The sequence below is a fragment of the Corynebacterium sp. NML98-0116 genome (assembly GCF_001767255.1).
GTDB classification, from domain to species: Bacteria; Actinomycetota; Actinomycetes; order Mycobacteriales; family Mycobacteriaceae; genus Corynebacterium; species Corynebacterium pseudogenitalium.
Genome location: NZ_CP017639.1, coordinates 1,440,496 through 1,554,877 on the forward strand (window position 1 = coordinate 1,440,496; position 114,382 = coordinate 1,554,877).

The following is a 114,382-nucleotide window of genomic DNA, read 5'->3' on the forward strand; positions in this document are numbered from 1 at the left end:
AATGTAACTTTCAGGTCCGCTATCTCGAGTAGCGGTTGATCTTGTAACTCGCTCATCGTTTCCTCGATTTAGGGTCAAGGGCGTCGCGTACGGCGTCACCCATCATGATGAAGCTCAGCACTGTCAGTGCCAAAGCAATTGCAGGGTAGAACAGCACCATGGGCTGGGTCCTCAGGGAGGCCTGTGCAGCAGAAATGTCGCCGCCCCACGAGACGACTGTCGTCGGCAAACCGATGCCAAGGAACGACAGCGTTGCCTCTGCGACGATGAACGTACCCAGCGCGACGGTGGCGTACACAATGATCGGTGCTGCCGCGTTGGGCAAGATATGCGAGAAGATAATCCGCACGTCACTCGCTCCGAGCGCGCGTGCCGCGGTGACGAACTCGTCGTTCTTCACACCCATCACCGCGCCTCGCGCGATTCTCGCGATCTGTGTCCAACCGAACATAGAGAGCGCGAACACCACCATCCAGATGGAGCGCTGGTTCTGGAACATGGACATCACCACGATCGCTGCCAGCACGAGTGATACAGCGAAGAAGATATCCGTCAGGCGAGACAGCAAGGTGTCCCAGATACCGCCGTAGAAACCGGCGATCGCGCCGATCAGCGAACCTAGGACCGTCACGACGATCGTAGTAAGCACACCGACTGTGACCGATGCACGCGCACCATAAATTGTGCGAGCGTAAATGTCGCAGCCTTGACGGTCAAAGCCAAACGGGTGACCGGACTCCGGCGCGCCAAGTGAGCGAGACAACATGCACTCACGCGGGTCCACGCTAGTAAACAGGCCCGGCACCAGGGCAAGCAGAATGGCGAACAAAATCAGGAGTGCGGATACCCAAAACAGAGGACGGCGTCGCAACGCGCGCCAGGCCTCTCCCCACTGACTTGTGGGAGCGGACTCGTCCTGTACTGCGTCAACAGCACCGAGTCCGGTTTCGTCCGTTTCCGCGATGAAATACTCCTGCCCAGCGCGGGCAGCTGCTGTGAGATCTTGAGAGTTATGCATAGCGGATCCTTGGGTCAAGTACTGCGTAGAGCAGGTCAACTATCAGGTTGGCAACGATGTAGATGATCACCAGCACGGTGGTAAAGGACACGACTGTCGCGGGCTCACCTTTAATGATGGCCTGGTAGATCGTGCCACCGACACCGTTGATGCCGAAGATGCCTTCTGTCACAATCGCACCGCCCATGAGCGCGCCGAGGTCAGCGCCCAAGAACGTCACCACTGGAATGAGGGAGTTTCGCAGCACGTGGCGGGACATCACTGTGCCCTTAGACAGACCCTTAGCACGTGCGGTGCGCACATAGTCCGCGCGGAGGTTATCGCTGATGGATTGTCTGGTCAATCGAATCACGTACGCGCACGATAAGGCACCCAACACGACGGCAGGCATCAACAAGGCAATGAAAGACTCATTCCTGCCCACTGTTACGGGGAGCAAGCCCCACCGCACGCCCACGAGGTACTGCAGCACGAAGCCGATGACAAAGGACGGCACTGCGATTACGAACAGGGACACAACCAGCACGGTCGAATCAAAAATTCCACCGCGGCGGATTCCTGCGAAGAATCCGAAGAGAATGCCGAAGAACGCCTCAAACGCGAGTGCCATCAGGCCGAGCTTGATGGTCACCGGAAACGCATTTGCCATCACAGAGGCGACGGGCTGGCCAGAGAATGTCTTTCCGAAGTCGCCAACCATAATGCCCTTCAGATAGAGCAGGTACTGGACGATGAAAGGTTTATCGAGGTTGTATTCGGCTTCAATGCGCGCTCTCGCGGCCTCGGTCAAGCCACGATCGCCGCCGAGGGCCTGGACAGGATCACCGGGCATGAGGAACACCAGCGCATAGAGCAGCAGCGTGGCCCCAAAGAACACGGGAATCATCTGAAGGAGCCGTCGCCCGATATATCGCAACATGGTTGCAGGCTCTCCTTAATTCTTCGTTTTGAACATGAGCTTATGGACGCACCCAAACCCAACACCCCGCATGCTTGTACGCAGGCGGGGTGGGATGGGTCAGAGCGTAGGGGTTTTGTTACTTCTTGGTGATTTGCGTGTACACCGGAACGGACTTCCAGTTGAACGCGACGTTCTCAACGTTCTCCGAGGAGCCACCGTTGACGTTCGCGTACCACAGCGGAACTGCCGGCAAGTCCTTCAGGAGCTGCTCCTGCACCTTGTTGTAGATAGGTGTAGCGGCTTCGACGTCGCCCGCAGCAGCGGCTTCCTTCAGCAGGTTGTCCACCTCAGGGTTAGCGTAGTCACCGTCGTTGGAACCACCATTGGAGGCGTACAGCGGGCTCAGGAAGTTACCCAGCGATGGGTAGTCTGCCTGCCAGCCGGTACGGAATGCGCCCTTGATGGTCCTATTCGTGACGTCATCACGCAGGGACTTGAAGTCTGGGTATGCGTTGCCAACTGCATCGATGCCAAGGGTGTTGCGGATGGAGTTTGCAACTGCATCGACCCATGCCTGGTGGCCGCCATCAGCGTTGTAGGACAAGGAGAACTCGCCGGTGAATGGTTTGATCTTGTCTGCTTCAGCCCACAGGCGCTTTGCTTCCTCTGGGTTGTACTCGAGTACCTCTGCCCCGTTGAGCGAATCAGAGTGGCCAGGGATGACTGGCGAGGTGAAGTCGGTCGCCGGGGTGCGGGTGCCCTGGAAGATCGTCTTCGTGATTTCATCACGGTCGATCGCCATCGAGATAGCTTGACGACGCAGCTGTCCTTCCTCACCGTTGAAGTGCTCCAGGTTCTCCGGAATGGTGAAGGACTGGAAGATTGCCGAAGGCTGGTTTACTGCGCGGTCACCCAATTCCGTTTCGTAGCTTGCGAATGCGGAATCTGGAATAGCGTCGAGAACGTCCAGGTTGCCCGCGAGCAGGTCAGCATATGCAGCATCCTGCTGTGCGTAGAAGACGAAAGTCACGCCATCGTTCTGCGGCTTCTTGTCGCCAGCGTACTCCTCATTCGGAACGATGGTTGCGTCCTGGTTGTGGTTCCACTCCGCCAGCTTGTATGGGCCGTTGGAGATCGGGTTCTCACCGTAGGCGTCGATGTCTTCGAACGCCGAAGGGTGCATTGGGAAGAACGCGGAGTAGCCAAGGCGGGTTGGGAAATCCGCCTCAGGCTGGCTCAGCTCGATGGTAAAGGTCTTATCGTCGATGACGTTGAGGCCCTCAAGGGTTGGCACGCCTTCTGGGTCGTAGCCCTTGATGGATTCAAAGAAGCTCTCGCCGAGCAGCGAATTCGCAACGATGTAGTTCCATGCGTCAACAAAGTCGTTCGCCGTAACTGGAGTTCCGTCCTGCCACTTCACGCCGTCTTTCAGCGTGACTTTGTAGAGGGTGTCGCCCTCAAGGTCGATGGACTCTGCAAGGTCGTTGTGGATCTTGCCCTCGGTGTCGTAGTAGACGAGGCCCGAGAAGATCTCATCAATAATGCGTCCGCCACCAGTCTCGTTCGTGTTGCCCGGAATCAGTGGGTTCTGTGGCTCGGTGCCGTATGCCAGTACATAGTTGTCGCCGCCGGTCGACTCAGTCTGACCGCTCGCAGCCTCATCGTTGCCGGATCCACCACACGCAGCCAATCCGAGTGTGAGGGTTCCTACCGCCAAGATCGCTGCAGCTTTTACTGTCCGCACAGCGCCTCCTTCAGATTGTTGTTAGCTAGCTTCAATTACCTTCATTCAAGTGGACTACATCACACCCGATGAGATGCATTCTATTCCACCACATAAGATTGCGACAATGGTAAATAATTCAGGTTTCTGACATGGTTCTACACTTTTGGGGGTGCTTACTGACAGCCTTTTCACAGTTCCTTCGCCCTTGAGCGCACAAAGGTATCTAGAGAGCGCCGTGTAGACTTTCGGTCGCCCACCGCAACGATTCCTAGGAAGGGAAATACACATGGCCGGAGGTCTCCTCGCCCTCTTTGACGACGTCGCCCTCATCGCCAGAACCGCAGCTTCTTCTGCAGACGATGTGGCTTCCCTCACGGCGAAAACGTCTGCCAAAGCCGCAGGTGTCGTCATCGACGACGCCGCCGTCACGCCCCAATACGTTTCCGGCGTCACCCCGGCGCGCGAACTTCCAATGATCTGGAAGATCACGAAAGGTTCGCTACGGAACAAGTTGCTCATCATTTTGCCGATCGCGTTGGCGCTCAACGCGTTTGCGCCGTGGGCAATGGTGCCAATTTTGATGATTGGTGGCACATATTTATGTTTCGAGGGCGCCGAGAAGATCGTGCACAAATTGACCAGTGATGTTGAGGCTGACGAAGATGCGGCCGTACACCGTACTGCTCAGGACGAAGATGCACTCGTGAAAAGCGCAATTCGAACAGACCTCATCTTGAGCGCGGAGATCATGATCATCTCCCTTGACGAGGTGGCGGATCAATCCATTTGGATGGAAGCTGCCGTGCTCATTGCGGTGGGCATTTTCATCACCCTTGCGGTCTACGGCGCTGTGGCGCTGTTAGTCAAGATCGATGACATCGGCCGAGCGATGATCCAACGCGATCGCGCAGCGGGGCTGGGGCGCGCGATGGTGAAGTCAATGCCCGTTGTGCTTTCGGCGATCGGTGTGATCGGCACCGTTGCGATGCTGTGGGTTGGCGGGCACCTCATCCTTCGTGGCCTCGACGAGGTCTTTGGACTGCATGTGATTCATGAGGTGATCGAACGCGCTGTGAACACCGTGCATAACGGTGTCCTTGGTTGGTTCGTGGAGACTGGGATTTCTCTGACCGCGGGCCTGGTAGTTGGCCTGATCGTGGTCGGTGTGGTGTCCGCGATTCGGCGCGTCCGGTAAGGGGAGGTTCCATGGCAGCGCGCTCGACCCGTACGTTGGTTCGCCCCATTGGCCTTATCTTCGTTGGGTCCCTGGGCAATCAGGTCTCCGCATTGCTAGCTGCTTCCCTGTTCGTCGTCGCTAGTACCGTCAGTATTTCAACACTGCGCTTCTTGCTGGGCGCCGTTATTCTTCTCGTACTTTTTCGGCCGAACCCCCGTGAGATGTCGAAAGAGCAGTGGAAGCAAGCATTCATCTTCGGCGCGTCGATCGCGCTGATGAATCAGTTTTTGTACGCAGCTATCGCACGTATCCCCCTGGGTGCTGCAATCACTATCGATTTCTTGGGCCCCTGCTGCGTGACATTTTTTGGTATTCGGCAGTGGTGGGTTCGACTGTGGGCGCTGGTTGCTCTCGCCGGGGTTGCATTGATTGCTGGGCCTTCGTCGGGGCTCAATCCCCTGGGGGTGATGTTCGCGTTGTGCGGCGCCGCGTTCTGCGCGCTCTACACAATCTTCGCGGAAAAGGTGGGCAAGTCCTCGGGTGGAATGGGAGAGCTTGCAATCGCAATCACGATCGCAGCTCTGCTCACGCTGCCTTTTTCAATCCATGATGCAGTCAAGCTCGATGCGCATAGCTGGATGCTCCTGACGTTGGCGGGCTTCGTTGGCGTCGTCATCCCCTATATGGCAGACACACTGGCTGCGCGGTTTACATCGGCGCAGATCGTCGGCACGTTGTTCGCGATGGAGCCGGTGCTGGGCACGGTTCTCGGCGTGGCGTTTCGCGGTGACGTGCTCACTCCCCACCTGGTGTTAGGTATCTTGTGTGTCACGGTCGCGGGTGTTGTAATCGCATGGTTTGGCGCTGCTCCCCCGCCGCCTGTTGAACAGGCCCCGCGGCGCTGGCCGCAGCAATGAGGTTGTGACTTTCGGATACAGATAGGAGTATGACGCTGTGGAACTCTCTCTCCCCGTGTACCCGCTTGCGCCATCGACGTGGGGCGCCGGCGAGGAGGTGACCGTCATTGACGTCGTGCAGTCGCCTTTGTTTGCTGAATTCGGCGGCACGCGCCACACGTCATACGTGCCGGTAGTGCTCGAGCCAAACGCGGTCGAGGAAAACTGGCGGGTACGGAGGCTCGGCGCCGGTGTTCTTGGAGAGGTTGCTCAATTCGACCGCGCCCGTTACGTCGACTTGGAGCGAATTCATCAGTCGCAGCTGCTGCCGATGACGTTGGCTGCGGTGAAGTTCGATGCTGAGCACGGCAAGTTCGCCGTCGATGTGATTTTGCCACCGCCTCAGCTCGCTGTCCCTCGCAACAATGCGGGTCCTGATTGCCTTGTGCTGCCAAGCGGTGACATGGCGATCATCGATACGGAGCGAGGCGAGTTCAGCGCGGAGCAACTCGCAAGCCTGGCGCCAGGCCAGTGGTTTGTTGGACTACAAACCGCGGGTGACGCCGACGTCGTAGTCACGTTGGGTGAGCGCGTGCTCGGCTGCGTCTCGGCAGCTGACCTTGACGATGTTCGTGCCATGCTTCTCGACGCCCCTTCGCCCGACAACGGATGTATAGTCGCCCGCGCATTTTTCTTGGATGGCATGGCGGCCCTCGACATTGCTGATTATTCAGACGCAGCAGACCCGATGTGGCTGCACGTGCCTGACCTCACGCACTCTGGCCCGGACGGTGGGAAACAATTCGAGACGGTTCAGTTCCCCGACGGCTCGTGGGCTGTCACCGTTGACCGTTCCCGTGCCGCAGTTCCTACCCGGCCGAGAACGAACACTCAGGGTGCTGAGCCTGCACCGCTGGTGGACATGGACGTCGTGGAGGACGAAGGGGCGTCGATACTTGCTGAGACAGCTACGGCTGAGCCCCCTAGCAGCGACGACGGCGATTACCTGACCGAGGTTCAAAAAGCACGGCGGCGCCGCAGCCAAGACGCAGGCCGGCACCGCAAGCCCTAAAGCGCGCTATGCTGTGGAGTGAAACCGAACCTATTTGCGAGGAGGAATCATGTCCAAGATTTTGCGCACTGACCACGGGCCGAACCCAGTTACGTTCGACATTGAGCAGGCAACGCTTGATAACGATGCATTTCGTGACACTCTGTGGACCGGAAAGCACCTTCAGCTGACGGTGATGAGCATCCCAGCAGGCGGCGAGATTGGCGCAGAGATTCACGACGATCACGACCAGTTCATTCGCGTCGAATCCGGCGAGCTGCGCGCGATGATTGGCCCATCCGAAGACAATCTGACTGTTGATAAGGTCATCGGCGACGATGACGCAGCGTTCGTTCCTGCTGGCCAGTGGCACAACTTCGTGAACGAGTCCGACGCCCCGGCGAAGGTGTACTCAATCTACGCCGCTCCAGAGCATAAGCCCGGCGCTGTCCACGAGACGAAGGCCGACGCGGACGCAGACGAGCACGAACACTAGAACAGCCGAACGAGACTGCTACGTCAGTACTCGAACACCCGCCTCTATCTGGCGGGTGACTCCGCGTGCGTCTAGAAGCTCGAGCAGCGGGATGGCAACGCGGCGGGTTGTCTCGAGCGCCTGGCGCGCGTCCGTCGTGCGGAACGGCTGAGGTAAGTCCCGCAGCCTCGCGGTTGCAAGCGTGATCGCATCTGCGGCAACGACTACGCCGTCGCCGAGCCGTAGAATCCTTCCGGCCCGCTCCGCTGCCGCAAGCTCTTTCGCCCCCAGGCCGAGCTGTTCGAGATCGCGCGCCTCGGGCGCCTTAAATGGATGGGCACGAAGCTGCGCCTCGAGTTTCTGGACCCCTGGCTCCGCCTCCCCAAGATCGACCTCGGCGGTGTTGCAGACGTACCCGTCGCGAGTGTTGAGTTTCGCAGCGGCGACAGCAAGCGGCAACAGCTTCGCGTCTGGCAGATGCAGAGCTTCAACGGCCGCGCCAGTAGCTAACCCAGCCGACAGCGGATGCGCCGCAAGGTGTGCTTGCAATGCCTGCAGCAACGTGTCTTTCCACTCCATTACCTGCTGCGCGCGGATCCAGTACCCAGCGAACGCCACGGTACCTTGCGGGGGCTTATCGCCGACCTCAAATCCAAGGCTTGCCAACAGTTCTGGCCGCACTGCCACCCGTCTGGCGATCTCCACGTTGATATCCGGCAGCGTCTCAAGCTGCGCCGAGCGCTTCCGCCCGTCGCCGCGCCGGGGAAGGGCGGGCGGGTCGACGTCGATAGCCTCTACCCCGCCGAGAATTTGCTGCGCACCGGAGCCTCGCAGCACCAACCGGTCCCCGATGCTCAGCACCAGGTCGTACTCGAGGATGAGCCTGGCGTGCTTTGCACCGAACGGTCGCACTTTCGCGCTGACTCCTGCAGTACCGACGTGCACCACAACCTCCTGCGGCACGTCGTTCAGTGCAGCCCCGTGGGTATGGCGCACATCCACCACAGAGGTCGTGTGCCACTTCTCTGGCGTGCACAGCGCCGCGCCACGCGAAACTTCGTCGACGCTCACTCCGCGAAGGTTGAGCGCGACGCGCATCGTCGGCTTGGCTTCTTCAACTGCGGTGTCCTCCGACTGGATACCACGCACGGTGACTTCGCGTTGACCTGCAGCGGTCTGTAGCGTCAGCGTCTGCCCAGGTTGAATTGTTCCATTGGTGAGCGTCCCCGTAACAACGGTGCCGGCGCCTTTGATGTGAAACGCCCTGTCGACCCACATCCGGATTCGCCCGGCAGGGTCCGCCGTCGGCTGTTGCCGCAGCATCGTCACAAGCGCGCTCCTGAGTTCTTCAACCCCCTCGCCCGTCTTGGCAGAAACTTCGACGACAGGCCAACGCTCCATACTGGTACCAGCGACATTCCGTCGAGTTTCTTCAGCCACAGCTTGTCGACGCCCAGCATCCGCCTTATCCACCCGTGTCATCGCGATAACACCGTGCTGGACGCCGAACGCGTCGATAGCGTCCCGGTGATCCAATGTTTGCTGCATCCAGCCCTCGTCCGCAGCGACGACAAACAAGACATCCGTGACTGGCCCAACACCCGCGAGCATGTTCGCGATGAAGCGCTCGTGCCCAGGGACGTCCACGAACGCGATGTCTTCACCATCGACGTTGGTCCACACGAACCCGAGGTCGATCGTGAGCCCCCGGTCTTTCTCTTCCTCCCAGCGGTCCGGTTCCATTCCGGTAAGCGCTTTGACCAGGGTGGACTTTCCATGGTCGACGTGGCCAGCTGTCGCAACTACAAACACGTAACACTCAGTCCTTTCCTTGGGCCGCTCGAATCGCGGCTGCGATCTCGTGGTCGCGCTCGGGTGGCACGCAGCGCAGGTCAATCAACAACTCATTCTCGTGGACACGTCCGAGCACAACCGGGGTACCTGCCCGTAGCGGGGCTGCCAACGACTGATCAAGCGCAACAGCCCAACCGGGCAGTGGGAAGCCCGGCGCGCCGCCTCCTCCAACGCGGCCGTCGTGCGGAACCACACTGCCTCCAACCTCCGCTGCAATCGCTACTGCGCGGGCTTTGAGCTGGTCGGAGTTTGCGTGTAGGTAGTCGTGGACTGGTGTGCTGGCGATGTTCAGGCTTGCCTCCAGCGCCGCGAGGCGCAGCTTGTCGATGCGCACTGCGCGCGCCAGCGGGTGCCGCTTCAGCTTCGCAATGGCGTTCTTCGTTCCGACCATAACGCCTGCCTGCGGCCCACCAAGTAGTTTGTCGCCGGAAAACAGCACCACGTCCGCGCCATCGCGCAAAGCTGTGGTGGCATCTGGCTCGTCCGGCAGCAGCGGATCAGGGTGAAGCAGGCCCGAGCCGATGTCAGCGATCAGGGCGCAGCCGCGGGGCCGGACAAGCTCGCGAAGCTGCGCAATAGTGGTCTCCGCGGTAAACCCGTGCACCCTGTAGTTCGAGGGATGCACCTTCAGCACCGCTCCCGCGTTGTCGAGCGCCCGCTCATAGTCGAAAGGATGCGTACGGTTTGTCGCGCCGACTTCAACCAAAGACACTCGTGCGCTCTCAATGAGCTCAGGCAGGCGGAACCCCGCCCCAATCTCGATAAGTTCGCCGCGAGAGATAACGACGTCACGTCCCTCGGCGAACGTAGCCACGGCAAGGAGTAACGCCGCTGCGCCATTATTTACTACCAGCGCGTCCTCCGCCGCTGGACATGCAGCCAGGATTGCATCCGTGGCGGCCCTGCCTCTATCGCGGGATCGAACGCCTGCTGCGAGGTCCATCTCTACATCCACATATTGCGCGGCATCCACCATCGCGTCTATTGCCTGCGGGGCAAGCGGTGCTCTGCCGATGTTGGTGTGCACAACCACGCCAGTTGCGTTGAGGACTGGCGTCAGGGACCCGGGGTGGCGTCGACAAGCCCGGAGAAACTCCGGGGTGACCTCTTCAGGGGTGATCTCGCCGTCGCGGGCGCGCTGCTGCAACTTCCCTGCGAGCGCCTTAAGCGCGTGTGGCGCCAACGCGGTGTGCTCCTGCGCAGCAAGCGCAAGCAGTGCGTCTGTGCGAGGGATTCGACGGCGAGGATCATTCATGTGCTTCCCCTTACAACAACACAACGTTTTGGCGGAGACGGACAGGAATCGAACCTGCCAGGCCGAGATGCTCGACCTCACCAGTTTTGAAGACTGGGGTGGCCACCAGGACACGTACGCCTCCGAAAAGCAACGCTACCATGTGGGTATGACTGCTGATAATTCTAAGATTCGTTTGACACAGTACGCATCCGGTGGCGGGTGTGCGTGTAAGATTCCACCCGGTGAGCTCGAAGAAGCCGTCCAGGGACTGGTTGGATTCGCTGACCCCAACGTGATCGTTGGCCTCGACGACGGCGACGACGCCTCCGCGATTCACGTCCGCGACGACCTCGCCGTCATCTCCACAGCCGACTTCTTCACCCCGGTCTTCGATGACGCCTACACCTGGGGCAAGATCGCGGCCGTCAACGCGCTCTCAGACGTCTACGCGATGGGCGGCACCCCAATCACCGCCATCAACCTGCTCGCCTGGCCACGGGATGTCCTCCCCTCAGAGCTCATCCGCGACGTACTGCACGGTGGCCTGGACGCTGCCACCGCAGCCGGCATCAGCGTGACCGGCGGGCACTCGATCACCGCACCCGAGCCGATCTACGGCATGGCTGCCACCGGCATCGTGGACCCGGCCAAGCTCATGCGCAACGACGCCGCAGAGGCCGTCCTGCCCATCACCTTGACCAAGCCGATCGGCTCTGGCCTACTGAACAACCGCCACAAGGCAACCGGCGATGTCTTCCCGCAGGCCATCGAAGTAATGACCACGCTGAACAAGGAAGCCTCCGAAAAGGCAGTCGCCGCCGGTGTGAAAGCCGCCACCGACGTCACTGGTTTCGGACTCCTCGGCCACTTGTTCAAGATGGCACGCGCTTCCGGGATCGACGCCGTCATCGACCACACGAAGGTCCCATTTATCGACGGCGCCCGTGAAACGCTCGAGGCCGGCTACATCCCTGGTGGCTCGAAGCGCAACCTTGACTGGGTACGCCCCAACATCGACTCTGATCTGGACGGCGACGAGCTGCTGCTCCTTGCGGACGCCCAGACTTCCGGCGGGCTGCTCGTCATCGGCGAGATCCCCGGCTACCCCGTCATCGGCGAAACCGTCGCCGGCACTGGCCGCGTTCAGGTGAAGTAGCCGAAATACCAAACTAGAAATACAACACTGCCCCTCCAACACGGTGTGTGAGAGGGGCAGTGTTGCGTCTTAGCTCCAGTAGCAGCTAGGCGGTAGTGATGCCGTCATCAACCTTGCCCGCTTCACGGCGCTTGCGCAGGCGCTCCCGCTGCGGTTCAACGACGTACTTCGGGTCCTCGGTGGACTGCTTACCGGCCTCGAGCACCGCGAAACGAGTCAGGCAGGACCCCGCCATCAACGCGACACCCGAAATACCTGCGAGTACTCGACTCTTTTTACTGAACAGCGCGCCAACGCCACCAACCGCGAGGCAAACCTCGGAAGCCTTGAAAAGCTTGCCTGCCTTGCCCGTGGAAAACGCTTCCTTAGAGACGTCGTCCAGTTGGCTCGTCATGTAGGACGTCGCTGCGACATCGGCGGCTGCGCCCACGACACCGAGTGCTCGCGGCACAGCAGCATTCTCCGTCGAAGTGGTGAGCAAGCCCATGCCACCCGTCGCTGCGGTCGCAGATGATACGAACACGAACGGTAGGTTCTTACCCGCCTCCTGCCATGCAGGCACCGACGTGTTGCCGATCAGCACCGCGGTGTACGCCGCGAGCGGCGAGGCAAGCACACCGCCAGCAATACCAGCCGGGGTCGCTGCGAACTCAATAAACGAGCGCAGCGGGCTTGGCAGCGGCAGCTTCTTGCCAGTCAGCTCGTCGAGTTCCGGAAGCATAGCAAGCCCCTGCAACGCGGAGAACGAGCCCAGCAGCCACGAACCGACACTCATCGGAGATGACAACTTGAACACGCGGAACATGTTCAGCAAGCGCTCCGGGCGACCAAGGTCGAGCACCAGGCAACCGGAGCCCACCGCGGCGGCAGCCATCGAACTAATCCGCATGTTGCGACGCAGCTCCTTGTTGCCTGTCGCGTCAGCTCCCACGGCCAACAAGGAGGAACCTCCGGCGAGGCCGCCGAGGAAGAAGTAGACACCAATCGGCCACTCCCACGGCGGGAACTTCACAATCGGCTTGCCGTAGTAGGAGTCAAAGTGCTCGAAGCTTGCCTCCGGCACCATCAGCTCTTCGCCACGACGCTTCTTCGGGCCCCGTGGGCGCTCGCCTTCCGCTTGATCACGTCGCCGCGGACGACGCGGCTCCTGCGGTGGACGGTAGCTATCAAACTCAGCCATTTACTTCCTACCTCCGATCAGGACCGCGGCTGCAATAGTGCCAACCATTCCGGCTGCGGCAATGACGCCGCGCTTCGCCAGCTCCGGCAAGTTCGCCGTTGGAACCACTGGGTCTGGTGGAAGCCCGTAGACCTCTGGCGCATCCAGCAGCAGGAAGATTGATCCTGTACCGCCTACGCCGTCGTTCTGGTTTGCGCCATACAGGCGAGCTTCCGTCATACCCTGCGCGTGCAGTTCCTTCACGCGCGCCTTCGCAAGCGCGAGCATTTCATCGTAGGTGCCGTACTTGATTGACGTCGTCGGGCAGGTCTTGGCACACGCCGGCTGCTCGCCCACCTGAAGGCGGTCGAAGCACATGGTGCACTTCTGAGCCACCCCGATGTTCTTAATCGGCGCGCTCTCACCAGGTGTGAAGTCCTCACCCTTGCCGGAACGCTCGTTGCGCTTGCGAACGCCACCATCGCTACGACGCTCAATGACGCCGAACGGGCAGCCAGCAACGCAGGTACCGCAGCCATTGCAGACGTCATCCTGTACGACGACGGTGCCGTGCTCGGTGCGGAACAACGCACCCGTCGGGCACACGTCCAAGCAACCAGCGTTCGTGCAGTGCTTGCACACGTCGGAGGACATCAGCCAGCGGAAATCCGGAGTATCCGGCAATACCGCGCGGGTGGAAGCCTCTTCGGCAGGCTTGACGCTCGGCATTCCAAGCCCGACGAGCTTTGCACCCTCTTCACGAGCCTGCAGAATCCGGTCCTCGCCCTGCTCAATGAACGCCACGTGGCGCCACGTGTCCGCGTTCAGCGAACCGGTGTTGTCGTAGGAGTTACCAGACAACTTGTAGCCGTCCTGCGGGTTTCGGTTCCATTCTTTACATGCAACCTCACACGCCTTGCAGCCAATACAAATCGACGTATCCGTGAAGAAAGCCTTGCGAGCCTCCTTCTCGTACCCGATGTTGGCTGGGGATTCGGTGATCTGATTCTTCGTTTTCATCGTCAAAACCTATCCTTCCCCGTTCGCCATATTCTTCTTCGTCGAGTCGTACTTCGCCGCCTCGGTGTCACCGAGCTGCTCACCAACGATGACGTCTTTCGACTCGTCGGTCAGCTTGGTACCGGTGTCCTCCGTCAGGCGCGCACGGCGCTGGTACTCACGCACCAGCTTCATGCGGTCCTCGCCGCGCGGGCGTCGGCCCGGCCGGATATCAACCGCGGAAACCTTCGACGCCTGGATGTTGACGTTCGGGTCCAGCATGATGCCCAAAAGGTCGTTCGGTCCATCGCCTTCGACCTCGGCGTAAGAACCTGCGCCGAAGTGGTACGGCATACCAATCTGCTGGAACTCGTGACCGTCAATGACCAGAGTCTTCATGCGCTCCGTGACCAGCACTCGCGCCTCGATGGCGTTGCGCGGCGAGATGATCGTCGCCCAGTCACCATTCTTGAGACCGACCGCTTCGGCCAGCTTATGCGAGACCTCACAGAACAGCTCCGGCTGCAACTCCGCCAAGAACGGCAAGCTTCTCGTCATCGAACCAGAGGTGTACGCCTCCGTCAGACGGTAAGTGTTCAGCATGTACGGGTACACGCCAACACCCGGCTCGCCAAAGTTCGGCGCCGAGAGGTTGTCCTCCCCACGCATCACAATTCGCGACGGCGACTGCTGCTGCTTGTACAGCGGGTTCGCAAACGGGGACTCCTGCGGTTCGTAGTGCGTCGGCATCGGGCCGTCAACCATTCCGGTTGGCGCGAACAGCCAGGCCTTGCCGTCCGCCTGCATGATGAACGCATCATCGCCTGCAAGCGCTGCAGGACCGACCGCGTCGCGCTCTGGCTTAAACCCAGGTGCGCGGTTGACCGGGAAGTCCACAACATCGTCGGACTCCCACAGCTCCTTGTCCTCGTTCCACCAGACCAGCTTCTTGCGCTCCGACCATGGCTTGCCGTCCGGATCCGCAGAAGCACGGTTGTAGAGCACGCGACGGTTCATTGGCCATGCCCAGCCCCACTCCAACGCCATCGCGTTCTGCTCCTGGCCTGGGCGCTTGTTCGCCGAACGGTTGACGTCGTCAGCGTACACACCACAGTAAATCCAGCAACCAGAGGAGGTTGAGCCGTCAGCCTTGAGATCCGCAAACTTGTCTACAAGCTGTCCCTTGCGAGGACCGTCGAGATAGTAGCCGTTGATCTCCTTCAGCACCGACTCCGGCAGAATCTCACCGTGCTCATCGCACTCGTAGTCCCAGGTGATCTTCTGCAACGGCACGTCGCGCGGGTCGGTCGAGTCCTTGACTCGCTCCTTCAAGCGAAGTCCCAAGTCGTAGAAGAACTCGAGGTCACTCTCGGCATCGCCCGGCGCATCCTTGGCCTTGTAGCGCCACTGCAGCACGCGCGAGGTCTGGGTAAACGTACCTGCCTTCTCAACGTGGTTCGCAGCTGGGAAGAGGAACACCTCAGTGTCGATCTCCTCCGGCGAAATCTCACCGGACTGCACTTCTGGAGAGTCCTTCCAGAACGTTGCCGTTTCGATTTCAGAGAAATCACGTACGACGAGCCACTTCAGCTTGGTCAGCGCCATGCGCTGAATGCGACCGTTCGACTGCGCAACCGCAGGGTTCTGGCCGAAGACGAAGTAGCCGTCGACAAGCCCCTGGTTCATCAGCTGCAGCGTGTGGTACGTCGAGTGCGCACCAGTCAACCTTGGCATGAGGTCCATGCCCCAGTTGTTCTCCTCGGTTGCGGCGTCACCCCAGTAGGCCTTCATCAACGACACAGCGAAGGTGTCGCCGGTCTGCCAGAAGCCCTTCTGATCACGCTTCGACACTGCTGCCAAGTACTCGTCCCACGTCTGGTGCGTGGACTGCGGCATCGGCAGGTAGCCAGGCAGGATGTGGAACAGCGTCGGCACGTCCGTGGAGCCCTGAATCGATGCGTGGCCACGCAGCGCCATGATGCCCGAACCCGGACGGCCGATGTTGCCCATCAGCGTCTGCAGGATCGCACACGTACGGATGAACTGTGCGCCCAACGTGTGCTGAGTCCAGCCAAGCGCGTACGCGAAGCAGGTGGTGCGATCGCGGCCAGAGTTCTCCGCAATCGAGTTCGCAAGGAAGTAGAAGTCCTCCTCAGAAATACCACACGACTCAGCAACAACCTGCGGGGTGTAGCGGGAGTAGTGGCGCTTCAAAATCTGGAAGACTGTTCGCGGATCCTGAAGGGTTTCATCCTTCTCAACGTCCCACGAAGTCTGCGCATCCCACTTCTTGCGCGCCTGCCACGAATCGTTGGAGTAGCCGCCCGTTTCAGGGTCGTATCCAGAGAACAGACCCTCAAGGTCCTCCGTATCCTGGAAGTCTTCACTGATCAACGTCGAAGCGTTGGTGAATGCCTTGACGTACTCCTCGAAGTACAGGTTGTTTTCCAGCACGTAGTTGATGACAGCACCCAACAGGATGATGTCGGTACCACCACGAATCGGGATGTGCTTATGTGCCATCGCCGACGTACGCGTGAATCGAGGGTCGACGTGGATGATTCGTGCACCACGCGCCTTCGCTTCCATGACCCACTGGAACCCAACTGGGTGCGCTTCGGCCATGTTTGACCCTTGGATGACAATGCAGTCCGCATTTGCCATGTCCTGCAGTGGCTGGGTCGCTCCACCGCGTCCAAACGAGGATCCCAAACTGGGAACCGTGGAGGAGTGTCATATACGAGCTTGGTTTTCGACCTGCACCGCGCCCGCTGCAGTCCACAGCTTCTTAATCAGGTAGTTTTCCTCATTGTCCATCGCGGCGCCGCCCAGGCCTGCGATACCCATGGTTCGACGCACTGGGCGCCCCTTGTCGTCAAAATCCTGCCAGCCGTTTTCACGAGCTTCCAAGAAGCGGTCGACGACCATTTCCATGGCGGTTTCGCGGTCAAGCTTGACCCATTCCTTGGAGCGCGGTGCTCGGTACAGAATGTCGGTCACGCGGTTTTCCGCGTTGACGAGCTGCTCGGAAGCTGCACCCTTCGGGCACAGGCGTCCGCGTGAGTGCGGAGAATCCGGGTCGCCTTCAATTTGAATGACCTTATTGTCTTTTACATATACGCGCTGGCCACAGCCAACAGCGCAGTACGGACACACGCTCTTGACAACGCGGTCCGCTTCTACAATGCGGCCTTCCATTTCTTGGCTGCGCGCAGATTCGGTGTTTTCGCCTCGGGCGAAGGCGTCACCACCGCGTATCTGGCGCACAACCGGCCAATTTAAGGGACTAAAACGAGACATACCGGCAAGGATAGCCCATTTTGCGAAGGTTCCCCATCGACATACCCCCAGGTCATTGATTAGGATACCCTTACTTTTGATGCATTTTTGCCTCGCAGGCGTAAAATAGCGCCGTAACATCAGTTTTCAACTACACCTTCAAAGGAGCTTGACTATGGACAAGAAATTGCAAGATGCAATGAACGAGCAGGTCACTGCGGAATACCAGGCGGCACTGCTGTACCGCCAGCTCGCCTACACCATGGAGGCACAGTCTTTCCCGGGCTTCGCATCCTGGTTTGCTGAGCAGGCGCAGGAAGAGTGCGACCACGCAGAGAAGTTCGCAACGCACCTGATCGACCGGGGTCACGACGTCACCTTGCACACCGTCGCACTCGACGCTCCATCGATCGATTCCCCGCTCGCAGCGTTCAAGGCAGCGCTGGAGCACGAGCGCAAGGTCTCTGCGATGATTCGCAACATCGCCGGCATCGCCGATGAGGTCAAGGACTTTGACTCGCGCTCACTTATCACCTGGTTCCTCGACGAGCAGATCAGCGAAGAGGCAACGGTTTCCGAGATTGTTGACCAGCTGACACTTGTCGGCAATGATGGTTCTGGACTGCTGCGCCTGGACTCGGGTCTTGGTCAGCGCAACGATTCTTCGAACTAACCCAATATTCGCCCAATAATTATCGACGTCCACTTCCCCACAGCCTGCTGCGGTGAAAGGGGACGTCGAATATTTTGCCTCACGACGTTTCATCCCAGGAGCCCCATGCCTTTGCCGCCTTTGACCCGAATTATCGCCTGTGCCACTACTCTTGCTCTTGCTGCGACCGGTCTTTCGATTCCTGTCGCACACGCACAAGCGAACTCGATTTTGCCTGCCTGGCCTACGATCCGGCCGCATGGCCCTGAAGATCTTCCGACGAAGCCAAAGCAAAAACCGATGAAGATGCCAGATGGCACCGTCGTCCAAATCATGGGTGATGTGCTCGGCCCGTGGGCTGCACATGTCGGCATTGGGGCCGGCGACTTGGGCGCCATGACACCGCTCAACGGTGACGAATTCGCGATGATCTTCGGCGACTCATTCCGCGGCAAAAAGTTTGGGGAAGGCGACTGGATCAGCCCCATTGGCGTGGTTGCGCGAATGAATAACGGACAGATCGAAATCCTTCGCCCGCTCAAGGGGCACCGTGACGCATACGGCCTGATCAACTACTACCGCGAGGAAGGCGACAAGCTAACGCTCATCCCGTCGGATGTGATCAACATCAACGGCACGCTCTACATGCAAGGCATGTGGAACCGCGGCATCGGCAATGTGCTCGAGACACAGACATGGAAGTCCACCGATGAAGGGAAAACGTGGAAGAGCATTGGGCGCACTCCCAACCATTACCTCAATGGACTTGGCCAGCTCATTTCCTGGGAAAAGGGCCCGGACGGCTACATCTATGCAGTGATGTCGGGCTTCCAGCGCAAACACGACGTGTACCTGGCTCGCTTTACCGAGGACCAGATCGGCGACCAGCCAAGTTGGGAACTGTTTAATCCGAACACCGGCGAGTGGGGCAACGAAGCTGGCGCGATCCTGCACGGTAACAAGATCAAGGCCGGCGAGATGAACCTGCGCTTCATCGACAACCACTGGGTGTTCGTGATGTTCAACGAGGCCACGCTCGCCGTCGAGGTCCGCATTTCGGATACGCTGCCACAAAGCTGGAACGACGTGCCTGTCGCGACAATCGCCAAGAATGGCTACTGGGACTTTCAGCAGACGCCGATGAATTTCTCCCAACCTTACGGTGGGTACATCGTACCGGGTTCCACGATCGCGAACCTCGACGTCGTCATTTCGCAGTGGAACACGAACACCAACGAGCGCTACATGTCGACGCAGTTCAACGTCAAGGGCCTGGACACGTTCTTCGGTATTGACCCTGAATCGATGCGCCCGCACGACCAAAACGATGTCGACGTCAACGTCACACCAAACCCACCGCAGACCGACGACATGGACGCCGAAGATAACCTGATGTCCTCGGAGGGCAGTTCTAAGACGAAGGCGGCACTCATCACGGTTGGTGTGCTCGCCGGGCTGGGCTTAATCGCTGCGGTGGCGTGGCCTACTATCCGTCAGTATCTACCACCGCAGCTGCAGCAACTCGTGGGCTAGCGCAGCTCGTCCCTCACGTAATCCTCGACGTTTTCCATGAATGCCTTCGGCGGGGCAAAGAAGTTGCACCCGGTGAGTGCCGTGGAAAAGTCGAGGATTCTGTCGTAGTTGCCAACTGGCTCGCCGATGAACATGCGTCGCAGCATCCGCTCGGTGATGGCGACGTCTTTTGCGTAGCTCATAAAGAATGTGCCCTGCTGGCCGGCTGCGTCACCGAAGGTGAGGTTGTTGCGGACGATCTCCAACGATTCGCCGTCTTCATCTTCGATCGAGTTCACAGCGACGTGGCTGTTGGCCGGTTTCGCGTCGTCGTCGAACTCGATGTCTTCGTGCTTCGTTCGGCCGATGACGCGCTCCTGCTCCTCGACGGGCAAATCGTCCCAGGCTTTCAGATCGTGGACGTACTTTTGCAGCACGATGTGGCTGCCACCCGCCCACTTTCCTTCGCGGATAATCGCCGTTGCGATGCCGTCTTGGCCACGCGGGGACTCGGTGCCGTCGACAAACCCGAGTGGGTCGCGGAAGTCCTGGTACTGGAAGGCGTGCGTCTCATCGAAGTCTTCGATGGCGTCGCCGAGCTGTTTCGTGATGCGGCGCGCAAGTTCGAAGGCGACGTCGTATTCGTCGGCACGAATGTGGAAGAACAGGTCGCCCGGTGTCGACGGCGCGTGGTGCTTCTCTCCTTGCAGTTCAACGAACTCGTGGAGGCCTTCGGGCTTTTCCACGGTGAAGAGGCGATCCCACATCTTGGCACCGATGCCGAGCACTGCGCTCAAGTGAGCCTCGGGCCAGCGGAAGCCGACGCCGTTGACGAGCCCCGCGAGGCCACCGATGATGTCCACCACCTCCCCCTCATGACCCGGCGCGATGGACAACGTCAAAAAGATTGCGTCTTTTGACTGCGGCAGGATGACGTTCTGGGAGACTTCTGTCGAATGTATGTCGCTCATAGGTGCCATCATATGCCCCTATGCTCTTTCGCCACTGGCGACCACCCGGTAGAGTCAGTGCGATGGAGACTTCCCGCAGCACAGGGCCCTGGGCGGCGTTGTGGTCGATGATGGTCGGGTTTTTCGTGATTCTGGTGGACTCGACGATCGTTGCCGTCGCTATTCCTGCGATTTCCACCGCGTTTAACGCCACCTACAGCCAGATTATCTGGGTGAACAGTTCGTACTTGCTGGCGTACGCGGTGCCGCTGCTGATTACGGGGCGGCTCGGTGACAGGGTGGGACCACGAACTGTCTACCTGTGTGGCTTGAGCCTGTTCACGGTCGCCTCGCTGGCGTGCGGCTTGGCAACCTCGATCGAGGCACTGATTCTTGCCCGGGCTGTGCAGGGCTTTGGCGGTGCCCTAGTGACACCGCAGACGATGTCGGTGATGCTGCGCACGTTCGCACCGCAGCAGCGGGGTGGCGCCATGGGCGTCTGGGGCGCAACGGCAGGGGTAGCGACAATCGTTGGGCCGCTGCTCGGCGGTCTCCTCGTGGACGCCTGGGGCTGGGCGTGGATCTTCATCATCAACGTCCCGGTGGGCATTGTTGGCATCGCATTGGCGTGGGCCTTCGTGCCGAAGCTCGAGCAGAATGCACGGACGTTTGACTGGGTTGGCGTCGCTCTGTCGGCTTCGGGCATGTTCTGCCTGGTGTTCGGCATCCAGGAAGGACAGACATTTTCGTGGAGCTTCGCCATCGTTGCACTCATTTGCGCCGGCGCCGTGTTGCTGTCGCTCTTCGTATGGTGGCAAGCGAAAACCACCCGGGATCCATTGGTGCCGTTGGAGCTGTTTTCTGACCGAAACTTTTCCCTCGCCTGCGTAGCAATTTCTACGGTTGGGTTTGCAATCTCCACCTACGTCATTCCGTGGATGATCTACGTGCAAAACGTGCAACACTACTCGCCAACCCAAGCAGCGTTGCTCCTGCTTCCCGCGGGATTGATTTCTGGATGCTTCTCGCCTTGGGTCGGCAAGCTCACCAACACGCATCAGCCCAAGCCGTTCGCGATCGCAGGGCTCTCGCTCGTCGCGGTCGCGATTGGTGCCGCGGCCTTCATTACCGACCCGAGTGTCTCCCCAATGTGGTTACTCGCGGTCTCCGTGATCAACGGGTTTGGCAACTCCATGGTGTGGGGGCCATTGTCCATGATCGCGACGCGAAACCTCGATCCGCGCCTGGCAGGGGCGGGCTCCAGCGTATATAACACCGTGCGCCAACTTGGCGCGGTCATTGGCTCTGCAGGTATCGCGGCAATGATGTCGCAGCAGCTCACGCGCCAGCTCGGGCCGACGGCTGCCGACTTTTCCGGCGGCGGGAGCACCCAAGCGCTCCCCGACGTGCTTCACCAACCATTCGCGCAGGCGATGTCCACGTCTATGCTTCTGCCGTTGAGCCTCGTCATCGTTGGTGTACTGGTTTCCACCAGATTTGTGCGCACCCAGTCTTGGAACGATTAATCTTCCAGGGAAATCATGTACACAGGTGGCTCAATCTTGAAGTAGCCGAGGTGCTCCCAGAAAGCACGCCCTGCGTCATTTCCTTCCGCCACCATCAGGTGCACTGCGGGGGCCTTGCGCTCGCGCAGCCAGTCCACGCAGCCGTCGGAAAGCAGGCGCCCAACGCCGCCTCCCCGTGCGTTAGGACGCACACCGGTCATGTGGATCCACCCGCGGTGGCCGTCGAAACCTACGATGGTCGCGCCGTCGACGACACCTTGGGGGGACTCCGCTACGAGTACTGTGCTGCCGGGGCTTTCCATCGCAAGATCGAAGTCAGTCGGCGGGTCGTTCCATTCCTGGGTAATGCCAGATTCGTCCCAAACATCCACGACCGCCTGGCGGTCCTCAGGGCGGGCTTCACGCAATGTGTACATAACAGGTAAGAATAAACGCTGAAAGGTAGAGCATGAAATGCGACGCAAACCCCGCACCCAAAAGAAATCCATTACGGGAACATTCCCCGTAGACACCGGCAGAGCGACCATCATCGCCGACAAACTTCGCGACGGCGGCTACACCCTCGAACTCAACCGCGTCCCCAGCTCCTACGTTGTACTCGGTGCGCCGGAGGTGCTGACGTTCGACTACATGCAGTGGATCACGGGATTCATCCGCCCCGGCGACACCGTGCCCTCGGATTTCCGCGCAGTCCACCTCGGCGGGGCCGCGTGCACGCTGCCTGCATACTTCGCACACCGTTACCCCCAAAGCCACCAGACGGCAGTGGAGATCGACCGGGAACTCGCACAACTCGTACGCTGGGCATTTCAGGAGAACCTCGAGCCGGTCACAATCCGCTGCGCCGAAGCACGTGCTTTCACTCATGCCTGCCAACCACGCAGCCTTGACCTCATCGTTCGCGACGTTTTCAGCGGCCCCTCCACCCCTCGCCCGCTGACCACCGTCGAGTTTTTCCGCGCGTGCACCGTGGCACTGCGCCCGGGAGGCATCTACATCGCAAACATCGGCGATAGGCAGCAGCTTCCAAACACTCGCGCGGAGATAGCCGGGCTCCTCGAAGTGTTCTCTTACGCGGTGGCCGTCGCGCCGCCAGCAATGCTCGACGGCCACGAGTACGGCAACGTCATCGTCGCAGCGAGCAACACCCCCTTAGTTTTCGACGCCACCACCGCCCCTTCCCTTGCCGTCAAGGATGGCACGACGCTGCTCGACGGCGCTTCCACTCGCCGCCTTGCCCGGCGCGACTAAGCCAGCTGCTGCGCTTCCGGCACCCAAAGCTTGCGGGCCCCGCGGAACGTTGCGCTCACTCCGAACAGCACCAACAATGTGAACACCGGCACAGAAACAAAACCGTAGCCGTAGGAGCCGAAGTAGTCTTTCACCCACCCCCAGACAGCCGCACCAATTGAAAGCCCAATTGGGTAGGCCATCCCCAGCGTGCCCCAAATCTTCGAGAACTCTTTCTGGCCAAACGAATGCTCTGCGATCAGTGGTGGGGCGACGGTGCCGCTTGCAGTACCGAGGAAGATGAAGATCACGAAGAACACGTAAGGCAGGAGCGTGGTCATGTATGCCCACGCCGCGGTCGCGCCGGCCGCAATCAGCAGCATGATCCACAGGGCCCGCTCCAGGCCGATTTTATCGATGAACCAGCCAAGAAACGGTTTGAACACGATCAGACAAATCGTTGCCGTGATAATGATTGTTGAAATTTCCTCTGGGCGAAGCTCCACACCCCACGGCTTGCCAGAAAGATAGTTCACGAAGTGTTGCGTCATCCCGTAGATCGCGCCCAACAACAGCAATGAGGCCGCCAATACGTAGAACCAGATGCTGCCAAAAGCCTCCCGCTGCGTCATTCCCGGCTCGTTACCAGTTTTCGTGGTCACTTCATCTGCCGGTGCCACCTCCGCACCGTACGGGCGTAGGCCGAGATCCTCAGGATTGCTGCGGATCAGGAACAACGCCGGTCCCGTTGTCAGCACAACCATTGCGACGGCCATAATCACCATCGAGGTCCTCCATCCAACGGTTCTCAGCAGGATCGGCACTACTACGCCGAGGATCACACCGCCCACTCCTGTTCCCGCCAGGACGATGCCCAACACGGTTCCTCGTTTAGCCACAAACCAGCGATTGATAACGACGATCGGGACGTACTGCAGCGAAAGCCCCACGCCGATACCAATGACGATTCCGGCTGCATAAAACCACCACAGAGATTGTGCGGCGGAAAAGACAACCAAGCCACCCGCAGCAATGAGACCACCAAGGACCAACAAGCCAGGCGCCTTGATTCGGTCAATGAGCATGCCAGCCACCGGCATTGACGCCGCGGAAGCGAAGCCATACAAAGTGAAATAAATCATGAACGCACCTGCACGGGTCCCAGGAAAGTCCCCGAGCACCGCCGGTGTAAAGAAACTCAGACCAGTCAGCGTTATTGAAAACGCCACCTCTACCAGCAAGGCACCGATAATGACCATCAGGTGACGTGCCGGGATTTTCCCAGCGGATTGAATATGCCCTTCAGTCGCAGCCATGTCCGCTACTCCCTCGCAGTCAAAAGAGAATTTGAATGGACTTAGTGTGCGTCCGCCTCCGACACAATTGGCGTTTTTGGGTTCTGTGACAGAGGGCTGGCAGAGGGCTAAGGTAACAACTCTGTTACTTCCGGGAGAAAGGGCTGATCTTTGAACCATTTTCGCGCCATGTTCACGATGGCACCCGCACGCCGGGACCATATCCCTGCCTTCCGCACAGCCGCCGGAGTAGCCATCCCACTCCTACTCCTGCTCTGGATCGGCCGCTTCGACCTTGCCATCTACGCCAACTTTGGCGCGTTTACGGGTGTTTATGGACGCCACGAAACCCGACAGGATAGGGCACGCCACCAGCTCCTTGCAGGTACCGCCATCGTGGTCGCGATCGCAATCGGCGCGACAATGTCTTGGACCCACGCAAACCAGTGGCTCATTATGCTCATCTCTGCCATCGCGTCCTCGGTGTGGGCGACCATCGCGCTGTGGTCAGGTACACGCCCAACCGGGTCCGTCTTCGTACTCTTCGCAATCGCCGCGGTGGGGTCCCTTGCCCACCCGGCACACCCACTGATCGCTACAGCAGTCGCTGCTGCGACGGCCGGTCTTTGCTTTGGGCTCGGGAGAATATCGCACCTCATAGGGGAAGGTCCCAATGTGCGTGAACCGCGAGGGGAGGAAGTGGGCGTCGATAAGCAGGCGCTGAAGCGAGAGGCAGCGCGATTCTTCCTCGCTCCCCTGCTCGCTGGAACGATCGGCATCATCTCCGTCGCTCTCATTGACCCGCTGTCGCACTTCTACTGGGCGATGGTCGCTGCGGTAGTGCCGCTGGTCAACAACCGCTACCGCGTGCAGTACTTTCGTGCCTTGCAACGTATGCTCGGCACCCTTTCCGGCATTCTCGTCGCCGGGTTCCTCCTCTCGCACCACATGCAGGAATGGCAGTTCGTGATATGGATCATCATCCTGCAGTTCTTGACCGAAACCTATGTCACCCGCAACTACACGCTGGCAGCGAGCTTCATCACCCCGACCGCCCTGCTGATGATCCAAGCCGTCGAACCTGCCCCCGTCGCGCCAATGCTCCTTGCGCGCAGTGCGGAAACCATCCTCGGTGCTGCCTCAGCGCTCGTAATTATCGCCATCGGATATACCAGAACCAACCCGCACTTGGTACGCCAACGCCTCAAGGCTGCCACCCCTAAAGCCTAAGGCCTAAACCTCAAACCGATACTCGGAGCCATACCGCGGCTGGTACAGCGCCGCATACTCCACATCCACAGCCCTGAAGTGTGGCGATGTCACTTCAGCAAGTGCCTGGATATAGTCCCCTACGATCGCCTTCGGCAGGCGCAGCCCCATCGTTAGGTGCGGAATCCACCGAGCACCACGGCCATCGGGATTGAGCTCGTTGAGCTCCCGCGCTGCTCGCTCAAGCTCGTCCGGGCCCTGCAGCAGCCACGCCACCGTCTGCTTCGACTTCGTCCCGAACACCACCGTGCCTACCCTGTCCAGACGCGCAGGCAATAACTGGGGCAGGAGTTCCCCTGCTCGGGCGATCACCTTTCGAGCCATCTGAGGAGCGAACGTCACCGACACGTGCGGGCGCTGCTGCTGAACGGGAAATCCGCGCTGCGCCAGCTCCTCATAAATCTTGCGAATCTCCTGCTCCTGCGTCTTCGGCAAGCGCAGCAAAATGTTCTCCGGGGACATACGACCTCACTCGTTGATGTCTTTCAGGTCCACGATAACGTCGGGGTTGCCGAACGCCTTGCGGACACGCTCGAGGGCATCGGGAAGGCTCAGCCCGTCGGCGGCAGCGCTTAAGATCACGTCTTGTAGGTCGCCTCCTCGGCCCCAATCTTTGTAGTCATCAAACCCATATCCAGTGCCGGTGAGCACTTTGTCATCGTTGAACTTCAGCGCCATGACACCGTTTCCAACCCGCCACATCCACCCCGTCCCTGGGCAAGGCTCACTGGTTTTCGCTTTGCAACATGGCGTCGGAATCATCTCGAGACCCATGTACCGGTAGCGATCATCACTGTCATTGCTTGCCATGTTCGTCGAGCGCCTCCACCCTCAAGTGATTGTCTGCCACGTCTCAACGTACCAAACCGCCAGAAAGTTCGTTCATTTGTTCGAATCGTGCCGATCTGTGTCGGCGGGGGTTGATAGGGTGAGAGCAACTCACGAAAGGAGGGGTCATGACCAGCACAATCACCCGATGCGTCAACGATATTTCGGCAGCGCTGCGCACGTTAAGTGAGCTTTTCGCCGACCCCTCCGCCCTCACATTCAGTGATATCCGGCACGAAATGGAACGCCTCGAGGAGCAATTCAAAAAGAAGGCAACTATCGACGCCGCGTTCGCCTTCATCGCCGAGCGCGAAGAAGCTGGCCGAATTGTCGGCGCTAACTACCCCAACGCGTACCTCCAGCAGTGCCTCGACCTGTCAAAGGGCGAAGCCTACAACCGCCTTGAACGCGGCCGACTCCTCTTCGGCCAGCCGCCAGCACCTAGCACTCCCCCGGCCAGCAAGGAAAGCACCGAGGAGCTTTTCGCTCGCACCCATGAAGTGGAGCAGCAGCAGGCAACTGTCAGAAGAACGTCTTCCCAGGTTAGTGCAGAGAAGCAAAACATCATCCGGCGCGAACTCGACAAGTTGCTCAAAGCTGGCGTGGACGAACGCACCCGCATCTACTCCGCAGCCATGACCGAGGGCTTACGTCGCAACCCCGAAGACCTCCGGCAGTTCGTTCGCCGCGCAGTCAGCGACGTCAACCGGAAACACGCCCCACATACCAACCCTAATGCCGGGTATGAAAATCGTGGCATGTCCATTGGTCGTCGCAAATCGGATGGCACTGTAGACATCTACATCAACGCTACGGCTGGAGATGCCGCCCTGATCAAAGCGCACACAGACAAGGGCCTCGCGCCAAACTCCAACCTTCCAGCAGCGATGCACGACGAAGTGGACTCCCGCACCCGGCAGCAACGTCGGTTCGACAAGTTCTTCGCCATTTTCAAACAACACGAGCAATCGCATCAGAAGGCGAACGGCGGCGCTGCCTCGGTGGTCATTGCACTTACTCTCGACGACCTCGCCGACGGCGATGCTTCCATGCTTTACGGCACCAACACCGGCATCGAAGTCGACTGTTTCGATCTTGTACGCCTCGGCATGGACGGAACTACAGACTTCCTCCTCCAAGTGGACGGCGTCACCTCAGTACCACTGTGGATGGGGAGAACCACCCGGCTCGCATCGGCCGAACAGCGAATCGCAATGTTCGCCATCCAAGGAGTATGCTCCTGGCTCGGCTGCACCACCCCTATGTCAGAATGTGAGGCACATCATATCCTCGCCTGGATAAAGGGCGGACACACCGATATCGAAAACCTCACTGGTCTTTGCCGCGAGCACCACAGATGCAACAACGACAACAGAGACGGCTCCTTCAACAAGGGCTACATGGATTTCGACCCGCAAACAGGCAAAGCGGGATACCGAAAGCACCCGTCCGATCCAATGAAATTCAACCAATCGGTGCCTGCGAAACACTCGGCAGTCAGCAGAATCTACGCCGCAAAAGGCAGGTGCAACTGCGTACGGACCGGAGAGCGTGACCCCGCCTTGTATCCGCCAGGCCTCTCACCTCCCGTTACGGCTCCACTATCTCAAAGCGCCTAGGGTCGGAGGCATGAAGATCTTTACCGTCGGCCATTCAAACGTCGAGTTTGACCAATTCGTGGGCATGCTCGAGGCTTCCGGCGTGCGTGCAGTCGTGGACGTGCGCAAGCTTCCCGGCTCCAGGAAGTACCCCTGGTTCAACGACGATCAACTTGCCCAACACTTACCTGGGCACGGCATCGAATACTCCCGAAACGAAGGGCTCACCGGGCGGCGCAACGTGTCCAAAACAGTCCCCTTCGAGGTGAACGGCAACTGGCGCAACCGAAGCTTTCACAACTACGCGGACCACGCCCTTGGCGACGAATTCGCACAGTCACTCCAAGCGCTCAGGGAACAAGCCAGGACATGCCCAACAGTAATCATGTGCTCAGAGGCAGTCTGGTGGCGTTGCCACCGACGCATCATCGCCGACCACCTCCTGGCCCACGGCGACAACGTGCAGCACATCATGAGAATGACGCAGCATGGCCCCACCCTAAGTGCAGCGAAGCTTAACGACGGAGCTGTCGTCGGCGAGGATAAGAAAGTACGCTACCCGGAGCAAGAGACCAAGTAGCACGTTTCAACTACCCACCGCTGCCCCTGTTCCCATTTCCGCAGTACGCGCCCATTTTTAGCTAGAGGGGCGCTAACCTCTCAAAAGCCTCCCAAAATGCATTGATTGAACAGGTGGCAAACTCTTCGCTTCAATGTCAGTTCAGCGCGTTTGAAATAGTTCAGTATTGACTGTATAGTTCAGCACATGCTGACTATTGCTTCGCGCCTCGATGTCATGAACCGGCTCGGCCGGGCCATGGCGGATCCGACGCGCTCCAGAATCCTGATGACCCTACTCGACGGCCCGAGCTACCCGGCTGTGCTTTCGCGCGACCTGGACTTGACCCGCTCGAACGTCTCGAACCACCTGACCTGCTTGCGTGACTGCGGCATCGTCGTCGCCGAGCCGGAGGGCCGCAAGACACGCTACGAAATCGCCGATCCGCACCTCGCGACAGCGCTCAACGCGCTAGTGAACGCGACGTTGGCTGTCGACGAGAATGCCCCGTGCATCGACCCTGAGTGCTCGGTGCCCGGCTGCGACGAGAAAGGAACGGACGCATGAGTTCAGCGTGTGGATGCGAACACGAACCAACCACGGAAATCGAAGATCTTGATCGGCCATGGTGGAAGGACCCCGAGTTGCTACTGCCGATCTTCTCCGGCGTAGCCCTCTGCATAGGTCTGGCGCTGGGCTGGTCCGGGCTAGAGGCACCCGCGACAGTACTGTTCTGGGTCGGCCTACTGTTGGGGGCGTATACGTTCGCGCCCGGCGCTACCCGGAACCTTGTCACGAAGCGCAAGCTCGGCATTGGCTTGCTGATGACAATCAGCGCGGTCGGCGCGGTAATCCTCGGTTACGTCGGAGAGGCCGCGGCGCTAGCGTTCCTGTACTCGATCGCCGAGGCGCTGGAGGACAAGGCGATGGACCGGGCCCAGAGTGGACTGCGAGCACTGTTGAAATTGGTACCACAGACCGCGACGGTGCTGCGCGACGGCACGGCGGTCGAAGTCGCAGCGAAGGACCTCGTGGTTGGCGAGCTGATGCTCGTTCGCCCCGGGGAGCGGATCGCCACGGACGGCATCATTCGTTCCGGACGCTCCAGCCTTGACACCTCAGCGATCACCGGAGAATCCATTCCGGAGGAGGTCGCACCGGGCGACGAGGTGCCCGCAGGAGCGATCAACTCCGCCGGTGTGCTGGAGGTCGAGACGACCGCAGCTGGAACTGACAACTCGCTGACCACACTCGTGGACCTGGTCGAGCAGGCACAGGCGGAAAAGGGCGACCGCGCCCGGATCGCCGACCGGATTGCCCGACCCCTAGTGCCCGGGGTGATGATCCTGGCGGTGCTGGTCGGCGTGATTGGCTCGCTGCTGGGCGACCCCGAGACGTGGATCACCCGTGCGTTGGTGGTTCTGGTCGCAGCGTCGCCGTGCGCGTTGGCAATCTCCGTGCCGCTGACGGTCGTGGCCGCGATCGGCGCGGCCAGCCAGTTCGGCGTGGTCATCAAGTCCGGCGCGGCGTTCGAGCGGCTCGGCGGCATCCGTCACCTGGCGGTGGACAAGACCGGAACCCTCACCCGCAACCAGCCTGAGGTTACCGGGGTGGTCCCGGCAGACGGATTCGATCGGGCCCAGGTGCTTTCCTTCGCAGCGGCAGTTGAGCAGCAATCGACGCACCCCCTCGCCGCGGCGATCGCGGCAGCGGCGCCCGAAGCACCCGCCGCCTCGGACATCAGCGAGGAAGCCGGTCATGGCATCGGCGGCACCGTCGAAGGTCGACGGGTGCTGGTGGGCAGCCCCCGGTGGATCGACGCCGGGCCACTGAAGGCAGACGTTGAGCGCATGGAGTCCGAGGGCCAAACCTGCGTACTGGTCACCGTCGATGACGCCCTCGCCGGGGCGATCGGGGTCCGCGACGAGCTGCGTCCCGAGGTTCCCGAAGCTGTGCAGACCCTGCACGCTAACGACGTGAAGGTGAGCATGCTCACCGGCGACAACACTCGCACCGCCCGGGCGCTGGCTGAGATCGCCGGGGTCGACGATGTGCGCGCCGAGCTACGCCCAGAGGACAAGGCAAGCATCGTCGCCGAACTCTCCTCCAAGACGCCGACGGCCATGATCGGCGACGGCATCAACGATGCTCCGGCACTGGCGGGCGCAACGGTGGGTATAGCGATGGGAGCGACCGGCTCTGACGCCGCGATCGAGTCCGCTGACGTCGCCTTCACCGGCCACGACCTCCGGCTGATCCCTCAGGCACTGCAACACGCCCGCCGAGGCAGCAGGATCATCAACCAGAACATCGTGCTGTCTCTGGCTATCATCATCGTGTTGATGCCGCTGGCGATCAGCGGCATGCTGGGCTTGGCCGCCGTCGTGTTGGTTCACGAGGTCGCCGAAGTCATCGTGATCTTGAACGGCCTGCGGGCTGCACAAGCGAAGCGCTGAGCCACACTTTCGTCCAGCGCGCTGGCTCCCCAACGCGGATCTTAGAAGGATCGTTCTGCTCAGGGACCAAGCGTCATCTCAAAACTTTTGATACCGAGCTTCATCGACATGGCCCGCGACAACTTGGGCAGTGTGTTTGGCAAAGGGCCCCACGCCCATCAGCGTTGCCGAGCCGCCGCCGGTCCAGTTGCCATAACCGACTAGATGCAGATTCTTCACCGCGGGTTCACTGCCGCGCATGAGGTAGCGGAATGGACCGAGGGCTGGACGGAAACCAGTGCACCAGATCAGATGGTCGTGATCGAGCTCGCTCAAACTGTCGAAGATGGGGGTAGCGGTGAGTTGACCGGAGTTGCGGAGCTCACGTAGATGAGGCAGTGCGACAATGTCCCCGAGGTTCGGGCCGGCATCGCCACCGAGAATTCGGCGGCGGCTGCGGAGAAAAAGATCGCGACCATCGACATCATCAGGCATCCAGCGCGGCTGCTCACGTGTGAACCATGTGACCTCCGACGTCCCGATGAGGTCCGCGGCGATCTGAGCACCCGAGTTCGCCCCACCGACCACAGCGACCTTCGCACCGCGGAATGGTTCGGGACCAGGGTAGGTCGACGAATGCCACTGGCGTCCGCGAAAAGTGCCGGGATAGTAGGGCACGAAGGGTGCGGACCACGTGCCTGTGGCAGCGACAACGTGCTCCGCCGTGAATTGACCGGCGGTCGAATCTAGGGTGAACGTCCCTCCCTCGTGGGACACGCTGTGAACGTGCACTGGGCGCCTCACCGGGAGGTCGTACCGTTTTTCGTAGCTTTCCAGATAGTCGATGACATGACTTGCAGGCGGGTACCCCGGGTAGTGCGGCATGGGCCAGCCGGGCAGGTTGGAGAACTCCGCGGCGGAGAAAAGCGTCAATGACGGCCACGTATGCAACCACGCTCCACCGGGTTCCTCTTGGTTGTCTAGGACCAAGAAGTCCACTTCGTAGCGTCGCAGGTAGTACGACGTGGCTAGGCCGGACTGGCCACCACCGACGACGATAGCCGTGTGATGCTCAGCCAATCGATCATCCCTCCAGAATCTCCCGGAAGCGCCACTCAGTGTCGTTTCTCATCGGGCACATGCCCGCCCAGGTGTGTCTCCTCGAGCTCACCAACGGGGGAGCTTGTCAATGGTAATCAACGATCTCCACCTTAATGCCCCGCGTTACACGTTGAACTTGAACTCGACCGAGTTTCAGTCGAAAGCTACCTGCCTTTTCGCACCATCAAGCGTAGTAAAATCCTCACCACGGAGCGCACGTATAAGTGGGAGCTGCGCGCCGCGGAGAACTGCGTGACCGAACGTGTGTCGGTGAACGTTGAAGGCGACGGATGGGGCGAAGCCTCGAGCTGTTTAGGTCCGAGCAAGGCGTGTGGTCGGCGGAAACCAATGAAGAGGGCGCCCAGCCTGAAGATCTGCCCTCCCCGGTATCGTCCAGTCCGCCGACCTGAAAGCCGTACTCGATTGCGATCTCGGTCTGTGTCCTCTCACCATCACAATGCCTATTCGTCGCTTGACGCTGCTTGAGACTCAGGTTCCGAAAACGCAGCTGATCATGGCTTGGATTGATATACCGTCCCTCCAGGTGATCGCATCAGACCAGTACTACAGCTCCGTCGATGCTGAAAATGTCCGATACGAAAGCGGAACACGGGGAGTCGACGTCGAGTTGGAGGTCGACGGTGACTGAGTGGTCGTACATTACCCTGATCTCGCACGTCGGGTCTGATCCGGAAACAACTCTAACTACGCTGGGCGGTATGAACGATCTGACCATCGCGCCCGGACCGGGGATCCCCGGTGGCCTCGTCGTCGCCGCGGCGGACCTGTCGGAGCGGTTCGCGAAGGCATCGGGCCCGGGCGGCCAGGGCGTCAACACCACCGACAGTAAGGTGCAGCTGTCCATCGACATCGCGGAATGCGCATCGCTTTCCGACACCCAACGCCGCCGCGCTCTCCACAACCTCGAACACCGCCTGGACGGCACGGTGCTCACCGTGAGCGCATCGACGCAGCGGTCGCAGGTCCGCAACCGTGCCGAGGCGCGGGAACGCATGGCCATCTTGTTGCGCGAGGCGCTCGCCCCACCGCCTCCCCCGCGGCGGAAAACGAAGCCGACGCGCGGCTCGGTGCGGCGCCGTCTCGAAGCGAAAAAGCGGCGCTCGGAGCTCAAGTCCACGCGACGGCGTCCCCAAATTCCCTAGTTCGAACCATCCGCGTGCATATCCTCACGCTGACGGACCTGGTTCGGGTAACTGCTACGCCGAGACAGCGTGAACCGGCTGAATCCTCTCGATCTCGGCGAGGATTTTGTCTTCTGCCACATCCAGGTCGTACTGGGTCTGTAACCCGAGCCAGAACTGGGGGCTCATTCCGAAGAACTTAGCCAAGCGAAGAGCAGTGTCCGCGGTTACAGCGCGCTTACCGTGAACAATTTCGTTGATCCGGCGGGGCGGAACGCCGATGGAGACTGCGAGCTTGTGCTGGGTGATCCCCATTTCCTTGAGAAAGTCCTCCATGAGGATCTCACCGGGGTGAATCGGAGGGAGCTTGTCAGTGGTAGTCAACGATCTCAACCTCCTCTGGCCCCGCGGCAGACCACCGAAAACAGATCCGCCACTGGTCGTTGATTCGAATGCTGAACTGACCCCGCCGATCACCTTTCAACGCCTCAAGCCGGTTCCCCGGGGGAATCCGTAACTCATCAACAGTCTGCGCGTACCCAAGCTGGCGAAGCTTGCGCAGCGCTACTGAGTGAATGCGGGAATCGATCGAGCGAACCCGCTCTCGATTCCACAAACGCTCAGTGTCTTTGTCAGCGAACGACTGGATCACGCTTCACCCTATCTCCCATAACGCGAAGCGTCAATAACGCTACACGTTAAATTTGAACTCGACGGCGTGTCGGCGCAAAGAAACCTTTTCGCGAAAGACAGTAAGTAAATCCAGAGAAGTACCGCAGGATGCGGTCATGGCGCTATCGCTCCCGGTGCCGTTTTGGTGTAGTTGGTACGGGGTGTCTGCGTAGTTGGTACTGGTTTTCCGTGTAGTTGGTACTGCTTTGGGGCAGGTTGGATTTCGGCGGCATCGCAATTCGGTGGTGCCGTGTCTGACCTGTTTTGAAGGAGGACGGCTAGATGGCCGACTTCAGAGTGTCAGCGCTCTTTGAAAAGTAGCCCAAAATGTTGCGACCGGCTATTTGGTAGCGGTGTGGTGACTTTCGGGTAGCGGTTTAGTGGGTATCCGGTAGCGGGGTTGGCGGTGGCGGGTGATGCTTTCGGGTGGTTGCACCACAGGGGTGTAGCCGGTTACCGGAAGGAGTCCGCTGATGACGGATTACCGGACGGTGATGAAGCTGCTTGTGCAGCAGCGTTCGTACCGCCAGATTGAACAACAGCTCGGGTGCTCGCACCGCGCGATTTCCCGGTCGAACCAGGTGCTTCGATCCCTCGGGATTCGCACCGTCGACCAGGTTTTGGCGCTGACGGATGATGAGCTCGACGAGTTATTCGTCGATGGGCGCAGCACCGGCCAGGGCGAATTCGTCCCCATCGATTTCGATGCGGTGGTCAAAGCCCGCACGGGGCGTGACAAGCAGACACTGCAAGTGCTGTGGGCGCGCTACACCACCACACCTGCTTTACCCGGCCAGCTCCATTACAGCTACGACCGGTTTCGCCAGTTGGTGGCGTCCCATGTCGACGCGGCCGGTTTGACCGCACGCATCACCCACACTCCGGGGCACACCATGCAGGTGGATTGGGCAGGCACCAAGATGCGCCTGTTCGACCCTGACGGCACACCGGGGATCAAGGTCAGCGTGTTTGTCGCCTCAATGCCGTATTCCGGGATGATTTTTGCCCTCGCGTGTCCGGATGAGCGCCAGCATTCCTGGCTTGATGCCCACCACCACGCGTTCGCCTACTTCGGGGGCGTGCCTGAGGTTGTGGTGCCGGATAATGCCTCGACTGCGTCGAACGCGATCAGCGCGGCGGATCGAAACCGCAAGGTCAACGACACCTACGAGCAGTTTTTGGAGCATTACAACGCCGCAGCACTGCCCACGAGGTCGAGACGGCCGAAAGACAAAGCCAATGTCGAAGCTGCAGTCAAGATCGTCACCCACAAGGTCATCCACGCACTCGATGGCCACCAGTGCGTCGATCTAGACGAGCTCAACTCGCGCATTAAACAGCTGGTTGACCAGATCAACCAGGCGGTGCCGTTTCGTCACCAGCAGTCAAGCCGCAGAGACATTTTTGATGCGCATGAAAAGCACCTTTTGACATCACTTCCCGATACCCCGTGGGTTGCGTCCCTTAGTGTGGTGTAACGCTTGCTGATGGTGGGCTTCGGAAATAGTGGGGCGGCCACCGTCAGTCAACCTTTCGACTCAACTACCACATCTCACCGAAAGGCACATGACGATGACCGCTGCACCGCATTCTATCGACCCAGCAACCTACTTGGACGATCTACTCGCCCAAGCCTCCCCTGACCTGATGCGGCAGATGCTGCAAGGGTTTATCAACCAGATCCTCTCCGCCCAGGCCGACACCGTCTGCAGCGCCGAATACGGCGTGGCTTCTGAACAGCGGGTCAACCACCGCAACGGGTACCGCCACCGCGAGCTCGACACCCGTGTCGGCACGATCGATGTGGCAGTACCGAAGCTGCGGCAGGGCGCCCGTGAGGGGCATCGACCAGATGATGAGGATCAGGCGCCCGGGGAGCCTCCCGTCCGGCACGTCCACGACTCGGCGTAGCGGCCGCCCTTCGCCAGCAATTCATCGTGCGTGCCCCGTTCTGCGACCGTCCCATCCTCCGAAAGCACGACGATGAGGTCGGCATCGCGGATGGTGTGCAGGCGATGGGCGACGACGATCACGGTGCGATCGCCGCGCAACGCTTCCATCGTGCCGACGATCGCCCGCTCAGTGGCCGCATCCAGCGAGGACGTCGGCTCGTCGAGAAGCACCACCGGGGAATCCTTCAGAAGCGCCCGGGCGATGGCGACGCGCTGCCGCTCGCCTCCCGACAGCAGCGTCCCCTCCTCCCCCACCGGGGTATCCCACCCGGAAGGCAGCAGCTCCACGATGCGGTCCACCCCGGATCGCCGGGCGGCCTCGCGCAAGCGGTCTCCGTCACCGGGCCTGGAACCGAATCCGGGGTCGGCGAAGACCACGTTGTCCCGCACGGACGCGTCGAAAAGGAACGTCTCCTGGAACACCGGGGTCACCAGCGAGTTCACGCCGTCGGTGCCGATCCGAGGCAAGGGCACCCCGCCGATGAGGATCTCCCCCGAGTCCGGATCATGAAAACGCGACAGCAGCCGCATGACCGTCGTCTTGCCCGCCCCCGACGGTCCCACTATGGCGACCAGCGCTCCCTGAGGTGCACGGAAGCTGACGCCGTCGAGAACCTTCTTATCCCCGTACCCGAAGCTCACGCCGCGGAACTCCACGTCATGCCCGTCGGGCAGCTCCGGTGCGGCAGGTTCGGGAAGGGCGGGGATTGCCCGCAGGTCACGCAACGCAGTCAACGTGTTGCGGCCCGCACCGAAACCGCCGGACAACGCTCCCGCGGTGGTGATCGGTTCGGTGAACTGGACGACCACGATGAGTATCGGCGTCAAATGCGCCGGCGCCATCCCGCCCGTCGCGGCGACTGCCACGGCGACGATCACCGCCGCCGTGAACACCGCATGGACGACCGAGCCCAACCGTCCGATGGCCGCGCCTTGCGTCGACGTCGCCTTCGCGAACGCATCGTGTTGGGCCTGGATCGCCTCATCCACCATCGCGTCCGCCGCCGAACCGTCGCCCGCGGCGCGAATCGCCTGCTGGCCGCGGGTGAACTCGATCAGCCTGCCGGAGACGGCAGCGACGGCGTCAGCATGCGCTTCGTCCGACTCCCCGCCGACCCGGCCAATGGCCCGGTAGGCGAAGAAGATCACCGGCGCCGACGCGACAAGAACCAAACCGACGCGCCAATCCACCGCCAGAATTCCGAGAGCGATGACGGTCGGCGTAACCACAGCGGCGATGACGGGCCGCAGGATCACGTGCGGCACGGACGCCGCGAACGCGATACCCGACGACGCCATCTCCGAGAAGCGGCCGGCCGTGGACTTGGTGACGTACCCGAGTGGCAACGTCAGCACGCGTTCGCCCAGGGAACGCAACAGGGACGACAGCACCGCTGCGGAATTCGCCCTGCCGACCGTCCCCGCGGCGAGGGACAACACCGCATGGGCGGCCGCGAGGCCGGCGATGACGCCGGTGAAACGCCACGCCGTCGCATCATCTCCCTCGGCCAGAGCCGACAGCAGCGGCAGCAGCGCGACGAACGCCGCTCCCTGGGCCAGCGCGGCAAGCGCGGCCAACGCAATGAGCCACACCAGCGTCATTCTCGAGCGCCGATCCGTCATCGACCACAAGTCCCGAATCATCGATTCCCCGCCTTTTCATCGTCTGCTTCAGTGCCCCGCGGGGCGGATGGTTCGTCGTCGAGCGCGAACGCGCGCCACAAATCCCGGTAGCGGCCACCGCGCGCAAGCAACTCGTCGTGGGTACCCGCCTCCGCGACCGCTCCCCCATCGAGAACGAGGATGCGGTCGGCGTTGCGGATCGTGCTCAATCTGTGCGCGATCACGATCACCGTCCGCGAACGGGCCAAACGCTCGATTGCGGACTGGATGAGGGCCTCGGAAGCCGGATCCGCGTAAGCGGTTGCCTCGTCGAAGATGAGCACCGGCGCGTCCGTAACAATCGACCTCGCGATGGCCACGCGCTGCGCCTCACCACCGGAAAAGGTTACGTCGACGTTGACCACCGAATCCAGGCCCTTCGGCAGCGCCGCGATGACCGTATCGAGGTTCGCGAGCTTCGCGGCCGCCATGATTTCGTCGTCGGTGGCGTCTCTCCTGGCCAGCCGGATGTTCTCCCGCAACGGCAGCGTGAACAACTGCGGATCTTGGAACACCACCGACACCGAGCGGTGCACGTCGCGCACGGCGATGTCGCGAAGATCGGCGCCGCCCAGCAGCACCGAGCCTTCAACGGGGTCGTGGAAACGCGCCAACAGCCGGGCGACGGTGGACTTTCCGGAACCGGAGGACCCCACCAGCGCAGTGAGGGTCCCTGGTTCGAACGTCGCGGACATCCCGTCGAGGACCCGCGGCCCATCCCCGTAGGAGAAGACCAGGTTCCGGACCTCGAGCGCGCCTCCGTGCACGGGCACCGGATCGGCGGGCTCGGCGATCGGCGGCGTGCCCAGCACCTCCGCGATGGACTTCAGGGCGGCGATCCCCGCGATGATGGGTTCGGAGTTCATAGCCACCCTCACGATCGCCGCGGAGAGTCCAAGGCCGAGAACCAGCCCGGCGACGAGACCCTCCGGTATGCCGCCCGCGGCGTCCCTCAAAGCGAGGCCGGCCCCGCACACCACTGCGAGGACTGTGGTCGGGGACGTCACCACGTCGATGAGCCCGAGATAGATGTTCGACTGCCGGGACCAGGCGGACCACGCGCGGACGAACGACAACGCCGCGGCATCGTAGCGACCCGCGCCCTGGCTGGCGCGTCCGAAGGACTTCATCACCGGGATACCGCGCACCAACTCGATGACCGCGGCCGTCACTCCTTCGGAGGCTCGCTCGTAGTCGCGCTGAAGACCGGCTCCGCGCGAAATCATCACGCCCATCAGGGCGAAGGTGACCAGCACCGGGACGACCGCCACCGCCGCGATCCGCCAATCCACCGCGACGAGCGCGATGAGGGAAAGCAGGGGAACCAGCACCGCCACCACGGTCTCACCGACGGTGTGGCCCATGAGCTGGTGGACAGCCGCGACGTCCTTCTCAACCGACTCGATGATTCCCGACGAGCGCCGGGCGTCCAGCCAGCCCAGCGGCAACTTCCGGATTTGGGCGACCAGCCGGCGCCGGAGGTGGAGCTGCAGGTCGTTATCCGCCCGGTGCGAGAGCATGCCGGCGGCGCCGTCCGCGGCCATGCGCACCGTTGCGGCGACGACGATGACAGCCACGGCCAACCACGTCCGATGCACCGGGGCCTCCGGGTACGTCATCGCGATGTCGATGATGCCGACCAGCGAAGCGACGGTAGCCACCGACGACAGGACGGATAACGCGACCACCGCACGCATCCGGGTCCGAATCGGGGCGAGCAGCGACCACGGGCCTACGGTCCCGTCCACGGCGCTCACTTCCCCGCCTCCCCGATCGCGCTCACTTCCCCGCCTCCCCGATCGCGCTTTTCTTCGCGAGAGTGCAGAAATACACCATGCCGGCGCGTGAGGCTCCGTCCAGCTTCAGCCCGTTGGCTTCGGCGAGGTCCTCGAGCTCGCTGCCCCGGAACACCCGGTGGCCCATCTTCGCCATGACGGCCATGTCGACCCGCTCGTTCACGTCGGGATCCTCGACGAACGTCTGCACGTAAGCGATGCCGCCGTCGGCGAGCAGCCCGGAGACCCTGCCGAGCGCGGCTCCCGCATCCTTCATTTGGTGGAGCGCGCCACACACCCAGATTTCACAGGCCCCGCCGGGCTCTCCCGCGAGCGGCGTGAGGATGTCGGCAACGTGGAATTCCGTCCGGGCCCCAAGCCCGTCGGCGGCGGCGCGTTCGCGGGCGATGCGGATCGCATTGGGCGACAGGTCGTAGCCGACGATGTTCGCCCTGCGATAGCGAGACTCAGCGGCGAGCGTGCGGGCGAGCCACCCGGTTCCGCAACCGAGGTCGAGGACCCGGGCCGGCGCATCCGGCCCGGGATCCAGCGCACGGAGCTTCCGGTACACGGCGGCGGCGTCCATCGGTTCGCGCGCATAGCGGCTTAGGAACCTCGGCTGGACCTTGTCCTCGTAGGCCGCGAGGAGCCTGCGGTTGTTCTGGACGATCTGGGCGATCGACTTCATCTGGTTCTGTCTCCGGGTGTGTGGGCCGCGTCCACGCGGCGGTTTCGGGTTAGATGCTCGGATTCGCGGGCCGTCATGCAGACTCCCCCGGCCTCGTTTTCACGGCGATGCCCCACGCCGCGAGCACGGCGATGCCTAAGAACCAGGCCGCGCAGACCACCAGACCCGCAGCCCCGGTACCGTTGACGGCCTCACCGGCCGCGGATACGGGGGTGTGCCCGGCGATTCCGCGCAGGAGGGGACGGAAGTGGTCGGCGGGCATGAGCACCGTATTGACGAACATCGCAACGATTATCAACGGGATAAGGGCCACGGATCCCTGGGGGCTGGTGATGGAGAACGCGATGTACGTGCCGGTGCATGCGGCCGCCGCGGCAACCATCGCGCCGGTCACCGTGATCCTCCACCACCAGGACACCTCCGGTGGGCCGTCGGAAAGCAAGGCGGCCACCGCCGCGACGACGGCCGTCATCGCCATGATCCGGATGAACTCGGCAATGATCCGTGCGGCCGGCACGGCCGCGTACGGCGCCGGCATGGTGATCAACCGCTCGTGGAAGCCATTGCTGCGTTCAACGAACACGGTGGATGATCCCGTGATGGCCAGGATGAACGCCCACGCCGTCACGACCAGGATGACCGCGTTCCGGAGTTCGAACTCTCCGGTGAGCTGCCTGACCAGGCCACCGAACATGCGGTTGACGATGAACAGGTACACGAGCGGAGCAATGAACGTCATGAACCAGAAGTCGGGGCGCCGCAGCCAAATGTGGGCGATGCGCCGCAGATGCACGAAGATGGCGCCAATCATGATTCGCTCCTCGAGGTGAACCGGCGGATGAACAGGACGATTCCGGCGACCGCCGCGACACCGAGCCACAGGGCGGCCTCTTCCCCGGCGCGATCCGGGAAGGCGTCCGGGGACGCCGCCCTAATCACCTCGATCACCGGCGAAAAAGGCATGTGGCGCACGACGTCGCGAAGGGAGCCGTCCAAAGCGGTCGCCGGAATGAACGCGGTGGAGAACATGAGCAGCAGCATTTCCAGCGCCTGGATCGATGAGGCCGTCGACACCGGGGCGGGCACCATCAGGATCACCCCGTCCGTGACCAGGGACAGGACCGCCGCGGCGAGCAGCGACCACAGGACAGTCCACGCGACGTCACCGACAGCCATGTCGAGGCCGCAGGCCCACGCGACGACCAGCAGCGCCGCGATCGACGCGGACATCCGCAGCACATCGGTGACGAGCCTGCCGGCGACATAGCCGCCTGTAGCCCCGGGCAACACGCGCACGCGGTCAACGAGCCCGGATTCGACGTCCTGTCCCACCGCCATCGCCGACGCCGCGGCGGTGAACATCGCCGCCTGGAACAGGCAGCCGCCGAGCACGAAACGCAGGTACCCGAAGCCGGATTGCTCCGCCGAGTACCCGAACACCGCGTACAGGCACAGCAGGAAGAGAGGCGGAACCACGAACATGGAGATCAGCGACGCGGTGTTGCGTCGCAACAGCAGCAGATCCCGACGGAGAAACGCCGCGACCGACGTCGCACTCATCGCGCCGCACCCCCTGCGTTCATCGATATGAACACCTCGTTGAGGGTGGGCGGCGACACGCTCAGCGAATCCGGCAACGCTTCCGAGGCCTCCATCGCCTGCGCCACCGCCTCGAGGACCCGCGGTCCGGGGTCGACGTCGAGGGACACCGACTTCCCCGCGACGCGGGCGCCGTCCAGGCACGTTCCCCCGAGGCAGCGGGCGAACGCCTCCGCCTCGGCGGCGGTGGCGAAGGACACGCGGAGCACGTGCGACCCGAAGGCGCGGCGCAATTCCTCCGGCGTTCCGCTGGCGACGATGCGGCGATCCTTGAGTAGATGGACGTGGTCTGCCAGCGCCTCCGCCTCTTCCAGGTACTGGGTGGTCAGCACCAGGGTCATTCCGTCGTCCCGCAGTTGCCGGATGAAGCCCCACAGCTCTTCGCGGCTGACCGGGTCCAGCCCCGTCGTGGGTTCGTCGAGGAACAGCAGCCTGGGCACGACGCACAGCGACGCGGCGATGTCGAGGCGGCGCCGCATGCCACCCGAATAGGCCGACGCCAGCGTCGAGGCACTGTCTGCGAGCGAGAATTGCGCGAGCAGTTCCGTCGCGCGGGCGGCCGCGGCGGCGCGGTCGAGTCCACGCAGCCGCCCGAAGAACTCCAGGTTCTCCCGGCCGGTGAGGTTCTCGTCGATCGCCGCGAATTGGCCGGTGGTGGCAATGTCAGCGCGCACGCCCGCCGGGTCCTCTTTCACGTCGCGCGAGAAGATGCTCACCTCGCCGGAGTCGGCGGTGATGAGCGTCGACAGGATTCGGATGAGGGTGGTCTTGCCTGCACCGTTGTGGCCGAGGAACGACACGATCGCCCCGGTGGGCACGGTGAAACTCACGCCGTCGAGCACATGCTTGCGCATCCGGGCACCGCGCTTTCCCTTGCGCCCGCCGTCCGGCGGGGCACCTGCCCCGCCTTCGGGCGGGGTGCCCGCTTTGCCCGCAATCGGGTAGCTCTTCGTGAGGTCGCGGACGACGATCGCCGCACCTCGTTCAGCTTGATCCGTCATCGTTTCCCCTTTTCTTTGGTATCGCAGTGGGCCGCTGTCGGCAGCGGCCCCGTGGTCGGGTTGTCATGTGGCACCTCGATATGGATGCCCGCATCGCGGGCGAAGGCGAGGACCGGTTCGAGGAGCCGGGGGTGGCCGACGAGATCCCGGCACCCCGGCGCGACCGGCTTCCCCGCGACCGCCACAACGGTGGCGGTCGCGTGTTGTCCTCTCAGACGATGACAGTCATTCTTACGTTAGGTTAGCCTAACCTCGCATGTGGGTCAAGTCCCGTCTCGTGCGTTTGATGGACATTGCTGAAACCGAGATCGCGCAAAACCAGCACACCATTGAGTGGCGAGTGGACGAAGACCAAGGATGGGCGTAAGAATCCGCAGGCGTTGTTAACAATCTTCTCGGTGAATCAGCCTGTAAATCCGGGGAGTCCCCGTACTCAGGGGACGATCACTATCCCGCTGGAGTGGGAGCAGAAGGCTTCTCCGGATAAGCGCTCTGGTAATGGCTCGAAACCGAAGGTGCGTGCTGAGCACCCCTCCATCGTCTTCGCGGCGCACGTGGAAACCGCTGTGGGCCTCGAGTTGCCCGCCGACTTTATTTCCCAGCTGGCCAGCGCCGTTCACGAGGTTGGCGGCCTGATGGTCCTCGACTGCGTTGCAGCCGGCACCAAGTGGACCTCCATCTCCGAGGGCTACGTCGACGGCACCGTCGCGCAGTTCTCCGAGGCGCTGGACAAGGTTGTCTCTGCCTAGCCGAAGGTCAACGAATACAGTTTCACGCCTGCCGTGGGCCGGATGCGCAGCACTCCCTCGGTGGGCGTGTCGCCTTTCACAAGGTCGAGGGTTCCATCTGCGACCGGGAACGACTTTTTCGCACCGTCCGGAAACTCGACCTCGATCTCGCCTTCACCCGAAACCACGAGCTGGACCCACTTGGCGAAGACGTTGATGTCCAGGTGTCCTCCACTGGTGGTCTGCACCGATTCCTCCTCGAGAATCCACGTCCCGTTCAGAGTGAACATGCCGCGCTCCGGGGCGGCCGGTTCACCGAAGTCGTGCTCGCCGTCGGTGTAACCGGGCTGCTTCGTGTACTCGGCGCGCGCAGTGCCGAGATAAGTTTCCGGGTTGCGGCCCTTTGTACCGCCTCCTGCTTCGCCGCCTTCGACCGGTTCGGGAAAGTCGACGTCGGGGTTGGCGTCGATAAGCAATTCACGCACGAGCTTTTCTGTCTCGGCGTAGCTTCCCTCCCCTTCCACGATCTGCCGGACGTTGCCGTGCTTGTCCACCAGGTAGCGGGCTGGCCAGTAGCGGTTGTTGAAATTCCTCCACGTAGCGAAGTCATTGTCCTGCGCCACCGGGTAGTGGATACCCTCCTTTTCTACGGCGTTGCGGACATTGCCCAGCTCGTGCTCGAAAGCGTACTCAGGGGAATGGACGCCGACGACGGTGAGACCGGAATCGCGATAAGTGTCGTAAAGCTTGGTGATGTGCTCCCCCGCACGCTGACAATTGATGCAGGCGTACGCCCAGAAATCAACGAGCATGACACCACCGTCCTGCGGGCTCAGCGGCTGGTCGGCGTTGATCCAGTTCGTCAGCCCCGCGAATTCCGGTGCCGGGCCACAATCCTGCAGCTGCGCGGGGTCGGCGCGGCGGCACGACTGCAGTGAACCGCTCCCAGTTGGGCCGACCTTGTTGAGAGCGTCATTGGCCAAGTCCGAATTCTCAAAACGGTTCGACAGCGACGACGTCCAATTCGGCAGCGCACGCTGGATCGTCGCCGGCGCGTCGAGAGCCAACGCCACAGTGAAGACCAAGATGAGCACGCCGATGGCCTTACGGTGGTGCCGCACCGCGTCTACCTTGTCACCGATCTTGTTGCCCGCCAGGGCGAACACGAACAGCGGCAGCGCGGACCCAATCGCGAACGCGACAGTGAGCACCACCGTGTTCCAACCGATCTGCCCAGTCGAGCCCGCCACCGTCACCGCTGCAAGCACCGGGCCCGCGCACGGAACGTACACCGCGCCAAGGGCCAGACCGATGAGAAAACCTCCCTTGCCGCGCGTTTTCTCCTGCAATGCCGTGGGGCGCGGAAGCGCGTCAAAGGGCTTCTGCAACACCTCCCCCACCGGCGGAAAAATCATTCCCAACCCCACCCATGCCAGCAACACCACTCCCGCCCAGCGCAACACCGACTGCGGCAAATGCAGCGCACTAAGCAGCAACGTACCCAGCAGCGCGATCGCGGCGAAGCTCACGACCAAACCTGCCACCACGTGCGACGGTTTACGCCCGACGCTGACACCCAGCACCACCGGCAACACCGGCAAAATGCACGGCGACAAAGCCGTGATCACACCTCCGATGAATCCGACAAGAATCACGCTGATCATGAGTTTCCTCTACTTTCCGGTTGCCTTTCCCACACCCAGCACTACGGAGTGAGCACCCGCACCGGATTGGTCCAATCCGCATCAGCCCGCGGCTCCGTAGTACTCAATAACGGGCCAGAAACACTGCGCCTGCGAACCGAAAAAGTGAAGGAGACACTATGTCTATCAACCGCGCAATCGCCAGCGTCAGCGCAATCGTCATCGCCGCCACCGGCCTCGTCGCATGCAACGACTCCGAGGAGAAGATGGAGGACAAGATGGACGGCTCCATGGCCCCGTCTTCCGGGGCGATGATGAGCGATTCCATGGCCCCGTCCTCCGATGCCATGATGAGCGATTCCATGGCACCGTCCTCCGATGCCATGATGAGCGAAGACAAGATGATGGAAGAATCCAAGTAGCACATGACCCTGGTGTTAGATTTGGAATCTGTGGATCCTGACCGTCTCTTAGAAAGCGTGCGCGCGGGCGATAAAGTCGCCTTCGCCGAGCTTTACGACGTTCTGGCCCCACAGGTTCTCGGTCTCACCACCCACATCTTGCGTGACCGGGCCCAAGCGGAAGAGGTCACCCAAGAAGTCTTCGTGGAGGTATGGCAGAGCGCCCACACCTTCGACCCACACCGTGGCAGCGCCAAGTCATGGGTACTGCGGCTCGCCAAATCGCGAGCCATCGATCGGCTGCGGAGCTGGCGCAGCTCCCAAGCCCGCGACACCGACGATTTCAACAGTCAACTGACCAGATGGGTCGCTGCCGCTGAGGACGAAGCTCAACAGCGACTAGAGTCTGAGGAACTTCAAGAACTCATTGATTCAATCGGAGAGCCCCATCGAAGTGCGCTCATGCTCGCGTATTTTGGGGAACTCACCCATCAAGAAATCGCCGATGCCACTGGCGTCGCTCTCGGAACAGCCAAAACCCGGGTACGCGACGGGTTGCAAAAGCTTCGCAAGGCCGTGTCGTTGAAAGGAGGCCTGTGATGGATAAAGATATCGAGGACCTCTTCAATTCCGCGGCCACACCGGTCACCCCGCCACCGGAGCTCAAACGCTCAATCATGGAGCGTATCGACGCCACCGACCAGGTCGCTGACTTCGACACCGCGCGGAAGAACCGCTCCGGGCGACGTCTCACAACCGCCGCAGCAGCCGCCGTTGTGCTAATCGCCGGTGGCGGGTTCGCGGTCACCCAAATCACTGTCGACGAGTCACGCGAATCCGTGACAGCCCAAGGCGTCGAAGAAATGCACGCAATCATGGAGGCCGACGACGCGCGTCAAGGTCAGGCCGACGCGATGGGCGCGAGCCTCGACATCGTGATCAGCTCTGACATGGGCAAGGGCGGCGCCATGGTCAACGGCCAGCCAGCTCTCGACGACGGCATGGGGGCACAAGTGTGGGCAGTCATGGATGACGGCGCCGTGGAATCGGCTGGAGTCATCAGCCAGGAACCCCACGACGACGTGTGGATGCCGCTGCCCGGTGGAACTGCTTCAGTCCTCGTAACCGAGGAAGTCGCCGCCGGCGCGGCGCAACCCACCGGCGCGGTGCTGGCCAACGTGACGTTCTAGTCCCGGTTCCCTCCCTTGGCGCGCTTCAGCGCCGAGCACCGGGCGAGAGCGAAGTTCACAGCACAATCTAGCCGACCAGGGCCGCGCCGACGACGACCGCCCACGGCGGGACCTTCCACGAGGTGAGCGCGGCGTAGCAGACCACGGCGATGGACAGAGTGATCACGCCGGAAACCCCGGCGGTGAACACCGGGGTGTACAGCGCTGCGCCGAGAATGCCGACCACCGCGGCATTCGCTCCAGCCTGGGCGGCACCTGCGCGTGGCATCTGACGGATGCGCTCCCAGAACGGTATCGCGCCAAGTACCAAAAGCGCAGCGGGCAGGAAGATCGCGATGGTACTGGAGAGATTCACACAAGAAGGGTTCCAGTGACGGCACAGCGTTTACTCCAGCAAGAGTTGGAAGGATTACTGCTCCGTTTCTAACCCCACTGCGGGTTGTCCACGTCCACGCCTTCGGTCGCCGCGTGGGCGGTGACCAGCTCGAGCAGGTAGTCCTGCGCGCCGCCGTAGGCTTCGTGGAAGCGCGCGTCGTCAACGTACATGCGCGCGAGGATGAGCTGGCGAGCCGGGGTCGCCTCGTACCACTGGGCGATGCTTGCGCGGTGGCGCTCCACCAGTGCTTCGGCTTCCTCGGAGCCGGGGTCCACGCCGGAATCGCGTGCGGCGATCAGATCCGCGGCGAGCGCGTCCTGTTCTTCCTGCAGGCGTTTGAAGTCACCTTCGCCCATTTGGGCGAGCTTTTTCTGGGACTGCGCCCACTCCGGGGTATCACCCCAGCGCTGCTCAGCCTCCTCCTGGTAGGCGGGCATATCTTCGCCGAGGTACTTCTTCATTGCGTCCATGTCGATCGATCCTTTCGTTGCGTTGTCAATGAGGTGCTGGACAGATTTGAGTTGGGCGTCGAGCGTGCGCCGTCGAGACGCGAGTGCTTCTTGGTGGTGCTTGAGGGCGCGGGTGAGGGCGGCTCCGGAGGCGTCGAGAAGCTGCGCGATCTGCGCAAGCGGCACGCCGACTCCGCGGTAGAGGGCGATGGCCGCGCCGCGCTCGAGGTCCGCCTCGCTGTAAACACGGTGGCCGGCCCACGTGCGCGCGGGTGCGATGAGGCCGAGCGCCTCCCAGTGACGCAGCGCCTTGGTGGAAACGCCGAGGGCTTCTGCGGCCTCGCTGATTGTGTATTCGATACCATCTGCCATGGCTGCGATTGAACAGCTTGCCGCAAGGGCAAGTGCAAGTTGGGAGCGATAATGGACGAAATCCGCGTGGGCGACGCCGAGCGCTCGGACGCGCTGGACCGGCTGGGCACACTGCTCGCAGACGGCTACCTTGATGTGGCAGAGTTCGAAGAACGCACAGGTCAAGCCGCGGTTGCGCGCACTCGCGGGGAGCTTTCAATGCTTTTCGACGACCTCCCGGCCGAACCGGTCGCATTGGAAAAGCGGATCCCGTCCGAGGTCGAGCTGGATGAGAAACTCGCAGCGAAGCGGAAGATGGACACCGCAATCTACACCACCCTCATAGGCGGCTTAGCGGTATTTTTCGTGCTGCAGCTTGGGTTCGACCTGGACTACGCCTGGGTGGTGTATCCCGTGGTGGGCATACTCGTATTCGCTTGGTACGCCGTCTTCGACATCTCCGACGAGGAAGACAAGATCCTCGAGGAACTGCTGGAGAAGGAACGTTCCGATCGCGCCGAGCGGCTGAAACTCGCGGCCGAGCGCCGCAAAGAGCTTGGGAAATAGCAGGGAATTCCTGTGCCCGCCGGTTAGAGTGGGGGGCGCGGATGTGGAGTCTGCGGAGGTTGTTCGGCAGCGGCTACAACGAAAACGCGACAACCAGCACGCGAACCGGTGGCGATAGCCCCAAATCCCGTCGGTGACTCGCGTCGCCGCGTGGCGACCGCAGTCCACGACGAAGGCTGGGACGGCGTTCTTTGGGACGCTGCCACAGTCGAGGTTGAGTTTGTCGACGAGCTGCTCGCCCTCTTCCGCCGCCTCCACCTCGGATGTCGAGCTCGCCACGAGGCACCGGGACTCACTTGGGCCGTTACGCGAAATCCCGAAGACCCCGGGTTTTGGCAGTCCCGAGGCGTGACTACACGTTGAACTTGAACTCCACCACGTCTCCGTCTTCCATGACGTATTCCTTGCCTTCTTGACGCACCTTGCCGTTGGCGCGCGCCTCAGCCATGGACCCAAACTTGTCGAGGTCTTCGAAGCTGACGATTTCGGCCTTGATGAAGCCTTTCTCGAAGTCGGTGTGGATCACGCCCGCAGCTTTCGGTGCGGTATCGCCCTGGTGGATCGTCCAGGCGCGGGCTTCCTTTGGCCCAGCGGTGAGGTAGGTCTGCAGGCCAAGGGTCGCGAAGCCTGCCTTCGCGAGCGTTTCCAAGCCAGGCTCGTCCTGACCGACGGACGCGAGAAGCTCCGAGGCATCCTCTTCGTCCAGTTCGAGCAGCTCAGTCTCTGTTTGTGCGTCCAGGAAGACAGCCTCGGCGGGCGCGACGAGTTCGCGCAGTTCCTGCTTGCGGGCCTCGTCGGTGAGCACAGCTTCGTCGGAATTGAATACGTAGAGGAATGGCTTCGCCGTCATCAAGTGCAAGTGGTGCAGCAAGTCGAGGTCAATATCCCCTGCCTTGGCTGCGGCGAACAGGGTGCGGTCGTCTTCAAGCACTGCTTGTGCTTTCTTGGCCTCTTCGGCTTCTGCTGCGACGTCCTTGTTCTTGCGGCCTTCCTTCTCGAGGCGCGGCAACGCTTTCTCGATGGTCTGCAGGTCAGCGAGGATCAGCTCGGTGTTAATGACCGCGATGTCAGAAGCAGGGTCTACTTTGCCGTCGACGTGAATGACATTGTCGTCAGCGAAGGCACGAACGACCTGACAAATGGCGTCTGCTTCACGAATGTTGGCAAGGAAGGCGTTGCCCATGCCTTCGCCCTCGGACGCCCCCTTGACGATGCCAGCGATGTCAACGAACGACACCGTCGCGGGCAGGATGCGTTCGGATTCAAAGATCTCAGCTAAGCGCTTCAGGCGCGGGTCTGGCAGTTCAACCAACCCCACGTTCGGCTCGATGGTTGCGAACGGGTAGTTCGCAGCGAGCACATCATTCCGCGTCAACGCATTAAAAAGGGTTGACTTTCCGACATTGGGCAAACCGACGATTCCAAGTGTAAGACTCACGCTGGCCAATCCTAGCCCACCCATCGCGTTGCCGTCGAAAAGTTTGCAGCTCGCGGTCGGGTTACGTTTCTTTCTCCCTCGGATGGGGCACAATAGGTCGCGTGAGCACTCAGAAACCTCTCGACTACGACGCCAATCCGATTGATCGCGGCATTGTCTACCGCGCGTGGATCAAGTCCGCCGCGACGTTGACGCTGCGAGTCCTCATTGTCGCAGTGTTTTTGGCCGCGCTTGGCAAAGTGATCGGGATGTTTTGGGCAGGCATTCTTCCGGTTGTTCTTGCGCTCATCATCTGCACTGTGCTCGCGCCCGTTGCGGGCTGGCTGCGCCAGCATGGCATACCAGCTGGATTTGCGGCGCTCTTGACGTTGCTTGGCTTCTTTGGATTTCTCGGCTTTCTCGTCTCGTTGATTGCCCCGGACATTGCGGCGCACTCGAGGTTGCTCTATCTGCAAGCGCTCGAAGGTGTGCAGCGGTTGCAGCTCTGGCTGCAGGGTCCACCGCTCAATGTCAACCCCGATGATCTTGATGAGGGCGTGAACGAGATTGCGCAGTGGCTCCAGAAGCAGGCCGGGGCAATCGCTGGTGGTGTATTCACGGGTATTGGCACTGCCGCAGGCCTGATTGTCACACTGTTTGTGGTGCTTGTCTTGACGTTCTTCTTTTTGAAGGATGGCCACAAGTTTTTGCCTTGGCTTCGCAGTGCTACCGGGGGTCGCGCAGGCCTTCATTTCACTGAGCTCTTCACTCGAGCGTGGGACACGCTTGGTGGTTTTATTCGCGCCCAAGCTGTTGTCTCGCTTGTCGACGCCATCTTCATCGGACTCGGCATTTACTTCGTGGGCGTCCCGATGGCGTTCACGCTCGCTGTGCTGACGTTCATCGCGGGGTTCATCCCGATTGTGGGTGCGGTTGTGGCAGGCGCGCTTGCCATTTTGGTCGCGTTGGTGTCGCTTGGCGTAACCCAAGCGTTGATTGTGTTTGCCATCGTCATTGTTGTCCAACAGCTGGAAGGCAATGTGCTCTCCCCGATGCTGCAGTCCCGTGCAATGAACTTGCATCCAGTGATCGTGCTGGTCTCCGTGACCGTAGGTGGTGGACTCTTCAACCTGATTGGTGCCTTCTTGGCAGTCCCCGTAGCTGCGATGATCGCGGTTTGCTACCGCTACGCGCTCGATATTGTGCGCATCCACTCAGGGGAAGTACGCCCGGAAGATCTTTCTTTCATCACCGAGGAAGGTCGTGCGATTGCTGAGCTGGAAAGCATCGAAAGCCAACACAAGCGCGATGCGCTGCGCGAGGAAGATGAATGGGCAGCCACTGTCCCCTCGGAGGCTGCACAGGGAGAGTCCGCGGAGGAGGATCTTGATCAACCCGATCGCCGCTTCCGTCCGCGGTACAAGCCCGACAAGTTAAAACAGGTGTTCGATCGACTGCGTCCTAACGCCTAGTTTTGTCCCGCTCATGTGCTCTACTAATGCACATGGACGCATCGACCGCACTGCTATTGATCTTTACGGGTTTCCTCGTTGGGGCCATCCTGGGCTTTTTTGGCGGCACGTTTTGGATGCAGCGTACCAACCCCCAACAGCACCCGCCTACTGATCTACGCCCGCTGGCACAGGCACTTCGTGACCTACAGGTTCGTCTCGAAGACATCGATAAAGAGCAAGCAGTAGCGCAGTCTGCCTTGGCAGGCCAAGTACAAGCAATTGCGCGCACCTCATCCAGGCTCGGGGACCGGACTGATCAGCTCATCACTGCACTGCGCTCACCGCAGGTCCGAGGCAGATGGGGCGAGGTGCAGCTGCAGCGCGTGGTAGAGCTGGGTGGGATGGTAGAGCACGTCGACTTTGACGCTCAGGCGTACATGCGTTTCGACGGCGCCTCGCTACGCCCGGACATGGTTATCCGGCTCACCCAGGATCGAAACATAATCGTCGACGCCAAGGTTCCGTTTTCTTCATACCTCGATGCGCTCAACACGGAAGACCCGGAAGAAAAGCAAGGCTACCTGCGTAGACACGCGCACCTGCTGCGAAGCCACGTCGATACGCTGTCCTCAAAGTCATACATAAAGGCATTTCAGCCCAGCCCGGAATTCGTCGTGATGTTTGTCCCAGCTGACCCATTCTTGGACGCCGGTCTCGCTATCGACCCGGAGCTGCTCGACTACGCTTTTGCCCGCAACGTCGTCATCGCGACCCCCACGACGCTGTTCGCACTGCTGCGCACGGTTGAACTTGGGTGGAGGCAAGATTCCATGAATCGGGAGGCGCAGACCATCCAGCGTCTTGGCGAAGAGCTGTACCGGCGTCTCGGCACGCTGACAGAGCACTACAACCGCGTCGGGAGCAGTCTTGAGAAGGCGGTCGAGTCGTACAACGCAACACTGGCGTCGCTCGACAGTCGGGTGATGGTCACCGCTCGTAAGCTCGAGGAACTAGGTGCAGCTGGGCACTCGTCGAGCGCGCCGGAGCTTCACCCTATCGATGCGCGACCGAGACTCCGCGACTCAGATTCGTCGAATTGTTAGCCCCTGGAGCGGGTCAAACTGGCAAGACTCGGGGGTAGGCCGGGTAGAATGCCCAGCGTGTCTCAAAACTCTCTCCGATCCCCGCGCTCTGGTACCGCCACCTTCCACGGTTTGCCTACCGTTTCCAGCATCGGCATTATCTTTGCTGCGCTGCTGACCGGCGTCGTCATCGCAACGTCGGCGGGATACATCGGATGGCCTCTGCTCGTACTGTTCAGCGTCGCGGTCATCGCCGTGACGACGCTGGTAGACCCGCGGGGTTTGTTCCTTACCGTCGCGGCTACCCCGCTTTTGTTCGTCATTGCGCTGCTTGGATTTGGACTGATTTCAGCACGCAATCAGCTCGGGGCCGCTGGTGCAGGCGGGAAAACCGCTATCCTTATGGTGCTTTACCCAGTAATCGAGCACTTCCCTATTCTCTTCACGGTGACTGCTGGTGCCCTGGTGATCGCCATCGTGCGCTACTGGCTGATCCAACGCCATAACGATGAAGTCCTGCGCCGGGAGCGAGCGCAGCGCCGCCGCATGAGCCAGTCGAACCGCAGGACCAATAGCGAGGGCCGTCGGGCCCGTGAGCGCAGCCAGGGTGGCATCACGGTCGATGAGCTGTTGAAGCGAACGAAGGCAGAACGCAGTCAGGCCCGCCCCCGTGGGGAGCGGGCCCGGCGAGTTGCCTCTCGCCTTGGCGAGGACCTGTACAAAAACGAAGATCGCTAGGCGAAGGCTAGACGAGCACTAGCTGCTACGGCGCGGCTGACGCAGATCCCGCGGCAGCGCGAACGTGATCGTCTCTACCGTAGTGGTGACTTCCTCTACATCGGTGTAACCGCGCGTCGCAAGCTCCGCGAGCAGCTCCTGAACCAGAATTTCCGGCACCGAAGCTCCCGATGTTACGCCAACGGTGTTGACGCCCTCGAACCATTCGTCTTGTACTTGGTGGGCGTAGTCGATGAGGTATGCGTTGTTGGCACCAGCGTCGAGCGCTACTTCCACCAGGCGCTTCGAATTGGAAGAATTTTGCGAGCCGACCACAATAACGAGTTCCGTCTGCGGTGCGATCTTCTTCACTGCTACCTGACGGTTTTGCGTTGCGTAGCAGATGTCGTCGCTAGGCGGGTTTTCTAGATCTGGGTAGCGCTCGCGCAGCTTTTCAACGATCAGCATCGTTTCATCAACAGACAGGGTGGTCTGGGATAGCCACACTAGCTTCGTCCCCTCTGGGAAGTCGGGAAGGGCGTCGACACCCTCGACCCCGTCAACGAGGTGGGTGACCTCCGGGGCCTCACCTGCGGTACCTTCGACTTCCTCGTGGCCCTCGTGGCCGACAAGCAAGATCTGGTATCCGTGCTTGGCAAACCGCTTCACCTCGTTGTGCACCTTGGTCACGAGCGGGCACGAGGCGTCGAGCGCCAGCAAGTTGCGCCCGTCCGCTGCTTCGCGGACCGCGGGGGAAACTCCGTGCGCGGAAAAGACAAGGTGCGAGCCTTCGGGGACCTCGTCGGTTTCGTCAACGAATATGACGCCGCGCTTCTCTAGTGTTTCCACTACGTACTTGTTGTGGACGATCTCTTTTCGCACATAAATTGGGGCTCCGTATTTTTCCAGCGCCTTTTCTACAGTGACAACTGCACGATCCACACCTGCGCAGTAACCGCGAGGTGCTGCCAGAAGAACTTTTTTACCCTGATTTGTCATGGAACCGACCCTACCGAATCAACGTCTAAAACAGTAGGTACACATTCTTGTGGTGATCTATCTATGAAACAATGACAGCGTATTCCATCGACACGCTGGGAAAGGAGCGGTGTTGACACAAGCACAAGGTGAGCGTTCAGCCTCACCAAGTAGCCCTGAACAGCCATGGCCAGTGGCAAAGTTGAATAAGTCGGTCAAGGGGTGGATTAACCGTCTGGGCCACTTGTGGGTTGAAGGCCAGCTCACGCAGGTGAATTACAAGCCGAGCTGGAAATTCTCCTATCTCACCCTCCGCGACACGCAGCAGGAAACGAGCGTGCAGCTTACGGTTTCCTCGGACTACTTAAGGAGCTTGCCGACGCCACCAAAGGACGGTGACCGCGTCGTCATCTACGGCAAGCCGGCCTTCTACGAGGGCCGCGGCTCCTTTTCGATGTGGACGACGCAGATTCGCCACGTCGGTATCGGTGAATTGCTCGCGAAGATTGAGCAGCTTCGGAAACAGCTTGCAAGTGAGGGTCTCTTTGACCGCGCCCGCAAACGGCCGATTCCCCTGCTCCCGAACACGATTGGCCTCATTACTGGTCGCGGCTCAGCCGCCGAGCGCGACGTGCTTTCCGTGGCGCAGAGCCGTTGGCCCGCGGTCCAATTCCGCGTGATCAACACCGCGGTACAGGGACCGAACGCGGTGCCTGAGGTCATTCAGGCCCTGCAGACGCTTGACGCGGACCCCAATGTTGAGGTCATCATCATTGCCCGTGGCGGAGGCTCGGTCGAGGACCTCCTTCCGTTTTCTGAGGAGGCGCTGCAGCGCGCTGTGGCTGCGGCGGGAACGCCGGTGGTATCCGCCATTGGGCACGAACCAGACAACCCGGTGCTCGACAACGTCGCTGACTTACGCGCGGCCACTCCAACCGACGCCGCTAAACGCGTCGTCATCGATGCCACCCAGGAGCTTGCGTTTCTGTCTGAGGCGCGCGCACGCAGCGCGCAGGCGCTGCGCACCTGGGTTTCCACCAAATCGGAAGAGATCCAGTACTGGCGCTCGCGTCCGGTGATGCAGAACCCGTTACTGGCAATTGAGCGTCGAAGCGAAGAGGTCTCACAGCAGGTTGCTTCGATGCGACGAGAGATCAGCCACCTGTTGGCGCGAGAAACGCAGCAGGTCGCTGCGCTCCGCTCACAAGTTTCGGCGTTAGGGCCAGCAGCAACTCTCGCGCGCGGATATTCCGTAGTACAAGTCCTCCCCCGCGACCATTCCGATCCTGAGGTTGTCACCAGCATCGAACAATCACCCCCCGGATCGCAGCTGCGCATCCGCGTCGCGGACGGTTCCATCACCGCAGCAGCAATGGGGACCACCCCCGCCGATTAAATCCACACAGCAATTTCACTAGCATCTAGCATCAAGGAGACAATCCATGTCCGAAAACACGTATGGCAATGGCCAACCCACCGACGCCGCATTCCCCGACCCCGCAACGCTTTCGTTCGAGCAAGCTAGGCAGCAACTCGTAGAAACAGTGAGGGTCCTCGAGCTCGGGCAAATGAGCCTTGACGAATCACTGAAGTATTGGGAGTACGGCGAGGGGCTCGCGAAGCGCTGCGAGCAGCTACTCGAGGGAGCATCAAAACGTGTCGAGGCCGCTATTCAGCAGCGCGACGCGACTGAGCAAACACCACAGTCGGAATAGCCTGCTGCCACGGCGTCTACTGCGCTGACAGCGGCTCGGTCGCGAGCGCAGTACGTATCAGTTCCTCAAACTCGGCGTCTGTTCCGGCACCTGTGACGGCGAATCGTGCGTCGCCAGCATCGATAACCCACAGTGGGCGAGTTTTCGCCTCGGTACCCTTGAATATCTCAATGCTGTGGCCATCGATCGTGTCCTGGCGGTCAAGCGTGCGCTGCTTTCCGTCGACCTCGGACTGGACCGTTTTGCTGTCCGCACCCGTTTGCGTCAGCTGGATGAAGCCACCATCGGGCGTGACCCACCCTACGACTGGAGCTGGCTGCTGAGCGATCATGCTTCGCCGCGCGGAGTTCGTCACCCAACCTGTTGGCATTTGAGGGTAGCGCACCGGAAAATCGACTCCGCGAGCCTCAAGGCCAAGGAACGTCTTCGCATCGACTTCTTGCACAGGCCCATTTTCGGGCTTACCGGGATTGAACGTGCACAGCCCGGTCGCACCAACGGCAATGATCATGACGACCACGATCAAGATGACGTTGATGAGCATGTCTCTGCCGTCTTGGAAAATGCGAGGTTTGTTTTCTTGAGCCACGCGCTCCAGTATGACATGGATTCCTGATACCCCCGAATTTGTCTTTTACCCCCGCGCGTTGGCTTTTTACGCAGGAAGTCCCCAGTTCAGACACCACTATTCGCAGCATTGCCCTATTTTAGGTGTAGAAACGACGGTTCATGTCTGGCAAAAGTGCCATGATAGAGGTGTGCCAGACCGCAGTGGTATGGCTTTGCAACGCGGCATGATGTCGATGTTGTCACAACTAAAACTAGTTTGCCGCAGGAGGGCACTGTTTCATGTCTGAACAAACTTCTGAAAACTTCCCTGACCGTAACCTTGCAATGGAGCTCGTGCGCGTTACCGAGGCTGCTGCGCTTGCCTCTGGCCGCTGGGTAGGTCGCGGGATGAAAAATGAAGGTGACGGCGCCGCAGTCGACGCCATGCGCAAGATGATCAACTCCGTCACGATGGACGGCGTCATCGTCATTGGCGAGGGCGAAAAGGACGAGGCGCCGATGTTGTTTAACGGCGAAAGTGTCGGCAACGGTTTTGGCGCACAGGTTGATCTGGCGGTTGACCCAGTCGACGGCACGCGCCTGATGGCGGAAGGTCGCCCGAATGCTATTTCGGTTATCGCGGCTGCCGACCGTGGTTCCATGTTCAACCCGCAGGACGCGTTCTACATGAACAAGATTGCAGTCGGCCCTGAGGCTGTCGGGGTCATCGATATTACGAAGTCCGTCGAGTTCAACATTAAGGCAGTGGCAGAAGCCAAGGGAGTCGGCGTTGGTAACGTGACTGTGGTGGTACTCGACCGCCCACGTCACAACAAGCTGGTTGCGGAGATTCGCAAGGCTGGTGCCAAGGTACGTTTCATTATGGACGGAGACGTTGCTGGTGCCATCGCTGCTGCCCAGAACACCAACTCCATTGACATGGCGATGGGCATCGGTGGCACACCGGAGGGGGTTATCACGGCGTGTGCATTGAAGTGCCTTGGTGGTGAGATCCAGGGCCAGCTCGCACCGCAGTCCGATGAAGAGCGCGAACGCGTGCTGGCAGCGGGCCACGATCTCGACCGTGTGCTTGGCCTCGACGACTTGGTGGCCTCCGATAACTGCTACTTCGCGGCTACCGGTGTCACCAACGGCGACATGCTGCGCGGCGTCTCCTACCGTAAGAATGGCGCTACCACCCGTTCGTTGGTAATGCGCTCGAAGTCTGGCACCGTCCGCTACGTGGAGTCCCTCCACCAGCTGCCGAAGCTTCAGGAGTACTCGGTGATCGATTACTCCGGCCCGATCAAGTAATTCAAAGCGTCGATTTTCTGTAAGTATCAAGTAAAGGAAAGATTGAATGGCCGATAAGCAGTACCGTATCGAGCACGACACCATGGGTGAGGTCAAAGTACCTGTTGATGCACTGTGGCGTGCTCAAACTCAACGTGCTGTAGAGAACTTCCCGATCTCTGGCCGGGGCCTCGAGAACCAGCAGATCCGCGCCCTTGGGCTCCTCAAGGCCGCGTGTGCGCAGGTCAACAAGGATTCGGGCAAGCTCGATGCGGAAAAGGCTGACGCGATCATCGCTGCGGCGAAGGAAATCGCAGACGGCAAGCACAACGACCAGTTCCCAATTGACGTTTTCCAGACGGGTTCTGGCACTTCCTCGAACATGAACACTAATGAGGTCATTGCTTCGATCGCGCACGCAAACGGCGTGGAAGTCCACCCGAACGACCACGTCAACATGGGACAGTCCTCGAACGACACCTTCCCAACTGCAACGCACATTGCTGCCACCGAAGCTGCCGTCGAAGTGCTGGTCCCGGCCCTGCAGGTGCTGCAGAAGTCACTGGCTGCGAAGGCTGAGCAATGGCACGAGGTAGTGAAGTCGGGCCGCACTCACCTGATGGACGCGACCCCGCTCACGCTTGGTCAGGAGTTCTCCGGCTACGCGCGTCAGATCGAGCTCGGCATCGAGCGCGTTGAGGCAACTGTTGGCCGCCTCGGCGAGCTCGCCATTGGCGGCACCGCGGTTGGCACCGGCATCAACACCCCAGCAGACTTTGGCGCAAAGGTGACCGCAGAGCTGGTGAAGCTCACCGGACTGACACAGCTGTCGGAGGCAAAGAACCACTTCGAGGCCCAGGCCGCACGCGACGCTCTGGTGGAATTCTCCGGTGCGATGCGCACTGTTGCAGTCTCGTTGTACAAGATTGCAAATGACATCCGTCTGATGGGTTCAGGCCCACTCGCAGGGTTCGCGGAGATTCACCTCCCAGATCTGCAGCCAGGCTCGTCGATCATGCCTGGCAAGGTGAACCCTGTCCTGTGCGAGGCGGCAACCCAGGTCTCAGCCCAGGTGATCGGCAACGATGCCGCAGTGGCATTCGGCGGCTCGCAAGGCCAGTTCGAGCTCAACGTGTTCATCCCGATGATGGCGCGCAACGTGCTGGCGTCCGCTCGCCTGCTGGCGAACGTCTCTCGACAGTTCGCTACCCGCTTGGTTGACGGTATCGAGGCGAACGAGGCCCGCATGAAGCAGCTCGCGGAGTCTTCACCATCAATCGTCACCCCTCTGAACAGTGCAATCGGCTACGAGAACGCTGCGAAAGTGGCAAAGCATGCGGTGAAGGAGGGCATCACGATCCGCCAGGCTGTGATTGACCTCGGCTTCGTGGACGGCGAAACGTTGACTGAGGAGGAGCTCGACAAGCGTTTGAACGTCCTGTCGATGGCTCATACCGAACGCAACTAGTCTTCGCTACAATCATCCCTGCTACTGCCCATGTTCATGAGCACGACCAGGGATGATTTTTATGTCTGATTCTTTTTCGCAGCTTCGTACAGCTGGGGGCTCAAATAAGCCATGGGTTATTGGCGGTGTCTTAGCTCTGGTGGTCTCGCTTATCGGGATAGCGCTCGCCGCAGCGTACTGGTCCGCTCAGCCAAAGCCGGAGCCTAACGGGGTGCCTACAGTTGTGACGGTGACTGCGTTTCCTGAAGCTCCGCAAGTGCGTGACGACGCCCCCTCTGGAACATTCCAAGGCACCCTCCAATCGCACAGCCCTGATGCTGCCGTAGCGGCGTGGCCGGCGGTGTTCTCCCTCCATGAAGGACAAGGGATGGTCAGCTATCCTCTGAGCGGTTGCGTGGCGCTTATCGCGCATGATGGCAGTGCTTCCGCTCTGACGAAACAGTGCCCTCCAACTACTGATGATGGTTTCTGGAGCTTCTCCAGCCCGGAGCCGGGAATCGTTGAGGCACAGTTTTTCGAGCGCCGCGGTGATAGCTCTCCAAACGTGGAAGGCTCACTATCGCTCCTGGTTGAATAGGTTTCTTTGATATTTTTGCACGGAGTGTAAGATTGCACTCCGTGAATTTTCCCGATCAGTCAGAAGGTCTCCGGCAGCGAAAGCGCCGCGAAACACGGCAGCGAATCTTCGATACAGCTGCATCGCTTGTGGCACGCGACGGCTATGACAATGTCACAGTCGAGGAGATCTGCCAAGGTGCAGGCATTTCACGGCGGACGTTCTTCAACTACATGGACTCAAAAGATGACGCTGTGCTTGGTCGCTTCCCTCTCGAGTTCACCAGCGAGAGCTTTGCACGCATTGCTGATGAGTCGTCCACGAACATGTTGTCCCTGGTAATCGATGCAATGGAAGAATCAGGTGCCGAAGATCGAGCCGAGGATGCCTGCCGAATCCAGCGGCTCATGCAGGACAACCCATCGTTGGCAAACGCGATGCTGGCCCGCAAACGCGATACGCTACGACACCTCGAGCAGGCTGTGCGTGAGCATTTTGCGAGCCACCCCGAAGACCGCCGTCTAGATGTCACCATAGAGGCAGAAGCCCGAATCGTTGTGGAACTTTTTCGGACAACGCTTGTGCTTTATGCGCGAAGCCTTCATTTCCAAGAGGAGGGTTCGCCGAAGGAGCAGGCTCGTAGCGTAGCTGCCGTCGTCACGAAGTATGCAAAGGAGTTGCAGTGGTAAACAACACTAAGCCACACGTTGGCCTGATCTTTGGAGCGCTACTCATCACGATGCTGATGAGCTCATTGGGCCAGATGATTTTCTCCACTGCCCTGCCGACGATTGTCGGTGAGCTTGGTGGCGTAGATCACATGAGCTGGGTGATTTCGTCGTTCCTGGTCACGATGACAATCGCGATGCCAATTAATGGCAAGCTCGGTGACAGGGTCGGACGCAAGTGGCCTTATATTGGCTCGATTGGCCTGTTCGTCATTGGTTCCACCTTGGGTGGGCTTGCACAGTCAATGCAGCTGCTCATTATCGGGCGCGCCGTCCAAGGCTTTGGCGCTGGCGGCATGATGGTCAACTCCCAGGCAATCATCGCGGAGGTGGTTCCAGCTCGTAGCCGTGGCAAGTACATGGGTGTGATGGGGGCAGTATTCGGCGTTTCTTCCGTGCTTGGCCCCGTGTTGGGCGGCTGGTTTACGGATGGCCCCGGCTGGCGTTGGGGCCTTTGGATGAACATCCCGCTGGGGCTTCTCGCGATGACGGTCTGCACAATCGTGCTCCACCTACGCAAGGGGTCGCGGTCAGCACAGAGCATCGACTGGCTGGGCACCGTGCTCATGGCGGTTGCCACGACTTCTCTTATTTTGACCACAACGTGGGGTGGCACTCAGTATGAGTGGTCCTCGCCTATCATTTTGGGTATTTCCTCGCTTGCGGTTGTCGCTGCAGCGCTGTTCGTCTTCGTTGAGCTGCGCGTACCGAACCCGCTCATCCCCATGCACTTGTTCCGCAATCGCAACATGGTCTTGACGACGGCCTCCGGAACCGTGCTGGGACTGGCTATGACCGGTGCGCTTGCTTACCTGCCTACCTACCTGCAGATGGTGCACGAACTCACGCCAACGAACGCGGGGCTGATGATGCTGCCAATGGTCATCGGCATCTTGGGCACTGGCACTACCGTGGGGTTCATTATCGCGAAAACGGGCCGCTACAAGGTCTACCCGATCATCGGTATGGCCATCGTTTCGGTCGGACTCTTCCTCTTCTCGCAGCTCGAAGTGTCCACACCGCTGACCACGCTGGGTATCTACATGTTCATTTTTGGGTTCGGACTCGGCTTAGTCATGCAGGTACTGGTACTTATTGTCCAGAACTCGTTCCCACTAGCAATGGTCGGTACTGCAACAGCGACGAACAACTTCTTCCGACAGATCGGCTCCGCGATCGGTGCGTCGCTTATTGGTTCGCTGTTCATTCACAATATGACGGAGGAGCTCGCGGAACGCCTGCCAAAAGCATTGGCCTCGATGGCCCCTAGCGAGGCAGCCCCTTACGCCGAGCAATTCTCGAGCGCCGGTGGGCACAACTCCCTCACCCCGCACGCGGTTGCACAACTGCCTGACGTACTGCGCGACGCCGTCCTTAATAGTTACAACGACGGCCTGACCCCAGTGTTCTTACTGATGGTCCCATTGGCCGCCGTTGCGTTGGTGCTGCTCTTCCCGGTCCGGGAGGACCCGCTGAAAGAGACGCTGGACTAGGAACGATGAGGCGTGACTAGACCTGGCTTTTGCCTGGTTTCTTTTCTCCCGGCTTCGGCAACAGCAGCTCGTAGATGTCCGAGTCACGCCACTGGCCTTCCCGCTCACCGTAGGACATTTTCGCCATGTGATGGAAGGTGCCAACTTTCTCAAACCCGCGCGACTTGTGCAGCCCTGCCGATCCTTCGTTTTCCGGGAAGATCCACGAGTGAATCGACCACTTATCAAGTTCGATGCACGTCGCGATGAGCTTGTCTAGCAGCGCACCGGATACCCCCATGCCGCGCGCATCCGGATGCACGTAGATGGAGTCTTCAACTACTCCATGGAACACGCTTCTCGACGACGCCTTCGCCGCAGCTACCCATCCGAGCACACGCGAGTCATCGTGTTCATCAACGGCAACAAACACCGTTTCCATGATCTTCGCCCTGGAAAACTGCTCCCATGTCAAGCCGCGCGTCTCGTAAGTTGCGTTTCCGGTACTCAGACCCATCTCGTAGATGCTACGCACCTGCGGGTAGTCTTCTGGCCGGATTGGTCGAATGGTAAACCCTTTTTGGTCATAAAAAACATTGTCCCCATTGGTCACACATCGTGCAACCAACGGGGACAAAAGCCGTTGTAGAGCTACAAATTACTTCTCGATGATGTTTGCAGCGAACGCGCCGGTGTCGTTGTTTTCACGAGTCCACTCGATGGTGCCGTGCTCGAACTCCTGGAACCAGCCAGATTCATTTGGAAGTGGGGTCTCGGCTGCGGTTGGGAAGCCAACCTTGTCCATAACGCCTTCATTCGTCAGCCACACGTTAGCAATTTGGCCCCAGATCGGAGCGCCACCGGTGTTTTCATTCCAGGCGACGTGGTGGTCATTGTCAAAGTCAACGATCCAGCTGCCATCGTGCTCCGTAACCTTCATCGGCTCGCCCCACTCCGAGTCAGCGTACTGGCCGATTGCCTGGACCAGACCGGTTGGAACCTTGACCTCTTCACCGTCTGCGGTAGTCAAGGAGACAGACTCCGTAGAGCCCTCTGCACCATTAGCGTCGGTGGCGGTCTCAGCAGCAGTCTCCGTCTCGGCTGCCTCTGTAGCTGTCTCGATGTTGGTCACCGTTGCGGTGCCGGAAGCACCATCCGCAGCGGTGGTAGCAGTGCTATCGGCGCCCTCTCCGTCAGAGCAAGCAACCAAGCCTGCGGCCAGAGCGGTAGCAGCAACGGCGGAAGTAAAAACCTTCTTGTAATTCATCAAAATTTCCTTTCGTTGTTGAATTTGTCTGGTTTCCATTATGCAAATTTCACTTTCGCCGCCTCCGTTTCACCCCCGTTCGGGGTGTTTTCCCGGCCGCACCCTTGCGCTTTTTCCCACGTTTCGTATATAAGCGTTTGCCCTGCGCAGCACGGGAGTCTGACACCTGTTTGCGCCGCCTCGTCCCAGCAGTCGGCTCACTCCCCCTCGACGAGCGAGCGGTGCGCCCTTTTGCGACGCCCACAAAGTCCTGGATCTCGTCACCGTCGTCGGCTTTCCGCCACACCAATGCAATCTCAGTTTCAACCAGCGGAGCGTGCCAAACTTCCAAACACGCGATCTGTTTCTTCGAGAGCACCTTCAACAACGGCAACGGGGCCAATGCCACGCCAACGTTTGCCGCAACGACCTGCAATGCACCACGAAGCTCTTCAAGTGACGCCTCCGGCTGGTAGACCCAGTTGATGATTTCGCCTTCGAGGTCCGCGTAATCGACGCGCTCCCCAAGCTCTGCAAACAAAGAGTCCTTGGGCACGGCAACGCCGGGAGCCTCGGTATAGAGACGGACCACGTGAAATTCATCGGTAATACGGTCATCGGGCAGGCGCATCAGCGCCAGCGATGTAGAAGTCGTCTCGTCCAGGAGATCAGCGAAGGGGTCGTCGACACCTTGCGTATCGAGCGAGTGCGGTGTGGACTGTGCGAAGCGTTTAAACCACTTCCCTGGCTCTGTGCCGGTGACGAAAGCAAGCGATAGCATGGCACAATGCTACCGTTTGGTGTATGACTACACAGAAGCCATCCGGAACCGCGATGAAGGCCGCGACCGCCGCGAAGAAACTCGGGATCTACCTGCCAGCGACGCCGCAGGAGTTCCAAGACAATGCCGTGACGCACGCGCAACTGCGCGAATTACAGAACAATCCCCCAGAGTGGCTGCAGGAACTGCGCCGCAATGGGCCACACCCCCGCCCCGAGGTGGCGCGCAAACTCGGGATCTCAATCACCGCACTCAAAGCAAACGACATGGACAAGCCGCTCACCACTGAGGAGATCAACGAGCTGTTGAAAAACCAGCCGGAATGGTTGAGCTCGGCCCGCACCACTCATTCAGAGCAGCGCCAGGCCGAGCAGCAGCAGTAGCTCTTAGAGCATCTTCCAATCTTCGAGGCCCGGGTAGAGCGGGAACCGCTCCGCCAGCGCGTCTACGCGGGCGTGCAGGGCGTCGACGTCGGCGTTCTCACCCTGGATAAGCGCCTCGGCGATAATTTCCGCAACTTCCTCAAACTCTTCCTTGCCGAAGCCGCGGGTCGCCAGCGCCGGGGTGCCAATACGCAGCCCCGACGTCACGGCTGGCGGACGCGGATCGAAAGGAACGGCGTTGCGGTTCACCGTAATGCCAGCCTTATGCAGCAAATCCTCTGCCTGCTGGCCATCCATCGCGGAGTTACGCAGGTCCACTAGCACAAGGTGGACATCGGTGCCGCCGGAGACGACGTCGATGCCGGCTTCCTTGGCGTCTGGCTGGGTCAAGCGCTCGGCGAGAATCTTTGCGCCCTCGAGCGTGCGCTCCTGGCGGTTACGGAAAGCCTCCGTCGCGGCGAGCTTGAAGGCGGTAGCCTTCGCAGCGATCACGTGCACCAGCGGGCCACCCTGCTGGCCTGGGAACACTGCGGAGTTGAGTTTCTTGTGCAGCTCGAGATCGTTGGTCAGGATGAAGCCGGAGCGTGGTCCACCAATGGTCTTGTGCACCGTGGAGGACACAACGTGTGCATGAGGCACCGGCGACGGGTGCAGACCAGCAGCGACCAAGCCAGCGAAGTGCGCCATATCGACCCACAAGTACGCACCAACCTCGTCTGCGATCGAGCGGAACTCAGCAAAGTCCTCGTGGCGAGGGTACGCGGACCAACCCGCGATGATCACCTTCGGCTTGACCTCGCGCGCCTGTTCACGCAGCTTCTCCATGTCGATGGTGCACGTGTCTTTTTCAACCTTGTACGCAGCGACGTTGTACAGCTTGCCGGAGAAGTTGATCTTCATACCGTGCGTCAGGTGGCCACCGTGAGCGAGGCTGAGGCCCAAGATGGTGTCGCCCGGCTCGCACAGCGCCATCAACACAGCCGCATTCGCCTGCGCACCGGAGTGTGGTTGCACGTTCGCGTATTTCGCGCCGAAGAGCTCCTTCGCGCGGTCGCGCGCCAGGTCTTCAACGACGTCGGCGTGCTCGCAGCCACCGTAGTAGCGACGACCTGGGTAGCCTTCGGCATATTTGTTTGTAAACACCGAACCCTGTGCTTGCAGCACTGCTCGCGGAACGAAGTTCTCGGAGGCAATCATCTCCAGCGTGTTTCGCTGGCGCGACAGCTCCTGAACGATCGCTTCGTGAACTTCGGGGTCAAAAGTAGCGAGATCCTGGTAGCGGAGGTCTTCAGACACGTGCACCGGGTCCTTTCAAGATCAGACAGTCAATCATGTTATAGCTCATGCCCAGGCACACCTACGCCTGGCACTGCTATGCAGTATAAGCATCAGCGCTACGAAAGAAGTCCACTTTATTCAGGAACTTCAGAAGTATCTGTACCTGAGTTCCCCGGCACGAAACAACAAATGTAACAATGTTACGCATGGCGAAATCTCCCCGCACTTCGGATTCGAGCCCTTATTTGGACTTTCACCGCGACGATTGGCGGCACCGACGTGCGCAAATGCCACAAGTCTTGACGGAGGACGAAGTAGCCAAGCTCAGTGGTATCGGCGAGAACCTCGATATGCAGGAAGTTGAAGACATTTACCTTCCGATCTCTCGCCTGATTCACCTCCAGGTACGGGCCAGACAAAAACTTACGAAGGCTACAGAGACGTTTATCGGTGATGACCCAGGCCACGTGCCATTCATTATCGGGATTGCGGGGTCGGTGGCCGTCGGCAAGTCAACGACTGCCCGTGTACTGCAGGTGTTGCTACAGCGTTGGGACTCTCATCCTCGAGTGGACCTCATCACCACCGACGGGTTCCTCTATCCCAGCAAAGTGCTCAAAGAGCGCAACCTGATGGACCGCAAAGGATTCCCGGAATCCTACAACCGGCGCGACCTCATGCGCTTTGTCACCGAGGTCAAGTCGGGTCAACCACTGGTCAAAGCGCCGATATATTCTCACTTCGCCTACGACATCATCCCAGGCGAGTTCATTGAGGTCCGCCAGCCGGACATCATCATTCTCGAAGGGCTCAACGTCCTCCAAACCGGCCCGACCCTCATGGTGTCCGACCTCTTCGACTTCTCAATTTATGTCGACGCCCTCACCACCGATATTGAACGCTGGTACATCGACCGCTTCATGAAGCTTCGCAACACCGCGTTTCGAGAGCCCGGCGCGCACTTTGCGCACTATGCCGACATCGATGAGGCGCAGGCCCGTCACAAGGCACGCGATATTTGGCAGTCCATCAACCTGCCGAACCTAGTGGAAAACATTGCCCCCACCCGTATCCGTGCCTCGCTCGTGCTACGCAAAGGCGCCGACCATTCAGTGCAGTGGGTCCGCATGCGCAAAATGTAGCGCCAGGTAGCTGCCTACTTGCCGAAGCGACGGGAGCGCTGCGAGTACTCGCGCAACGCGCGAAGGAAGTCAATCTTGCGGAACGCGGGCCAGTACGTGTCCGTAAACCAGATCTCGGAGTACGCCGCCTGCCACAGTAGGAAGCCGGAGAGGCGCTGCTCCCCCGACGTCCGGATCACTAAGTCTGGATCGGGCTGACCTGAGGTGTACAGGTGCTGCGACACGGACTCGACGGTCACTGCGTTGACCAGTTCGTCCACGCTGCAGCCGCTGGCAGCGGCGTCGCTAATGAGGCTGCGAACGGCGTCGACAATTTCTTGCCTGCCGCCGTACCCCACCGCAATGTTGACGGTCAGGCCAGCTTTACCTGTGGTGGTGTCGGCAGATCGGCGCATCCTTTCTGCAACCTCATCCGGCAAGAGCTCCAGGTGCCCTACGAGCCGAACCTTGCAGGAGTAAGACTGCGTCGCAAGGTCCTCGATCACCTCGGAAATAATGTCGAACAGCAGCTCAACTTCTTCCGAAGTCCGTTGCAAATTCTCCGTTGATAACAGGTAGATCGTAACGACGTCCACGTCCATTTCCGCCGACCACCGCACAAGTTCGCCGATCTTCGCCCCACCCACCCGGTGGCCATGAGAAACATCGGTGAACCCAGCCTCACGGGCCCACCGTCGGTTGCCGTCCGCCATGACCGCGATGTGCTTCGGGCGTTTCTTGCCCTTCAGCTCACGCTTCAGGCGCGCTTCATACAGCGGATACAGAATTTTTTGGAGGCTACTCACGGACCCAACCTTACTCACCAATCAACGGTATGTATGTTAGATGCCTTAGATCCAACGCTTCTTCCGGCGATCAAGCACACCCGCCTCCGCCATGGCCTTATCCAGCGCCTCCTGGTCAAACGGGTCGATTCCGTGCTTCTCAGCGAAGAGGCTGCGACGGCGGAACCGCGAGTACCGGCGATGGAACGCAAACCCCAGAGACAAAATGACCACAGCCAGCATCACCAACAGCAACAGGCCGAATGGCGAAGCCTTGCCAAAGTCAGGCCCCACCGGGTTTTCCTTCGGCGCCTGCGCCACCAAGTAAGCAGAGGTGTTGATAATCGCTGCGTGTGCTGTCGTCATCATGTGTATTTCGTCTTCCTTGTGCTGAAAATGTTAGCGCTCTTGCCCGAAACCTTCAGCGAGCGCGTCCGCGGTCTTCGGGTCAATACCGGCGAAGAGATCATCTTCCGGCAACGTTGATGCTACGCGAGTTCTGGCCAACTCAAACTCTTCTGTCGGCCATACCTCCTGCTGGTCCTCAACTGGGCTCGCCAAAAACGCGCCCGCCGGATCAATCTGTGTCGCATGTGCCGTCAGCGCTGCTGCACGCTGGGGGAAGTACTCCGCGCACTCCACCCTTGTGGTCACGCGACTCATCACATCCGCTTTGTTTTCTTCCCACCGCTGAATCATCAGCTCGTACGGGCTCTTCTTTCCCTGCGCGTACAAGCGGTCCTGCAGAAGACGCATCCGCTGCAGGATAAATCCATGGCTGTAGTACAGCTTCAATGGCGTCCACGCCTGCCCTGCTTCAGGAGCAAAGGATGGATCTCCCGCCTTGTCCCAGGCCAGCATCGAGATTTCGTGGACCATCAAGTGGTCGGGGTGCGGGTAGCCACCGTTTTCGTCGTAGGTAATGATGACATGCGGCCTGAACTCTCGAATCGACTCGACGAGATGCGCCGTCACTGCCTCCGGGTCTTGGGTCGCGAACGAGCCTTCCGGCAGCGGGGGCAGCGGGTCGCCTTGTGGCAGACCCGAGTCTTCGTACCCCATCCACTGATGTTCCACGCCGAGGGCCGCCGCGGCCTCCGCCATCTCCTGCTCCCGGACCTCGAGGATGTTCTCCAGCACGCCCGGCCGATCCATCGCAGGGTTCAAGATGTCGCCTCGTCGCCCGTCAGTACATGTGACGACGAGCACCCGGTTCCCCTCCGATGCGTATTTTGCCATCGTTGCTGCACCTTTAGAGGACTCGTCGTCTGGGTGTGCGTGGATCGCCATCAAGCGCAAGCCGGCCACTATTCCTCCTAGAACTTCTTCGGGGCCTGATTCCGTAACTTCGCGCCATCTTAGTACCATTGGAACGGATTGCAGCTACAGCGTCATCCAGCGTCATTCAGCGAGGTAGGTAACCGTGACTTCTCCCAGTCGCCCAACATCCCGATACGGCTCCAGCACCACCCCGACAGCCACGAAACGCAGCAACGCCGCTGGCCGGATCGTCGCGCTGATCGCCATCGGCCTCGTCGTCGTGCTGCTTTACAGTGTCTTTGACTACTTCAAGAAGCAGGAGTCCCGCACCGTCACTGCGGATTTCATCTCGCTCGAAGCTGTTGACGACAACACCACACGCATGTGGATCGATGTATCACGCAAAGACGTCGAGGCCCCTTCGTACTGCATCGTCACTGCGGTCAACTACGCGCATGCCGAAGTTGGGCGTCGAGAAGTAGTACTCCCCGCAGGCGGGCAGGAGCTCGAGCGGGTCGCCGTCGAACTACCGGTGCGCGAGCCGGCAGTCTCAGGACGTGTCTACGGCTGCTCGGACAATCTGCCGTTCTACATGGACCCCACCAGCACCTTTTACGACGCCCGCTAAGCCTCACCAGTGCACCACCTGCGCGGCAGCTGTGCTATTATCCGCCTGGTAAAGTTGCCCGCCAACCGGCGGGCTCGTTTGACATATATAGGGAAGGTTTTTACCTGATGGCGCAAACTCAGCAGCAGTACATCACCCCGGAGATGAAGGCCAAGCTTGAAGCTGAGCTTCAGCAGCTCATCGACAATCGCCCTGTCATCGCAGCCGAAATTAACGAACGCCGTGAAGAAGGCGACCTCAAGGAAAACGCTGGCTACGACGCCGCGCGTGAGCAGCAGGACCAGGAAGAAGCTCGCATTAAGCAGATTTCCGAACTGCTGGCTAACTCCACCACGGAGCGCTCCGGCATCGTCGAGGGTGTAGCCCACGTAGGTTCCGTCGTGCACGTCTACTACAACAATGACGAAAATGATAAGGAAACGTTCCTGATCGGTACCCGCGCGGCTTCGACGGACAACGAGGACCTGGAGACCTACTCGGAGAACTCTCCGCTCGGCGCAGCCGTAGTCGGTGCTTCCGAGGGTGAAACCCGCACCTACAACGCCCCAAATGGCCGAGAGATTTCGGTAACAATCGTCTCCGCAGAACCGTATGATTCTGTTAAGGCTTCCACGCCACGGGCGAAGTAGCCTGTCTACGCCATCGGCGTTATCCGTGATCGCTGACATTGAAGGAATTCCTGTGAATAAGTTCTTTTCCCGCAAGCTAGTACTCACCAGCGTGGTCGCACTCGGTGCTGTGGGCTTGACTGCCTGCCACCCACCACACCAAAACCCGTCGGACCTGAAGGTTGATACGGCACAAAGCCAGGACCCAACTTCGCTTCCTGGTGAGCGCGCGAAGGCAACCCCGACGAACGTAACCGATGCAGCAGGCGCTACCTCTGAGGCTGCAGTCACCGAGACTGTCACCGCTATGGGTGCTTCGGACAAGACCCCACTGGTCAATAACTGCGGCAGCGTCGGCCTTGAGCGTCCAGCTTCGCTGACTCTCAACTGCAGCGACCAGAACGATTTCCTCCAGGACATCGTGTGGGATACCTGGTCTGAGCAGCTCGCGCAGGGCACCGCTACCCGCACCACGGTCAATCCGAACCGCGAAATCGAAGATGTGCAGGTTGTCCTGGGCAACCCAGACATCGTAGATGGTGTGCTCGTGTTTAAAACCATCACCGTTGACGGCACGTCTATCAACCCTGAGGGTGCACGCTAAGTACGCTGAATACAGCAATTAGCTCCCTGCCCCGGCCCAGCGATGTTGTTGGCCGGGGCGCTTTTGAGCGCAACTAGACAAAAATACCCGGCCTCACAGTCGTGGGGCCGGGTATTTATTGCAGTGAGCGCGTGCGCTATCGCTGTTGGAAGTAAGACAGCAGGCGCAGGATCTCGGTGTAGAGCCACACCAGAGTCACTGCCAGGCCAAGTGCAACGCCCCAGGCCGCCTGCGATGGGGCGCCCATGCGCACCAACTTATCGGCGACGTCAAAGTCCTGCAGGAACGCAAGTGCGCCCAGCACGATGCAGACCAGGCTAAACACGATGGCGATGGTGCCACCACCGCGAAGCGGATTCATGCCTGTAAAGATGCTCAACAAGAGGTTGCCGACAACCAGGATGAGCACGCCGAAAATGGCTGCGGTGAGGATCCGATTAAACCGCGGGGTAACGCGAATGGCACCGGTGCGATAGACCACAAGCATGCCCGCGAAGACACCGAAGGTGCCCAAGATCGCCTGGAAGATTAACGCGCCTGCGTCCGCGCCGGCGACACTGAACTGCCCGGTGATGGCGAATGAGAACCCACCAAGGAACAGGCCCTCAGCAGCCGCGTACGCCAGGGTAATAACTGGGGAACCGTACTTTTTGCCAAATGCGTGAATCATCACGAGGACGAAACCGGCGACGGCACCGACCAGCGTCAGAATGCTGGCAATGGAGCCGTACCCACCGAGGTACAGTCCGAAGTTAATTACTGCAAAGGCGACAATTACGGCAAGGGTAATGCCGGTTTTAGTGACAACGTCGTCAACCGTCATTGGACGGTCCTCAGACACGGTGCCCGCCGATGCACCCATGGGTGCTTGCTCGTACGGGTTCGCGGCACCGTACCCCTGGTACCCAGTGCCACGTTGGGAATCTACTCCCTGCAGAGTTTTCAATACAGGGTTGTTGCTACTCACGGACCCCTGATCCTTTCTTTTGAGAACAATCGTTCACCTACTCCAACGCACTGGGTGTTGTTTTAGTTCCATGCGCCCAAAGAATTTGTCCGGATCACGCCACTGAGCGTGGCCTCTGCAGCAATCTGCACCACAATTCATGTCCATCTTTCTGGCAGCGCTATACTTCTGTACGTTTGTCGCACTCCAGGAAGGTCGCCATCCCATGCCGCCCCCAATATCAGGTTCTCACCGCTATGTCCCCGCCCTCGACGGGATCCGAACGCTAGCGGTCATGCTGGTTATCGCGTACCACCTCAACCTCCCTGGGTTCAGCGGTGGCCTGCTAGGCGTGGGCGTGTTCTTCACCCTCTCGGGGTACTTGATCACGCTTAACCTCATGCGTGGGCACTACCGGGATAACTCGCTGCACCTGAAGACGTTTTGGGTCAGGCGTTTCCGCCGTCTCATACCTGCGATGCTGACCACAGTGTTGGCAGTCGTGATTCTTTCCGTCGCGTTCGATGCGGGCAACCTTCGTGACCGCTCGTTTGAAGCGTTGAGCTCCATTTTCTACGTGAACAACTGGCATAACATCGCCGTCGGTTCATCGTACTTCGATCAGTTCAATGGCCCCGGTCCGCTGGACCATATGTGGTCACTGGCGATCGAGGAACAATTTTATCTCTTGTGGCCGCTGTTGCTGTGGGTGCTGCTGAGGGTGTTCCGTCGTGGGTGGATTGTCGCCGTCGTGACCACGGTGCTCGCCGGAGCTTCCTTTATCTGGATGTGGGTGCTCGCTGATCCTTCTATCGACGCGACTCGCGTCTACGAGGGCACCGATACCCGCGCGGGCGGGCTGCTCCTCGGCGCGGTCTTAGCAATCGTGGTTTCCTCACGGAAGCACGCCGGTAAGAACATTGGTTCCTCCCCTGTTCTGAGCACCGTTGTTGGCACCCTCGGCTTCGGCGGCATCTTCGCGCTGAGCATGCTCGTCGCGCAGGAAAACATGTTCTTGTACAAGGGTGGGATCCTGCTTCTGAACCTTGCGTCAGTTGCTGCTATCTACTCAGTCATTGGGGCGCGCGGCCCCTGGACGACCATTTTCAGCTGGGAGCCGCTTCGCTGGATCGGCGAACGCTCCTACGGTATTTACCTGTGGCACATGCCGGTGATTTACTTCATGCCGGATGCGTGGTTGCAGGATCACCGCGTGTGGTCCTCCATCCTCGTGTTTGTGCTTTCGACTGCACTTGCTGCGCTGAGCTGGACCATGTTTGAGAACCCAATCCGTCGCAATGGCGTGTTCGGGCCCCTGAAGCAATTCCGCGCACACCCGTTGGAGGCACTCCGCCCGATCACGCTTGGTTCGACGATTACGCTCGCCGCAATCATTGCAATAGGCATCCCGGCTGTGTTCGCCATGGATACCTCGAAGCCGAACACCACCATGTCCCTGCCTCAGGATGCGCAACGCGGAGGCACGCGCGACCATCGCGAGGGAAAGGACAAAGCCAAGGAAACTGAGGAAAGCTTGACGACGTCCGCCTCTGAGAAAGCTTCATGGGAGGACCAGCCTTCGGACGTGAAGATGAGCTGCGAGAAGGTCATCCACGTCGGCGATTCCACCTCGATTGGCATGTTCGATATCAACCAGCTTCCTGAAGGCGCGGTCACTGCGATTGACCGATACTTGGACGCTGGCGCAAGCGAGGTAGATACGAGCGTGTTTGGCGCTCGCGCGACGAATCAGGGATTCAACGGCAACGGAGAGAACTACCCGTCTGCGATTGAGTCCGTGCAGCAACTGCTCGCCCAGGGTGCAGCTGACGATGGCACCTGCTGGGTCATCGCCACCGGCGTGAACGACGCCGCCAACGCAGACGCTGCCCGCTCCTACGGCTACGACCCCACGGGTGAGTTGGAGGCAAACATCCGCAAGATGCTTGACCTGTTGGAGGGCTACCGCGTGATGTGGCCGACAGCCGCAACGGGTAACCCGTCGAATGGCTACTACGCCAACGAGAACATGGACGAGTTCAATGTTGCATTGCGCAAGGTTGCGAAGGAGCGTCGAGACGTAGTCGTCTACGACTGGGCGAGCGAGGCGCGCTCCAACTTGGATTGGTTCCTCGCAGGCGACGAGGTGCACTACAACGCCACCGGCAATGACATCCGTGGCAAGCACTTTGCTGCCGCACTTGCTCACGCGTTCCCGAAGGATATCCCGGTAGACGCCATCCCAACGGACGCGGAGGTGACTTCCAAGGGGCCGAAGCTATAGTTTTGGGCATGGCCACTTGGAAAGAAATTGTCGCTGCAAACCCTGACCACTCCGAGAATTACGCCCAGCGGTGGCGCAACTTCGTGCAACAGGGCAAAGATATCGACGGGGAGGCCCGGCTTATCGACGCCCTCTCCGCCCGCCACTCCCGCATCCTCGATGCAGGGTGCGGGACTGGTCGCCTTGGCGGCTATCTGGCAAAGCGTGGACATATCGTCTTCGGTGTGGACATCGACCCGGTGCTGATCGGGTACGCGAAGCAAGACTTCCCCGAAGCAACTTGGGTAGTTGGCGACCTTTCCGCCGATCCGATCGAGGTCCGCGATATCGATATTGCGGTCTCGGCAGGCAACGTGATGGGGTTCCTCGCCGTCGACGGTCGCAGGCCCGCGCTTGAGAACATCTTCCGAACGCTACGTCCGGGCGGACGGTTCGTCGTCGGCTTCGGGCGTGGGCGCGGATGGGAGTTCGACGACTTCCTCACCATGTGCCACGAAGTCGGGTTCCAGCCACAGCACCAGTTTGCGAGCTGGGACTTGGAGCCGTTCACGGAGCAGTCCGGGTTCTTGGTTGCTGTGTTGCAAAAGCCAAAGGTTGATGAGCAGGCCGTTCGCTCGTTAACGAACCTACTCTAATAGTTCGCTGGCCCGACCTTACTGAACAAGGTTGACGCGATTCGCCATCCGTTGGCTACCGCCAGACGTGTAGAAGTGCACCGAGTTGTTCTCGTCTTCGGGGTGATCGCACCACATGTCACGGCCATCGCTGCCCATCTTGCACACCATCGGGTAGGTTTCGCCGGTGACGGGACTCGTCACCGAGATATCAGCCCGCGGCACCGCGTTCACGTTGGGGTTCGCCGCTACGTAGCGCCAGGTTGCGGCGTAGGCGACGTCGAAGATCTCAGCTGCAAATTCGCACGATGTTGCGGGTCCCGCCTTGATTCGGTCGCCGAACTCAGTGGTGCCACACTCCCCTCCTACTTGACCAGTGTTGATGGAGTGGCGCGTTGAAAATGTATGAGTCTCGGTATCCTCGGAGGCGCTGGTTGGGGCGGCGGTGTCCTCCGCGTGTGAATCTGTGGTGGTGATTGTTTGGGTGATCGTGGCCGGGGCTGCATCGTTGCTGCTGGAGCTCGAACCACTGTCACCGGAACAACCCACAACGCCCAAACAAGCGACTGCGATCATCCCGACTGCTGCGTATTGCTTCATTGCTTCCTCAAGGTCTTCGGAGAAAAGGGGTGCCCACAGCATAGCCGATAGGAACACAAAAGGTCCCGCTACCTGTAGGTATGCGGGACGTTGCGTTGTGCCCCCAGTGGGACTCGAACCCACACTGAATTGATTTTAAGTCAACTGCCTCTGCCGATTGGGCTATAGGGGCGCACGGGCCCATAGTACAGGCAGCACCGGGAAAACTCCCAATAGGCACCACCGGACAAAGCCCGGTAGAAACCGCTACTGGCTCACACTGATGATGCGTTTCTTTTTCCTGCCACCGTCGCCATCGGACTCACCAGTAACGGAGATCTTCTCGGCATCGAAAATGTCCGCGATGAAGTCGGCGACCCACTGCAGCAGCTCCATGTCGCGCAGGTTTGGCTGGTTGATGCCTTTGCCTTCACGTGGCATTGGTACCTGCAGTGTCTTTGCCGCAGCACGGTAATTCGCTCCCGAGTACAGGCGCTTCAACCTGACTTGCTTCGAGTCTGGCAACTCCACGGGGTGGAACTTGATCCTCGTGCCTTGAGTCAAGATATCCGAGATTCCAGCAGTTCGAGCCAAGTGGCGCACGCGTGCAACCGCGAAGAGGCGCAAGACCTCGGTCGGAAGTGGTCCGAAGCGGTCGATCATTTCCTCGGCAACCTTGCGCAGGTCCTGCTCATCGCGGGCCTCGGCAAGTTTTCGGTACACGTCCAGGCGCAGGCGCTCGGCGTTGATGTAGCTTTCGGGGATGTGGGCGTCGACAGGCAGATCCACTCGGATCTCCTTCGGGCCCTGGTCTGTCGCGTCGACGACTTCGCCGGTCATGAGCGCCTTGTACGTTTCGACGGCCTCCCCGACCAGCCGGACGTACATGTCGAAGCCAACACCTGCAATGTGGCCGGACTGCTCCGCGCCGAGCACGTTGCCGGCACCGCGCATCTCCAGGTCCTTCTGCGCGACAGCAATGCCGGCGCCGAGGTCGTTGTTCTGTGCGATGGTCGCAAGTCGGTCGTAGGACGTTTCGGTGAGTGTCTTCTCTTTCGGGTACAGGAAGTACGCGTAGCCGCGTTCGCGGGAACGCCCGACGCGCCCGCGCAGCTGGTGCAGCTGGCTCAGACCCATGTTCTGCGCGTTCTCCACGATCAGGGTGTTAGCGTTGGCGATGTCCAGGCCGGTCTCCACGATGGTGGTGCAGACAAGCACGTCGAATTCGCGGTTCCAAAACCCTTGGACTGTCTGCTCAAGCTGCTGCTCACCCATCTGCCCATGCGCGACCACGACGCGGGCCTCGGGTACGAGTTGCCGCAGGGAGCGCGCCGTCTTCTCAATATCGGAAACGCGGTTGTGGATATAAAACACCTGGCCGTCGCGGAGCAGTTCGCGTCGAATAGCTGCCGCAACCTGCTTCTCTTCCTGCGGGCCAACGTAGGTCAGCACCGGGTGGCGGTCCTCCGGAGGAGTCGTGATCGAGGTCATCTCGCGGATGCCCGTCAGGCTCATCTCCAGGGTCCGCGGGATTGGCGTCGCGGTCATCGTGAGCACGTCGACGTGACTCTTCAGGGCCTTGATGTGCTCCTTGTGCTCTACGCCGAAGCGCTGCTCCTCATCCACAATGATGAGGCCAAGCTGCTTCCAGAACACGCCCGTCTGCAGCAGACGGTGTGTGCCGATCACAACGTCGACGGAACCATCCGCCAACCCTGCCATAATCTCCTTAGCTTCCTTCGCTGAAGTAAAGCGCGACAGCTCGCGAACGGTGACCCCGAAGCCGTCCATGCGCTCGTTGAACGTGGAGTAATGCTGCTGGGCAAGAAGCGTCGTCGGCACAAGCACCGCCACCTGCTGTCCGTCTTGCACTGCCTTGAACGCGGCGCGAACAGCAACCTCGGTCTTTCCGAATCCCACGTCACCGACGATCACGCGGTCCATCGGTGTCGGCTTCTCCATGTCCTCCTTGACCGCCTCAATGGCAGCGAGCTGGTCCTCCGTTTCTACGAACGGGAACGCGTCCTCCATCTCGTGTTGCCACGGCGTGTCTGGGCCGAAAGCGTGGCCCGGCGCGGCCTGACGCTTAGCGTAAAGCTCAATGAGTTCGCCGGCGATCTCACGTACGGCGGCGCGCGCCTTGCGCTTGGTGTTCTTCCAGTCGGAGCCGCCCATCTTGGACAGCGAAGGCTTCTCGCCGCCGGTGTATTTGCTCAGCAGGTCGAGGGATTCCATCGGCACCCAGAGCTGATCGCCGGGCTGGCCGCGCTTAGCTGGTTGGTATTCCAACACGATGTACTCGCGCCGGGAGGCTTCGTCACCGGTTTTGATGGTGCGCTCGGCCATCTTGATGAACTTGCCGATGCCATGCGTGTCATGCACAACAAAATCACCGGGAGTCAGCGCGAGTGGGTCCACCCGGTTCCGGCGCCGCGGGCGGCGCCGCTTCGCGCCAGCGATGTCGCCGACGCGGTTGCCGGTCACGTCGGTTTCTGTCACTACCACGAGGTTGGGTCCGGGGAACACGAGACCTGCATGTGAAAGGGACTGGTAGACCGTGACCGCGCCATCGACGGGTTCCAACCCAGGGGTGGCGATGCGCGCCGAGATACCGTGCTCCCTCAGTCGCTCCGCCATGCGCTCAACGGTGCCCTTCGCTGGCGCCACGAACGCTACCTTGCCCCCGTTGGTTTGCACGTGCAGTTTCAACGTCGCGTAGAGCTGCTCAATTGCTTTGGGCTCGCCCTTCGGTGCGGGTGCAGCCTCGAATTCCAGCGGCAGCGTCATCGCATCATCGGCGGCAAACATGCCTGGAGGTGCGAATGTCCACCACGCGTTGCCCGCGTTGCGTGCCGACACTTCCAACGACTCGAACGAACGGAACGAGGACGCCGATACGTCCAGCCCCTCCACAGCAAGCGGGCCCTCCGCACCCATCGCCGCGGCCTCCCACCCAGCTTCCAAGAATTCCTGGTCCGTGGCTTCGAGGTCCGCGATACGGGTGCGCACCTTTTCAGGCCCAGAGACGAACACAATGCTGCCCTTCGGCATGAGCTCCGGCAGCACCGAGTACTTCGCGTCGCTGAGCACCGGGATGAGTACCTCTTCCCCATCGGCGTGGGTGTGCTCAGAGATCCGCGTGAGCAGCTGCACCAGCGTGGTATTCGACGGGTTCGTGCGGGCAAGCTCATCGGCGCGTTTAGCCACGCTGGCGTCGATAATTAACTGGCGCGCCGGAAAAAGCTCGACGGATGTGAGCTCCTCGATGGTGCGCTGGTCGGCGACGGCGAAGCTTCGGATGTCGGTGACTTCGTCGCCCCAGAACTCGAGGCGCACTGGGTACTCGGCGGTGGTCGGAAAGATATCGATGATGCCACCGCGCGTGGCGAACTCCCCGCGCTTTGCCACCATGTCGACGTGCTCGTAGGCGAAGTTGACGGCTTGTTCGGTCAGCTCCGTGAAGTCCCACTCGGTATCGACTTTCACTGTAATCGGCTCCACCGCGGGCAACACTGGCTGGCAGAAGGCGCGCGCCGAGGCGACGATGACCTGGGGCATCTCCCACAGCACCTTCGCACGGGCACCCACGACATCAGGCGCCGGCGACAACCTCTCGTGAGGCAGCGTCTCAAAAGCGGGGAAGTTGGCGACCTTGCCCTTACCGAGCATCGCCTGCAGTTCAGCAGTCAGGTCCTCCGCCTCGTGGCTCGTTGCGGTCACCAACAGCACCGGAACCTGGCGAGCCAGCGCACCCGTAGCCCACGAACGCACCTGATCAATTCCAGTCACATGCAGCGAGTCGACGCCGATGTTGCCCACCAAGCCCTTGAGCTTCGGGTCGGTAAGCGCCATAGTGAGCAAACCACCCAACGCAGGCGCCTGAGCTGTCTGTTCTTCCACTACTGTTCCTCCACTTCGTTCGTCATGATGCGGGGCTGTGCCTCCAACCCGCTCAACCCGTTCCAGCACAGGTTCGAAATGTGCGCCGCGACCGTCGCCTTATCCAACCGCGTATCGACGCCCCGTTGGTCCAACCACCACAACGCCGTATTCGACACGGTCCCAACCAGCGCCTGCCCGTACAGTGCCGCCACCGAAGCATCGAGGCCGCGGTGCTCAAACGCACGCTCAAGCAGGTAGGACACCTCCGCAGTCACGCGGTTCAGCACTGTCGAGTACGTTCGTTCACGTCCGAGGATCCTACCGTGCACCAGGATGATAAACCCATCAGTTTCCTCATCGATGTACGTCAGCAGCGCCAACACGCCATTATCAATGCGCTCTCGCCAGCGTCCGTTTTGGATCACTTCGACAATCGTGCGCTCAAACCGCGCCATCTCCTGCGAAACGACGGCGTCGTACAACCCGGTCTTACTGCCAAAGTGTTCGTACACGACGGGCTTCGACACATCTGCACGCAGCGCAATCTCCTCCATGGAGATTCCATCAAATCCACGTTCTGCAAAGGCAGCACGGCCAATTGCGAGCAACTGGTCCCTGCGCTGCGTTCTTGTCATTCGCTGCCGAGCCATGCGTTCTAGCTTAGAGCCCACCCCGGACACAACCCCGACAGCCCGCAAACTGCCAGCTCATCACACTTTTTAACATTTCATTGGGTATCGGTTACACTAGGTCGAGCAGTTCCCCATGGTGTAATCGGCAACACTACGGTTTTTGGTACCGTCATTCTAGGTTCGAGTCCTGGTGGGGAAGCTTTTTATTGCCCCCGCTACCTGGCGCTTTGCCTGGGTTGGGGGTGTTTTTCGTTTTCCAGCGGGGTGAACTGTGGGGCGTTTGAGGGCGTTTGTGGGGGTTTATGTAGTCAAAATGTAGTCACGAAACTGCACGATTGACTCCGTTTACCGGAAAAGCTATAGTGAAATTGCAGTGGCGGCGCTGAAACACGCGTACCGCGCTAATTCCGGCGGCCAGAGCAAAGCATTGTTCTGGCCGCTGAGCTATCTCGAAGGAACCGCCATGCTCATAGCCTACCTCGATGAATTCGGACACCAGGGCCCCTACATCCGACATGACCATAAAAAGTTTAATACACACCCAGTATTTGGTTATGCCGGGTATTTGATACCGTCGCACAGCGTTCGGCAATTTGGTGGCTATTTTGAGTACGTAAAAGAACAGCTTCTTGACTGGGAAATTACGCAAGCTAATGCGCATCCAAGACGGTGGGAAAAGAAGGGATCAGCACTCTTTACCACCGCGAATATCCGCGAGTACAAGGATGAAATCAACCCAGCGACTAAGAGGCTGTACCGAAAACTGGGAAATCTTGGTGGTCAACTCTTCTTCTTTGGACAAGAGAAGCCAATTGGCCCAGTCAGCGTCACTAAAGAGACTTCTCAAGAGCGCGAGGAACATTGTTTGATCCAAGCCATCAATAGGCTTGGCAGGATAGCGACGAAAGCCAATGAAGAGCTGCTGGTCATCATGGATGCAACTGATACGGACAACCGTGAACGTGCGGTCGCAACACTTGGCAAAACTATTTACAGCAAAACCAACAAAGATAACCGCAGCATCATTGAAGTTCCGATTCAGGCCGACAGTCACTTATACGGAACTATCCAGTTTGCTGACTGGACGTGTGCGTTGCTCGGACGGCTCACAGACTACCACTTCGCAGAACGGTCACAATTTGCTTGGTCGGTCGACCTCTGTAGAGATGTGTTCAAGCGCTGTTCGCCCTCCAGCAACTCGATTATTTGGAGCAATTCAACCGATCACTCATTGAAGTGCTCTCCAAAGCATCTAATAAACACGACAAAGTTTTGGGAAATCGCTGCGGAGCACGAAGCCAGAAACAAACGCCGTATGCAAGGCAACCAACAAATGCTGCAGCGCATCGTCTCGGCAGGTTCCCCTGACTTACAACGGAAGTTAGACGCCATTCGCGGAGGCAAAGCTTCCAAGTAATTCTTAAACCTTTTCAGGTCGTGGTCTTCCTGGAACTTAGCCTAGTGGTGATGCCCCTCCGGCATCGGCCGCAGGTTCGCCTTCTGCCCAGGCTCAACCATGACGAACTGCCCCATCATCCCTTCATCTTCGTGGAAGAGCATGTGGCAGTGGTACATGTACGCCAAGGTCGGATCCGGGTGCCAGCCGAACTCCACAATGAGGGTGACGGTTGACAGTGGCGGTACATAGATCGTGTCGTGCCAGCCTTCGGTGAATGCGACGTCGCCGTTGTCCACCTTGTCCACCAGGAACCTGGCGTTGTGGACGTGGAAGTTGTGCGGCCAGTCGGAGTTCTCGTTGGTGACGTGCCAGACTTCGGGGCCATTGTGGTCGATGACAAAGTCGACGCGTTCCATATCCATGGATTGCTCGTTGATTTGGAAGCCGTTAAGCCGGAACTCGCGCTCCGGTGCTCCGCTGACATCAGGACGCACCACGGGGACGAGCTGTGCCGGTAGCGCGTCGAGTGCGGTGTCGTGTTCCGGCGCTGCGATCTCGAGCAGGTCGAAGGTGTCTTGCAGGCCAAACCCGTTGGCGACTTCCTCGTCAGGCAGGCCTCCCCCATTGGGGACGCCGTCGCTGCGCAGCATCAGGTCCTTGCCCGCCTCAAGGTCGACGATGATCTCTACCCGCTCGCCAGGGCTCAGCAGTACCGCGTCGGCTTCGATGGGGGCGTCGAGAAGCCCCTGATCTGTCGCGATGATGTTGAACGGCACGCCGAGGCTGAGATGGTGGAAGCGCATCGTTGCACCGTTGAAAATGCGAAGTCGGACACGGCTTGTCGACGCCTCAAAGCTCGGCTTCGTGATGCCGTTGACCAGCGGCGTTGTCCCGAGGAGGCCATAAGTTGGGTCGATGGTTTCGTCGAGTTGGCCGTCCTCGGTGAACTTGGCATCGGTGATGATGACGGGGATGTCGTCGACGCCGTACTCCTGCGGCAGGCCGAGTGCATCGGATGCGTCGTCGGCGATAACGATGCCTCCAGCGAGGCCGCGGTAGGCGTGCAGCGCGGAAATCTCGTGCGGGTGCGGGTGGTACCAGCAGGTGGATGCGGCCTGCTCGACCTGCCATGTCGGCTCCCAGCTCGTGCCTGGATCGAAGATGAGCGCTGGACCGCCGTCCGCCGCCGCGGGCAAGTGCAGGCCGTGCCAGTGGACCACCGTCGGCTCGTCGAGCTCGTTGTTCACCTTCATCTCGATCGTTTCACCTTGGCGCATGTAGAGCGTGGGCCCAAGCCATGGGCCATTGAAGCCCCAGGTCTTCGTCATGGTGCCGGGTACGATTTCGTACTCGCCTTGCTGCGCGGTGAGTTCAAAGCTGCGCGTGGTGCCGTTAAGCGTGCCCTGTTCCAGCGGCGGGATGGGCAGCGGGCGGGACTCGGCGTCAGCACCCGCGGGCGTCGCCTGCCCGGAGCGCACCCCGCCCGGACCTTCCCCGGCGCACGCTGCCAGCACTGCTACCTGCGTTAACAGTGCCCCTTTGAAGAATGTCCTTCTGCTGATGACGTTGCGGTTGGCACGTGCCGAAGCCATTGGTTCTCCTCATCCGAATGTATAAAGTCTGCTGCCGACCCTACTATCTTTGGTATGACGTCTCACGAGGAGTACAACGCACGCCGATTCGTATGGGCCAACGGTCTACAGGGCATCGGTGACCAAATCGTCGCCGCGAAGACGGTCCTGCCGTGGCTATTCACGGCTGCCGGGGTTCCGGCCCTATTCACAGCGTTCTTGGTGCCGATCCGCGAATCGGGCTCAATGCTGCCGCAAGCCGCGTTGAGCCCCTGGGTCACATCACAGAGGTCGCGAAAGTGGGTGTGGTTGGTTGGTTCGTGGGGCCAGGCCACATCAGCGGCGCTGATTGCACTCGCCGCGGCACTGCTCAACGGCGCCGCACTGGGTGTTGCGGTTGTCATCTTGCTTGCGGCGCTGTCTATCTTCCGCGCGCTGTGCTCAATCGCAGGCAAGGACGTACAAGGACGAACCGTGTCGAAAGGCCGGCGTGGCCTCATCACAGGCCAAGCGACCGCGCTGTCTGGCGCCGTCACCCTCGCGATCGGTGTGCTGTTCGCAATTCTCCCGAATGACCTACCCCGATGGGTCCTGGTGACGCTCCTTGCGGCGGGCGCCTCCACGTGGGCGTTCGCCTCCCTAGTTTTCCGCACCATTAAGGAGCCTGAAGAGGAACCCTAGGAGGCCTCCAGCAAGGGGTGGGCACGCCAAACGTGGGACCTGATTAAGGACGACAGGGACCTGCAGAAGTTCCTCATCGTTCGATCGCTGATGCTGGTCACTGCCCTTTCGACGCCTTTTATTGTCGTACTCGCCCAGCATGAAGGCACGAATCTCTCTTCCCTCGGCGGCTTCATCCTGGCGTCGGGTGGCGCCGCACTCGTTGGTGGAAAGGTCTCCGGTATGTGGGCGGATAAGTCGTCGAAAAACGCGATGGCGTGGGCCGCTGGCGCCGCATCCGTCGTGCTCGTGCTCTTGGTGATGTCCGCGCACTGGCTTACTCCCGAGGTCAACCGCTGGATCATGCCAATCGGGTTTTTCCTGGTCAACTTGGCACACACGACGGTCCGCGTGGGCCGAAAGACCTACCTCGTGGACATGGCGGAGGGTGATCGACGCACGATGATCACCGGCGCCGCGAACACAGCGATGGGGATCGTCCTGCTGATCGTCGGTGCGATCTCATCAGCGATTTCGACCCTTGGACCTGAGGCAACGCTGCTGTTCCTAGCCGCGGTCGGCGCGGTGGGTGTGTGGCGCGCGGCAGGTTTGAAGGATGTGTCTGCAAACTCGCGCGCGTAGCGCGTTATGCTGTTGTGCAGTTGGTTTTATACCTCATTCACCGATGAATTAAGGAGTACCCGTTCAGTGGTAAATCATCCTGAATGCGCCGTCGTAGTCCTCGCCGCAGGTGCGGGCACGCGCATGAAGTCCAGCATCCAGAAAACACTGCACGAGATTGGCGGACGCAGTCTGCTCGCGCACTCGCTGCACGCAGCCAACGCGGTAGGCCCGCAGGAGCTCGTCGCGGTTGTCGGCCACCAGCGCGACCAGGTCTCCCCCGCCGTCGATGCCATCGCCGAGGAGATGGGGCGCAGCATCAAGCAGGCAGTGCAGGAGGAGCAAAACGGCACGGGCCACGCGGTGCAGTGCGGGCTTGAGGTCATCCCAGACTTCGAGGGCACTGTCGTTGTTACGAACGGTGATGTGCCGCTGTTGCAGCCATCGACAATCACCGAGCTTATCGACGCCCACAAAGCCACTAGCGCCGCCGTCACCGTGCTGTCGCTCGAGTTCGACAACCCAACTGGCTACGGCCGCATCATCCGCGACGCTTCCGGCAACGTGTTGGAAATCGTGGAAGAAAAGGACGCTAACGAGGAACAGAAGAAGGTCCGTGAGGTCAACTCCGGCGTGTTCGCCTTCGATGCCGCGGTCCTGCGCGATGCGCTGACCCGCATCGACGCCAACAACGCGCAGGGCGAGCTCTACATCACCGACGTACTCGGCATCGCGCGCGGCGACGGCAAAGCCGTCAGCGCCTACGTGGCGAAGGACCCTCGCGAGTTGGCCGGCGTGAACGACCGCGTGCAGCTCGCCGAGGCCGGCAAGGAACTCAACCGTCGCCTGGTCGAGCGCGCCATGCGCGCCGGCGCCACTGTCGTCGACCCTGCTACGACATGGATCGGCGTGGATGTTGAGATCGGCCAGGACGTCATCATTCAGCCAAACACACAGCTGTGGGGCTCAACCGTGATTGGCAACGGCGCGACCATCGGCCCAGATACCACCTTGACGGACATGGAGGTCGGCGAGGGTGCACAGGTTGTCCGCACGCAGGGCTCCCTCTCCGTCATCGGCGCGAATGCGAACGTCGGCCCATTCACGTTCATCCGCCCAGGCACCGAACTTGGCGCGAATGGCAAGCTCGGCGGATTCGTCGAAGCCAAGAACGCAAAGATTGGTGAAGGCTCAAAGGTGCCACACCTGACCTACATTGGCGACGCCACCGTTGGCCGCGAGTCCAACATCGGCGCATCGTCTGTGTTCGCCAACTACGACGGCGTCCAGAAGCACCACACCACGATCGGTGACTACTGCCGAACTGGCTCGGACACGATGTTCGTAGCGCCAGTAACCGTAGGCGATGGCGCGTACACTGGCGCAGGTACGGTGGTAACAAAGGATGTGCCGGCGGGTGCGCTGGCCATCAAGGAGGGCCATCAGCGCAACATCGAAGGTTGGGTTGAGGCCAACCGCCCGGGTACGGACGCAGCGAATGCTGCAAAGAAAGCACGCGAGAACTAAAGGATCACCATGACTGGATATTCCACGGAAAGCCAAAAAGACCTCAAGCTATTTACTGGACGCGCCCACCCTGAGCTTGCGGAGGCCGTCGCAAAGTGTCTGAACATCGAGTTGGTACCGACCACCGCGCGCGATTTTGCGAATGGTGAAATCTTTGTCCGCTTCGAAGAGTCCGTGCGTGGCTCGGACTGCTTTGTGATGCAGTCGCACGCGCAGCCGCTGAATAAGTGGCTGATGGAGCAGCTCATCATGATTGATGCACTCAAGCGTGGTTCCGCAAAGCGCATCACCGCGATTCTGCCGTTCTACCCGTACGCCCGCCAGGACAAGAAGCACCGCGGCCGCGAGCCTATCTCCGCCCGCCTGGTTGCTGACCTGCTCACCGCTGCCGGCGCAGACCGCATCGTGTCCGTGGATCTGCACACGGATCAGATCCAGGGCTTCTTCGATGGCCCGGTCGACCACATGCACGCTCAGCCAATCCTGGTGGACTACATCAAGTCCAAGTACCCGATGGACAACCTCGTGGTGGTCTCCCCTGACGCTGGCCGCGTGAAGTCGGCTGAGAAGTGGGCCAATATGTTGGGTGATGCCCCGATGGCGTTCGTGCACAAGACTCGAGACATCGACGCCGCGAACAAGGTTGTCTCCAACCGCGTTGTCGGCGACGTCGACGGCAAAGACTGCATCCTGATGGACGACATGATTGATACCGGTGGCACCATCGCAGGTGCGGTCGGCGTGCTGAAGAAGGCCGGCGCGAAGTCGGTCGTCATCGCGTGTACCCACGGTGTCTTCTCTGACCCGGCACGTGAGCGTCTGAGCGACTGTGGCGCGGAGGAAGTGATCACGACCGACACGCTTCCGCAGAGCACCGAAGGCTGGAAGAACCTCACCGTGCTTTCCATCGCTCCGCTGCTGGCAAAGACCATTCACGAGATTTTCGAAAATGGCTCGGTAACGACGCTCTTCGAGGGACAGGCATAGCTTTACGCCTCACTTTCGGGATCTCCCCCTTGCGCGCTTCCCCGCGAAGCGGCGTCAAGGGGGTTCTTTGTGCACACCCAACGGTTGTCTGACACACGCAATTGATTAATGTGTGAGGAAGCCTCCGGCTATCCGGCAATCTTTATCGCAAGGAGTACGCCAATGAGCGGCGATGAACAACACCAAGTCACCAGCGATGGTGGCCTGCAGCGCAAGGTGAAAAACCGCCAGCTGCAGATGATCGCATTCGGTTCCTGTATCGGAACTGGCCTGTTTCTTGGTTCTGCGGAATCCATTAGCTATGCGGGCCCAGCGGTCCTGCTCACATTTTTAATTGTCGGGTTCATCGTCTATCTGCTGATGCGCATGCTCGGCGAGATGGCAGTAGCGCATCCTGTCTCAGGCTCGTTCGCGGCCTATGCTCGTGAGTTTATCGGCCCGCGCGCCGGGTTTATCACGGGGTGGAACTGGTGGTTTACCACCATCGTGGTGGGCATGATTGAGCTCACCGCGATGGGCACCTTCCTCGACTTCTGGTTCCCTGACATTCCACACTGGCTCACTGCGCTTGTCACGCTTGTCGTTGTGATGCTTGTGAACGCAGCACGCGTGAGCGTGTTCGCAGAGGCCGAGTACTGGCTCTCACTGTTTAAGGTCATTGCGCTGATCCTGATGATCATTCTGGGCGTTGTGCTGGTGCTTGGTCTTGGTCCGGAGCCAGCAGTCGGTTTTGGCAACCTCTTTGTCCACGGCGGATTCTTCCCGAATGGCGCATCTGGTGTGCTGTTCTCCCTGGTAGCGGTGACCTTTACATTCGGTGGCATCATGTCGATCGGTACCGCTGCTGGCGAGACGGAGCACCCGGAGAAGACGATCCCACGCGCAGTGAACTCTGTTATTTGGCGCATTCTGGTCTTCTACATCGGTGGCATGAGCGTCATCTTGCTGCTCGCGCCGTGGGACGAACAGGATATTTCCGCCAGCCCGTTCGTCAGGGTGCTCTCCTCCGTGGGAATCGACGGCGCCGCGCACTTGCTCAACCTTGTCATTTTGGTAGCGGTTGCGTCAGTGTGTAACACAATGACGTACTCAGGAAGCCGCATGCTGCGCGATCTCGCGCGCAATGGCCAGGCGTCTTCATTTTTCGCCGCAACGACCAAAAAGGGGTTGCCGCTTCGAGCTCTGCTGTTCAACTGTTCGCTGATGGGCATTGTGGTCTTCATGAACTACTTCTTTGAGGGTCGTGTGTTCGCCATCCTGCTTGCCATCATCGTCGGCTCCGAGCTGATTACTTGGGCTGCTGTGTGCTTCGCGCACCTGAACTTCCGGAAGACGCACCCCGATGTGTCGTTCCGCGCTCCGTGGTACCCAGTGGCAAACTGGATCTGTGCAGGGTTTTTCATCCTGGTCCTGGTCCTGATGGCGTTTCTGCCTGATTACCGCACCGGCCTGTTCGCTCTGATCGGCTGGGTGATCGCGCTTTCAATCATTTGGGCGTTGAAGCCGAAGTCGCGCGCCTAAAATTTTCTATTCTCTACTCAAGGAGCATCCGAGTTGATTCGCAAAGATCTCGATAGCCTTCCGTCCTACGTCCCCGGCCAGAGGAACGAGCGTGCGGTGAAGCTTTCCTCCAATGAGATTGCTGAAGGCCCACTGCCCGCAGTAGAGGAGGCGATGGCACAGTCACTGCGGTCGGTGAACCGCTACCCGGACATGGGTGCGATGCAACTGCGCGAGGCGATTGCTGCCTTGCTCGGCGTGCGGTCGGAGCAGGTCGCTGTCGGCACCGGGTCTTCAGCGCTGTGCCAGCAGCTGGTTACCATGACCTCGCAGCCGGGCAACGAGGTCGTCTTCCCATGGCGGTCGTTCGAGGCGTACCCGATTTTCGCTCAGATCGCGGGAGCTACGCCGGTTGCAGTGCCATTGACCGCTGACCACCGGATGGATTTGCCAGCGATGGCGGATGCAATTACCCCACGAACTTCCCTGGTGTTTGTGTGCAACCCGAATAACCCGACGGGCACCACAATCACGGAGCGTGAGTGGGCTGACTTCATGGCCCGCGTCCCTCAAGACGTTATCGTCGCGCTGGACGAGGCCTACTTCGAATACAACGCAGCTACCGACTCCCCGCGCGGTGTCGATGAAATTCAGGTGTATCCCAACGTTGTGTGCCTTAGGACCTTTTCCAAGGCGTATGGGCTGGCCGGAGCGCGCGTTGGCTACGCGTTCGGCCAGGAGGAGACGATCGATGCGCTGAATAAGGTCGCCGTTCCGTTTAGTGTGAGCTCGGTGGCACAGGTCGGTGCGCTTGCTTCCTTGTCTTCACAAGACGAGCTCCACGACCGCGTCGCCCGGACGCGCGCGCAGCGTGAGCGGCTGCAGGAGTTCTTCGCTGCATACGGAACTCCCCACTCCGAGGCGAATTTCGTGTGGGTTCCGGCAGAGAGTTTGAACGAATCACCACAGGATCTGGCGGCGCAGCTTGCTTCGCACGGGGTGCTTGTTCGCGCCTTTGATGAAGGCATCCGTATTACGGTGACAAACGAGGAAGAAACCAATGCGTGCACTGCCGCCTGGCGGGCGCTTGACAATGGTGGGCGTCGAAACCTAAGCTAGCTGGGTCTCGGCGAGGGCTGATTTTGGCCGTTATCGACGCGATATGTATCTCAGACTTTGGCCTGTGATCACTCGACGAGCAATTTGTCCGTTCAGTGGTCACAGGTTTTTTGTGGCCCAATTACAAAAGGAGTCACAAACATGGCTATTACCCCAGTTGTTGTCCCAGGTCAGAAGCGCGAAGAGTTCGGCAAGGGCGCTGCACGTCGCCTGCGTCGCGACGGCCGTATCCCGGGCGTTCTCTACGAAGCTGGCATCGACAACATCCACTTCTCTGTCGACCGCATCGAGATGACCTCCATCGTGCGCAACGAGGGCGTCAACGCCATTGTTGAGCTGGAGCTCGACGGCGAGAAGCTGCTCGCGATGGTCAAGCACATCGACCAGAACGTGATCACCCTCGATATCGACCACATCGACCTGCTCGGCATTAAGCGCGGCGAGAAGGTTGTCGTCGAGGTCCCTGTTGTCACTGTCGGCGAGGCTCACCCAGACGCAGTCGTCCTGGTCGAGTCCGACCTGATCGAGATCGAGATCGACGCTCTGAACATCCCGGACGAGATCGAGGTCAACATCGATGGCAAGGAGATCGGCGACCTCATCACCGCTGCCGACGTCACGCTGCCTGAGGGCGCTGAGCTGGTGTCCGCTCCGGATCACCTGCTGGTGAACTTCACCTACGAGCAGGTTGACGAGGATCTCGAGGCTGCAGCTGAGGAAGCTGAAGAGGGCGGCGCTGAAGCTGGCGCAGAGTCCACTGAGGAAGCTGAGTAATCCTCCCGCTGCGTTTCACAACGTTTCGACGCCCCGTTCCACATGCGAGCGGGGCGTTTTGCCATCTGTGCCTATGATGTGGGAATGACTGCTTCACCTATCATCGTCGTGGGCCTTGGAAACCCTGGCCCGAAATATGAGGGAACGCGCCATAACGTAGGCGTGTCTGTTATTGAGGAGCTCGCGGGCCGAGCAACGATGTCGCCGGCGACGCTTGCGCTGCACAAGCGCACGAATACCCAGGTTGCGGAACTCGCCGCAGGCAGGCTTCTGGCGGACCGTCGAGTGGTCCTGGCACGAACGCAAAGCTACATGAACGTGTCTGGCGGCCCGGTCAAGGCACTGCTTGACTACTTCGACGCCTCCCCCGCGGACCTTTACGTGGTCCACGACGAGCTTGACCTTCCGCTGGGAGAGGTGAAGCTACGCACCGGCGGGGGCGACCACGGGCATAACGGGCTGAAGTCAGTGACCCAGTCGCTGTCGAAGCTGAAAAACGGCAAGAACTACAACAAGCTTGCGGTCGGGATTGGGCGCCCGCCGGGCAAGATGCCGCCGGCGGACTACGTGCTGCGCCAGTTCGCGGCGAAAGAGCAGATCGATGTCGCGATTGCTGTTGCCGATGCGGCCGACGCGTTCATCGCCCACGCGCAGGGTTAACGGAGTTTGCCGGTACCTGCCATCCACGCTTCCACGGCCGCCGCGGGCCCCGTAGGCAAAGTGCCTCGCCGAGCGCCGACCAGGCAGTAGTCATTCTCCGAGGTCATGGGGCGCAGGTAGGGGTAGAGCGGCGGCAGATCGGGGTGCGCGTCTGTGAACGCGCTCTGGATACCCCTGGCGACCCGTCCGCTGAACGCCCTGCTAGCAATCGTCGACCGATCGCTTTGGAGCAGCTCGCGGTTACGCAGGCTCGTTCCGGCTTCGTCCGTCATGAGGAATACGCTGCCGCAGGATACCGCCGTAGCGCCTGCTTCAATGAGACGGTCGACGTCGTAGGGCGTGCGCGCTCCCCCGGCCGCGATGATTGGCACTCCGATGCTTGTGAGCACGCGGACGAGCTCCAGGGTGTCACGTGGGTCCGGCATCTCGTTCGGCGACCACGTAGCACGGTGACCTCCTGCAGAAATTCCTTGCACCACGAGTGCGTCAACGCCACGCGCGACGGCAACCTTCGCTTCTTCTTCGTTGGTGACGGTCGCCCAGGCCTGCGCGCCGGCGTTGTGTGCGCGTTGAATTTCGCGCTCGGAAAAACACCCGAACGTCGAGGAGACCACTGCAGGGCCAGCCTCGAGCGCAATCGCAAACTTATCCTCGAAGCCACAGCTCAAGTCAACATCCGGCACCTCCACCCCAAGTTCCGCGGCCAGCGCGCGGACGTCACGCTGATCGGGCGCAATCTGCTGTGGCATGAAGAAGTTCACGCCAAAGTTGCCGTTGACCTCCGCAAGTTCTTCGCGGGCCTGCGCGACGCTACAGGTCCCAAACGCAAGGAACCCAAACGTCACGGCGTTGACAAGGGCCGGCGTGGAGGGTCCTCCCGCCATCGGAGCCGCAATAATCTTCGGTAGCTGCATACCCATACGCTAGCGGCTCCCACCGTGAGAATCGAAGGGTTTTGCCTTACACTAGCCTCCGTGTTGAACTTCTTCCGCCGCCCCAAGCGCACCAACTCTGTCCCTAAGCAACCCGAAAACATTGACTGGCTCGTCGTTGGGCTGGGCAACCCAGGTACCCAATACGAGAAGACGCGGCACAACATCGGCTACCTCGTTGTGGACGCGCTCGCGGAAGGGCTTCCGGTCACCACCGGCCGCGGATACTCCTTCGCCGTCAAGGATGGTGTGGCCTACGCCCGCGCACACACCTACATGAACGAGTCTGCCAAGGCCATCGCCCCGCTCGCCGCGCGCTACAACCTTCCCCCAGAGCGGATCGTGATCGTCCACGACGAGCTGGATCTTCCTCCCGGGAAGGTGCGCCTGAAGCAGGGCGGCAACGAGAACGGCCACAACGGGTTGAAGTCGCTCACGCAGGAGCTCGGGACGCGCGACTACGTGCGGGTGCGCGTCGGCATCGGCAGGCCGCCGAAAGGAAGCGGCATCGCTATCCCCGATTGGGTGCTTGCGGAATTCACAACCACCCCCACTGACGCAATCGCGTTAGCTGCCGATGCCGTCCACGCAATCACCAGCACCGGGCTCGCGCAAGCGCAAAACGAGATCCACCCGCGCAGCTAACCCGGCTCTCCTACTGGGAAGCGTGATGGTGACGCAAGAACTGTTCCAGCGCATTCAGCATCTTCGTCAGGTCGGTGTTCTTCTGAGGGCGCGGGGTGAGGGTGCCGTTGGTGGCGTCGTCGAAAAGTGAAAGGGCAACTTGGTTGCGCACGTCGAACATCGAAAAGTTTGCGACGATCTGCCGCCAGTGCTCCACCGCGCGAATCGCGCCGTCGGCACTGTATCCAACGAATGCGACGGGCTTCATGGCCCACTCGCCGCTGAGGCTGTCGTAGGCGTTCTTCATCGCGCCAGGCACGGAGTGATTGTGCTCAGGGGTAACGAAGATGTAGCCGTCGCAACTATCGACTGCGCGAGACCAGGCGGTAACACGCTCATCGGCGTACTGTTTGTTCGCGCCTCCAGGTAGCGTCGCTGTGTCGAGCAGTGGGACTTGAAACTCCTGGAGATCAAGGATCTCGTAGGTGACGTCGGGGCTGTTCGCAGCAGCGTCAGCAACCCAGTGGGCAACTTGCTCGCCAAAGCGGCCTTGGCGAATGGATCCGAGCACGATTCCGACTTTCATCACAAACCTCACAGTGTTGCGTTACGTTGACCTAATTCTTTCCCAACCGCGGCGACTATAGCACCGCCCTCCTCACCCTACCTGCCTCCGGTTGTCTATCTCCCCCGCCTTGCGACTACGCTTGAGCACTTATGAGCACGTCTACTGGTACCCGCGCAGAGGCCCACCGTCGCCGCACGTTCGCAGTCATTGCCCACCCCGATGCTGGTAAGTCAACGCTGACGGAAGCGCTTGCGTTGCACGCGCACGTCATTTCGGAGGCAGGTGCGGTGCACGGCAAGGGCAACCGCAAGTCGACGGTCTCCGACTGGATGGACATGGAGAAGGAACGCGGAATCTCCGTAGCGTCCTCGGCGCTCCAGTTCGAGTACCTCCCCGAAGGCTCGGAGGCGACGACGCCCTACATGATCAACCTGGTTGATACGCCTGGTCACGCCGATTTCTCCGAAGATACCTACCGCGTGCTGTCCGCAGTCGATGCCGCTGTCATGCTTATCGACGCCGCCAAGGGCCTTGAGCCACAAACCCTCAAGCTCTTCCGCGTCTGCAAGGCGCGCGGCTTGCCGATCGTCACGGTGGTCAACAAGTGGGACCGCATCGGCCGCGAGCCGCTCGAGCTGGTGGACGAGATTGTCCAGGAGATCGACCTGCAGCCGACGCCGCTGTACTGGCCTGTCGGCGAGGCTGGCGACTTCCGTGGGCTCGCCCACATCAACGCTGACGGCGAGGCAGACAACTATATCCACTTCATCCGTACCGCCGGCGGGTCCACCATCGCGCCGGAGGAGCACTACTCCCCTGATGAGGCAGCTAACCGCGAGGGCGAGACCTGGGAGACCGCCGTCGAGGAAGCTGAGCTGCTTGCCGCCGACGGCGCTGTGCACGACCAGACGCTGTTCGAGCAGTGCGTGACCTCCCCCATCATCTTCGCCTCCGCGATGCTGAACTTCGGTGTCCATCAAATCCTGGACACGCTGTGCGCGATCGCGCCAGCTCCTCAGGGCCGTGACGCCGACCCCAAGGCCGTCGAGACTTCCACCACCGCGATGGATACTCACCGTGACCTCGACGACGACTTTTCCGGTGTGGTGTTCAAAGTGCAGGCAGGCATGGACAAACACCACCGCGACACCTTGGCGTTTATGCGAGTCATCTCCGGCGAGTTCGACCGCGGTATGCAGGTCACGCACGCCCAAAGTGGCCGTACGTTCTCCACCAAGTACGCGCTGACGGTCTTCGGGCGTAACCGCGACACCGTGGAAACCGCCTTCCCCGGCGACATCATCGGTTTGGTCAACGCCGGTTCGCTCGCGCCGGGCGACACCATCTACGCAGGCAAGAAGGTGCAATACCCGCCGATGCCGCAGTTCGCACCGGAACACTTCCAGACGCTGCGCGCTAAGTCTTTGGGCAAGTATAAGCAGTTCCGTAAGGCCCTCGACCAGCTGGATGCGGAAGGCGTTGTCCAGATCCTGCGCAACGACCTGCGCGGCGACGCTGCTCCGGTCATGGCGGCCGTCGGCCCGATGCAGTTCGAGGTCATGCAGGCCCGCATGGAGCTGGAGTACAACGTGGAAACAGTCACGGAACCAATCCCGTACTCGGTGGCACGTCGCACCGATGCCGAATCCGCGGAGGCGCTTGGTCGCCAGCGTGGCGTCGAGATCTTCACGCGCACTGACGGCGAGCTCATCGCCCTGTTCGGTGATAAGTGGCGCCTGGCCTTCATCCAGAAGGAGCACCCGAACCTCACGATGGAACCACTCGTCGCCGACTAGGCCTCCGGCCCCTCCTCGACGTCGTCGTCATCCTCCTCCTGCGCTTTGAGCGTTGAGGCACTGCGGTCGATCCAGCGCTGCACTTTCAGCCGGAAATCGACCGCTTTTGTGCTGCGTGGCGGGACCTGGATTATTGTTTCGGCGTCGTAGCCCGCCTGCAGTTGCTTCACGCGCAGCACTTCCGCGTCGATCTTGACGCCCTCGAGGAGCACGACATTCATCACCCAGACCAGCACAAGGACGGCGCCCACTGTGCCGAACGCCCCGTACGCGCTGGAGATCCCTATCGTGCCGATGAACCATGAGAAGCCAAGCCAAATAATGAAAATCGCCGTCAGCGCCATCGAGGACCCAAGGGTCAGCAGGCGGAACTTCTCCGGCCGAACGTTGGGCGAAACGAAGTAGAGGATGGAGATCAACGCGATCGCAGTCACGATAGTGACCGGGAAGCGGGCGTAGTCCCAGACCGGCAGGAAGATCTTTGTCAGGTAATCAACGGCCTCGGTCATCCCCAGTGGTTCCGCGATCGGCTGCAGCAGACCGTTCACGATTGACTCGCGCAAAAACGTGCCGACGATAATCACGATCACCCCGAGCACCATGACCAGCGTGGTGACCCACATCGTGAACCACGTGCGTACCAGGTTGCGCCCCTCCATGCGACCGTACATGACGTTCGCGTTCCGTGAAAAAGATCGCACGTACGCGGATGCGGAAAGGAGCGAGATCACAATCGATACCACCAGCGCAATCGTGCTCTGCGCCGGTGTGCCAATCACCGTCAGGAGGAAGCGCAGGGCCTCATCCTCCAGCGCTTCGGGCACATAGAGGGCGATGAAGTCGTCGATGATGTCGTTGACGGCGGCTTCATCACGCGGCAGCAGCAGCGTCGCGATCGAGTAGACCGCCAAAATCATCGGGGCGATAGACAACACGGCGTAGTAGGTCAGCGCAGCTGCGCGGTCAAGCATTGCGTCAACCGAGAAGTCCGCAATGACACGCTTAGCCACGTATATCCAGCCCTGTGGCGTGACCCGGTTATCTTTTGTGAACACGTCAGGCCCGTCGCTGTGCTGCGGCACGTGCACGAGTTCGCCGGGACCATAGGGCACGACGTAGTCTGTCGCCGGAGGCGATTGGCTGTGTTCCATGGCGTTTACCCTAGTACAGGGTATCGTGTGCACCATGAGCGTGTTGGGTCAGATTAAGCAATGGTTCGGGGCGGGCGCTGCTCCTGCACTCGCTGAGTACCCGACGGAGTATGAGCGTGTAGAGCTCCCGGTCCTCAAGGTCACGACTGCAGCGCTCTCCCCAGGTTCGGACGAACGACTGGTCATCGTGACCTCCACACCAGCGGCACTCGCGGAGCTCCAGCGTATCGACGGCCCACTCCAGATGATCTGCCCCGGCGCACGCACCGTGACCTGGGTGCCCGTCAAAAAGCCCGCTGTTCCTGTACTCGACCCCAATGCTGGATGGGTCATCCCGCTGACCGCTGAGGCGCGTCAGGAAATCGCTTCGCTGCCGGCGACCGAAGGCGAGCTCGAGCTGCAGACCATGCACCTCGCGTTCATTCTCGAGTCTGTACAGTAAGCCCCATGGATTCCGTTTCCCAGCTCTCCACCAGTACGCAGGACTATCTCAAGTCACTCTGGGCGCTCACCGAATGGTCAGACACGAAGGTGACCACCAAGGTGCTGGCGGATTACATGGGGCTTCGGCTCTCGAGCGTGTCGGACGCCGTCAAGAAGCTTGCTCAGCAAGGGTACGTACACCATAAGCCTTACGCGCCCATTACGCTGACGGAGGAAGGCCGCGCGCACGCCGTCGCGATGATTCGCCGTCACCGCCTCATCGAAACATTCCTCGTGGAAACGCTCGGATACTCGTGGGACCAGGTGCATGACGACGCCGAGGTCCTCGAGCACGCCGTTTCGGAATTCATGCTGCAGCGCCTCGACGCCCACCTCAACTACCCTTCCCGCGACCCACACGGCGACCCCATCCCCGCCGCCGACGGCACCGTGCCGCAATTCCACGCTGAGCCGCTGAGCACGATCGCCCCAGACAACGACGTCGTGGTCCAACGTGTCTCCGACGGTGACCCGAGTCTGCTGCAGTTCTTCGACACCTCCGGTATCACGGTGGGTACGCACTTGCGTACCCAGCAGGCAGCCCCGTTCTCTGACACCGTCGAAGTGCTTATCGACGGCCAGCAACCTCCACTTGCGCTCGGGAAACGCGCAGCGGACGCCGTGTGGGTGACCGCTGAGCCCGCCGTGCCCAGAGGGCGCAGCTGAGGAACTCGAGCCCGTAGATGACAGTCATCGTGGCGGAGGTGGGGGCGTCGAGAAGGTAGGCGACGCCGAAGCCTGCGACTGCCCCAACCGCAGCGAGCAGAACCGTCAGGGTCATCATGCGCGGTACCGTCGTGGCCAACTGTTTGGCTGCTGCCGCGGGGATGACCACCAGTGCAATGACCAGGATCGCCCCGACTGCGTTGAACGCTGCTGTGACGGTCAAGGACACCAGGAACATAAACGCGACGGACAGCATGCTCACTGGCACGCCGATGCTGCGTGCGAACTGGCCATCAAACGTGGACGCGAGCAGTTGCGGATACACAAGACCAATCGCGACCACGTTGAGCGCTAGCACCGCGAGCATGATGTAGAGATACACCGGTCCCAGCTGCGCCCCGCCAACAGTAAGCTGATTCCACGCAGCCAGGTTCAAGTCGCCGACGAGCACCGCGTGTGTATCCAGGTGGACGTTCGAGAAGTGGGAGGTAATCAGGATGACGCCCACGCTGAACAGTGCCGGGAAGATGAGGCCCTGCGGGGCGTCTCCAGTCACGAGTCCCGAATCCCCGAGCCACTGTGCGCCGAGGACCACCGCCACACCGGCCAGCGCCGCGCACACGATCACCACCGGTGAGTTCAGGTTGTTCGTAAACAAGTACCCCAGGGCAATGCCCGGCAAGATCGCATGCCCGATAGCATCTATGAGCATGGAGTGCTTCCGCAGCACAACGAATGCTCCCGGCACTGCGCATGCGCACGCCGTGACCACCGCGAGCAAAAGTGTTCCGACGATGAAACTCACGACGCTACCTCCGCCGAAACTGTTGTTTCCAGCCGGGCACGCAGCGCTGCCGTCGCTCGCCGCTGCGAACGGGCCCGGGCGATGACGCTTCGCTTCGGGGCGAAGATGAACGACACCAGAAACACCGCGAACAGGACAAGCACGATAACGGGGCCGGTCGGCACGTTGCCAAGCGCGATGGACAAGTAGGATCCAGCACCACTGCCGACGGCTCCAAACACGCCCGCGAGCACGACCATCGCTGGCACCGTTTGCACCCACTGGCGCGCCGCGGCAGGCGGAGTTACGACGAATGCCACCATCAACACCAACCCGACAGATTTGACGCCGATCACCGTCGCAAGCGCGATCGTCATGAACATCACCGTGTCGATGACCCTCGGGCGAAACCCAAGCATCGTGGACTGCACGGGGTCGAAGGAGCGCAGCTCGAACTCCTTAAACAACACGCACATCACGCAGACCGCGAGCAACCCGACGATGATGCTGATTCGCAGGTCCGCCCTGGTAATCACGGATGCGTTGCCGAACAGGTAGTCCTGAATACCACCTTTGCCTGGGAACGGATTGCTCGTGATCACGTCCAGCAACAGCATCCCGAACCCGAAGAAGAACGACAAGCTGATCGCCATCGCCGCGTCAATCGACGTCCGCGTCCGGGCAGTAATCGTGTTCGCCACCATCACCGCGCACGTACCAGTGACTACGGCTCCAACCAGCAGCGCAACCATGTTACGGCCGTCGACTCCCAGCCCGACGCACAGCAAAAACGCCAGCAACGTGCCTGGTAGTGCGGAGTGCGAAATCACATCACTGGTCAGCGACTGCTTGCGCAGGTACGCGAACGTCCCAAGCATCCCTGCCACTGCGCCAATGATGGTGGTCCCCCAAAACACCATGGCATAGGTGTGGTTCGCAAAGAACGCACCAAGGCTTATCGACGTCCCCATCACAGCACACCCAACAATCTCATCGAGTCCGCGCCTAACCCGTACGCCTGCGCAATCGTTTCCGGCGTAAACGTGGAGGAGACTGGCCCCGATGCAATCACTGTCTTATCCAGCAGCGTCACCGCATCGCAGTACGTCGGCACTGTCGAAAGGTCGTGGTGCACCATCACGATTGTTGTGCCATTCTCGCGCATGGTGCGGAGCACGTCGATAATTGTCGCCTCACTTTTCGCGTCAATGCCTTGAAACGGCTCGTCGAGGAAGAACAAGTCCGGGTCCTGTACTAGCCCGCGTGCGAGAAAGACGCGCTGGCGCTGCCCGCCTGAGAGTGCGCCGATCTGGCGGCCAGCGAAATCCTGCATCCCTACGCGTTCCAAGGCTTCGTATGCGGCGGCGCGTTCGCGCTTCCCCGCCCTGCGGAACCAGCCCAGCTTCCCGTACGTACCCATCGTCACCACGTCGAGCACCGTCGTAGGAAAGTCCCAGTCGACGCTCGCGTGTTGTGGCATGTACCCCACGCGGTGGCGCACTGCCTTGAGCGGCTGGCCGAAGAACTCGGTCTCCCCGGTCAGCGTCGGGATAAGCCCCAGCATCGCCTTGATCAGTGTTGACTTGCCGGCACCATTCGGCCCGACGATCCCCATGATGGCGCCCTCGGGGAACCGCACATTCACCTGTTCCAGGACCGGATCAAGGTGGTAGGCAACGGAAAGATTATGCGTCGCGCACGCAAACGTCTGCGTAGTCATGGGTTACTTGCCCCCGAGCGCTGCAGCAACTGCTTCAGCGTTATGCAGGAACGCCCCGATGTAGGTATCCGTTGGCGCGGTGGGGCCGAGGGTGTCGGCGAAGAGCTCCTCGTCAGAAATGGCGACATCCCACCCGCGGGCGTGCACAGCCTCCTGCAGGCTCTTAATCGCCTGCGGGTTCGCCTGATTGTCCTGGAAGATCGTCGGCACCTTGTTGTCCGCGATGAGATCCGCAAGGTCCGAAAGTTCCGACGCCGACAGCTTCGCCTCTGTGGAAACAAAGTCCGTCGCGTACACATCCAACCCGTAGGTCTTGCCGAAGTAGTTGAAGGCATCGTGGCCGGTGATCAAGATGCGTGGCCCAGTGATGTTCGCCAGCATGGTTGCAGCCTTTTCGTTCGCATCCGCGATTTCCGCCTGGTATTTCGCGGCGTTCTCGTGGTACTCATCGGACTTCGAAGGGTCGACCTCTGCAAGCTTGTTTGCGACCTCGCCGACAACCAGGCTCCACGCCTCTGGACTGTTCCATACGTGCGGGTCATGCAGAGGGTTGCCCTCAGCATCGGTTTCTGGCCAGTCAAGCAGCAGATTGTTCGGCAGCTTGTCTCCTACTGCCAGCTGGCGGTCCCCGAGGCTCTCCAGCTGCTTGATCATCTGAGCTTCGAGGTGCAGGCCGTTCCAGAACACCACATCGGAGGACTGAATCTTGTCGATGTCCTTCGTTGAGGGCTGGTAGGTGTGCGGGTCCCCGCCCGGGCCAACCATCGTGGTGACCTCCGCCTCAGGCGCAATGTTGGCGATGGCATCCGCGAGGTAACCCGTGGTTGCGTAGACCTGCAGCGCACCGTCGGCGTTGATGCCGTCCTGTGTCGCCTGGTTGTCCTCGGTAGACGAGCAGCCTGCGAGCCCTACGCCCAAGGCAAGCGCGCATGCAGTGAGGATCCTGGATGTGCGTGACATGAAGTGTTTCCTTTCAAACTAAGGTGTACCTCACCAACTCTAAAGTTCGCCCTACCGAACTTGCAACTTATTATATGCAAACTCACATGAAGATATGGTTGAGCTGCACAAATAGAGAAAGGCCCCGCGGGAGAATTCCCACGGGGCCTTTGTAGAGAGAAGTTTAGAACTTCAGAAGACCTGATGCCCATGCCGCCGCGTAGACCGCCGCCAACACACCGCCGACTGCAGCGATAATGCCGACGATCATCCCCACGTTGTCGGACGCGGACGACTTGTCCGACTGGCCCGTGTTCACACCAGTATCGGTCGGTGGCGCCTGAGGCTTCGGCGTCTCAACGTCAATGCGGTCCGGCTCCTCCGGTGCCTGACGCCCAGCCTTCGGGTCCAGAATCCGGCGCGCAGATTCCTTCAGGCGGTCACTAGCGGTTGGATCCTTCTCGATCTCCTTGCGGATGCGCTCCATCTCTTCCGCCGTGTAGTCAAGAACGGAAACCTGGTACTCCTCCTTGAATACCTCGTCGCCTTCGGCGTTAACGATGCGGATCTCAAGCGGCATCGTCGAGTCCCGCAGCGAGGTTGCATTCTTGATCGGGATTTCAACACGTGCAGAAGGTTCCGCACCGCTGGCGTTAATCTGGCCAGGAACAGTGACTTCGATTGGCTCCGCACCCGTGATCGTCGGGTATTTGGCGTACACCGTGAACTTGTGCAGATCCAGACCGAGGTTGCGGATCTCACCAGTCAGTACGTCGGTTGAACGGTTCGTCACCACCGCCGCATCTTCACCACCGGCCAGACGGAAACCGGCCTTTCCAGGGTTCTGATCTGCAGCAATGATTTCTAGCTCGCGAGCAGAAGTATTGTGGCTTGGCTCCGGAATGTCGTCGGTGCCAACGGTGCCTTCACCTGAGCCAATGTATTTGCCCTTGAGGTTCAGGTTGTCCCAGTCCGCTGGTACAGAGTATTCGCCCTCGTAGCAGACGACGCCGTCCTGTTCGCACTTCTCCTTCGGGTACCTCTTGTCGGTCTTGGGGACCGATTCATAGGCCTGGTCGGAGTAGTCGAAGTGCGACCACTGGTAGAGGTAGTTCATGACCGACTTGTACGTCGGCAAATACGCCTCGGTATCCACCGGGTTCGTCGACAGTGCGCCATTGTGGGTCAGGCCTAGGTTGTGGCCGAACTCGTGCAGGATGGTGTTTCGCAGCTGCTCTTGGTTGGTCACGTTCTCGTGGTAAGACACGTAAAACGCAGAGTCGTTGACCAGGCCGGTACCCGTCGACCAGTCGCCTTTCTCCATCTGGTCGCCGATAATGCCGACGCGGAACACCGACTCACGAGTACCGAGCAGCTCCTGGCGCTTTTGCCCTAGCTTGTCTCGCTTCGACATACCATCCGCGAAGTACAGCGGGGTGAAGTCCTCCGTTGGGCCACCGTGCCTGTTCTCGTAGTTAGGGATGGAGGTGTAGAGGTCACCAGCATCGATATGGAGACGAATCCCGTGCGCAGCGAACTTATCCTCCAGCTCCATCAGGGACTCACGGGAAGGCCGGTACACGTTCGCGTTCGCCTCAGCGCACTTCGCAAACTTCTCAAAGTCTTGGATGTTCGCGCCGAACTTATTCACCTCGTTGCAGTTCAGCGTCTCCCACTCAGACTTCATCCAGTTCAACTGCAGGAACAGATCTTTCTGTCCTACTTTCGCCCCCCACCTGTCGAGTGGAAGCTGGGTCCCGTCAGCAGCGGTAAACCCCACCTTCTCCCACTCATCCGGCAGCCCATCCTGGTCAGTGTCTTTCGCCGTGGGCTGCGTCTGGATGAAGATGTTCGCGGTAACCGACGCCGTCCCCTGAACTGGTAGTTCCTTGTTCCACGCCGCGTACTGGTAGCCGGCGCCGTCTTCGGCAACTTCACCCACCCGGCTAGCTTCGCCAGACTCGATCGCGTGCCCCGCCGCCTTTGAGACGTCAGCACCACGGAAGTTCACCGAAACATCGTAGCCAGGTTTTTCGGCAGGACCGAAGTTAAACCTTCCGCCTCGGTAGGTACCTTGATACTGCGCATACTTTGGCACGGCAGAGAACATCTCAATGTCAATCTTGCGGTCACGCTTCGACTTGTTCGTAGCCTCGACCGTCACGTCCATCGAATTTGTGCCGATCTCAATCGTGCGCGTGATCTGGATTTCGGTGTTCGCATCGTAGTGCGTCAGGATGACCTTGTAACCGATCTCGTTTTCTTCAACGTCAGACTTCGTCTCAGTCGGGAGGAACGCCACCTGCCGCCCGTCGACGGTCAGGACAGTCTGCAGGCTGCTTTCGAGCAAACCGCCGACCGACTGCGGGTTCTGGAACGTCGTGGTCAGCTTCGACCCGTACGCCAGGTCCGAGATAGCAAAGCCTTCAGTCTTCGAATCGTTCTCGATCCAGACGCCGCCGGGAATCTTTTGAACGCCAGCCTCAGCGATGGGCTGCACCCCACCGAAGGCAAGGCCTGCGCACAGCGCGATAGCAAGAGCTCGTTTCATCTTCACTTTTCTCGTCCTTTATCCCGAAACGTCAAATCCGGCGTTCTTCAACGCATGCGTCACCGCATTAAACGGCGGAACATGCTTATTACTGTCCCACAACCAGAAGAGTAAGACACCAAGGCCCTCAGCGGCGATCATGAACGGCACGATCCACCACACGCGCTCCCAGTTCAGCTCCTTTTGCGTCGCTGTTTGCTTAGGCACAACGTGTAGGTCGATCAGCTGCTGTGAGCCATCTTCCCACGTCACAACAACAGGAACGTTAATCTCTTTTGGCTTCTGACTACGTGGCACCGTAGCTCGCACCTCGCCCGTTTCCGGGTTGATATCGACGTTCGCGTCCTGGTTCTTGTAGCTCTTTGGCAGCCCGTAGTGCACACCAGAGAACTGATCTTTCGGCTTGGCAAAGCCCTCTTGCACAGCGTAGTCGACTGTGTTCTTCCTAGCTAACGAGTTAGCAGTTGCCTTCAACTCGATGATTTGGTGCCCACCGGGGAAGTCAACGCGCAGCTTCGCGGTGTAGGTGCTGTCTGCCTCGGTATCTGCCGGAATCTTTGCAGTGACGCGGCCTGTCGCGCGGTCAATGGTGATCGGAATGCCACCGTCGTTTTCGATGGAGAACACGCTGCCGTAGACAGGATCGCCCTCTGGTTCAGCGGTGAACGCCTTACCAGGGGTCACGATTTGCTGTGCATAGCGCAGCTTGTGTGCCTCGAGTTCCTCCGGGCTGAGTTGGTTCACGATGTGCACAGGCAGTGTTACGTACTCCCTTGACCCATCCGTGTAGCTGGCCAGGATGTGTAAGTTGTAATCCTTATCCTCGACGCCTTCGGGAACCACAGCCTCGACGACCCCCGTGGCACTGTCGACGGCGACGTTCCATCCGCGGAGGTCAGCGTTCTTTCTAGCGTCCCAACGGAACTCGGTGCCAACGGGCAGCGGTTCGCGGGAGTTGAGATCTGCAACGAACTTTCCACCTGGCGCCACGCGGGCGTCATCATAGGAGATGTCCGTTACTGTCTTGAGCAGTGGCGGAATCACCTCAAAAGCGGCGTCCGTCTTCAGCTGGCTGCCGTCGGGCATCGTCACGGTCACCGGAATTTTGACGGTCTCCCCGACCTTGGTACCCCTCGAAGCGACGTACTTGACCTCGCCGGTGTTCTTATCGATCGTAGCTTCTGGGTATGAAGTCTCAAACGTCGTCCCACGAGGCACCGGCTGGTTAATGAAGTCGTAGCCGTCTTTACGCAGCGTCAAGCTCGGTGTGATGCTTGAACCGACAGAACCGGGACGAACGTAGCTAGTTGGGTACTTGAAGGCGTACCGATCAGCGCCACTAGCTGATTCCTGCAACTCAATCCTGACGGCAAAGTCAGGTGCATTCGAAGCGCGAATCTTGACGGTGTACACACCGGCCTTCGTCGTTTCGAGTGGTGCAACCTCCACCGTGCCGTCACGGTAGACAGTCACCCATTCAGGAGTCCCACCGATCTTTTCAAACTCGGTACCGGTCTCATTCTCCTCGTTTGGCATGACCACTTTGCGCTCACCTGGCTTCAAGTCAATCTTCGGCCACGTATAGAAAATGGTTTGCTCAGCAGGCAGCTTCAGCGAGGTGATGATGAACGTGTCTTCTTTGACGGTGATCCAACCCGAAACAAAGCGCGGTTTCTCCGGGTCCTTTCCGCCATAGATTTGGTAGCGGTACGAACCTGGGTCGACGATGAACGCAACTGCACCATTCTCGTTGGTGCGCGCAACGTGCGAAGTCTTCCCGTCCTGGCTCACGAACCGTACCTCGGTGTCCTGCAGTGGTGAACCATCGGTATCGAGGAAGAGGTACGAGCGCTTCGCTTTCCCTTCCGGAAGTTCCTCAAACCCCAGCGAGTTTGAAGTATCGACGGCAACTTCGTCGATCACTCCCGGAGAATCTTGCTCGGCACGGGCATATGTTGGAGCACTACCTGCGGACGCAAGCATGATTGAAGTCGCCGTTGCGACCGCGAGCCCGGTTTTACACTTACCTCGACGCACTATTGCCTCTGCCTTACACTTCTTCGAATCACCCATACCGAAAGACGTACGCTTTTAACTTAGTGTATGAACGTCAATTTGCGAACTCCCAGCGCAAAAACGTACACCCCCCAATAACTCATCATGCCCCAGGAACTGCCCTGTGCAGCCTGGGGCATGAAAAGAAATGACTACTTCAGATCCTCCGGAACGGTCCGTGCGGGGTAAATGCGCGGGCGAACACCCGCGATCTCCTCAACAACTCGCACTACCTGGTGGGAGTAGCCATACTCATTGTCGTACCAGACGTAGAGCACGAGGTGCTTGCCGGCCGAAATCGTCGCCAACCCGTCAACGACACCAGCGTGCGTGGTACCGAGCAAATCTGTCGAGACAACCTCAGGCGACTGGATGTAGTCAATCTGCTGGCGCAGGTTAGAATCCGTCGAGACCTTACGGAGGAAGTTATTGACCTCATCCTTTGTCGTCTCGGTTTCGAGCTCGAGGTTGAGCACCGCCATAGAAACGTCAGGCGTTGGAACGCGGATCGCGTTGCCGGTCAGCTTGCCCTCGAACTCGGGAAGCGCCTTCGACACAGCCTTTGCGGCACCTGTTTCCGTCAGCACCATGTTGAGGCCAGCAGCGCGACCGCGGCGGTCCCCCTTGTGGAAGTTGTCGGCCAGGTTCTGGTCGTTCGTGTAGGAGTGCACTGTCTCAACGTGGCCGTGGACCACGCCGTAGCGATCATTGATGACCTTCAGCACCGGCGTAATACCGTTCGTGGTGCACGAAGCCGCGGACAGGATCTGGTCACCGTCCGTAATGTCAGCATGGTTGATGCCGTAGACAATGTTCTTAATATCACCCTTGCCTGGAGCGGTCAGCAGAACGCGGGAGACACCCTTGGACTTCAGGTGCTGGCTCAGGCCAGCCTCATCGCGCCAGACACCGGTGTTATCAACGACGATCGCATCCTTGATGCCGTACTCGGTGTAATCGATGGATGCCGGGTCGTTCGCGTAGATCATCTGGATCGGCGTCCCGTTGGCCCAGATGACTTCCTTCTCGTGATCCACAGTGATAGTGCCGTCAAATGGACCGTGCACCGAGTCGCGGCGAAGCAAAGATGCACGCTTGACGATGTCGTCGTCACCCTTCTTCCGCACGACGACGGCGCGCAGGCGCGCTCCCCCGTACATCGCCTCACGAGCAATCAGAATGCGGGCCAACAAGCGGCCGATGCGGCCGAAACCATACAGCACAACATCGCGTGGCTCGAGCTCCGAGTCCGTATCGACGACGTCGGCAAGCGCCTCGTTCAAGTAGGCCCGCAGATCGCTCGCGCCGGACTTCTTGTAGTCGCTGGCAAGACGGCCAAGGTCAATCGATGCCGTGCCGAGGTTCATCTGAACAAGCTCACGAAGCACCGGCAACGTGTCCTCGAGCGGAAGCTCCTTCTCCACAATGCGACGCGCGTACCGGTGCGCCTTAATAATGTCGATGTCCGTCACACCTACCAGCAGTCGGCCAAAAATCGAGGTGACAACGTTGTTTTCACGGTGAAGCTGGCTGATGAGCGGAAGCATTTCCTGGGCCAGGGTCAGCTTGTGATTCCAGTCCTGTTGGTGCGTTGTATTCGTAGGCGTAGACACAGTCATCCTCTTCATGCGGTAATTGAACAATTGGGAAACGTTTGCCTTGGGGGTACATGACACAGCTGCCGTACCCCCAATACAGGAATTATCGTAGCGTGTATTGGTCCATCTTTGTTACAAATACTCCAGCTAAACCAACCGCACCGCGAGATATGGTTACATCAGTCGCCTTAGGTGGGCTTTGTAGTGCAACGCCAAGTAAACCCGCACCCCACCCCCAAAACACACCCCCGGTGCTGGATGGCGGTATTTGTCCAACGTGGCGTCGACAAGCTGGCGCGAAACTACCTTCGGTACCCTGTGCACGTACATCAACGCATTGGAGGAAACGAATCTATGCCTTGCCCGAAGATCATCGCCCTCGACATGGACGGCACCCTGCTCAACGAACACGGGCGCATTCCCGACGCCTTCTGGGAGCTCCTTCGCCTTGCCGACGACCGCGAAGTCCTGGTCACGCCGGCATCGGGACGCCAGCTCGCGACGCTTCGTGATATGTTCACCACTCATCAGCCTCACACGTTCATCGCGGAGAACGGTTCCGTCGTCTTCCACGACGGCCGCATAATCGACGTGACTGCCATGCCGGAGCAGCCAGTACGCGAGTTTCTACGCGCGTTTGAAACAGCGCCGTTTTCAGCGTCGGCGGTGCTGTGCACCCCCGAGCAGTCCTACTCGCTGCGCGGTGCATCCAAGGAAGTCGAGCAGGAGATTGCAAAGTACTATCACGCCAACACAAACGTGGATTCGCTTGTCGACGTCCCCTTCGAACAACCCGTGAAAGTCGCGCTCTACGTGGACGGTGATGCAGAGCGTGACGCGCTGGCGTGGGTGCAGGCGCACGCGCCTGGACTACACCACGTAGTTAGTGGCCAGCACTGGATCGACATCATGAGCCCAGAGGCAGACAAGGGCAAGGCGCTGCTGGCGATCGCGGACGCCTTGGGCGTGCCTCAGGAAGCAACTGCCGCGATCGGTGATTTCCTGAACGATTACACGATGCTCCAGGCGGCTGGAACAGCGGTTGCGATGGGCAACGCCCACCCGGATCTTAAGACGGTGGCGGACGAGGTCATCGGAACTAACGCTGAGCATGCAGCAGTGCATCGACTTGCTGCATGGCTCAGTGAGCAATAGCGCTTACTTTGCGGACTTGCGCTCCGCAATAGCTCGCTCAAGCTCAGCTTGGCGCTCTTCGAACTCCTGGACTTTCGCCTTCATCTGCGCCATGAGTTCTTCGTGGTGCTTACGGCCGAGCTCGAGGCGTTCCTCAAGCTCGGCCAGTTCCTTCGCGCGTTGTGATTCATCTAGGGTCATGCCCCTATTGTGGCAAATTTTCCACGCCGAAGCGAAGCGCTACTTCCCTTTCGCTAGAAACGACTCCGCGTTCGCAGATTCCCAGTCCTCGCGCCAGTTCTCCGGGACGTCGCCGTCGACAAGCTGACCGTCGCGAAGCCACTCGTAGCGCTCGCGGTACGTCTGGGGTTTCCCGTAGTCGTCGTTGCAGCGAATCATCTCGGGGCGCAGGTCCTTCGGATCTTGCACTCCCATCGCGGCCATGAGGCGCAGCGCTGACGAAACGGTGGCCTTCTGGTACCGCATCACGCGCATTGATTTGTCCTCGACATCCAGGCCACGCTCACGCCACGGGTCTTGCGTCGCGACACCAGCCGGGCACGTACCGAGGTGGCACTCCATTGCCTGCACGCAGCCGACGGCCATCATCATCGCGCGGGCGCTCAGCAGGAAGTCCGCGCCCTGCACCATGCGACGCACCAAGTCGTTGCCGGCGGCGATTTTGCCGGCAGCACCGATCTTGATCTTGTCGCGAAGGCCGCAGCCCACCAACGCATTGTTCACGAACGTCAGGCCCTCTGTGAGTGGCAGGCCCACGTGGTCCTCAAACTCCTTCGGCGCCGAGCCAGTACCGCCCTCGGAACCGTCGACCACGATGAAGTCAGGCAGAATGCCAGTCTCGAGCATGGCCTTGCACACCGAGAGGAATTCCCGACGAGAGCCTATGCACAGTTTGAATCCAACCGGCTTCCCCCCGGAGAGGGTACGCATCTGGTCGATGAAGTGCAGGAGGCCGATTGGGGTATCAAATTCAGAGTGCGCACCTGGGGACGTGAACGCCTTCCCTTCCTCGATCCCGCGAATTTCAGCAACTTCCTTCGTCGCCTTCGCGGCTGGCAGCTCACCGCCCAAACCAGGCTTCGCTCCCTGTGAGAGCTTGAGCAGCGTCATCTTCACCTGTGGCCGCTTTGCCTTCTCTGCGAAGGTATCTGCATCAAATCCCCCCATCGGGGTGCGTGCGCCGAAGTACCCGGTGCCGATTTCCCACACCAGGTCACCGCCGTACTTTTCGTGGTGCGGGGACAGACCGCCTTCACCGGTGTCCTGGTAGAACCCGCCCAACTTGGCTCCCTTGTTCATCGCTTCGACGGCGCGCCCAGACAACGAGCCGAAGCTCATAGCGGAGATGTTCAGCAATGCTGCACTGTACGGCTGGGAGCACTGCGGGCCTCCAATCAGCACGCGCGGCGGCTCCGCAGGCATATCTACGGGGCGCATCGAATGCACCAGGGAGCGGTGTCCCTGCTCGTAGACGTTTTCTTGCGTACCGAACGCAGTGGTCGAAGTCTGCCCTTTCGCGCGCGAGTAGATGAGACTACGAGTGCGGCGGTCGAATGGGCGGCCGTCCCAGTCACGCTCAATAAAGTACTGCTGAAGCTCCGGACGAATCTTCTCGAGTGCCCACCGCGCACGCCCCAAGACTGGGTAAATTCTTCGAATGGAGTGTTTCTTCTGAGTCAGATCCACAGCTGCAACAGTTCCTACCCCCAACGCTGCCGCGATCGACGCTGTTGCTGCCCAGTTGCGCTTGCCTGCCATGATGCTCCTTAGACTAAGTGGCGTGTAGAAAAGCGTTCCTGTTTTCACCGTACGCAAAAAAATAACAAAACAAACTCCAGCCACACTTCATGTGGTGTTTCCCCCTTTCGTTCAACCACCATTGGGGAACTCTCGTTAGGGTGGGGCCATGATTGACTTTTCCCGCCCCGCAAACATCGTCGCGCCGAAACTACTCGGGTGCACACTCACTCATGGCGGGGTCAGCATCGTATTGACCGAGGTCGAGGCATACCTCGGCGAGGAAGACGCCGCCGCGCACACCTATCGCGGCAAAACGGCACGAAACGCTGCGATGTTCGGCCCTCCAGGACACTTCTACGTCTACCTTTCGTACGGCATTCACCACAACGTCAACATTGTGTGCGCACCGGAGGGCATCGGCCAGGGATGCCTACTGCGTGGAGGCAGGGTCATCGAAGGCCACGACATCGCCTATCGACGCCGCCAAAAACCCGACCGCCTTCCCATCGAAGAAGACAACCTGGCGCGTGGCCCCGGAAACCTGGGCGAAGCGTTGGGGTTTGAACTCACCGATAACCATAAATCCGTCTCTTTGACCGCACCTACCGCTCCCCCGGAGTGGGTTTGTGGCCCCCGTATTGGCATCTCGAAGAATGCTGATGCCCCCTGGCGATTCTGGATCCCCGGAGACAAAACTGTTTCCACGCCTCGCGGTTATAAAACGAGCAATAAATACAAGGCATAAATCCTAAACTTTTGGGCGATTTTCTTTAGGTAAGCCTTGCCTTACTATTGGTGGGTCAGCTTGGAGCGCTCGCTCCCCACCTACACACGATCGGAGTCACCGATGACCCTCATCGCCCCTGCGCAGATGCCACTTTCCGTCGCCCTGAAGGAGCAGACCACAGCCGCACACGCAAGTGCCGAGACCTCCCGCTTCATGTCTCACCTCAGCGGAGGCCAGCTCAACGCAACAGCCGTCGCCGAGCTCACCGTGCAGTACTTCCACATCTATTCCGCGCTCGAAGCCGCGGTGCGCCGCACAGCCACTCACCATGCCGTGGCCCAGATCGCCGACCCGAGACTTGAGCGGGTGGACGCAATCTCCGCCGACCTCACAGCGCTACTCGGCGCGGATTGACAAGATCACCATCACCCACTCGAGGCAACGTCGCGCTACGTGGCCGAGCTCAACGCACTCACCCCCAACAACGGCCCCGAGGTGATAGCACACCACTACGTTCGCTACCTCGGCGACATCGCTGGCGGTCAGGCGCTTGCCCGGGTATTTCGCAGCGAATACAACCTCGGCGATAACGCCCTCAACTTCTATAACTTTTCCGCGATTGGGAAAATCCCGCCATATCGTGCGCAATACAAAGCATCCCTGGACGCCATGCAACTGAGCGACGACGAACGCGCCCAACTCATCGAGACAGCAAAGCACGTCTTCACACTGAATGAAGCCGTGTTCCAGGAGCTTACATCACGACTCGACTAGCCCTCGACGCTTGGCGTCACTGCTGTCGAGATACGCAAACACACCCCACACGGCACTTGCCGCCACAAAGGCGGCAAGCACGCCCCCGGTAAGGGTGTAGCGCTCAGGCACGGCGAACAACACCACCAGCGAGACTGCAACCACCCCAGCCCACACCACACCAACGAGAAACCCGGAGCGACGACCTCCGCGCGGTGATGCCTGGTAACGACGTCGCGACGGCAGCGCAGCCAGCGCAAAAACTAGTGCAACCAACCCCAAGCAGGCCAAGGAGCTTACCCACAGATTTCCGGCGCTCACACCAAAGACCACTACGCCAGCAATTACAGCCGACAGTGCACGCTCCCACGGCGCGAACCGCCCTTGAGACACCTCTGAGACGACTGGAATGAGCTCGGTTACAGGCTCCTGGTCCACTACCACAACAACACCCTTTCATAAGGCTATGCTCACCTAACTTTAATTAGGTAAGCTTACCCTCATTTATCCCGACGACGAAGAGTATTTTCCAAGAACTATGTCTATCCGCTACGTATGCGCGTTGGCCACTTCTGCCAGCATGCTTGGCTTTGCAGCAACAGCGTTCAGCCCGCTCCTCATTACCCCTCCCCCTGCTCCGGCACAGGAACAAACCGCGTCACACCGCACTGTATCCACGGGAACAATGGATTGGGGTGTGCGAGAATCGTTCCGTAAGTACATCGAAACCGGCGTCGCCAAGGGGTCCATCTCCACAGATGAAGGGGCAACTCGCTCAGGGACGGCATTCCAATTCCCAGCCGAATCCTCCGCGATTACTGGCCCATCCTCCGGACAATTCAACTTCACCGGCTCAGTCCACTTCAGTGGCCACGATGGCTCTCTCGAGCTGACGCTCAGCAACCCGATCTTGGTGGTCAACGGCACTAACGCAGAACTCCGGGTGGACTACAGCACACGGAAGTATGTCGGCGCAGGAGCTGTGGGCCCTGTCGAAGAAGGACAAAAAGAAGTACTGGCCACCATCACCCTTGACGCCGCACCGGACTTCACCGCAAGCCAAGTGACAATAAGCGGCCACACCTCACTTACCGCTTCTGGGGAAACTATCTTCGCCGGATTCTACGAAGCAGGCGAGCCCCTCGACCCGATCAGTATCGATCTCTCACTCACGGAGGCTTCGGGTGCCGGACCAGTCCCGGACTTCACACTCGGGTCCCCATCAGGAGACAATAGCAACGCAGCTGCTCAGGGGCACAGTGGCGCCACACGTTCAAAGGCGACAAGCGGACCGGCTTTCTGGCTCGGACAGGTAAACGACACGCTCATCGAGGTCAACGGGCTGTTTACCAACGCCGACAAGGTCTTGCGAAGCGCAACGTCGTTACACGAGCGCGCTACATCGTCGCAACAGTCAGCCCGTCCCAACCGCTCTTCGACGGCGCCGGGGACGACTGCTTCGGCTGCCAACACGGCCCCGGCGCGCAACCAAGCATCAGCGCCGACTTCCCCATCGAGCAACGCATCGGCCCACAGCAATCGCGATGCCTCAGCCACAGCACCGTCAGGCGGTAATGCATCTTCAAATACCGTCTGTGATGCTGGCACCTCACACGGAGTCACCTCTGCTGAGGCACAGTGGGGAATCCGGCAGTCGTTCCGTACATACATCCGTGGCAATATCGCGAAAGGAAAGTGGGAGCTCCAAGGCGTTGGAGACAGCGGTAACACCTTTACTTTCAACGGCAATTCGGGAGCAGTTGATTCTGCGACGCGGTCGGGGTCCATCCTCTACCCCGGTTCGATCCGTTTTACCGGGCACGGGGGCGTATTGGACACTCGTTTTTCCAACATGGAAATCCAGTTCTCCGGCAATACCGGCCAGCTGATCCTCAACGCGACGTCGAACACCATGGAAGGCGACCCCCGCGACTACGGGCGCATCGCCATCGCAGACCTCACTTTCACGAACCTCGATGTGAGCGACTCTGCGGTAACCGGTACAGCAGAAGCAACGCTTACGAGCACAGGTTCGGAAGCGTTTGGGCAGTTCTACCCTCCTGGCGATCCGCTCGACACAATTCACTTCACCGCTCAACTCGGCGGATCGGCTAACTGCGCCGAAGGCCAGGGCTCCGTCGGAGGGGCGTCCTCTCCATCCAACAATGCGGCGGGGGCCGACGCTCGAGCGAAACTTCGGAAGTCTACAACATCCTCGTCTACGCCTTCCCGCGGAAGCGTTCTCGACGAGCATTTGGGGGACGCAACTGTTTCGTCCTCTGATCAGCCAGAAGGCGGAAAGTTCCAGATTAAAAACACCGCGCCCAATTCGCGTACAGGGGCGGATGGTTGGGATGACGCGACCGTCGCGACGCTCTTGGTGCTCATTGCCTCGCTGCTTGGCGCAGGCGGTGCGCTCATCAGATTCGCGGTCATCGGATAGGGAGATGTGACACTATGAAAATGCTGCAAACCACTCTTTCCTTGGTTACCGCGACTGCGATAACGCTGAGCCTCGGCGGGTGTGCGGAGTGGGACAACCCAACACAACACACCACCAACGAGCTCGCGGAGTCGCTGCAGACAAACGGGGACCCACACCAGGCGCAAGGGGTTTCGATGGTCTCTGAGATCTCCGAGGTCGAGCCAATCGATACGCCACGGGAACAAGCTCTGCCCGTCGAAGTGACCGATGCGGACGGTTACGACGTCACCATTACTGATACCTCCCGCATCCTTGCACTGGACCTATACGGCACATTCACCAAGACGCTTCGTGGTGTCGGCATGGCAGACAACATCGTCGGGCGGACCGTAAGTTCCTCGGAGCCGTCGCTTGCGCATCTGCCCGTAGTCACGGAAAACGGGCATTCGCTCAACGTCGAGGCCATTCTGAATCTTCGTCCCACCTTGGTGCTTGTCGACCGCTCAGTAGGACCAGTTGAGGCGATCGACCAGCTACGGGCAGCCGGTATCACCACTGTGATGCTGGAGCCGACGCGTTCGCTGGCCTCGATCGCGGAGGACATCACTAATGTGGCAACCCTCGTCGGTGAGCCTGAGGCAGGCCGCCTCCTCGCCGAACGCAGCGAGAAAGAAGTCCAGCAAGCGCTCGACGCAATCGCTGCGGTGGCACCTGAAGAACCACTGCGAATGTCGTTTTTGTATGCTCGCGGCACCGGTGGCGTCTTCTATCTACTCGGGCGTGAAGAAGGAACTGAAGAACTCATCACTGCTCTAGGTGGCAGGGACGTCAATTCCGAGCACGGCATCGGTCAGCCTTCGCCTGCAAGCCCTGAGGCGCTCGCCGAGGTAAACCCCGAAGTGTTCGTCATGATGAACGGTGGGCTCCAGTCCACAGGCGATATTGAAGGCCTCCTCCAACGTCCCGGCGTCGCACAAACCACCGCGGGGCAGCACCGGCGAGTCCTGGCGCTTCCCGACGGTGACTCACTTGCGTTCGGACCTCAAACTGGCGAACTGCTGCTGCGCGCGGCGCACGCTCTCTACGGAGAGCAGCTATGAGCGAGCACCACGGAGCAATCCATGCACGACGCATTGGAAGAATTGTGCTTTTCGCAGCCACCGCTTCCCTGCTAGTGCTCACGGCCATTGCCTCTCTCGTTGTAGGCCAGTTTGAGTTCTCCCCCGGCGAGCTCTGGCCGATCCTTACCGCAGGGCCAATGTCAGCGTCCACACTCGAAGCATCAGTATTGTGGCAAATCCGCATCCCGAGGCTCGTTCTAGGACTCTGCGTCGGCGCGGCACTGGGAACAGGCGGGGCGCTCATGCAGTCCGTATTTGCCAACCCCCTAGCAGAACCAAGCGTCGTTGGCGTCAGTACCGGGGCAGGTGTAGGCGCAGCAATCGCCACCGTATTCGGCATCACCATATTCGGAACGATGACCGTGCCGATCTTCGCGTTCGCAACGGGCATATTCGTCACCGTGGTGGTGTACCAGCTAGCGCGTTCAGGTGGCAGAGTCCGCGTCCTGAACCTGGTTCTAGTAGGCATCGCAGCGAACGCTATCTGCGGCGCATGCATTTCAGCACTCACATTCATCGCCCCCACCACGGCGCGGGAACAGATCGTTTTCTGGCAGATGGGCAGTCTCGCTGGGGCGAGTTGGGCGCAAACTGGGGTGGTAGCTGCCGTTGTCACCTTCGCATTGGCATGTGCCAT

Annotated in this window: 111 protein-coding genes, 2 tRNA genes and 3 pseudogenes (2 of these 116 running past the window's edge); 60 read left to right on the forward strand and 56 right to left on the reverse strand. The window is 60.2% G+C overall.

What is annotated here, in order from left to right:
- The 4 genes from BJP05_RS06475 to BJP05_RS06490 form a co-directional block, all read right to left on the reverse strand.
- Positions 1-56, reverse strand: partial view of an ABC transporter ATP-binding protein gene (locus BJP05_RS06475; protein ID WP_070362702.1) — the 5' portion only. Its footprint begins 1,624 nt before the window's first position; 56 of the gene's 1,680 nt are visible here — the first part of the coding sequence; it begins with the start codon at positions 54-56; its stop codon lies off the left edge, out of view.
- Positions 53-1,018 carry an ABC transporter permease gene (locus BJP05_RS06480; protein WP_084028592.1) on the reverse strand — a complete coding sequence of 322 codons (966 nt, stop codon included), beginning with the start codon at positions 1,016-1,018 and terminating at the stop codon, positions 53-55. The genes BJP05_RS06475 and BJP05_RS06480 overlap by 4 nt, the downstream gene beginning before the upstream one ends.
- A complete protein-coding gene (locus BJP05_RS06485) occupies positions 1,011-1,937 on the reverse strand; it encodes an ABC transporter permease (RefSeq protein ID WP_070362704.1) in 927 nt (308 codons plus the stop codon). Before BJP05_RS06485 ends, BJP05_RS06480 begins: the two co-directional genes overlap by 8 nt.
- A 118-nt stretch (positions 1,938-2,055) precedes the next feature.
- Positions 2,056-3,663, reverse strand: coding sequence for an ABC transporter substrate-binding protein (locus BJP05_RS06490; RefSeq protein ID WP_070362705.1), 1,608 nt, complete (start codon positions 3,661-3,663; stop codon positions 2,056-2,058).
- 268 nt (positions 3,664-3,931) lie between these two features.
- Between BJP05_RS06490 and BJP05_RS06495 the strand changes: the two genes are divergently transcribed.
- From BJP05_RS06495 to BJP05_RS06510, 4 genes are read left to right on the forward strand one after another with little or no spacing between them, the layout of a single operon-like run.
- Positions 3,932-4,840, forward strand: a complete 909-nt coding sequence (locus tag BJP05_RS06495) for a DUF808 domain-containing protein (protein WP_070362706.1) — start codon at positions 3,932-3,934, stop codon at positions 4,838-4,840.
- Between the two features lie 11 nt (positions 4,841-4,851).
- Complete coding sequence (locus BJP05_RS06500) at positions 4,852-5,739, forward strand: DMT family transporter (RefSeq protein WP_070362707.1); 888 nt, start codon at positions 4,852-4,854, stop codon at positions 5,737-5,739.
- Positions 5,740-5,776: 37 nt separating this feature from the next.
- Entirely contained in the window at positions 5,777-6,790 is a 1,014-nt protein-coding gene (locus BJP05_RS06505; RefSeq protein ID WP_145945253.1) for a hypothetical protein, read from the forward strand.
- A 49-nt stretch (positions 6,791-6,839) separates the two neighbouring features.
- Positions 6,840-7,265 carry a cupin domain-containing protein gene (locus BJP05_RS06510; RefSeq protein WP_070362709.1) on the forward strand — a complete coding sequence of 142 codons (426 nt, stop codon included), beginning with the start codon at positions 6,840-6,842 and terminating at the stop codon, positions 7,263-7,265.
- Positions 7,266-7,283: 18 nt separating this feature from the next.
- On the opposite strand, the gene selB is transcribed toward BJP05_RS06510, so the two are convergent.
- The 3 genes from selB to BJP05_RS06525 form a co-directional block, all read right to left on the reverse strand.
- Complete coding sequence (gene selB / locus BJP05_RS06515; protein WP_070362710.1) at positions 7,284-9,056, reverse strand: selenocysteine-specific translation elongation factor; 1,773 nt, start codon at positions 9,054-9,056, stop codon at positions 7,284-7,286.
- A gap of 7 nt (positions 9,057-9,063) precedes the next feature.
- Positions 9,064-10,353: an L-seryl-tRNA(Sec) selenium transferase gene (gene selA / locus BJP05_RS06520; protein ID WP_070362711.1), complete on the reverse strand. Its 1,290-nt coding sequence runs from the start codon at positions 10,351-10,353 to the stop codon at positions 9,064-9,066.
- A gap of 29 nt (positions 10,354-10,382) precedes the next feature.
- Positions 10,383-10,477 (reverse strand) — tRNA-Sec (locus BJP05_RS06525).
- Between the two features lie 24 nt (positions 10,478-10,501).
- On the opposite strand from BJP05_RS06525, the gene selD reads away from it, so the two are divergent.
- On the forward strand, positions 10,502-11,491 hold the full coding sequence (selD, locus tag BJP05_RS06530; RefSeq protein ID WP_070362712.1) for a selenide, water dikinase SelD: 990 nt from the start codon (positions 10,502-10,504) through the stop codon (positions 11,489-11,491).
- An 85-nt stretch (positions 11,492-11,576) separates the two neighbouring features.
- Here the strand turns inward: selD and nrfD are convergent, their stop codons facing one another.
- The 3 genes from nrfD to fdnG are packed head-to-tail and all read right to left on the reverse strand — an operon-like array spanning position 11,577 to position 16,949.
- Positions 11,577-12,671, reverse strand: coding sequence for an NrfD/PsrC family molybdoenzyme membrane anchor subunit (gene nrfD, locus BJP05_RS06535; RefSeq protein ID WP_070362713.1), 1,095 nt, complete (start codon positions 12,669-12,671; stop codon positions 11,577-11,579).
- Positions 12,672-13,670, reverse strand: a complete 999-nt coding sequence (locus tag BJP05_RS06540) for a 4Fe-4S dicluster domain-containing protein (protein WP_070362714.1) — start codon at positions 13,668-13,670, stop codon at positions 12,672-12,674.
- Positions 13,671-13,679: 9 nt separating this feature from the next.
- Positions 13,680-16,949, reverse strand: coding sequence for a formate dehydrogenase-N subunit alpha (gene fdnG / locus BJP05_RS06545; RefSeq protein ID WP_205634829.1), 3,270 nt, complete (start codon positions 16,947-16,949; stop codon positions 13,680-13,682).
- Positions 16,950-17,103: 154 nt separating this feature from the next.
- Here fdnG and BJP05_RS06555 point away from each other — a divergent pair, with 154 nt between their 5' ends.
- Positions 17,104-17,601 carry a ferritin gene (locus BJP05_RS06555; RefSeq protein WP_070362717.1) on the forward strand — a complete coding sequence of 166 codons (498 nt, stop codon included), beginning with the start codon at positions 17,104-17,106 and terminating at the stop codon, positions 17,599-17,601.
- 279 nt (positions 17,602-17,880) lie between these two features.
- The gene (locus BJP05_RS06560) at positions 17,881-19,113 is read left to right on the forward strand and encodes a DUF4185 domain-containing protein (RefSeq protein WP_070362718.1); all 1,233 of its coding nucleotides are present in this window, start codon (positions 17,881-17,883) and stop codon (positions 19,111-19,113) included.
- On the opposite strand, the gene BJP05_RS06565 is transcribed toward BJP05_RS06560, so the two are convergent.
- On the reverse strand, positions 19,110-20,063 hold the full coding sequence (locus BJP05_RS06565; RefSeq protein ID WP_070362719.1) for a Dyp-type peroxidase: 954 nt from the start codon (positions 20,061-20,063) through the stop codon (positions 19,110-19,112). The genes BJP05_RS06560 and BJP05_RS06565 overlap by 4 nt on opposite strands.
- 62 nt (positions 20,064-20,125) lie before the next feature.
- Between BJP05_RS06565 and BJP05_RS06570 the strand changes: the two genes are divergently transcribed.
- Positions 20,126-21,568 (forward strand): DHA2 family efflux MFS transporter permease subunit, encoded by a 1,443-nt coding sequence (locus BJP05_RS06570; protein WP_240492722.1) that lies wholly within the window; start codon positions 20,126-20,128, stop codon positions 21,566-21,568.
- Here the strand turns inward: BJP05_RS06570 and BJP05_RS06575 are convergent.
- Positions 21,565-21,984, reverse strand: coding sequence for a GNAT family N-acetyltransferase (locus BJP05_RS06575; protein WP_070362721.1), 420 nt, complete (start codon positions 21,982-21,984; stop codon positions 21,565-21,567). The genes BJP05_RS06570 and BJP05_RS06575 overlap by 4 nt on opposite strands.
- Before the next feature lie 37 nt (positions 21,985-22,021).
- On the opposite strand from BJP05_RS06575, the gene BJP05_RS06580 reads away from it, so the two are divergent.
- Complete coding sequence (locus BJP05_RS06580) at positions 22,022-22,819, forward strand: spermidine synthase (RefSeq protein ID WP_070362722.1); 798 nt, start codon at positions 22,022-22,024, stop codon at positions 22,817-22,819.
- Here the strand turns inward: BJP05_RS06580 and BJP05_RS06585 are convergent.
- Positions 22,816-24,114, reverse strand: a complete 1,299-nt coding sequence (locus BJP05_RS06585) for a nitrate/nitrite transporter (RefSeq protein ID WP_168156186.1) — start codon at positions 24,112-24,114, stop codon at positions 22,816-22,818. The two genes, BJP05_RS06580 and BJP05_RS06585, sit on opposite strands and share 4 nt — an antisense overlap.
- 150 nt (positions 24,115-24,264) lie before the next feature.
- Between BJP05_RS06585 and BJP05_RS06590 the strand changes: the two genes are divergently transcribed.
- Positions 24,265-25,323, forward strand: coding sequence for an FUSC family protein (locus tag BJP05_RS06590; RefSeq protein WP_168156187.1), 1,059 nt, complete (start codon positions 24,265-24,267; stop codon positions 25,321-25,323).
- A gap of 3 nt (positions 25,324-25,326) precedes the next feature.
- Here BJP05_RS06590 and BJP05_RS06595 read toward each other — a convergent pair whose 3' ends face one another.
- Entirely contained in the window at positions 25,327-25,824 is a 498-nt protein-coding gene (locus tag BJP05_RS06595; protein ID WP_070362725.1) for a 2'-5' RNA ligase family protein, read from the reverse strand.
- A gap of 6 nt (positions 25,825-25,830) precedes the next feature.
- Positions 25,831-26,172 carry a hypothetical protein gene (locus tag BJP05_RS11135; protein ID WP_143110584.1) on the reverse strand — a complete coding sequence of 114 codons (342 nt, stop codon included), beginning with the start codon at positions 26,170-26,172 and terminating at the stop codon, positions 25,831-25,833.
- Positions 26,173-26,318: 146 nt separating this feature from the next.
- On the opposite strand from BJP05_RS11135, the gene BJP05_RS06605 reads away from it, so the two are divergent.
- From BJP05_RS06605 to BJP05_RS06620, 4 genes are all read left to right on the forward strand, one after another.
- A complete protein-coding gene (locus BJP05_RS06605) occupies positions 26,319-27,809 on the forward strand; it encodes an HNH endonuclease signature motif containing protein (protein ID WP_084028596.1) in 1,491 nt (496 codons plus the stop codon).
- Positions 27,810-27,819: 10 nt separating this feature from the next.
- Complete coding sequence (locus BJP05_RS06610) at positions 27,820-28,368, forward strand: DUF488 family protein (protein WP_070362727.1); 549 nt, start codon at positions 27,820-27,822, stop codon at positions 28,366-28,368.
- Positions 28,369-28,554: 186 nt separating this feature from the next.
- Positions 28,555-28,914 (forward strand): helix-turn-helix transcriptional regulator, encoded by a 360-nt coding sequence (locus BJP05_RS06615; protein WP_070362728.1) that lies wholly within the window; start codon positions 28,555-28,557, stop codon positions 28,912-28,914.
- Positions 28,911-30,803 (forward strand): cation-translocating P-type ATPase, encoded by a 1,893-nt coding sequence (locus BJP05_RS06620; RefSeq protein ID WP_070362729.1) that lies wholly within the window; start codon positions 28,911-28,913, stop codon positions 30,801-30,803. The genes BJP05_RS06615 and BJP05_RS06620 overlap by 4 nt, the downstream gene beginning before the upstream one ends.
- A gap of 78 nt (positions 30,804-30,881) precedes the next feature.
- Here BJP05_RS06620 and BJP05_RS06625 read toward each other — a convergent pair whose 3' ends face one another.
- Positions 30,882-31,862, reverse strand: a complete 981-nt coding sequence (locus BJP05_RS06625) for an NAD(P)-binding domain-containing protein (RefSeq protein WP_070362730.1) — start codon at positions 31,860-31,862, stop codon at positions 30,882-30,884.
- A 472-nt stretch (positions 31,863-32,334) separates the two neighbouring features.
- Here BJP05_RS06625 and BJP05_RS11445 point away from each other — a divergent pair, with 472 nt between their 5' ends.
- Positions 32,335-32,532, forward strand: a complete 198-nt coding sequence (locus BJP05_RS11445) for a putative glycolipid-binding domain-containing protein (RefSeq protein ID WP_369415166.1) — start codon at positions 32,335-32,337, stop codon at positions 32,530-32,532.
- A gap of 70 nt (positions 32,533-32,602) precedes the next feature.
- Entirely contained in the window at positions 32,603-33,046 is a 444-nt protein-coding gene (gene arfB / locus BJP05_RS06630; protein ID WP_070362731.1) for an alternative ribosome rescue aminoacyl-tRNA hydrolase ArfB, read from the forward strand.
- Between the two features lie 54 nt (positions 33,047-33,100).
- On the opposite strand, the gene BJP05_RS06635 is transcribed toward arfB, so the two are convergent.
- Positions 33,101-33,361 (reverse strand): HigA family addiction module antitoxin, encoded by a 261-nt coding sequence (locus BJP05_RS06635; protein WP_070363545.1) that lies wholly within the window; start codon positions 33,359-33,361, stop codon positions 33,101-33,103.
- Between the two features lie 34 nt (positions 33,362-33,395).
- Positions 33,396-33,677, reverse strand: coding sequence for a type II toxin-antitoxin system RelE/ParE family toxin (locus BJP05_RS06640; protein WP_070362732.1), 282 nt, complete (start codon positions 33,675-33,677; stop codon positions 33,396-33,398).
- 493 nt (positions 33,678-34,170) lie between these two features.
- Here BJP05_RS06640 and istA point away from each other — a divergent pair, with 493 nt between their 5' ends.
- Entirely contained in the window at positions 34,171-35,175 is a 1,005-nt protein-coding gene (gene istA, locus BJP05_RS06645; RefSeq protein ID WP_070362733.1) for an IS21 family transposase, read from the forward strand.
- Positions 35,176-35,269: 94 nt separating this feature from the next.
- Positions 35,270-35,527: pseudogene (locus BJP05_RS06650) on the forward strand (transposase); the annotation flags it as partial.
- Between the two features lie 32 nt (positions 35,528-35,559).
- Here the strand turns inward: BJP05_RS06650 and BJP05_RS06655 are convergent.
- The 6 genes from BJP05_RS06655 to BJP05_RS06680 form a co-directional block, all read right to left on the reverse strand.
- Positions 35,560-37,293: an ABC transporter ATP-binding protein gene (locus BJP05_RS06655; protein ID WP_070362735.1), complete on the reverse strand. Its 1,734-nt coding sequence runs from the start codon at positions 37,291-37,293 to the stop codon at positions 35,560-35,562.
- The gene (locus BJP05_RS06660) at positions 37,290-39,068 is read right to left on the reverse strand and encodes an ABC transporter ATP-binding protein (RefSeq protein ID WP_070362736.1); all 1,779 of its coding nucleotides are present in this window, start codon (positions 39,066-39,068) and stop codon (positions 37,290-37,292) included. The genes BJP05_RS06655 and BJP05_RS06660 overlap by 4 nt, the downstream gene beginning before the upstream one ends.
- 22 nt (positions 39,069-39,090) lie before the next feature.
- Positions 39,091-39,774 carry a trans-aconitate 2-methyltransferase gene (locus tag BJP05_RS06665; protein ID WP_034668635.1) on the reverse strand — a complete coding sequence of 228 codons (684 nt, stop codon included), beginning with the start codon at positions 39,772-39,774 and terminating at the stop codon, positions 39,091-39,093.
- Between the two features lie 73 nt (positions 39,775-39,847).
- Entirely contained in the window at positions 39,848-40,654 is an 807-nt protein-coding gene (locus tag BJP05_RS06670) for an ABC transporter permease (RefSeq protein ID WP_240492724.1), read from the reverse strand.
- Positions 40,582-41,334: an ABC transporter permease gene (locus BJP05_RS06675; protein WP_034666004.1), complete on the reverse strand. Its 753-nt coding sequence runs from the start codon at positions 41,332-41,334 to the stop codon at positions 40,582-40,584. The genes BJP05_RS06670 and BJP05_RS06675 overlap by 73 nt, the downstream gene beginning before the upstream one ends.
- The gene (locus tag BJP05_RS06680) at positions 41,331-42,374 is read right to left on the reverse strand and encodes an ATP-binding cassette domain-containing protein (protein WP_034666007.1); all 1,044 of its coding nucleotides are present in this window, start codon (positions 42,372-42,374) and stop codon (positions 41,331-41,333) included. The genes BJP05_RS06675 and BJP05_RS06680 overlap by 4 nt, the downstream gene beginning before the upstream one ends.
- A 65-nt stretch (positions 42,375-42,439) precedes the next feature.
- Here BJP05_RS06680 and BJP05_RS11295 point away from each other — a divergent pair, with 65 nt between their 5' ends.
- On the forward strand, positions 42,440-42,619 hold the full coding sequence (locus tag BJP05_RS11295) for a hypothetical protein (protein WP_070362738.1): 180 nt from the start codon (positions 42,440-42,442) through the stop codon (positions 42,617-42,619).
- A gap of 153 nt (positions 42,620-42,772) precedes the next feature.
- Positions 42,773-43,123, forward strand: a complete 351-nt coding sequence (locus BJP05_RS06690) for a hypothetical protein (protein WP_143110583.1) — start codon at positions 42,773-42,775, stop codon at positions 43,121-43,123.
- On the opposite strand, the gene BJP05_RS06695 is transcribed toward BJP05_RS06690, so the two are convergent.
- Positions 43,120-44,766 (reverse strand): cytochrome c biogenesis protein CcdA, encoded by a 1,647-nt coding sequence (locus tag BJP05_RS06695; protein WP_070362740.1) that lies wholly within the window; start codon positions 44,764-44,766, stop codon positions 43,120-43,122. The genes BJP05_RS06690 and BJP05_RS06695 overlap by 4 nt on opposite strands.
- A 158-nt stretch (positions 44,767-44,924) precedes the next feature.
- On the opposite strand from BJP05_RS06695, the gene BJP05_RS06700 reads away from it, so the two are divergent.
- Genes BJP05_RS06700 through BJP05_RS06710 form a run of 3 tightly spaced genes read left to right on the forward strand, consistent with a single transcriptional unit; the run spans position 44,925 to position 46,336 of the window.
- Entirely contained in the window at positions 44,925-45,167 is a 243-nt protein-coding gene (locus BJP05_RS06700; protein WP_240492725.1) for a hypothetical protein, read from the forward strand.
- Between the two features lie 3 nt (positions 45,168-45,170).
- Positions 45,171-45,746, forward strand: coding sequence for a sigma-70 family RNA polymerase sigma factor (locus BJP05_RS06705; protein ID WP_070362741.1), 576 nt, complete (start codon positions 45,171-45,173; stop codon positions 45,744-45,746).
- Positions 45,746-46,336, forward strand: a complete 591-nt coding sequence (locus BJP05_RS06710) for an anti-sigma factor (RefSeq protein ID WP_070362742.1) — start codon at positions 45,746-45,748, stop codon at positions 46,334-46,336. The genes BJP05_RS06705 and BJP05_RS06710 overlap by 1 nt, the downstream gene beginning before the upstream one ends.
- Positions 46,337-46,403: 67 nt before the next feature.
- Here BJP05_RS06710 and BJP05_RS06715 read toward each other — a convergent pair whose 3' ends face one another.
- Positions 46,404-46,691, reverse strand: coding sequence for a chromate transporter (locus BJP05_RS06715; RefSeq protein WP_070362743.1), 288 nt, complete (start codon positions 46,689-46,691; stop codon positions 46,404-46,406).
- A gap of 68 nt (positions 46,692-46,759) precedes the next feature.
- The gene (locus BJP05_RS06720) at positions 46,760-47,533 is read right to left on the reverse strand and encodes a MerR family transcriptional regulator (protein WP_070362744.1); all 774 of its coding nucleotides are present in this window, start codon (positions 47,531-47,533) and stop codon (positions 46,760-46,762) included.
- A gap of 51 nt (positions 47,534-47,584) precedes the next feature.
- Here BJP05_RS06720 and BJP05_RS06725 point away from each other — a divergent pair, with 51 nt between their 5' ends.
- Both BJP05_RS06725 and BJP05_RS11140 read left to right on the forward strand, forming a co-directional pair.
- Complete coding sequence (locus BJP05_RS06725) at positions 47,585-48,079, forward strand: DUF1707 domain-containing protein (protein WP_070362745.1); 495 nt, start codon at positions 47,585-47,587, stop codon at positions 48,077-48,079.
- 108 nt (positions 48,080-48,187) lie between these two features.
- Positions 48,188-48,442 carry a hypothetical protein gene (locus BJP05_RS11140; protein WP_145945254.1) on the forward strand — a complete coding sequence of 85 codons (255 nt, stop codon included), beginning with the start codon at positions 48,188-48,190 and terminating at the stop codon, positions 48,440-48,442.
- Here BJP05_RS11140 and ychF read toward each other — a convergent pair.
- Complete coding sequence (gene ychF / locus BJP05_RS06730) at positions 48,432-49,517, reverse strand: redox-regulated ATPase YchF (protein WP_070362746.1); 1,086 nt, start codon at positions 49,515-49,517, stop codon at positions 48,432-48,434. The genes BJP05_RS11140 and ychF overlap by 11 nt on opposite strands.
- Positions 49,518-49,618: 101 nt before the next feature.
- Between ychF and BJP05_RS06735 the strand changes: the two genes are divergently transcribed.
- Genes BJP05_RS06735 through BJP05_RS06745 form a run of 3 tightly spaced genes read left to right on the forward strand, consistent with a single transcriptional unit; the run spans position 49,619 to position 52,770 of the window.
- The gene (locus BJP05_RS06735) at positions 49,619-50,968 is read left to right on the forward strand and encodes an AI-2E family transporter (RefSeq protein ID WP_070362747.1); all 1,350 of its coding nucleotides are present in this window, start codon (positions 49,619-49,621) and stop codon (positions 50,966-50,968) included.
- 32 nt (positions 50,969-51,000) lie between these two features.
- On the forward strand, positions 51,001-52,053 hold the full coding sequence (locus tag BJP05_RS06740; protein WP_070363547.1) for a DNA recombination protein RmuC: 1,053 nt from the start codon (positions 51,001-51,003) through the stop codon (positions 52,051-52,053).
- A gap of 57 nt (positions 52,054-52,110) precedes the next feature.
- Entirely contained in the window at positions 52,111-52,770 is a 660-nt protein-coding gene (locus BJP05_RS06745) for a DUF6542 domain-containing protein (protein ID WP_176754833.1), read from the forward strand.
- An 18-nt stretch (positions 52,771-52,788) separates the two neighbouring features.
- Here BJP05_RS06745 and BJP05_RS06750 read toward each other — a convergent pair whose 3' ends face one another.
- Positions 52,789-53,748 (reverse strand): 4-hydroxy-3-methylbut-2-enyl diphosphate reductase, encoded by a 960-nt coding sequence (locus BJP05_RS06750; RefSeq protein WP_070362749.1) that lies wholly within the window; start codon positions 53,746-53,748, stop codon positions 52,789-52,791.
- A gap of 112 nt (positions 53,749-53,860) precedes the next feature.
- On the opposite strand from BJP05_RS06750, the gene xseA reads away from it, so the two are divergent.
- Both xseA and BJP05_RS06760 read left to right on the forward strand, forming a co-directional pair.
- Entirely contained in the window at positions 53,861-55,123 is a 1,263-nt protein-coding gene (gene xseA / locus BJP05_RS06755) for an exodeoxyribonuclease VII large subunit (protein WP_070362750.1), read from the forward strand.
- Between the two features lie 46 nt (positions 55,124-55,169).
- Positions 55,170-55,442 carry an exodeoxyribonuclease VII small subunit gene (locus BJP05_RS06760; RefSeq protein WP_070362751.1) on the forward strand — a complete coding sequence of 91 codons (273 nt, stop codon included), beginning with the start codon at positions 55,170-55,172 and terminating at the stop codon, positions 55,440-55,442.
- Positions 55,443-55,458: 16 nt separating this feature from the next.
- Here the strand turns inward: BJP05_RS06760 and BJP05_RS06765 are convergent, their stop codons facing one another.
- On the reverse strand, positions 55,459-56,031 hold the full coding sequence (locus BJP05_RS06765) for a DUF4245 domain-containing protein (RefSeq protein WP_070362752.1): 573 nt from the start codon (positions 56,029-56,031) through the stop codon (positions 55,459-55,461).
- A 260-nt stretch (positions 56,032-56,291) separates the two neighbouring features.
- Between BJP05_RS06765 and glpX the strand changes: the two genes are divergently transcribed.
- From glpX to BJP05_RS06785, 5 genes are all read left to right on the forward strand, one after another.
- Entirely contained in the window at positions 56,292-57,305 is a 1,014-nt protein-coding gene (gene glpX / locus BJP05_RS06770) for a class II fructose-bisphosphatase (RefSeq protein WP_070362753.1), read from the forward strand.
- Positions 57,306-57,351: 46 nt separating this feature from the next.
- On the forward strand, positions 57,352-58,752 hold the full coding sequence (locus tag BJP05_RS06775) for a class II fumarate hydratase (RefSeq protein WP_070362754.1): 1,401 nt from the start codon (positions 57,352-57,354) through the stop codon (positions 58,750-58,752).
- 61 nt (positions 58,753-58,813) lie between these two features.
- Positions 58,814-59,329 carry a hypothetical protein gene (locus BJP05_RS11145; RefSeq protein WP_141742272.1) on the forward strand — a complete coding sequence of 172 codons (516 nt, stop codon included), beginning with the start codon at positions 58,814-58,816 and terminating at the stop codon, positions 59,327-59,329.
- A gap of 41 nt (positions 59,330-59,370) precedes the next feature.
- Positions 59,371-59,997 (forward strand): TetR/AcrR family transcriptional regulator, encoded by a 627-nt coding sequence (locus tag BJP05_RS06780; RefSeq protein WP_168156188.1) that lies wholly within the window; start codon positions 59,371-59,373, stop codon positions 59,995-59,997.
- A complete protein-coding gene (locus BJP05_RS06785; protein ID WP_070362756.1) occupies positions 59,991-61,529 on the forward strand; it encodes an MDR family MFS transporter in 1,539 nt (512 codons plus the stop codon). The genes BJP05_RS06780 and BJP05_RS06785 overlap by 7 nt, the downstream gene beginning before the upstream one ends.
- Before the next feature lie 16 nt (positions 61,530-61,545).
- On the opposite strand, the gene BJP05_RS06790 is transcribed toward BJP05_RS06785, so the two are convergent.
- The 3 genes from BJP05_RS06790 to BJP05_RS06800 form a co-directional block, all read right to left on the reverse strand.
- On the reverse strand, positions 61,546-62,025 hold the full coding sequence (locus tag BJP05_RS06790; protein WP_240492823.1) for a GNAT family N-acetyltransferase: 480 nt from the start codon (positions 62,023-62,025) through the stop codon (positions 61,546-61,548).
- A 141-nt stretch (positions 62,026-62,166) separates the two neighbouring features.
- Positions 62,167-62,775 carry an LGFP repeat-containing protein gene (locus BJP05_RS06795; RefSeq protein ID WP_070362758.1) on the reverse strand — a complete coding sequence of 203 codons (609 nt, stop codon included), beginning with the start codon at positions 62,773-62,775 and terminating at the stop codon, positions 62,167-62,169.
- Between the two features lie 49 nt (positions 62,776-62,824).
- Positions 62,825-63,535 (reverse strand): LysR family transcriptional regulator substrate-binding protein, encoded by a 711-nt coding sequence (locus BJP05_RS06800; protein ID WP_070362759.1) that lies wholly within the window; start codon positions 63,533-63,535, stop codon positions 62,825-62,827.
- A 23-nt stretch (positions 63,536-63,558) separates the two neighbouring features.
- Here BJP05_RS06800 and BJP05_RS06805 point away from each other — a divergent pair, with 23 nt between their 5' ends.
- On the forward strand, positions 63,559-63,918 hold the full coding sequence (locus BJP05_RS06805) for a DUF5997 family protein (RefSeq protein ID WP_070362760.1): 360 nt from the start codon (positions 63,559-63,561) through the stop codon (positions 63,916-63,918).
- Between the two features lie 3 nt (positions 63,919-63,921).
- On the opposite strand, the gene glyA is transcribed toward BJP05_RS06805, so the two are convergent.
- Positions 63,922-65,214, reverse strand: a complete 1,293-nt coding sequence (glyA, locus tag BJP05_RS06810; RefSeq protein WP_070363548.1) for a serine hydroxymethyltransferase — start codon at positions 65,212-65,214, stop codon at positions 63,922-63,924.
- Between the two features lie 188 nt (positions 65,215-65,402).
- Between glyA and coaA the strand changes: the two genes are divergently transcribed.
- Complete coding sequence (gene coaA, locus BJP05_RS06815; RefSeq protein ID WP_070362761.1) at positions 65,403-66,338, forward strand: type I pantothenate kinase; 936 nt, start codon at positions 65,403-65,405, stop codon at positions 66,336-66,338.
- A gap of 14 nt (positions 66,339-66,352) precedes the next feature.
- On the opposite strand, the gene BJP05_RS06820 is transcribed toward coaA, so the two are convergent.
- Genes BJP05_RS06820 through mca form a run of 3 tightly spaced genes read right to left on the reverse strand, consistent with a single transcriptional unit; the run spans position 66,353 to position 68,410 of the window.
- A complete protein-coding gene (locus BJP05_RS06820) occupies positions 66,353-67,123 on the reverse strand; it encodes an isoprenyl transferase (RefSeq protein ID WP_070363549.1) in 771 nt (256 codons plus the stop codon).
- A 45-nt stretch (positions 67,124-67,168) separates the two neighbouring features.
- Positions 67,169-67,471: a hypothetical protein gene (locus BJP05_RS06825; RefSeq protein ID WP_141742271.1), complete on the reverse strand. Its 303-nt coding sequence runs from the start codon at positions 67,469-67,471 to the stop codon at positions 67,169-67,171.
- A gap of 30 nt (positions 67,472-67,501) precedes the next feature.
- Positions 67,502-68,410: a mycothiol conjugate amidase Mca gene (gene mca / locus BJP05_RS06830; protein ID WP_070362762.1), complete on the reverse strand. Its 909-nt coding sequence runs from the start codon at positions 68,408-68,410 to the stop codon at positions 67,502-67,504.
- 115 nt (positions 68,411-68,525) lie between these two features.
- On the opposite strand from mca, the gene BJP05_RS06835 reads away from it, so the two are divergent.
- The 3 genes from BJP05_RS06835 (at position 68,526) to BJP05_RS06845 (ending at position 70,202) form a co-directional block, all read left to right on the forward strand.
- Positions 68,526-68,990, forward strand: a complete 465-nt coding sequence (locus BJP05_RS06835) for a DUF4307 domain-containing protein (RefSeq protein ID WP_070362763.1) — start codon at positions 68,526-68,528, stop codon at positions 68,988-68,990.
- Positions 68,991-69,097: 107 nt separating this feature from the next.
- Positions 69,098-69,619, forward strand: coding sequence for a transcription elongation factor GreA (gene greA / locus BJP05_RS06840; RefSeq protein WP_070362764.1), 522 nt, complete (start codon positions 69,098-69,100; stop codon positions 69,617-69,619).
- A gap of 52 nt (positions 69,620-69,671) precedes the next feature.
- Positions 69,672-70,202: a hypothetical protein gene (locus BJP05_RS06845; protein ID WP_070362765.1), complete on the forward strand. Its 531-nt coding sequence runs from the start codon at positions 69,672-69,674 to the stop codon at positions 70,200-70,202.
- A 136-nt stretch (positions 70,203-70,338) separates the two neighbouring features.
- Here BJP05_RS06845 and BJP05_RS06850 read toward each other — a convergent pair whose 3' ends face one another.
- Positions 70,339-71,169, reverse strand: a complete 831-nt coding sequence (locus tag BJP05_RS06850; RefSeq protein WP_070362766.1) for a Bax inhibitor-1/YccA family protein — start codon at positions 71,167-71,169, stop codon at positions 70,339-70,341.
- 205 nt (positions 71,170-71,374) lie between these two features.
- On the opposite strand from BJP05_RS06850, the gene BJP05_RS06855 reads away from it, so the two are divergent.
- Complete coding sequence (locus BJP05_RS06855; RefSeq protein WP_070362767.1) at positions 71,375-73,432, forward strand: acyltransferase family protein; 2,058 nt, start codon at positions 71,375-71,377, stop codon at positions 73,430-73,432.
- Positions 73,433-73,440: 8 nt separating this feature from the next.
- The gene (locus BJP05_RS06860) at positions 73,441-74,067 is read left to right on the forward strand and encodes a class I SAM-dependent methyltransferase (protein WP_070362768.1); all 627 of its coding nucleotides are present in this window, start codon (positions 73,441-73,443) and stop codon (positions 74,065-74,067) included.
- An 18-nt stretch (positions 74,068-74,085) separates the two neighbouring features.
- On the opposite strand, the gene BJP05_RS06865 is transcribed toward BJP05_RS06860, so the two are convergent.
- The 4 genes from BJP05_RS06865 to BJP05_RS06880 all read right to left on the reverse strand — a co-directional run bounded on the left by BJP05_RS06865 (position 74,086) and on the right by BJP05_RS06880 (position 79,157).
- Complete coding sequence (locus BJP05_RS06865; protein ID WP_141742270.1) at positions 74,086-74,646, reverse strand: hypothetical protein; 561 nt, start codon at positions 74,644-74,646, stop codon at positions 74,086-74,088.
- A gap of 98 nt (positions 74,647-74,744) precedes the next feature.
- Positions 74,745-74,818 (reverse strand) — tRNA-Leu (locus BJP05_RS06870).
- A gap of 74 nt (positions 74,819-74,892) precedes the next feature.
- Complete coding sequence (mfd, locus tag BJP05_RS06875) at positions 74,893-78,477, reverse strand: transcription-repair coupling factor (RefSeq protein ID WP_083433236.1); 3,585 nt, start codon at positions 78,475-78,477, stop codon at positions 74,893-74,895.
- 47 nt (positions 78,478-78,524) lie between these two features.
- Entirely contained in the window at positions 78,525-79,157 is a 633-nt protein-coding gene (locus BJP05_RS06880; RefSeq protein ID WP_070362771.1) for a TetR/AcrR family transcriptional regulator, read from the reverse strand.
- A 355-nt stretch (positions 79,158-79,512) separates the two neighbouring features.
- On the opposite strand from BJP05_RS06880, the gene BJP05_RS06885 reads away from it, so the two are divergent.
- Positions 79,513-80,556 carry a DUF3800 domain-containing protein gene (locus BJP05_RS06885; RefSeq protein WP_070362772.1) on the forward strand — a complete coding sequence of 348 codons (1,044 nt, stop codon included), beginning with the start codon at positions 79,513-79,515 and terminating at the stop codon, positions 80,554-80,556.
- Between the two features lie 41 nt (positions 80,557-80,597).
- Here the strand turns inward: BJP05_RS06885 and BJP05_RS06890 are convergent, their stop codons facing one another.
- Complete coding sequence (locus BJP05_RS06890; protein WP_070362773.1) at positions 80,598-82,130, reverse strand: multicopper oxidase family protein; 1,533 nt, start codon at positions 82,128-82,130, stop codon at positions 80,598-80,600.
- 54 nt (positions 82,131-82,184) lie between these two features.
- On the opposite strand from BJP05_RS06890, the pseudogene BJP05_RS06895 reads away from it, so the two are divergent.
- The 7 genes and pseudogenes from BJP05_RS06895 to pth (BJP05_RS06925) all read left to right on the forward strand — a co-directional run bounded on the left by BJP05_RS06895 (position 82,185) and on the right by pth (BJP05_RS06925) (position 89,957).
- Positions 82,185-83,411 (forward strand): annotated as a pseudogene (locus tag BJP05_RS06895) (MFS transporter).
- A gap of 66 nt (positions 83,412-83,477) precedes the next feature.
- Complete coding sequence (glmU, locus tag BJP05_RS06900; protein WP_071573299.1) at positions 83,478-84,917, forward strand: bifunctional UDP-N-acetylglucosamine diphosphorylase/glucosamine-1-phosphate N-acetyltransferase GlmU; 1,440 nt, start codon at positions 83,478-83,480, stop codon at positions 84,915-84,917.
- A 9-nt stretch (positions 84,918-84,926) separates the two neighbouring features.
- Positions 84,927-85,904 (forward strand): ribose-phosphate diphosphokinase, encoded by a 978-nt coding sequence (locus tag BJP05_RS06905; protein WP_070362775.1) that lies wholly within the window; start codon positions 84,927-84,929, stop codon positions 85,902-85,904.
- Positions 85,905-86,066: 162 nt separating this feature from the next.
- On the forward strand, positions 86,067-87,425 hold the full coding sequence (locus BJP05_RS06910; protein ID WP_070362776.1) for an amino acid permease: 1,359 nt from the start codon (positions 86,067-86,069) through the stop codon (positions 87,423-87,425).
- A 33-nt stretch (positions 87,426-87,458) separates the two neighbouring features.
- On the forward strand, positions 87,459-88,523 hold the full coding sequence (gene hisC, locus BJP05_RS06915) for a histidinol-phosphate transaminase (protein ID WP_070362777.1): 1,065 nt from the start codon (positions 87,459-87,461) through the stop codon (positions 88,521-88,523).
- Between the two features lie 141 nt (positions 88,524-88,664).
- Positions 88,665-89,297, forward strand: a complete 633-nt coding sequence (locus tag BJP05_RS06920; protein WP_070362778.1) for a 50S ribosomal protein L25/general stress protein Ctc — start codon at positions 88,665-88,667, stop codon at positions 89,295-89,297.
- An 84-nt stretch (positions 89,298-89,381) separates the two neighbouring features.
- Positions 89,382-89,957, forward strand: coding sequence for an aminoacyl-tRNA hydrolase (gene pth / locus BJP05_RS06925; RefSeq protein WP_070362779.1), 576 nt, complete (start codon positions 89,382-89,384; stop codon positions 89,955-89,957).
- Here the strand turns inward: pth (BJP05_RS06925) and BJP05_RS06930 are convergent.
- Positions 89,954-90,877, reverse strand: coding sequence for a nitronate monooxygenase (locus BJP05_RS06930; protein ID WP_070362780.1), 924 nt, complete (start codon positions 90,875-90,877; stop codon positions 89,954-89,956). The genes pth (BJP05_RS06925) and BJP05_RS06930 overlap by 4 nt on opposite strands.
- 54 nt (positions 90,878-90,931) lie before the next feature.
- Between BJP05_RS06930 and pth (BJP05_RS06935) the strand changes: the two genes are divergently transcribed.
- Positions 90,932-91,534, forward strand: coding sequence for an aminoacyl-tRNA hydrolase (pth, locus tag BJP05_RS06935; RefSeq protein WP_070362781.1), 603 nt, complete (start codon positions 90,932-90,934; stop codon positions 91,532-91,534).
- Positions 91,535-91,544: 10 nt separating this feature from the next.
- On the opposite strand, the gene BJP05_RS06940 is transcribed toward pth (BJP05_RS06935), so the two are convergent.
- Entirely contained in the window at positions 91,545-92,099 is a 555-nt protein-coding gene (locus BJP05_RS06940; RefSeq protein WP_070362782.1) for an NADPH-dependent FMN reductase, read from the reverse strand.
- Between the two features lie 131 nt (positions 92,100-92,230).
- Between BJP05_RS06940 and BJP05_RS06945 the strand changes: the two genes are divergently transcribed.
- Complete coding sequence (locus tag BJP05_RS06945; RefSeq protein WP_070362783.1) at positions 92,231-93,877, forward strand: peptide chain release factor 3; 1,647 nt, start codon at positions 92,231-92,233, stop codon at positions 93,875-93,877.
- Here BJP05_RS06945 and BJP05_RS06950 read toward each other — a convergent pair.
- Complete coding sequence (locus tag BJP05_RS06950) at positions 93,874-95,028, reverse strand: YihY/virulence factor BrkB family protein (RefSeq protein ID WP_070362784.1); 1,155 nt, start codon at positions 95,026-95,028, stop codon at positions 93,874-93,876. The genes BJP05_RS06945 and BJP05_RS06950 overlap by 4 nt on opposite strands.
- On the opposite strand from BJP05_RS06950, the gene BJP05_RS06955 reads away from it, so the two are divergent.
- Positions 95,027-95,470 (forward strand): hypothetical protein, encoded by a 444-nt coding sequence (locus tag BJP05_RS06955; protein ID WP_070362785.1) that lies wholly within the window; start codon positions 95,027-95,029, stop codon positions 95,468-95,470. The two genes, BJP05_RS06950 and BJP05_RS06955, sit on opposite strands and share 2 nt — an antisense overlap.
- 5 nt (positions 95,471-95,475) lie before the next feature.
- Positions 95,476-96,177 carry a metal-dependent transcriptional regulator gene (locus tag BJP05_RS06960; RefSeq protein WP_070362786.1) on the forward strand — a complete coding sequence of 234 codons (702 nt, stop codon included), beginning with the start codon at positions 95,476-95,478 and terminating at the stop codon, positions 96,175-96,177.
- Here BJP05_RS06960 and BJP05_RS06965 read toward each other — a convergent pair.
- The 7 genes from BJP05_RS06965 to BJP05_RS06995 form a co-directional block, all read right to left on the reverse strand.
- Complete coding sequence (locus tag BJP05_RS06965) at positions 96,080-96,982, reverse strand: metal ABC transporter permease (RefSeq protein ID WP_070362787.1); 903 nt, start codon at positions 96,980-96,982, stop codon at positions 96,080-96,082. The genes BJP05_RS06960 and BJP05_RS06965 overlap by 98 nt on opposite strands.
- Positions 96,979-97,881, reverse strand: coding sequence for a metal ABC transporter permease (locus BJP05_RS06970; protein WP_240492728.1), 903 nt, complete (start codon positions 97,879-97,881; stop codon positions 96,979-96,981). The genes BJP05_RS06965 and BJP05_RS06970 overlap by 4 nt, the downstream gene beginning before the upstream one ends.
- A 50-nt stretch (positions 97,882-97,931) precedes the next feature.
- Positions 97,932-98,681, reverse strand: a complete 750-nt coding sequence (locus BJP05_RS06975) for a metal ABC transporter ATP-binding protein (RefSeq protein ID WP_070362789.1) — start codon at positions 98,679-98,681, stop codon at positions 97,932-97,934.
- 3 nt (positions 98,682-98,684) lie between these two features.
- Positions 98,685-99,641: a metal ABC transporter substrate-binding protein gene (locus tag BJP05_RS06980; RefSeq protein ID WP_070362790.1), complete on the reverse strand. Its 957-nt coding sequence runs from the start codon at positions 99,639-99,641 to the stop codon at positions 98,685-98,687.
- A 163-nt stretch (positions 99,642-99,804) separates the two neighbouring features.
- A complete protein-coding gene (locus BJP05_RS06985; RefSeq protein ID WP_070362791.1) occupies positions 99,805-102,177 on the reverse strand; it encodes a hypothetical protein in 2,373 nt (790 codons plus the stop codon).
- A gap of 12 nt (positions 102,178-102,189) precedes the next feature.
- Positions 102,190-104,154 carry a Rib/alpha-like domain-containing protein gene (locus BJP05_RS06990; RefSeq protein ID WP_168156189.1) on the reverse strand — a complete coding sequence of 655 codons (1,965 nt, stop codon included), beginning with the start codon at positions 104,152-104,154 and terminating at the stop codon, positions 102,190-102,192.
- A gap of 224 nt (positions 104,155-104,378) precedes the next feature.
- Positions 104,379-105,839: a glyceraldehyde-3-phosphate dehydrogenase gene (locus BJP05_RS06995; protein ID WP_256006385.1), complete on the reverse strand. Its 1,461-nt coding sequence runs from the start codon at positions 105,837-105,839 to the stop codon at positions 104,379-104,381.
- Between the two features lie 339 nt (positions 105,840-106,178).
- Between BJP05_RS06995 and BJP05_RS07000 the strand changes: the two genes are divergently transcribed.
- Positions 106,179-106,979: an HAD family hydrolase gene (locus tag BJP05_RS07000; RefSeq protein ID WP_070362794.1), complete on the forward strand. Its 801-nt coding sequence runs from the start codon at positions 106,179-106,181 to the stop codon at positions 106,977-106,979.
- Between the two features lie 3 nt (positions 106,980-106,982).
- Here BJP05_RS07000 and BJP05_RS11300 read toward each other — a convergent pair whose 3' ends face one another.
- Both BJP05_RS11300 and BJP05_RS07005 read right to left on the reverse strand, forming a co-directional pair.
- The gene (locus BJP05_RS11300; protein WP_168156190.1) at positions 106,983-107,159 is read right to left on the reverse strand and encodes a hypothetical protein; all 177 of its coding nucleotides are present in this window, start codon (positions 107,157-107,159) and stop codon (positions 106,983-106,985) included.
- A gap of 39 nt (positions 107,160-107,198) precedes the next feature.
- The gene (locus BJP05_RS07005) at positions 107,199-108,737 is read right to left on the reverse strand and encodes an FMN-binding glutamate synthase family protein (RefSeq protein ID WP_070362795.1); all 1,539 of its coding nucleotides are present in this window, start codon (positions 108,735-108,737) and stop codon (positions 107,199-107,201) included.
- A gap of 148 nt (positions 108,738-108,885) precedes the next feature.
- Between BJP05_RS07005 and BJP05_RS07010 the strand changes: the two genes are divergently transcribed.
- Both BJP05_RS07010 and BJP05_RS07015 read left to right on the forward strand, forming a co-directional pair.
- Complete coding sequence (locus tag BJP05_RS07010; RefSeq protein WP_070362796.1) at positions 108,886-109,464, forward strand: DNA-3-methyladenine glycosylase; 579 nt, start codon at positions 108,886-108,888, stop codon at positions 109,462-109,464.
- Positions 109,465-109,590: 126 nt separating this feature from the next.
- Positions 109,591-110,220: pseudogene (locus BJP05_RS07015) on the forward strand (heme oxygenase (biliverdin-producing)).
- Here the strand turns inward: BJP05_RS07015 and BJP05_RS07020 are convergent.
- Positions 110,206-110,643, reverse strand: a complete 438-nt coding sequence (locus BJP05_RS07020) for a hypothetical protein (protein ID WP_070362797.1) — start codon at positions 110,641-110,643, stop codon at positions 110,206-110,208. The pseudogene BJP05_RS07015 and the gene BJP05_RS07020 overlap by 15 nt on opposite strands.
- Before the next feature lie 241 nt (positions 110,644-110,884).
- Between BJP05_RS07020 and BJP05_RS07025 the strand changes: the two genes are divergently transcribed.
- The 3 genes in view from BJP05_RS07025 to BJP05_RS07035 are tightly spaced (at most 14 nt apart) and all read left to right on the forward strand, a layout consistent with a single transcriptional unit that may run on beyond the window.
- Positions 110,885-112,642, forward strand: a complete 1,758-nt coding sequence (locus BJP05_RS07025) for an HtaA domain-containing protein (RefSeq protein WP_070362798.1) — start codon at positions 110,885-110,887, stop codon at positions 112,640-112,642.
- A gap of 14 nt (positions 112,643-112,656) precedes the next feature.
- Positions 112,657-113,724: a hemin ABC transporter substrate-binding protein gene (locus BJP05_RS07030; protein WP_070362799.1), complete on the forward strand. Its 1,068-nt coding sequence runs from the start codon at positions 112,657-112,659 to the stop codon at positions 113,722-113,724.
- Positions 113,721-114,382, forward strand: the 5' portion of a protein-coding gene (locus tag BJP05_RS07035) for an iron ABC transporter permease (RefSeq protein WP_070362800.1). 382 nt of this gene lie beyond the right edge of the window; only the first 662 of its 1,044 coding nucleotides appear in the window; the start codon lies at positions 113,721-113,723; its stop codon lies beyond the right edge, outside the window. Before BJP05_RS07030 ends, BJP05_RS07035 begins: the two co-directional genes overlap by 4 nt.

Coding starts and splice junctions, on each gene's coding strand:
- BJP05_RS06480 (WP_084028592.1), bottom strand. CDS start 1,018: ATGCATAACTCTCAAGATCTCACAGCAGCTGCCCGCGCTGGGCAGGAG.
- BJP05_RS06485 (WP_070362704.1), bottom strand. CDS start 1,937: ATGTTGCGATATATCGGGCGACGGCTCCTTCAGATGATTCCCGTGTTC.
- BJP05_RS06495 (WP_070362706.1), top strand. CDS start 3,932: ATGGCCGGAGGTCTCCTCGCCCTCTTTGACGACGTCGCCCTCATCGCC.
- BJP05_RS06500 (WP_070362707.1), top strand. CDS start 4,852: ATGGCAGCGCGCTCGACCCGTACGTTGGTTCGCCCCATTGGCCTTATC.
- BJP05_RS06510 (WP_070362709.1), top strand. CDS start 6,840: ATGTCCAAGATTTTGCGCACTGACCACGGGCCGAACCCAGTTACGTTC.
- selA (WP_070362711.1), bottom strand. CDS start 10,353: ATGAATGATCCTCGCCGTCGAATCCCTCGCACAGACGCACTGCTTGCG.
- selD (WP_070362712.1), top strand. CDS start 10,502: ATGACTGCTGATAATTCTAAGATTCGTTTGACACAGTACGCATCCGGT.
- nrfD (WP_070362713.1), bottom strand. CDS start 12,671: ATGGCTGAGTTTGATAGCTACCGTCCACCGCAGGAGCCGCGTCGTCCG.
- BJP05_RS06540 (WP_070362714.1), bottom strand. CDS start 13,670: ATGAAAACGAAGAATCAGATCACCGAATCCCCAGCCAACATCGGGTAC.
- BJP05_RS06555 (WP_070362717.1), top strand. CDS start 17,104: ATGGACAAGAAATTGCAAGATGCAATGAACGAGCAGGTCACTGCGGAA.
- BJP05_RS06560 (WP_070362718.1), top strand. CDS start 17,881: ATGAAGATGCCAGATGGCACCGTCGTCCAAATCATGGGTGATGTGCTC.
- BJP05_RS06565 (WP_070362719.1), bottom strand. CDS start 20,063: ATGAGCGACATACATTCGACAGAAGTCTCCCAGAACGTCATCCTGCCG.
- BJP05_RS06570 (WP_240492722.1), top strand. CDS start 20,126: ATGGAGACTTCCCGCAGCACAGGGCCCTGGGCGGCGTTGTGGTCGATG.
- BJP05_RS06575 (WP_070362721.1), bottom strand. CDS start 21,984: ATGTACACATTGCGTGAAGCCCGCCCTGAGGACCGCCAGGCGGTCGTG.
- BJP05_RS06580 (WP_070362722.1), top strand. CDS start 22,022: ATGCGACGCAAACCCCGCACCCAAAAGAAATCCATTACGGGAACATTC.
- BJP05_RS06585 (WP_168156186.1), bottom strand. CDS start 24,114: ATGGCTGCGACTGAAGGGCATATTCAATCCGCTGGGAAAATCCCGGCA.
- BJP05_RS06595 (WP_070362725.1), bottom strand. CDS start 25,824: ATGTCCCCGGAGAACATTTTGCTGCGCTTGCCGAAGACGCAGGAGCAG.
- BJP05_RS11135 (WP_143110584.1), bottom strand. CDS start 26,172: ATGGCAAGCAATGACAGTGATGATCGCTACCGGTACATGGGTCTCGAG.
- BJP05_RS06605 (WP_084028596.1), top strand. CDS start 26,319: ATGACCAGCACAATCACCCGATGCGTCAACGATATTTCGGCAGCGCTG.
- BJP05_RS06610 (WP_070362727.1), top strand. CDS start 27,820: ATGAAGATCTTTACCGTCGGCCATTCAAACGTCGAGTTTGACCAATTC.
- BJP05_RS06615 (WP_070362728.1), top strand. CDS start 28,555: ATGCTGACTATTGCTTCGCGCCTCGATGTCATGAACCGGCTCGGCCGG.
- BJP05_RS06620 (WP_070362729.1), top strand. CDS start 28,911: ATGAGTTCAGCGTGTGGATGCGAACACGAACCAACCACGGAAATCGAA.
- arfB (WP_070362731.1), top strand. CDS start 32,603: ATGAACGATCTGACCATCGCGCCCGGACCGGGGATCCCCGGTGGCCTC.
- BJP05_RS06635 (WP_070363545.1), bottom strand. CDS start 33,361: ATGGAGGACTTTCTCAAGGAAATGGGGATCACCCAGCACAAGCTCGCA.
- istA (WP_070362733.1), top strand. CDS start 34,171: ATGACGGATTACCGGACGGTGATGAAGCTGCTTGTGCAGCAGCGTTCG.
- BJP05_RS06655 (WP_070362735.1), bottom strand. CDS start 37,293: ATGATTCGGGACTTGTGGTCGATGACGGATCGGCGCTCGAGAATGACG.
- BJP05_RS06665 (WP_034668635.1), bottom strand. CDS start 39,774: ATGAAGTCGATCGCCCAGATCGTCCAGAACAACCGCAGGCTCCTCGCG.
- BJP05_RS06675 (WP_034666004.1), bottom strand. CDS start 41,334: ATGAGTGCGACGTCGGTCGCGGCGTTTCTCCGTCGGGATCTGCTGCTG.
- BJP05_RS06680 (WP_034666007.1), bottom strand. CDS start 42,374: ATGACGGATCAAGCTGAACGAGGTGCGGCGATCGTCGTCCGCGACCTC.
- BJP05_RS11295 (WP_070362738.1), top strand. CDS start 42,440: ATGTGGCACCTCGATATGGATGCCCGCATCGCGGGCGAAGGCGAGGAC.
- BJP05_RS06695 (WP_070362740.1), bottom strand. CDS start 44,766: ATGATCAGCGTGATTCTTGTCGGATTCATCGGAGGTGTGATCACGGCT.
- BJP05_RS06700 (WP_240492725.1), top strand. CDS start 44,925: ATGTCTATCAACCGCGCAATCGCCAGCGTCAGCGCAATCGTCATCGCC.
- BJP05_RS06705 (WP_070362741.1), top strand. CDS start 45,171: ATGACCCTGGTGTTAGATTTGGAATCTGTGGATCCTGACCGTCTCTTA.
- BJP05_RS06710 (WP_070362742.1), top strand. CDS start 45,746: ATGGATAAAGATATCGAGGACCTCTTCAATTCCGCGGCCACACCGGTC.
- BJP05_RS06720 (WP_070362744.1), bottom strand. CDS start 47,533: ATGGCAGATGGTATCGAATACACAATCAGCGAGGCCGCAGAAGCCCTC.
- BJP05_RS06725 (WP_070362745.1), top strand. CDS start 47,585: ATGGACGAAATCCGCGTGGGCGACGCCGAGCGCTCGGACGCGCTGGAC.
- BJP05_RS06740 (WP_070363547.1), top strand. CDS start 51,001: ATGGACGCATCGACCGCACTGCTATTGATCTTTACGGGTTTCCTCGTT.
- BJP05_RS06750 (WP_070362749.1), bottom strand. CDS start 53,748: ATGACAAATCAGGGTAAAAAAGTTCTTCTGGCAGCACCTCGCGGTTAC.
- BJP05_RS06760 (WP_070362751.1), top strand. CDS start 55,170: ATGTCCGAAAACACGTATGGCAATGGCCAACCCACCGACGCCGCATTC.
- glpX (WP_070362753.1), top strand. CDS start 56,292: ATGTCTGAACAAACTTCTGAAAACTTCCCTGACCGTAACCTTGCAATG.
- BJP05_RS06775 (WP_070362754.1), top strand. CDS start 57,352: ATGGCCGATAAGCAGTACCGTATCGAGCACGACACCATGGGTGAGGTC.
- BJP05_RS11145 (WP_141742272.1), top strand. CDS start 58,814: ATGTCTGATTCTTTTTCGCAGCTTCGTACAGCTGGGGGCTCAAATAAG.
- BJP05_RS06790 (WP_240492823.1), bottom strand. CDS start 62,025: ATGGGTCTGAGTACCGGAAACGCAACTTACGAGACGCGCGGCTTGACA.
- BJP05_RS06795 (WP_070362758.1), bottom strand. CDS start 62,775: ATGAATTACAAGAAGGTTTTTACTTCCGCCGTTGCTGCTACCGCTCTG.
- BJP05_RS06800 (WP_070362759.1), bottom strand. CDS start 63,535: ATGCTATCGCTTGCTTTCGTCACCGGCACAGAGCCAGGGAAGTGGTTT.
- BJP05_RS06805 (WP_070362760.1), top strand. CDS start 63,559: ATGACTACACAGAAGCCATCCGGAACCGCGATGAAGGCCGCGACCGCC.
- coaA (WP_070362761.1), top strand. CDS start 65,403: ATGGCGAAATCTCCCCGCACTTCGGATTCGAGCCCTTATTTGGACTTT.
- BJP05_RS06825 (WP_141742271.1), bottom strand. CDS start 67,471: ATGATGACGACAGCACACGCAGCGATTATCAACACCTCTGCTTACTTG.
- greA (WP_070362764.1), top strand. CDS start 69,098: ATGGCGCAAACTCAGCAGCAGTACATCACCCCGGAGATGAAGGCCAAG.
- BJP05_RS06855 (WP_070362767.1), top strand. CDS start 71,375: ATGCCGCCCCCAATATCAGGTTCTCACCGCTATGTCCCCGCCCTCGAC.
- BJP05_RS06860 (WP_070362768.1), top strand. CDS start 73,441: ATGGCCACTTGGAAAGAAATTGTCGCTGCAAACCCTGACCACTCCGAG.
- BJP05_RS06865 (WP_141742270.1), bottom strand. CDS start 74,646: ATGAAGCAATACGCAGCAGTCGGGATGATCGCAGTCGCTTGTTTGGGC.
- mfd (WP_083433236.1), bottom strand. CDS start 78,477: ATGGCGCTTACCGACCCGAAGCTCAAGGGCTTGGTGGGCAACATCGGC.
- BJP05_RS06880 (WP_070362771.1), bottom strand. CDS start 79,157: ATGGCTCGGCAGCGAATGACAAGAACGCAGCGCAGGGACCAGTTGCTC.
- BJP05_RS06890 (WP_070362773.1), bottom strand. CDS start 82,130: ATGGCTTCGGCACGTGCCAACCGCAACGTCATCAGCAGAAGGACATTC.
- BJP05_RS06905 (WP_070362775.1), top strand. CDS start 84,927: ATGACTGGATATTCCACGGAAAGCCAAAAAGACCTCAAGCTATTTACT.
- BJP05_RS06910 (WP_070362776.1), top strand. CDS start 86,067: ATGAGCGGCGATGAACAACACCAAGTCACCAGCGATGGTGGCCTGCAG.
- BJP05_RS06920 (WP_070362778.1), top strand. CDS start 88,665: ATGGCTATTACCCCAGTTGTTGTCCCAGGTCAGAAGCGCGAAGAGTTC.
- pth (WP_070362779.1), top strand. CDS start 89,382: ATGACTGCTTCACCTATCATCGTCGTGGGCCTTGGAAACCCTGGCCCG.
- BJP05_RS06930 (WP_070362780.1), bottom strand. CDS start 90,877: ATGGGTATGCAGCTACCGAAGATTATTGCGGCTCCGATGGCGGGAGGA.
- BJP05_RS06940 (WP_070362782.1), bottom strand. CDS start 92,099: ATGAAAGTCGGAATCGTGCTCGGATCCATTCGCCAAGGCCGCTTTGGC.
- BJP05_RS06945 (WP_070362783.1), top strand. CDS start 92,231: ATGAGCACGTCTACTGGTACCCGCGCAGAGGCCCACCGTCGCCGCACG.
- BJP05_RS06955 (WP_070362785.1), top strand. CDS start 95,027: ATGGCGTTTACCCTAGTACAGGGTATCGTGTGCACCATGAGCGTGTTG.
- BJP05_RS06950 (WP_070362784.1), bottom strand. CDS start 95,028: ATGGAACACAGCCAATCGCCTCCGGCGACAGACTACGTCGTGCCCTAT.
- BJP05_RS06960 (WP_070362786.1), top strand. CDS start 95,476: ATGGATTCCGTTTCCCAGCTCTCCACCAGTACGCAGGACTATCTCAAG.
- BJP05_RS06970 (WP_240492728.1), bottom strand. CDS start 97,881: ATGGTGTTTTGGGGGACCACCATCATTGGCGCAGTGGCAGGGATGCTT.
- BJP05_RS06975 (WP_070362789.1), bottom strand. CDS start 98,681: ATGACTACGCAGACGTTTGCGTGCGCGACGCATAATCTTTCCGTTGCC.
- BJP05_RS06980 (WP_070362790.1), bottom strand. CDS start 99,641: ATGTCACGCACATCCAGGATCCTCACTGCATGCGCGCTTGCCTTGGGC.
- BJP05_RS06990 (WP_168156189.1), bottom strand. CDS start 104,154: ATGCTTGCGTCCGCAGGTAGTGCTCCAACATATGCCCGTGCCGAGCAA.
- BJP05_RS07000 (WP_070362794.1), top strand. CDS start 106,179: ATGCCTTGCCCGAAGATCATCGCCCTCGACATGGACGGCACCCTGCTC.
- BJP05_RS11300 (WP_168156190.1), bottom strand. CDS start 107,159: ATGACCCTAGATGAATCACAACGCGCGAAGGAACTGGCCGAGCTTGAG.
- BJP05_RS07005 (WP_070362795.1), bottom strand. CDS start 108,737: ATGGCAGGCAAGCGCAACTGGGCAGCAACAGCGTCGATCGCGGCAGCG.
- BJP05_RS07010 (WP_070362796.1), top strand. CDS start 108,886: ATGATTGACTTTTCCCGCCCCGCAAACATCGTCGCGCCGAAACTACTC.
- BJP05_RS07025 (WP_070362798.1), top strand. CDS start 110,885: ATGGATTGGGGTGTGCGAGAATCGTTCCGTAAGTACATCGAAACCGGC.
- BJP05_RS07030 (WP_070362799.1), top strand. CDS start 112,657: ATGAAAATGCTGCAAACCACTCTTTCCTTGGTTACCGCGACTGCGATA.